Here is a 115343-nt window from a genome sequence, read left to right as displayed (position 1 = left end):
CCTGACCTGACCGTCCGGTGCCGCACGTGCGTACGTACGCCTACACGGCCCGCGGCAGCGCGGCGTGCCGCTCCAGGAAGCCGCCCACCCCGGAGGCCCTGCGGTGCGGAAGGAGTACCCGCGCGGTCGTGGCGAGCATCGCCTGGATGCGGGACGACTGCACCTCGTCGAGGAGCGAGAGCACCCGCAGGCCCGCCGTCGCCGCCTCGTCGGGGCGTCCCGCGCGGGCCAGGTCGTCGGCCAGCTCGGCGGTGTAGAGCGCGAGGTTCCGGGTGAACTGCGGGGTCTGCGAGGAGGCCGTGGCCGCCGCGTGCCGCGCGTGCCGGGCCGCCCGGTCCCAGTCGCCGAGCGCCGACCAGCACTGCGCCTCCAGCCCCTCCAGTTCGGCCGGGCCGTAGAAGCTCATCCACTCCGGGTCGGCGTCCGAGGGGCCGCGGTCGAAGAGGGCGTGCGCGCGGGTCAGCGACTGCTCGCAGCCCGCGCGGTCGCCGAGCCCCGCCCAGCCCCCGGCCTCGCGCAGCGCGAGGAGCGAGAGCAGCCGGTGCGAGCCGCCGTGCCGCGCGGCGCTGGTGGCCGCCTGCGCGGCGCGTACGGCCTCCCGGGGGCGCCCGGCGTCACGCGCGAGGAAGGCGGTGTTGCAGAAGGCGTGCGCCTCCAAGGCGGAGTCCCCGGAGACCCGGGCCGTGGCGAGGGCCTCGGCGTAGTGCGAGCGGGCGTCGTCCAGGCGGCCCGAGTCATGCGCCAACCAACCCACCGAGATGGCCAGTTCGCCGGCGCCCGCGTGCAGCCGGTCCGAGGTGGACCGCCGGGTGGTGCCCGCGTCGAGCAGGGTGTAGGCGGTGCGCAGCGGGGCGGCGGCGCGCCGGTAGAGGCCGTCGGCGCCGTGCCGGTCGTCGAGCAGCCTGATCTTGCGCACGGCCTCCTCGACCGCGCCGACCTCGGCCTCGCCGATCCTGCGGCCGCGCCGGGCGGCGGCCTCGGCGGGTCCGCTCAGGGCGAGCCCGATGGGCCCCAGGGAGGCGGTGGCCACGGTGACGGTGGAGCCGGTCATGAACGCGCGACGTTGCACGTCGCTCTCCTCGTGAGTCTGGATCGCGTACGGATCGCAGGCGCGGGGGTCGGACCCGGACGGATGGGACTCGTACAACTGGATCGTGGTGTGCGGGGTCTTCGTGGTGTGCGAGGTTTTCGTGGTGCTTACGGGGCTTGTTGCGCTCGTGGTCCTTGCGGTGCTTGCGGTGCTTGTGGTGCCGGCGGTGCTTGCCTCGGTGTCGGCCCGCGCCCCCCTGCCGCGGACCAGCGCGCGGGGCGCGAACCCCAGGTCGGCCAGTGTCCGGCCGGGGAACATGTGCAGGAACACCCGCTCGTAGGCGTAGTTGGGGCAACGGATCTCACCCGCCTCCACGCGTCCGACGTAGCGCGCGTCGCAGCTGACACGCTCGCCGATCTCGCGCGCGGCCCGCCGGACCGCCGCGGCGAACTCGCCGGGCGAGCGCTGTCCGCGCAGCTGCCGGAAGGCAAGGTTCGGTCGCGGGGACTGAGTTGACGATGCCATCGGTGACGACGCCATGGCCGGACCCTCTCGTGCGGAGCGTGCCGGACCGCACACACGCCGGCGCACTGGGCGCCGCACCCGCGCACGGGACTCGCGGGGCGGCCCCCTGTTCCGGCGGAGCACGAACGTACCGGCTGTGACGAGCACGACACGCGGTGTTTGGCTACAAACCGGATATCTCACCCACGATCTGCCATGAACTGCCATCCTTTGCGGCGGCGTGCCGCAGTGCCTGTTGACGCCCAGTCGCGTTGAACCATGTGGAGTGGGAGATCCGAACAGCTCCCGCACTCGCGAGGAGGGGTCCCCTTGTTGGAGATCGGCATGCAGAACAGCGACTCCCGTACGGACAGCGGCGCGCCCCCGGCCTCTCGGACCACGGCACGGCACCGGCCCACCCAGGACGGCAGCGCGCCACCCCGCGACGCGGGCCCCTGCGACGACGAATGCTGCGACCTGGTCACCGTCCCGACCCGGCAGGGGCTCGAAGCGGTCGACATCCTGCGCCGCGGCGCGGGCGAGACCATCGGCCCCGTCCTGCACGACGGGACCTGCGACACCCTCGGCTTCCTGGTGCCGCCCGGCACCGCCGACGGCTGGGACCTGCCGGGCAGCGCCTGTACGCAGACCTCCGGGCGCGGCATGCGCCTGCCCGCGGCCGCCGATCCGGGGTGCCCGTCCGCGGAACCGGATCCCGGGCCCGCCGTCCCCGATCCGCCGGTCGCGGGCACCGGCTGGCTCCTGCCGCCCGGCGGCGCGACCGACCCCGTCACGGATCCCGCCGTCCTGCGGGCCGCGCTCGGCCAGGCGGCCCGCACCATCGAGGCCGCCGACAACTGCCGCTGACCGGGGCCCCGCGCCCCGCCCGGCTCCGTCCCCCGCTCCGTCCCGCGCCCCGTCACGGCACCGCCGCCGGGCCGCTTCCTCCGCGTACGCCGATAATGGCCTGATGGCAAGGAACAGGCGGGCCCGGGAAGCGGCGACCGAGGCCGTCGTCGAGAAGGTGGACGGCGGGCTCGCCGAACTCATACCGGACCGGGACCGGCCGCGGGCCTGGACGCTGCTCCTGGACGGTGCCCCGCAGTCCCACGTGGACCTCGACGACCCCGCGTACCTCGACTTCGAGTACCAACGCAGGATCGGCCACATCGCCGACCTCGTCGCGCCCGTGGGCAAGCCGATACGCGCGGTGCACCTCGGCGGCGGTGCCTTCACCCTCGCCCGGTACATAGCGGCCACCCGGCCCCGCTCCACCCAGCAGATCGTCGAGCGCGACACCGCGCTCATCCAGCTCGTCCGGCGCGAGCTGCCGCTCGACCCGCAGGCCCGTGTGCGGGTGCGCGGCACCGACGCCCGCGAAGGCCTCACGAAGATCGCCGACGGCTGGGCGGACCTCGTCATAGCCGACGTCTTCAGCGGGGCCCGCACCCCCGCGCACCTCACCAGCACGGAATTCCTCACCGACGTACGCCGGGTCCTGGCCCCCGGCGGGTACTACGCCGCCAACCTCGCCGACGGGCCGCCGCTCGCACATCTGCGCGGCCAGCTCGCCACCGCCGCCGCGCTCTTCCCCGAACTCGCGCTCGTCGCCGACCCCGCCGTGCTGCGCGGCAAGCGATTCGGCAACGCCGTGCTCCTCGGCTGCGACCGGGCGCTGCCCGTCGCCGAGCTGACCAGGCGCAGCGCGAGCGACCCACACCCCGCCAGGGTCGAACACGGGCGCGGGCTGCGGGACTTCAGCGGCGGGGCTCCCGTCGTGACGGACGCCGGCGCGGTCGCCTCGCCGGCGCCGCCGCCGTCCGTCTTCCGGTGACGCCGCGCGTCAGTACGTATTGATCTCGACCCGGGGCGCGGTGTCGTGCCAGGTGCAGAAGACCGTCAGTCGGTCCGTGTCCGAGGTGAACTCCACGCGGATCCACGTGTCCTGCTTCCACGTCTGCACCGACCAGCCCGCCGCCGGGGTCGCCGAGACCAGGCTCGCGGAGCGCTCGCCGAGGTCGAGGACGACCCGGCCGCCCTTGGTGCTGTAGCTCTTCACCGTTCCCGTTCTCGAACTGGTGGGCGGGGGTGCGTCACCCTGCGTCGCTTTGGTGCGGGTCTTGGACGGATCGGGGGATTTCGGGGTTCGTGAGGTGTCCGTGGGCTCACGGGGCGGCGGTGACTTCTTGGCCGGTGACGGGTCGGGTGACGGGTCGGGGCGGTGCGTCGAGGACGACAGCGCCTCCGCGCGGTCCGAGCCGCCGCCGTCGGCCGTGAGCGGCAGGGCGCGCGGCGGGTCGTAGGCAGTGCCCGTCAGCACCGTGTGGACGCCCCACCACGACAGCGTGACCGCCGCGCCCGTGGCCAGCGACCATGCGATTGCGTGTACGAGTCCTCTGCGCATCGCGGGCCATACTGCACCACGCGGCGCGGCGTTGTCCCGCGAGGACCGCGTTCCTCCGTATGGCGTACGGTGCCGCCCATGGCAAGTGTGCTCGTCGTCGAGGACGACCAGTTCGTGCGCTCCGCCCTCATCCGGCACCTGACCGACGCCTCGCACACCGTGCGCAGCGTCGGCACGGCCCTGGAGGCGCTGCGGGAGGTCGCCCATCTCCGGTTCGACGTGGTGATCCTGGATCTCGGCCTGCCCGACCTCGACGGGGCGGAGGCGCTGAAGATGCTGCGCGGCATCACGGACGTCCCCGTGATCATCGCCACCGCGCGGGACGACGAGGCGGAGATCGTCCGGCTCCTCAACGACGGCGCCGACGACTACCTCACCAAACCGTTCTCGGTCGAACACCTGTCGGCGAGGATGGCCGCCGTGCTGCGCCGCGCGCGCGGCACGGCCGGTGAGGCACCGCCGAGCGACGTCCTCCAGGTCGGCGGGCTCCGCATCGACCCGCTGCGCCGCCAGGCCGAGCTGGACGGGGCGCGGCTCGACCTGACCCGCCGTGAGTTCGACCTGCTCGCCTTCCTGGCCGGGCGGCCCGGCGTCGTCGTCCCGCGCAGGGACCTCCTCGCCGAGGTGTGGCAGCAGAGCTACGGCGACGACCAGACCATCGACGTCCACCTGTCCTGGCTGCGGCGGAAGCTGGGCGAGACCGCGGCGAGGCCCCGCTACCTGCACACCCTGCGCGGCGTCGGCGTGAAGCTGGAGCCGCCGGCGGCGGATGCGCCGCTGTGAGGTGGGCCCTCGTCAAGGTCTGCCTGGCCGTCACGACGATGGTCGTGGTGGCCTTCGCGGTGCCCCTCGGCCTCGTCGTCAAGGAGATGGCCAGGGACCGCGCCCTCTCGAACGCGGAGCGCCACGCCGCGGGTATGGGCCCCACGCTCTCCATCACCACCGACCGTGAGGAGCTGACCCGGGCCGTCGCCACGTCCGAGGCGGGCGGCGACGGGCGGATGGCCGTCCACGTACCGGCCATCGGCGACGCCCCCGCCTTCGAGGTCGGCGACCCGAGGGCCGACGCGCGGGCCGTGGCGGCCACCCGCGAGGAGGGCCGGGCCAGGACCACCGGGGTGCCCGGCGGCTTCGTGGTCCTCCAGCCGACCGCGCTCAGCTCCGGGACGGCGGTCGTGGAGATCTACGTTCCCGAGGCCGAGGTCAGCAACGGCGTGACCACGGCGTGGCTGGTCCTCACGGGCGTCGGCGTCGCGCTCGTCATCGGCTCGGTGGCGGTCGCGGACCGGCTCGGCGTACGCATGGTGCAGTCGGCGAAACGGCTGGCGGCCGCCGCGCACGACCTCGGGGAGGGGAAGCTCGGGGCGCGCGTGCCGGAGGAGGGGCCGACCGAACTGCGGCTGGCGGCGGTCGCGTTCAACTCCATGGCCGACCAGGTCGTCCAACTCCTCGCAGGCGAACGGGAGCTGGCGGCCGACCTCTCCCACCGCCTGCGCACGCCGCTGACCGTGCTGCGGCTGAACGCGGCCTCGCTCGGCGACGGCCCGGCGGCCGAGCAGACCCGTACGGCCGTCGAGACGCTGGAGCGCGAGGTCGACACGATCATCCGCACGGCGCGGGAGGCCAAGCCGCGGACCGGGGCGGCGGCCGGCTCCGGCGCGGGCTGCGACGCCGCCGAGGTGATCCGGGAGCGGATGGCCTTCTGGTCGGCGCTCGCGGAGGACGAGGGGCGCAAGGCGCGGGTGGCCGGGGTGGAGCGGCCCGTGCGCATCCCGGTGGCCCGGGGCGAACTGGTCGCCGCGGTCGACGCGCTGCTCGGCAATGTCTTCCGGCACACGCGTGAGGGCACGGCGTTCTCGGTGGACGTGCACAGTGGCGAGGACGCGGTGATCGTCCTCGTCTCCGACGCCGGGCCGGGGATCGCCGACCCCGAGGCGGCGCTCGCGCGGGGCGCGGGTTCGGGGGAGGACGGCTCCACGGGGCTCGGCCTGGACATCGTCCGCCGCCTGGCGGAATCGACGGGCGGCGATGTGCGGGTCGGCAGCTCGGTGCTGGGCGGGGCGGAGGTCCGGGTGTGGCTTCAGCGGGGTGGCGATGAGCGTGGCCGTGGGGGCGTGGTGGGGCGGCGGCGGGGGCGGGGGCGTGGGCGCGGCTGAGGGGGCGTGGTCCTTTCGCTGCGGGTGCGTCGTGGCTGGTCGCGCAGTTCCCCGCGCCCCTTAGGGGGTGGGGCCGGGCGCGGCGGGGTCGGGTGCGGGTGCGTTGTGGTTGCTTGCGCAGTTCCCCGCGCCCCTGACGGGGCGCTCAGCTCCCGCCCCTGAAAGGGGCGCGGGGAACTGCGCGACCAGCCGCCACCGGCCCGCAGCGGAAACCACCCAGCCACCCGCCCCTCACCTCAGTCCAGCACCAGCTCCCGCGGCAGCACACCCCCGTCGGCGACCGTCGCGTACCAATGGGCGCTGGACTTCGGGACGCGGGCCTGCGTCTCGTAGTCGACGTAAACCGCACCGAAACGCTTGCTGTAGCCGTACGCCCATTCGAAGTTGTCCAGCAGTGACCAGAGGTAGTAGCCGCGGACGTCGGCGCCGTCGGTGATCGCGCGGCGGACGGCGGCCAGGTGGCCGTGGAGGTAGGCGATGCGCTCCGGATCGTGCACGCGGCCGTCCGGATCGGGCTTGTCGTCGCACGCCGCGCCGTTCTCCGTGATGTACAGCGGCAGCCCCGGCGCCTCCCGCGTGTACCGCATGATCAGCTCGTGCAGCCCCGTCGGGTCGACGGTCCAGCCCATCGCGGTGCGCTCACCCGGCGTCTGGTGGAAGGCGACGTCCTCGGAGCCGGGCCAGGGCGAGTGCTCGCTGGCGCCGTGCCCGTCGGCGCGGGAGCTCCCCGAGCCGTCCGGGGCGGCCGACACCAGCGCGGGCGTGTAGTAGTTGAGCCCCAGCGCGTCCAGCGGCTGGTGGATGGCGGCCAGGTCACCGTCCCGGACGCAGGACCAGTCGGTGACCCGCGCGGTGTCCGCCGGCAGGTCCGCCGGGTAGGCGCCGTACAGCATCGGGCCGTGGAAGACGCCGTTGGCGAGGTTGTCGATGCGCCGCCGGGCGTCCCCGTCCCGCGCGGAGTCGGAGACCGCCCTGACCACCGCGGAGTTGAGGCTCACCGCGACACGGGCGCGGGCCGGCAGGGCGGCACGCAGCGCCTGGGTGCCGAGCCCGTGCGCGAGGTTCAGGTGATGCGCGGCGTGGAGGGCGGCCGCGGGGTCGGTGCGGCCGGGGGCGTGCACTCCGGAGCCGTAACCGAGGAAGGCGCTGCACCACGGTTCGTTGAGCGTGATCCAGGACTCGACGCGGTCGCCCAGCGCCTCGGCGACGAAGCCCGCGTACTCGGCGAAGCGGTACGCCGTCTCGCGCGCCGGCCAGCCGCCCGCGTCCTCCAGCTCCTGAGGCAGGTCCCAGTGGTAGAGCGTCACGGCGGGCGCGATGCCCTTGGCCAGCAGCTCGTCGACCAGGCGCCGGTAGAAGTCCAGGCCGCGCTGGACGGCGGGGCCGCGCCCGGTGGGCTGCACCCGCGACCAGGAGACGGAGAACCGGTAGGCGTTCAGGCCCAGCTCGGCCATGAGCGCCACGTCGTCGCGGTAGCGGTGGTAGTGCTCGACGGCGACGTCACCCGTGTCACCGCCGACCGTGCGCCCCGGCGTATGGCTGAAGGTGTCCCAGATGGAGGGGGTGCGGCCGTCCTCACGCACGGCGCCCTCGATCTGGTACGCGGAGGTGGCGGCGCCCCAGAGGAAACCGGCGGGAAAGGTGAGGGATTCAGACATGGAAGCGCTCCCACGGGAGAGAGGAAAGGGGTACGGGGGAAGGCGGAGTGGAGGTGAGGGCGGGGGAAGCCCGGGAGCCCGGAGGCTCCCGGGGAGTTCAGCCCTTGACCGCGCCCTGCATGATGCCGCTCACGATCTGCTTGCCGAACAGGATGAACGCGAGCAGCAGCGGCAGCGTGCCGAGCAGCGCGCCCGCCATGATTACCGCCCGGTCCGGGATGTAGCCGGTGCCGAGGGAGTTGAGCGCCACCTGCACCGTGGGGTTCGACTGGTTCAGCGCGATGATCGGCCACAGGAAGTCGTTCCAGGCCATGACGAACGTCAGCAGGCCGAGCACGGCCATCGCGGGCCGCGCCGCCGGGAACACCACGTGCCAGATGACGCGCAGGCTGCTCGCCCCGTCCATCCGCGCCGCCTCGATGAGTTCGCTCGGCAGCGCCTGAAGCAAGTACTGCCGCATGAAGAAGACACCGAAGGCGCTGACGAACGTCGGCAGGATCACGGCTTGGAGCTGGTTGGTCCACTGGAGGTCGGCGACCCACAGATACAGGGGTACGACGCTCAGCTGCGGCGGCACCATCATCGTGCCGATGGTGAGCAGGAGCAGCGCCCCGCTGAACCGGAACTTCAGCTTGGCGAAGGCGAACCCGGCGATCGTGGAGAACAGCACGGTGCCGATGGTGACGCTGCCCGCCACGATGGTGGTGTTGAGCATCGCGTCACCGAGGCTCGCCTCGGTCCAGGCCCGTTCGAGGTTCTTGAAGAGGTTCCCGCCGAACCACAGCGGCGGCGGCGTCTGGGCGAGCCGCCCGCTGGTGCGGGAGGCCGCGACCGCCGTCCAGATCAGCGGGGCCAGCGAGACGGCGGTGAACAGCGCGAGGACGAGGTAGGTCAGCGGCCCCGCGTGCATCGTGCGGCCGGCCCCCCGGCCCATGGGGCGGGACGTGCGGCCCAGGGTGCGGGACTTCATCGGTCCTTCCTCAGGCGTCGGGCGATCAGCAGGTTGACCGCGGCGATGATCAGCAGGAGTACGAGCATCAGCCAGGCGACCGCGGACGCCCGGCCCAGGTGGCCGTTGATCCAGCCCTGGTCGTACAGATACAGCCCCAGCGTCTGGAACTGGTGGTCCGCGCCGCCCTTGGACCCGGCCGTGCCGCCGAACAGCAGCGGCTCACCGAAGAGCTGGGTCGCGCCGATGGTCGAGACGACGACCGTGAACAGGATGGTCGGCCGCAGCATCGGGATCGTCACGTGCCGGAACTGCTGCCAGCGCGAGGCGCCGTCCAGCGCGGCCGACTCGTACAGGTCGTGCGGCACGGCCTGCATCGCCGCCAGGTAGATCAGCGCGTTGTACCCGGTCCACCGCCAGATGACGATGGATGACACCGCGAACTGCGAACCCCAGGACGACTCACGCCAGTTGACGGGCTCGACGCCCACCGACCCGATCAGCCAGTTGACCATGCCGCCGTCCCACGCGAAGAGCAGCGTGAAGACCAGCGAGGCGCTCGCCACCGAGGTGGCGTACGGGGCGAGCATCGCGACCCGCCACAGGGTGGAGCCGCGCAGCTTGTAGTTGAGCAGGTGCGCGATGCCGAGCGCCATGGCCAGCTGGGGGACGGTGGAGATGACGCCGATGGTGAAGGTGTTGCCGAGCGCGTTCCAGAAGTAGTCGCTCTGGAGGAGGTTGGTGTAGTTCTCCAGGCCGAGCCAGGTGCTGTCGTCGAGGTTGGTCAGCTCCAGGCGGTGCAGCGAGGCCCACCCGGTGTACAGGAGCGGGAAGAGGCCGAAGGCGCCGAAGAAGAGGAAGAAGGGCGCGACGAAGACGTACGGCGACGCCTTGATGTCCCAGCGGTACAGGCGGCTGCGCCACGAGGACGTGGGGGAGGCCTTGTGGCTCCCGGACGCGGCCGGGGCCGCGTCCCCCTTGCCGGGGGACGCGGTCTCGGCGTACTCAGCGGTCTCGGACATGGGCGTCACTGTCCCAGAACATCCTTGATCTCCTTCTGGGCGGCGCTCCAGCCCTCCTGAGGGGACTTGCCCTGCTGCTCCACCTGGAGCACACCGATGTCCGCGATGGACTGGCCGATCTGGGCGTCCTTGATGCCGTACACGGCCGCGGGGGTGTTCTTCGCGATGCCGGCGAAGATCTCCGTGATGGGGGCGTCACTGAAGTACGCCTTGGTCGCCGGCGACGGCTTCAGCGTGTCGTAGACCGACGGGGTGGAGGGGAAGCTCGCCTGCTTGGCGAAGACCTTCGCGAGCTGCTCGGGCTGCGTCAGCCAGACGGCGAGCTCGGTCGCCTCCTTCTTGTGCTTGCCCGCGCTCGGCACGCCGAGGAACGTGCCGCCCCAGTTGCCGTCCGTCGGCGCCTTGGCCATGTCCCACTTGCCCTTGCCGCCCGGTCCCGTCTTCTCCTGGATGTAACCGGCCATCCAGGCCGGGCAGGCCACGGTGGCGAACCTGCCGTTGGCGAAGCCCTGGTCCCACGTCGGGTCGAACTGCTTGAGCTTGGCGGACATGTCGCCCCGCGCGACCTTCATCGCCGCGTCCCAGGCGTCCTTGCGGCCCTGGCTCTCCTCGTAGATCTGCTCGCCGCTCTTGTCGTAGTAGCGCTCGGTGGCGCCCGCGAAGACGGCGTTGTAGACGCTGGAGGCGGAGTCGACGAACTTGGTGCCCTTCGGCGCCTTGTCCATGTACTTCTCGCCCATCGCGACGTACTTGTCCCAGTCGCCCGCCCACTCCTTCGCGAGCTTCTCGCGGTCGGTGGGCAGCCCGGCCTTCGCGAAGAGGTCCTTGCGGTAGCAGAGCGCGGTCGGGCCGATGTCGACGCCGAGGCCGATGGTCTTGCCGTCCTCGGTGGTGGCCTGCTTCCACTTCCAGTCGAGGTACGTCGACTTCCGCACGCCCTCGGCCTTGCCCAGATCCTCGAACTTGGCGCCCTGGGTCTTGACGACCTCGGTGATGTTGCTGACCTCTATGGCCGCGACGTCGTTGACCCCGGCGCCGGACTGGAGCTGGGTGAGGAGCTTCGGGTAATAGGCGTCGTTCCGCTCGATGACGTTCTCTTTGATACGGATGTCCGGGTGGGCGTTCTCGTACTCCTCGTACAGACCTGCCTGCTTGAGGCCCAGCACGCCGAACGTGCCCACATTGAGCGTGATCTTGCCGTCGCCGCCCGCTGAGCCGCTGTCGTCGTCGCTCGAACAAGCGGCCAGCAGGCTCGTGGCCAGCGCGGTCACGGCCGCGTAGGTCACGAGCCTGCGGGTCCGGCGGGAACTCCTGTGCATGACGTCCTCCTGTTGCCTGACGTGCCGACCCCCCGGCCAACTGCGCTTCTGGGCCCGCTGGTTCACTCTGCGGCTCGGGCGGGGAACGTGCGGGATGTGTACGTACAGGGTAGTGTGGGAGCGCTCCCACGGGTGATGGGTTGAAGACTTGTGGCTGAGGGCGGGGGTGTCAAGGGACCCGGCAGGGAGTCACGTCTTCGGTTATCGGGCTGTTACGGGACGCCCGGCGACCCCGGCCGGGCACCCGGAAAAGATCAGGCTGTTACATTCCTGGCCGGGGGACGGGTGACGGGAGGCGGACAATGGCAGGTCACGCAGCGCGCGGCCGCGGCGGCGGACGGCCGACTCTGGAGGAGGTCGCCGCACGGGCGGGAGTGGGCCGGGGGACGGTGTCCCGCGTGATCAACGGCTCGCCGAGGGTCAGCGCGGCCACCCGGACGGCCGTGGAGGCCGCCGTGGCCGAACTGGGCTACGTCCCCAACACCGCGGCCCGCGCCCTCGCCGCCAACCGCACGGACGCGATCGCCCTGGTCGTGCCCGAACCGGAGACCCGGTTCTTCGCCGAGCCGTACTTCTCCGACGTGCTGCGCGGGGTGGGCGCCCAGCTCAGCGAGACCGAGATGCAGCTGCTGCTGATCTTCGCGGGCAACGACCAGCGGCGCCAGCGCCTGGCCCAGTACCTCGCCGCCCACCGCGTCGACGGCGTACTGCTGGTCTCCGTGCACGCCGACGACCCGCTGCCGGACCTGCTGAGCCAGCTGGAGATCCCGTCGGTGATCAGCGGCCGCCGCTCGGCCGAGGAGGCGCTGCCCTCCGTGGACTCCGACAACTTCGCCGGGGCGTGCTCGGCGGTGGAGCACCTGCTGTCCCGGGGCCGCACCTCCATAGCCACCATCACCGGCCGCCTGGAGGTGTACGGAGCCCGGCGCCGCCTGGACGGCTACCGCGCCGCGCTGCGGGACGCGGGCCGCCCCGTCGACGAGCGGCTGATCGTGCCGGGCGACTTCACGGAGGAGGGCGGCCGCCGCGCGATGCGGGAGCTGCTTGAGACGTGCCCCGAGGTGGACGCGGTCTTCGCGGGCTCCGACGTGATGGCGGCGGGCGCCCGGCAGGTGCTGCGGGAGGCGGGCCGCCGCATACCCGACGACGTGGCGCTGGTCGGCTTCGACGACTCGGCCATCGCCCGCCACATGGACCCGCCGCTCACCAGCGTCCGCCAGCCGATCGAGGAGATGGGCCGAGCCATGATCGACCTGCTCCTCGCGGAGATCGCGGACAACCGCCCGGCGGCCGCGCGCCGCCTGGAGCGGAGGCAGCTGGTGCTGCCTACGGAGCTGGTGGAGCGGGACTCGTCCTGACGGCCCGTCGGCGCCCGGGAATGCGGGAAGGGCCCCGGTTCTCTCGAACCGGGGCCCTTCCTTCAGGGTGAGTGACGGGACTTGAACCCGCGGCCACCTGGACCACAACCAGGTGCTCTACCAACTGAGCTACACCCACCATGTCCGGTCGTTTGTCTTTCTTCCGACCGGCCGAGAAAAAGTGTACAGGGTCCGAAGGGGTGCTCGCGCACACCTTTCTCCGGACCCCGTACGAGGGGAGTCCGCGGAGGTTACTCCGCGGCCAGTACGTGCTTGGCCGCGATCGACTTCGCGGTGTCGGAGTCCGGTCCGGGCTGCGGGACGAAGATCGCCTCGCGGTAGTAGCGCAGCTCGGCGATGGACTCGCGGATGTCGGCGAGCGCGCGGTGGTTGCCGTTCTTGTCCGGGCTGTTGAAGTAGGCCCGGGGGTACCAGCGCCGGGCGAGCTCCTTGATGGAGGAGACATCGACGATCCGGTAGTGGAGGTACTCCTCCAGCGTCGCCATGTCCCGCAGCAGGAAGCCGCGGTCGGTGCCGACCGAGTTTCCGCACAAGGGAGCCTTCCGCGGCTCCTTGACGTGCTCGCGTACGTACGCCAGGACCTGCTCCTCGGCGTCGGCCAGCGTGGTGCCGCCGGCCAGCTCGTCCAGGAGCCCCGAGGCGGTGTGCATCGCGCGCACCACCTCGGGCATGGTCTCCAGCGCCGCGTCCGGCGGGCGGATCACGATGTCCACACCTTCGCCGAGCACGTTCAGTTCCGAGTCGGTGACCAGTGCGGCCACCTCGATAAGTGCGTCGTCCGTCAACGAGAGCCCGGTCATCTCGCAGTCGATCCACACCATGCGGTCGTTCATGCGTCCAACCCTACGGCGCGCTCCTCTGACCGGGCAGGGGAGTACGGCCCGGCGCGTACACGTCCGAGTTCGGCTTGCCGGGCTCGGCGGGCAGGGAGGCCGAGGGGCTGAGCGCGCCCGCGGCCGCCGTACGGCGCGTCTGCGTCGGCACCGGGCCCGCCTCCACCAGCGCGGGCATGGCCTGCGACGACGCCGGGGCGGACTCCAGCGCGCGCTCGCCCTGCGGCCTGCGGGCGCGGTAGGCGGCCCGGTAGGCGGCGGGGGAGGAGCCGAGCTGGCGCCGGAAGTGGCCCCGCAGTGCGACCGGCGAGCGGAAGCCGCAGCGGCCCGCGACCTCGTCGACGGAGTAGTCGGAGGTTTCGAGCAGCCGCTGCGCCTGGAGCACCCGCTGGGTGATCAGCCACTGGAGGGGAGCGCTTCCGGTGAGCGAGCGGAACCTGCGGTCGAAGGTCCGCCTGCTCATGTAGGCGCGCGCGGCCAGCGTCTCCACGTCGAACTGCTCGTGGAGGTGCTCAAGGGCCCAGGCGACGACCTCGGCGAGCGGGTCGGCGCCGATCTCCTCGGGTAAAGACCTGTCGAGGTAGCGCTCCTGACCGCCGGCGCGGCGCGGCGGCACCACGAGCCTGCGGGCGAGCGCGCCCGCCGCCTCATTGCCGTGGTCCGTGCGCACGATGTGCAGACAGAGATCGATTCCGGCCGCGGTGCCGGCGCTCGTCAGGACGTCCCCGTCGTCGACGAACAGCTCGCGCGGGTCCACGTGGACGGACGGGTAGCGCTTGGCGAGCGTCGGCGCGTACATCCAGTGGGTGGTCGCGGGCCGGCCGTCGAGCAGGCCCGCGGCGGCGAGCACGAACGCGCCGGTGCAGAGCCCGACGATGCGGGCGCCTTCCTCGTGCGCGCGGCGCAGTGCGTCCAGCGCCTCCGGCGGTGGCGGCGACGTGATCGACCGCCAGGCCGGTACGACAACCGTGCCCGCCCTGCCGATCGCCTCCAGGCCGTGCGGCGCGGTGAGTTCGAGCCCGCCGGTGGTCCGCAGCGGTCCGTCCTCGCCGGCGCACACCAGCAGCCGGTAGCGGGGGACACCGGCGTCCTGCCGGTCGATGCCGAAGACGGAGAGCGGTATGGAACTCTCGAAAATGGGACCACCGCTGAAGAGCAGCACCGATACGATCTCCCGGCGGCGGCGCCCGGAGAGCTTGCGAGCCGTGTTCTCCGGCGCGGCAGTGGAGTCGTGACTCATGGTGCTAAACCCCCCTCGGTCGTAGCGGCTCCCTGTTCCTGCCGTGCTTGCCGTGCTTGACGTTTTCTACGTGCTTGACGTGCTTGCTGGGCCTGTCGCTCCTGCACGTTTCCCCTCGGTCCTCCACCAGTCCCCCGCCGTAATACAGTCAAGATCGAATCTACTGTGTCCCGTGCTGCCGGAGTGACCAGTTCAGCACCCGGCAGATTGTCGACATGGCAACTTGGCGTGAAGCATTCGATCACGAAGCGTTGCACTCGTGTGCCCGACAGGGAAGTGCGCCTCTGCTCCATGGCCGGTCCCCGTAGGGTGCGCAGGGTCCCGGGGCACCTTTCAGTCCTGGTTGGACCGGGGTTGAGGGCCCGTTCGGCCAAGGAATGCCCGGCCCTCGGAAGTTGGCTGAAAAGCTACGGGCGCGTGCGCGCGAATCGGTCAGTCGACCGGCGCGTTCTCGGAGCCGTACCGCACGCCCCGGTGCGCCCCTGTGCCCGTCCTGCCGTGCCGTCCGCGGTGCCCGCCGTTCTGTTCCGCGAGCTGCCGCGCGGCGCCCCGCTCGGACTGCCGCAGCAGCACCCGGCAGACCCCGGTGACGGCCGCCAGGCCCAGCGCGGCGCCGCCCGCCCCCGCCAGGGAGGTCCCGTACCCCACAAGGACGACCGGAACCAGGACGCAGCTGAACGCCGCCCAGCGGACCACGTCGCCCACCGAGTCCTGCGGGGGCGTCCGCCGGGGGCCCCGGGCGGGCCCCCGGGCGCGGGCCGAGGAGGCCGCGCGGCGCTTGCGGGTGGGCGGCGACGATGGGGACAGGGCCGGGGGACCAGGCACGGAGGGCTCCCTGTGAGGGTGGCGTACCGGAGTTCAACGCGCGGCCGGGCGGCCAGTCACTGGCGGGCCGCCGGGTGGCGCCGGACGGGTGGGCAAACCGCCTGTACGTGGCAGCAACCATTGCCATCCGGGCGAGGCTCATGCATGCTCCGGTGAACGCCGGGAGGCCCTGTGACTGCCCGGCGCCGGCCCGCACGGGCCCCCCGCAGGATCTGGGCAGGAGAGGAGTGTCGCCGTACCCTTGGGGGTATGGGGTTGGGAAGATGATTCCCGGACGAGATTCCCGGGCGAGAATCCCGGACCAGGTTTCCCGACCAGGTTTCCCGGACCAGGTTTCCGGACTTCACGCTCCTGAACTGCCGCACCACCCGAACAGCAGACCCTCCCACAGAGGACTCCTCGCCGAGACACCCATGGCCGGTCACGAATTCTTCGAACCCGCGGACCGCAAGCGGCAGGTCGCCGATCCGACAGCGACCCCCCGAGCGGCGGAAGAACCACGTCATTCCTGCGATCCGGCGTTCCGGCACGGCGTCGTCGTCGGCTTCGACGGCTCGACCTCCAGCGAGCGGGCCCTCGCCTACGCGATCGGCATGGCCCACCGCTCGGGATCGGGCCTGATCATCGTCCATGTCGCCAACCGGCTGCCCACCACGGTGTGGGCGGGCTGCGAGCCGCCGGTCTTCGTCGACGTGCCGGATCACCGCACCGAGGTGCTGGGCCTGGAACTGGCCTGCGCGGACTATCTCACCGAGGTGCCCTGGATCCTCGTCGAGCGCGGCGGCGACATCTGCCATGAGCTGGAGGAGGTCGGCCGGGAGTACAGCGCGGACGCGATCGTCGTCGGCTCCACGCACGGCATCGTCGGGCGCATCTTCGGCTCCGTGGCGGGGCGGCTGGCGCGGCGGGCGCAGCGTCCCGTCATCGTGATTCCCTGACGGACCTCAAGTCCCTTCGGGTACTCAAGTCCCCTGCGTGCCAGGCGAGTTGCGCGGATGAATCTACTCGCGCGTAGAGGTGGTTCGCGTCCCGTGGGCGGGTACATAGACGTCGCCGGCATACCGCCCTGTCGGCCCGGCGGGTGACGGCCGCCGGACGCCGAGGGCGCGGGTCGGGGTAATGGGCGACCCCGGCCCTGGAAGAACGGCCCCCTGAGCGCCGGTGGCACGCGCAGGGGGCCGTTCACATGTGGCCCGCGGTAGAGGGCGGCTCTACTCGACGGTGACCGACTTCGCGAGGTTGCGCGGCTTGTCGATGTCCCGGCCCAGCGCCAGCGCCGTGTGGTAGGCGAGGAGTTGCAGCGGGATGCCCATCAGGATCGGGTCGAGCTCGTTCTCGTTCTTCGGGACGATGATCGTCTGGTCGGCCTTCTCCTGCTCCTGGTGTGCCACCGCGAGGATCTTGCCGCTGCGGGCCTTGATCTCTTCCAGGGCGGCGCGGTTCTTCTCCAGGAGGTCGTCGTCCGGCACGATCGCGACGGTCGGCAGGGCGGGCTCGATGAGCGCGAGCGGGCCGTGCTTCAGCTCGGAGGCGGGGTAGGCCTCGGCGTGGATGTACGAGACCTCCTTGAGCTTGAGCGAGGCCTCCCGGGCGACCGGGTAGCCGCGCACACGGCCGATGAAGAGCATCGAGCGGGCGTCGGCGTAGCTCCTGGCGATCTTCTTGATCTCGTCCTCCTGCTTGAGGATCTCCGAGATCTGGCCGGGCAGCCTCCGCAGGCCCTCGATGATCCGCTTGCCGTCGGAGACCGACAGGTCACGGATGCGGCCGAGGTGCAGGGCGAGCAGGCCGAAGGCGACGGTGGTGTTCGTGAAGCACTTGGTGGAGACCACGCAGACCTCCGGGCCCGCGTGGACGTACACGCCCGCGTCCGCCTCCCGGGCGATCGCCGAGCCGACGACGTTGACCACACCGAGGACACGGGCGCCCTTGCGCTTCAGCTCCTGGACGGCGGCCAGCACGTCGTACGTCTCACCGGACTGGGAGACCGCGATGTAGAGGGTGTCGGGGTCCACGACCGCGTTGCGGTAGCGGAACTCGGACGCCGGCTCCGCGTCGGCGGGGATGCGGGCCAGCTCCTCGATCATCTGGGCGCCGATCATGCCCGCGTGGTACGAGGTGCCGCAGCCGAGGATCTTGACGCGGCGCACCTTGCGGGCGTCGTGCGCGTCGAGGTTGAGGCCGCCGAGGTGCACGGTGGAGAAGCGGTCGTCGATGCGGCCGCGCAGGACGCGGTCCACCGCGTCGGGCTGCTCGAAGATCTCCTTGTGCATGTACGTGTCGTGGCCGCCCATGTCGTACGACTCCGCCTCCCACTCCACGGTGGTCGGCGAGGCGGTCGTGCGGGAGCCCTCGGTGGTGTACGTGCGGTAGTCGTCGGCCTTGATGGTGGCCATCTCGCCGTCGTCGAGGGTGACGACCTGGCGGGTGTGGGAGACGAGCGCGGCGACATCCGAGGCGACGAACATCTCCTTCTCGCCGATGCCGAGGACGACCGGGGAGCCGTTGCGGGCGACGATGATGCGGTCGTTGAAGTCGGCGTGCAGGACGGCGATGCCGTACGTGCCCTCGATGTGGCGCAGCGCCTCGCGCACCTTCTCTTCCAGGGTCTCCGCCTGGGAGCGGGCGATCAGGTGGGTGAGGACCTCGGTGTCGGTCTCGGAGAGGAACTCGACGCCGTCGGCGGTCAGCTTGGCGCGCAGCTCGGAGGCGTTGTCGATGATGCCGTTGTGGACGACGGCGACCTTGCCGTCCTGGGACAGGTGCGGGTGGGCGTTCTCGTCGGAGGGGGCGCCGTGGGTGGCCCAGCGGGTGTGGGCGATGCCGGTGGTGCCCTTGAAACGGGCGGGCACCTTGGCCTCCAGGTCACGGACGCGACCCTTGGCCTTGACGGTCTTCAGGCCCGTGGCCTTGGGACCGGTGACGGCGATGCCCGCCGAGTCGTAGCCGCGGTACTCCAGGCGCTGGAGGCCTTCGAGGAGCAGCGGGGCGACGTCACGCTTGCCGATATAACCGACGATTCCGCACATAGAGGGAGTCCTAGCCGTAGATGATGCGGCGCAGCTGCCTGAGGGTGAGCTCGGGCGGCGCGACCGCGCGGTATTCGAGATCCGCCGAGATCTGTTCGAAGATCGCCGCGTTCAGCAGGCCCTGACCCTGCAACTCGCGGTGGCGGCGACGGACGAAGTCTTCGGTCGTCTCGTCGAAGTAGGCCAGCACGTCCTGGACGACCCGCAGGGCTTCGCCCCGCTGGAGCGGGGTGCTGCGGGTGAGGTGGTCCACCAGGTCGTCGTGCATTCGATGATCCTGGAGGATCTTCTCCTCTTTCGCAAGAATCCTGCCCGGAATCGGGCAGGGGCGTGGCGGATGGTGGGTGCTGGTGGCCCTGCGTGGCCTACATGCGGCGCAGGACCGCCTGCTTGGCCGTGGTGAACTCCTCCTCCGTGAGGATGCCCGCCTGGTGGAGGTCGCCCAGCTCGCGCAGGCGGCGCAGCAGGGCGTCGTGGTCCTCGGCCGGGCCGCGCGGGGCCGGGTCCGTCGCATGCGGGACGGCGGGCGGCGCGTCCACCGGGGTGGCGGGCGCCGCGGGGTGGGGGAGGCGGGCCTGGACCGCGGCGGCGACCAAAGCCATCAGCGGGTCCTTCTTGAAGCCCCAGAGCTCCACCGCGTTCGGGTCGTACTTCGGCGGGGTCGTGGCCGTGGTCTTGGCGGGGGCGTTCCTCACGGTGAAGCGCAGGTGGCCGTTCTCCAGGCCGACCGCCGGCTGCCACTCCACCGCCGCGATGTCGGCGAGCGCCAGGGACCTCGTGCCGGACGCCGCCTTCGCCTCCTCCGTCTTCCAGTTCCACTCCAGGCGTATCTGCTCCCCGTCGAAGCTCGCGGTGCCGTCCCCGGCGGAGACGGACAGCGGCACGGACGGGCCGGGCAGGAGGTAGGCCGTGCAGGGTGCGGTCGGCACCTGTTCGATCAGCAGGGCGCCCCGCACCTCGTCGACCAGATACTCCGCCACGCCGTACCGGTCGGGCTCCACGCCCAGCTGATACGGGTCGCCGGAGTCCGTCAGCTGGCCGCCCGTCGCCTGGAGCAGCGGGTCGGCGCCGTCGCGCAGCCGCAGCCGCAACCGGCCCGACTTCTTCCCGCGCTCGAAGGAGATGCCCGCCAACGCGCCCAGTGGCACGGCCAGTTCGCCCAGCGTCTTGCGGAGCAAGGAGACGCTCTTGTCGTGGCCCGGCACCAGCCGCAGCGTGTTTCCGTCGAAGGTCCAGGTCCCGTCGCGCTGGATGATTTCCGCCATGCGGGGATTCTCGCACCGCCCCGGGGAGAGCTGGTCTACACCCCTTGACCCCTCGTGGGGGCCGGGTTACCAATGGGAACCGTTCGAACGGTATGCACCACAGCTGCGCCCCCGTCGAAGGGACCCGCTTGTGAGAACGCACCACAGAACATGGCGAACGCCCCGCAGGACATGGGGGACGCACCACGAAACGCCAGGAACGCCCCGCAGAACATGGGCAACGCCCCGCAGAACGACGCGTTTGCTCGGCCCGCTGCTGCTCGTGGCGGCCGCCGGCATCTCCTCCTTCGCCGCCGCCCCCGCCCCCGCGGGGAAGCCGAAGCCCCCGGTCACCCCGGTCACCCCGCTCGGCCGGATCGTGCCCGCGCCCTTGGCGGCCGAGCCGGGCGGCGCCGGGTACGAGATCACCGCCAGGACCCGGATCCGCGTCAGCCGACCCGAGGAGCGGCGCGTCGGCGAGTACCTCGCCCAGGTGCTGCGCCCCTCCACCGGCTACAAGCTGCCCGTCGTCACCGGTGAGGGCGGCGACGGCATCCGGCTGCGCCTCAGCGCCGAACCGGCGAACAAGGTCCTCGGCAACGAGGGCTACCGGATCATCTCCACGCACGGCTCCCTCACCGTCACGTCCTGGTCGGACGCCGGGCTCTTCCACGGCGTGCAGACCGTGCGGCAGCAACTGCCCGCCGCCGTCGAGAAGAAGACCAAGCAGCGCGGCCCGTGGCGGATCGCGGGCGGCACCATCAGGGACATGCCGCGCTACACCTACCGCTCCACAATGCTCGACGTCTCGCGGCACTTCTTCACCGTCGAGCAGGTCAAGCGCTACATCGACCAGGCCGCGCTGTACAAGATGAACAAGCTGCACCTGCACCTCAGCGACGACCAGGGCTGGCGCATCGCCATCGACTCCTGGCCGCGCCTGGCCACGTACGGCGGTTCCACGCAGGTCGGCGGTGGCAAGGGCGGCTACTACACGAAGGCGCAGTACAAGGAGATCGTCGCGTACGCCGCCTCGCGGCACCTGGAGGTCGTCCCCGAGATCGACATGCCGGGGCACACCAACGCGGCCCTCGCCTCGTACGCCGAGCTGAACTGCGACGGTGTCGCCCCGCCCCTCTACACCGGCACCGCCGTCGGCTTCAGCTCGCTGTGCGTGAAGAAGGACGTCACGTACGACTTCGTGGACGACGTGATCCGCGAGCTGGCCGCCATGACGCCCGGCAAGTACCTCCACATCGGCGGGGACGAGGCGCACTCCACCAGCCATGAGGACTTCGTCGCCTTCATGGACAAGGTGCAGCCGGTCGTCGCCAAGTACGGCAAGACCGTCATGGGCTGGCACCAGCTCACCGGCGCCAAGCCCGCCGAGGGCGCCGTCGCCCAGTACTGGGGTTACGACAGGACGGGCGCCGCCGAGCGCGAGCAGGTCGTGAGCGCCGCGAAGAACGGCACCAAGCTGGTCCTCTCCCCGGCTGACCGCTCCTACCTCGACATGAAGTACACCAAGGACACCCCGCTCGGCCTGTCCTGGGCGGGCCTCGTCGAGGTGCAGCGCTCCTACGACTGGGACCCGGCGACCTACCTGAAGGGCGCGCCCGCCGACGCGGTCATGGGCGTCGAGGCGCCGCTGTGGACGGAGACCCTCTCGACCTCCGCGCACCTCGACTACATGGCCTTCCCGCGACTGCCGGGGATCGCCGAGCTCGGCTGGTCGCCCGCGGCCGCGCACGACTGGGAGCGGTACAAGGGACGGCTCGCCGCGCAGGCCCCCCGCTGGGACGCGCTCGGCATCGGCTACTACAAGTCGCCGCAGGTGCCCTGGCCCGCAGGGTAGGCGTACGGGCGGGGCTCCCGGGGACCGTCCCGGGAACCCCGCCCGGCCTGCTTTTGCGGCTCCGGGGTCAGGCGCTCTTCTTGAGCTTCTTCGCCTTCTCGATCGCGTCCGCGAGGTCCTCAAGGATCGGCGCGCACTTGTCGTACGAGAAGATCGGCTCCGTGACGCGCGGGATGACCTGCCCGGCCTTGACGGCGGGAAGCTTGCGCCAGGTCGGCTTGGACTCGTCGAGGACGGCCGGCTGGAGGGCGGAGGTGCGGTTGTCCATCATGATGAGGTCCGCGTCGTACTGGTCGACGTTCTCCCAGCTGAGGTTCTCGAACCAGCCGCCGGACGCCTTCTTGGCCTTCTTCGGCGGCTCGATGATGTTCACGCCGAGCGCCTTGAAGTACTCCAGGTCGACGGAGAGGTCCGAGCCGGAGACGTAGAACAGCTCCTGGCTCGCCGAGCCCACGAGGACCTTGATGTCCTTGTGCGCCTTGGCGACCTCGCGCAGCCGCTCGGAGGCGGCCTCGAAGCGCTTCTTCGCCTTGACGACCTTGTCCGACTCCACGTCCGCGCCGAGCGACTCGGCGAGCGCGAGGATGCGCTGGAGCGGCTGGGTCAGCTGGCGGTCGTAGACGCTGATGCCGACGCTCGGGGCGAGCTTCAGGATCTTGTCGCTGCTCTCCTCGGGCACGTACCAGAGGGTGCCCTTGGCGTCGAACATGGTGGAGATCAGCAGGTCGGGCGCGAGACCCGCGTACTTCTCGATGCTGAACCGGCCCCATTCGTTGCCGATGACCGTCAGCTTGCTGACGTCCATGTCGCCGGCCTGCACGTCGGCCTTGCCGTCCTTGGTCTTCGTGGGGCCGAAGACGCCCTTGCACTCGATGCCGTAGTCGAACAGGGCGGCGGCGACGCCGGTGAAGGCGACGATGTTCTCCGGCGTCGCGTCGCGCTTCGCCGTCTCGCCGCGGTCGTCCTTGAACCTCCACGGACCGGACTTGGCCGCACCGCCCTTGGTCTTCTCCCCATCCTTTTTCTCGCTGCCGCAGGCCGCCAGGACGGCGGTCAGGCCGAGGGCACCGCCGGCGGTGAGCATGCCGCGGCGGGAGAGCTGGGAGGAGCGGGGCTGGGGCATGTGGGTCTCTGCTTTCATGACGGTACGGCGGCCGGGGCCACTGGCCGGAAGTAGAGCTTAGGCTAGCCTAAGCTCGCTGCGGCATCAGGGACCCCTTACGTGCCGTTCGCCGGGCCCGGTGGCGGGGCTCCGCCCGGCTCAGCCCGCGAAGCCCAGCTCCCGGGCGATGAGCATCCGCTGCACCTCGCTCGTGCCCTCGCCGATCTCCAGGATCTTGGAGTCCCGCCACATCCGGGCCACGGGGTATTCGTTCATGAAGCCGTACCCGCCGTGGATCTGCGTGGCCTCGCGGGCGTTGTCCACGGCGACTGTCGAGGAGTAGAGCTTGGCGATCGCCGCCTCCTTCTTGAACGGCTCACCGGCGACCAGCCGCGAGGCCGCGTCCCGCCAGCCGACCCGGGCCATGTGCGCCCGCGTCTCCATGTCCGCGATCTTGAACTGGATGGCCTGGTTCGCCCCGATCGGCTTGCCGAAGGCATGCCGCTCCTTGGCGTACTTCACCGACTCGTCCACGCAGCCCTGCGCCAGGCCGGTGGCGAGCGCGGAGATCGCGACGCGGCCCTCGTCCAGGATGCGCAGGAACTGGGCGTAGCCCCGGCCCTCCTCGCCCAGGAGGTTCGCCGCGGGGACGCGGACGTCGGAGAAGGACAGCTCGCGGGTGTCCGAGGCGTTCCACCCCACCTTCGAGTACGGCGCCGCGACCGTGAAGCCCGGCGTCCCGGACGGCACGATGATCGAGGAGATCAGCGGGCGGCCGTCCGGCTTGCGGCCGGTGACGGCGGTGACCGTGACCAGGCCGGTGATGTCCGTACCGGAGTTGGTGATGAAGCACTTCGAGCCGTTGATCACCCACTCGTCACCGTCGCGCACGGCCGTGGTGCGGGTTCCGCCCGCGTCCGAGCCGCCGTCCGGCTCGGTCAGGCCGAAGGCGCCGAGCATCTCGCCGGAGCACAGCTTCGGCAGCCACTGGCGCTTCTGCTCCTCGGTGCCGAACAGGTGCAGCGGCATCGCGCCGAGGGAAACGCCCGCCTCCAGGGTGATCGCCACGGACGAGTCGACGCGGGCGAGCTCTTCGAGGGCGATGCCGAGCGCGAAGTAGTCGCCGCCCATCCCGCCGTACTCCTCGGGGAAGGGCAGGCCGAACAGGCCCATGCGGCCCATCTCGCGGACGATCTCGTACGGGAACTCGTGGCGTTCGTAGAAGTCGCCGATCTTCGGGGCGACGACGTCGTGCGCGAACGCCTCGACCGTGCGCTGCAGTTCCTCGTGCTCGGGGCTCAGACGGTGGTCCATCTTCTCTTCACTGCTCCTGGTGGGTCAGGGCGCGGACGGTGCGGGACGGGCTGGGTCGGCCCAGGTGGCCGGCCATCCAGGCGCTGGTGGCGCAGAGACGGCCGAGGTCGACCCCGGTGTCGATGCCGAGGCCGTGCAGCATCCAGACGAGGTCTTCGGTGGCGAGATTGCCGGTGGCGCTCTTCGCGTACGGGCAGCCGCCGAGACCGCCCGCGGAGGCGTCCACCGTCGTCACGCCGTGCCGCAGGGCGGCCAGGGTGTTGGCGAGCGCCTGGCCGTACGTGTCGTGGAAGTGCACGCCGATCCGGTCGGTCGGGACCTCCGCTTCGTTCAACGCGGTGAGCAGCGCCCGCACATGGCCGGGCGTGGCCACGCCGATGGTGTCGCCGAGGCTCAGCTCGTCGCACCCCATGTCGAGCAGCGCGCGGCAGACGTGGACGACCTGCTCGACGGGGACCGGGCCCTCCCACGGGTCGCCGAAGCACATCGAGAGATAGCCGCGGACGTGCATCCGGTGCTCCCGCGCGCGGGTGACCACCGGGTCGAACATGGCGAGGGCCTCGTCCACCGTGCGGTTGAGGTTGGCCTTGGCGAAGGACTCGGTGGCGCTCGCGAAGACGGCGACGCGGTGGGCGCCGAGCGCGAGGGCCCGCTCCAGGCCGCGTTCGTTCGGCACGAGGACCGGCAGGCACACGCCCTGGAGGTCACCGAGGAGCGGGAAGAGCCGCTCGGCGTCGGCCAGTTGGGGCACCCACTTGGGGTGCACGAAGCTGGTCGCCTCGACGGTGGTCAGGCCCGCGTCGGCCAGGCGGTGGATGAACTCCGCCTTGATCTCCGTGGGGACGACCGACTGCTCGTTCTGCAGGCCGTCCCGGGCGCCGACCTCGTGGATGCGGACGCGGGCCGGCAGCTGAGGGTCCGGGACGGTCATGGGGAGACCGGTGGGGGCGGCGGCGGGGGTGCCCGCGGTGTCGTCTGCGGTGTCGTCCGCGGCGGTCATTTCCCCGCCTCCTCGTTCGCCTCGTCCGCCTCGTCCGCCTCGTTCGCCTCGTCGTCCGGGAGGACCACCGCGAGGACCTGGTCCATGGCGACCGTGGTGCCCGCGGTGACGTCGAGCTCGGTGACCGTGCCGGCGTGCGGGGCGGAGATGACGTGCTCCATCTTCATCGCCTCGACCACCAGCAGGCTCTGACCGGCGCTCACCCGGTCGCCGGGGGAGACCTTCACGACCGTGACGGTGCCCGGCATGGGGGCGGTGAGCGCGTCGGCCCCGGCGTGCGCGGCGCCGGTCAGGCTCGCCTCCACGGGGTCGTGGTCCCGCACCTGCCAGGCGTCGCCGTCCCGGCCCAGCCAGTCGCCCGCGCGGTGGAAGGTGTGCCGGGTGCCGTCGACGGTGACGTGGACGCGGTCGGGGGTGACGGTGTGGCCGCTTCCCCGCAGCCGGTGAGTGACGGGTTCATGTCCCGTCGCGTGCAGCCAGTGGGTCAGGGGCGCCGGGGTGCCCCCGAGCCGCCAGCCGCTCGGCACGGAGAAGGGGTCCGTCCAGCCGTCCCCGGAGGGGGCGAGCGCGGCCTCGCGCACGGCGGCCGCCGCCTCGTACACCTCCTCCGGTACGCCGTCCGGGACCAGGCCGTCCATCTCGCGCTCCACCAGGCCGGTGTCCAACTCGCCCGCCACCACCGCCGGGTGGGCCAGCAGCCTGCGCAGGAACCCCGCGTTCGTCGGCACGCCCAGCGTGACCGTCTCGGCCAGGGCGGCCCGCAGCTTGCGCAGGGCCGTGGCGCGGTCGGGGCCATAGGCGATGACCTTGGAGAGCATCGGGTCGTAGAGGCTGCCGACCTCCGTGCCCTCGCTCAGGCCGGAGTCGGTGCGCACGACCCCGACCGCCTGACGGCCTTGCGGCTCGCGCAGGGCGAGGACCGTGCCTCCCGAGGGCAGGAAGCCGCGGGAGCCCGCTTTGACGGACACGGTCTCGGCGCAGATCCGGGCCTCCACGGCGTGCCCGGTGAGGGTGATGTCCTCCTGGGTGAACGGCAGGCGCTCCCCGGCGGCCACCCGCAGCTGCCACTCCACCAGGTCGACGCCCGTGATTAGCTCCGTGACGGGGTGTTCCACCTGGAGGCGGGTGTTCATCTCCATGAAGTAGTACGAGGAGGGGTCCTTGCCCGGCACGATGAACTCCACCGTGCCCGCGCCCGCGTACCCGCAGGAGCGGGCTGCCTGAACCGCCGCCTCGCCCATCGCCGCGCGCGTGGCCTCGTCCAGGAGGACGCTCGGCGCCTCCTCGATGATCTTCTGGTGGCGGCGCTGGAGGGAGCACTCGCGCTCGCCGAGGTGGATCACGTTCCCCTGGCCGTCCGCGAGGACCTGGATCTCGATGTGCCGGGGGCGGTCGATCCACCGCTCCACGAGCAGCGTGTCATCGCCGAAGGAGGCACGGGCCTCACGGCGGGCCGCCGCGATCTCCTCGGCGAGCGCGGCCTCGTCACGCACCAGGCGCATGCCCTTGCCGCCACCGCCCGCGCTCGGCTTGAGCAGCACGGGGGTGCCGATCTCCCGGGCCGCGGCGGCCAGTTCGGTGTCGGTCAGGCCGCTGCCGGAGGAGCCGGGGACGACCGGGACGCCGGCCTCCTTCACCGTCTCCTTGGCGCGGATCTTGTCACCCATCAGGTCGATCGCCGAGGCGGGCGGCCCGATGAAGACCAGCCCGGCGTCGGCGCACGCCTGCGCGAACGCGGCGTTCTCCGCGAGGAAGCCATAACCGGGGTGGACCGCCTGGGCGCCGGAGGAGGCCGCCGCCTGAAGGATGCGCTCCGCGGACAGATAGCTCTCGGCGGCCGGCGCCGGGCCGATCCGTACCGCCGTGTCCGCCTCGCGCACGTGGCGGGCGTCCGCGTCCGCGTCGCTGAAGACGGCCACCGAGCGGACGCCGAGCGCCCGCAGCGTGCGGATGACGCGGACCGCGATCTCGCCGCGGTTGGCGACGAGCACCGTGTCGAACATGGTCCCTCTCCCCGAGGTGGTCCCTTGCCTGGCGCCTTGCCTGGTGCTGCCTTGCTGGAAGTCGCTCATCGTCCCGCCCCTCACATCCGGAAGACGCCGAAGCCGGGCTCGCCCAAGGGAGCACCCGCACACGCCGTCAGGGCCAGGCCGAGGACCTGCCGGGTCTCCAGCGGGTCGATCACGCCGTCGTCCCAGAGGCGGGCCGTGGCGTAATAGGCGTTGCCCTGGTCCTCGTACTGCGCGCGGATCGGGTCCTTGAAGGCCTCCTCGTCCTCGGCCGCCCACTGCTCGCCGCGCGCCTCCAGCTGGTCGCGCTTGACCGTGGCGAGGACGGAGGCGGCCTGCTCGCCGCCCATGACGGAGATCTTGGCGTTCGGCCACATCCACAGGAAGCGGGGGCTGTAGGCCCGGCCGCACATGGAGTAGTTGCCCGCGCCGTACGAACCGCCGACGACGACCGTCAGCTTCGGGACGCGGGCGCAGGCCACGGCCGTGACCATCTTCGCGCCGTGCTTGGCGATGCCACCCGCCTCGTAGTCCTTGCCGACCATGAAGCCGGAGATGTTCTGGAGGAAGACCAGAGGGATGCCGCGCTGGTCGCACAGCTCGATGAAGTGGGCGCCCTTCTGGGCGGACTCGGAGAAGAGGATGCCGTTGTTCGCGACGATGCCCACCGGGTGGCCGTGGATGTGCGCGAAGCCGGTGACCAGCGTCGTGCCGTACTCCGCCTTGAACTCCTGGAAGCGGGAGCCGTCCACCACGCGCGCGATGACCTCGCGGACGTCGTAGGGGGTGCGGGAGTCCGTCGGCACCGCGCCGTACAGCCCCAAGGGGTCGACCTCGGGCTCCTCCACGGGCTCGACCGCCCACGGCAGCTCCCCGCGCGCGGGGAGGGTGGCCACGATGTTCCGCACGATGCGCAGCGCGTGCGCGTCGTCCTCGGCGAGGTGGTCGGTCACTCCGGAGGTGCGCGAGTGGACCGCGCCGCCGCCCAGCTCCTCGGCCGTCACGACCTCGCCGGTCGCGGCCTTCACCAGGGGCGGGCCGCCGAGGAAGATCGTGCCCTGCTCGCGCACGATCACCGCCTCGTCGCTCATCGCCGGGACATACGCGCCGCCGGCCGTGCACGAGCCGAGCACGGCGGCGATCTGCGGGATGCCCGCGCCCGACATCCGCGCCTGGTTGTAGAAGATCCGCCCGAAGTGCTCGCGGTCGGGGAAGACCTCGTCCTGCATCGGCAGGAAGGCGCCGCCCGAATCGACGAGGTAGAGACACGGGAGACGGTTTTCCAGGGCCACCTCCTGGGCGCGCAGGTGCTTCTTGACCGTCATGGGGTAATACGTGCCCCCCTTGACCGTGGCGTCGTTGGCGACGATCACGCACTCGCGGCCCGAGACCCGGCCGATCCCGGCGATGACTCCGGCCGCCGGGGCGTCCCCGCCGTACATTCCCTCGGCCGCGAGGGGCGCCAGCTCCAGGAAGGGCGAACCCGGGTCGAGGAGCGTGTCCACGCGGTCCCGGGGCAGCAGCTTGCCGCGCGCCACATGGCGGGCGCGGGCCCGCTCACCGCCGCCGAGCGCGACCGCCGCGAGCTTGGCCCGCAGCTCTTCGACGAGGGCGGTGTGCGCCGTCTCGTTCGCCCGCCACGCCTCCGACGCGGGATCAGCCGCGCTCGTCAGCACTGGTGCCTGCCGCATCCGTTCGAGCCCCCTTGCTCGGTCCACCCGGACGATCCGGACACGCCCGGATCGGTTAATGAGCGTTAACGCGTTTCCATCAGGTTAACGAGCGCTAACCGGCCTGTCTAGAATTATTTCCATGGCCACCAGAACCGACGCCCCCACCCGACGCGAGCAGATCCTCAAGGAGGCCGCCCGGCTCTTCGCCGAGCGCGGCTTCCACGGGGTCGGGGTGGACGAGATAGGGGCCGCCGTGGGGATCAGCGGACCCGGTCTCTACCGGCACTTCGCGGGCAAGGACGCGATGCTCGCCGAGTTGCTGGTCGGCATCAGCGGGCAGCTCCTGACGGGCGGTAAGCGGTGCGTGGCCGACACGGGCGGGACGCCCGAGCGGGTCCTGGACTCGCTCATCGAGGGCCACATCGACTTCGCCCTCGACGACCGCTCCCTGATCACCCTGCACGACCGCGAGCTGGACCGCCTGCGGGACAGCGACCGCAAGCTGGTCCGCCAGCTCCAGCGGCAGTACGTGGAGATCTGGGTGGAGGCGGTGCGCGAGGTCTACCCCGACCTCGCCGAGAAGGCGGCCCGGGTCTCCGTGCACGCCGTCTTCGGGCTGCTGAACTCCACGCCGCACCTCAGCCGCCGCGACGTACTGCCCAGCCGGGCGGACATGGCGGAGCTGCTGCACCGCCTCGCGCGCGGGGCGTTCGCGGCGGCGGCCGCGGAGTGATGTGCGTCTCTGGACGCCTTTGGTGACCGCCGGGTAACCTTCCTCTGAGCAAGCGCTTAGTCCGCTGAGTCGACGTTGGCAGTAGGCAGAGGGAGTTCTCCGTGCGCCGTACCGTTTTCAATGAGGACCACGAGGCGTTCCGGGAGACCCTGCGCGCCTTCATCGAGGCCGAGGTCGTGCCGGTCCACGACGAGTGGTTCGCCGCCGGTCAGGTGCCCCGCGAGTTCTACTACAAGCTCGCCGAGCTGGGCCTCTTCGGGATCAATGTCCCGGAGGAGTTCGGCGGCGCCGGCCTGGACACCCACAAGTTCGAGGCCATCCAGTACGAGGAGACGGCCCGCGCGGGCGTCAGCTTCGGCGGCTCCGGCGTCCATGTGCTGCTCGCCCTGCCCTACATCAAGATGCTCGCCACCGACGAGCAGAAGAAGCGCTACCTGGAGAAGTTCGTCTCCGCCGAGGAGATGTGGGCCCTCGCGATGACCGAGCCGGGTACCGGCTCCGACGTCGCGGGCATGAAGACCACCGCCAAGCTCTCCGAGGACGGCACCCACTACGTCCTCAACGGCGCCAAGACCTTCATCACCGGCGGCGTCCACGCCGACCGCGTGATCGTCTGCGCCCGCACCTCCGCGCCCACCGCCGAGGACCGCCGCTTCGGCATCTCCCTCTTCGCCGTCGACACCAAGTCCGAGGGCTACTCCGTCGGCCGCAAGCTCGACAAGCTGGGCCTGAAGACCTCCGACACCGCCGAGCTGGCGTTCGTCGACGTCAAGGTGCCCGTAGAGGACCTCCTCGGCGAGGAGAACAAGGGTTTCTACTACCTCGGCAGCAACCTCCCCTCCGAGCGCTGGGGCATCGCCTTCGGCGCCTACGCGCAGGCCAAGGCCGCCGTCCGGTTCGCCAAGCAGTACGTCCAGGAGCGCACCGTCTTCGGCAAGCCGGTCGCCTCCTTCCAGAACACCAAGTTCGAGCTGGCCGCCTGCCAGGCCGAGGTGGACGCCGCCGAGGCCGTCGTCGACCGCGCCCTGGAGGCCCTGGACGCGGGCGAGCTGACCCCCGCCGAGGCCGCCTCCGCGAAGCTGTTCGCCACCGAGGTCGCGCACCGCGTCATCGACAAGTGCCTCCAGCTGCACGGCGGCTACGGCTTCATGAACGAGTACCCCATCGCCCGCCTGTACGCCGACAACCGTGTCAACCGCATCTACGGCGGCACCAGCGAGGTCATGAAGATGATCATCGCGAAGGACATGGGCCTGTAGGGGCTCGGGGCTCCCTCCGTAGAGGCCCGGTAGAACTACCTTCATGAACCAGGCACTTGACGCCCTCCTCGATCTGCTCGACCTGGAGCAGATCGAGGAGGACATCTTCCGGGGCGTGAGCCGTTCGGCGCTCGTGCCCCGCGTCTTCGGCGGCCAGGTCGCCGCACAGGCCCTCGTCGCCGCAGGCCGCACCGTCCCCGACAGCCGGCCCGGCCACTCCCTGCACGCGTACTTCCTGCGCCCCGGCGACCCCGGCGCGCCGATCGTCTACACCGTCGACCGCATCCGCGACGGCCGCTCCTTCACTACACGGCGCGTCGTCGCCGTCCAGCACGGGCAGCCGATCTTCCACCTCTCCGCGTCCTTCCAGACGTACGAGGAGGGCCTGGAGCACCAGGCCGCGATGCCGGACGCGCCCGACCCCGAGACGCTGCCGACCGCCGCCGAGACGCTGCCCCGCCATCTGCCGGGGCCGGTCGCCGAGCGGCTCATCGAGGCGCGCGCCGCCGTCGACCTGCGCTACGCCGACGTGCCGCCCTGGGGCACCGTCGGGCAGCCGCGGGAACCGCGCTCCCAGGTGTGGTTCAAGACCAGCGGCAAACTGGCGGACGACCCGCTGCTGCACGTCTGTCTCGCCACGTACGTCTCCGACATGACGCTCCTCGACTCGGTGCTGCTCGCCCACGGCCGGGGCGGCTGGGCGGTCGGTGACGTCGTCGGCGCCTCGCTCGACCACGCCATGTGGTTCCACCGGCCCTTCCGCGCGGACGAGTGGCTGCTCTACGACCAGGAGTCGCCGTCCGCCTCGGGCGGCCGGGGTCTCGGCCAGGCGCGGATCTGGACGCAGGACGGGCGCCTCGCGGTGACCGTCATCCAGGAGGGCGTGGTGCGCGTTCCGCGGTGACTCCGGGGAGGCGTGGTGCGCGTTCCGCGGTGACGGGCGTCGCGCGTTGCGGAAGGCGAGGTTCGCTTTCCGTTGTGATCGGACATACCGTCCGATACATGAGTGAGCAACCGTCAGAGAAGCCCGAGGGCGGCGGCGAGAGCACCTTCACGGTCATCGTCGCCGCCGTCGCCAACCTCGGCATCGCACTGGCCAAGGCTGTCGCCGGTGTCATCAGCGGATCGAGCGCGATGCTCTCCGAAGCGGCGCACTCCGTGGCCGACACCGTCACCGAGCTGATGCTGCTCGTCTCCCTCAAGGCCGGCGAACGGCCCGCCGACGAGGAGCACCCGCTCGGCTACGGAGGGGCCCGCTACATCTGGGCGCTGCTCGCCTCCGTCGCCACCTTCGTCGGCGGCGGCGTCTTCGCCGTCTACGACGGCATCCACACCCTCACCCACGGCCATGAGCCGGGCGACCCCCTCATCTCGTACATCGTCCTCGGAGTGGCCTTCGTTCTGGAGGGCTACTCCCTGCGGACCGGCCTCAAGCAGGCGCGGGGCGAGGCCGACCGCTACGGAGTGCGTCTCAAGCGCTATCTGCGCCACACCCCCGACACGGCGGTCAAGGCCGTCGTGATGGAGGACTCGGCGGCGCTCGCGGGCCTCGTGCTCGCCGCGGCCGGACTGCTCGGCGGGCAGCTCACCGGGTCCGGGGTGTGGGACGGCGTCGCCTCGCTCTGCATCGGCGTGCTGCTGGTGTACGTCGCCTGGGTCCTCGGCCACGCCAACTCCGAGCTGCTGATCGGCCGTCCGCTGCCGAGGGAGATGCGGGACGCGGTGCGGGCCGAACTGCTCGCCGACCCGCACGTGGTGGACGTACTGGAGCTGACCACGCTCCTCCAAGGGCCCAAGGAGGCGTTGGTGGCCGCGAAGGTGGACTTCCGGGACGTGTCGACGGCCGGGGAGGTCGAGCGGGCCTGCGACCGCATGGCGCGGCGCCTCCAAGAGCGCTTCCCCGCGATCAGGCGGGTGTACCTGGATCCGACGCCGGGCCCGGGGCAGGGGCCGCGTCCTGGGCGGGGCCCGGGTCAGGAGGTGCCGGTCAACCCCGCCGCGTTCAACAAGTAGGCCGTCATCGGGTCGTAGTGGCGGGGGCTCGTCACGTGGTCGTCCAGGGGGACCGTCACCTGCACGGTGCCCTCGGCCTCGCCGATGAACAGCGCCGGGTCGTTGCAGTCTGCGTAGCCCATCGAGTCCAGGCCGCGCTGGCCGGCGCGGCCCGCCCAGCCGTGGTCGGCGACCACCAGGTCCGGCTGCGGGCGGCCCTCGCGTTCCAGGCCGTCCAGGATCGCGTTCATCGGCTCGGGGGAGTGCGTGTGCCACAGCGTCGCGCCGCGCTCCAGGACCGCCACGTCGGCGAACTGGAAGACCATGCCCTCGTCGGCCATCAGGCCCTCCGGGATCACGACGATCTCGCAGCCCGCCGCGCGCAGGGCGGCGGCCGTGGCGCGGTGCACGTCCAGCAGGCCGCCGGGGTGGCCCGTGGCGAACAGGACGCTCTCCTTGCCGGCGGCCGCCTTGCGCAGGCGGGCCGCCATGCGCTCCAGGGCGTCGACCGTCAGCTCCGGGTCGATGGTGTCCTGGCCCTGCCGGTGCCCGGGGTCGTCGATGACGCCGCACCGCTCGGCCATCACCGCGAGGACGTCCTGCTCGTCGCTCCAGCGGTCACCGAGCTCCAGGCCGAGCCAGTAGTGGCGGTCGCCGTTCGCGAGCTTCCTGTAGTGGCTGAGGTTGTTCTCGCGGGGGGTGGCGACGTCGCCCGCGATGCGGGTGCGGACGAGGTGCTCTACGAGCGCGGGGCGGGTGGGTATCGGCATGGCTCCTATTGTGCGGGACGAGTGCTCTGCGCTGGGCGGGGTTGGGTGATCGTCCGGTGCGGGGTGGTGGGGGCCGGGGGGGGGCTGGGTGCGCAGTTCCTCGCGCCCCTGGGGGGTGGGGAGTGGGATGGGGTTGTTAGGTGCGGGCCGGGTGGGGCTGGTCGCGCAGTTCCCCGCGCCCCTGGGTGGGTGGGGTGCAGGGATGCATTTTGGGTGCGGGCCGTATGTGGTTGCTCGCGCAGTTCCTCGCGCCCCTGGAGGGGGTTGCGGTGGCGTTCTGGGCGCAGGTCGGGTGTGGTTGCTCGCGCCGCCCCTGAAGGGTGGGGGCCGCGTGTGGCTGGCCGCGCCCGCGCGGGGCGCCGGAGAGTGCCTCCCTTACAAGGAGGATGTCGGCGGCTTGCATGCGTCCGCGCGGGCGGAGCCCGTGTATGGCGCAGCCCCGTTCGGGGCGCGGGGTGGCGCCTGATCCCGGGGCCGGTTCAGGGCGAACCACAGTTCCATGCGTACGTCCGGGTCGTCCACGTCCGATGCCAGCAGTGTTGCGCAGCGTGTGATGCGTTGGCGGACCGTGTTGCGGTGGACGGAGAGGGCTACCGCCGTGCGGTCCCAGCTGCCGTGGAGGGAGAGCCAGGCGCGCAGGGTCTCCAGCAAGGCGGGGTTGCCGCCCAGGGGGGCGAGCAGTACGCGCGCGTGGGTGTCGGCCTCCTCGGGGGCGACCAGCGCCGCGAGGCCGTTCGCGTGGTGGCGGACGAGGGGGCGGCGTGTGGCCTCCGCGCGGCGCAGGGCGCGGGACGCCTGGGCGTCGGCCGCCGCGAGGTCGCCGGGGGCCCCGGGGGCGGAGACGCCCAGGAGCCAGCCGTCCGCCGGGGTGACCTCGCGGTCGGCGGGGACGAGTAGGCGTACGACGTCCTCGCTGGGGTCGACCAAGGCGGTGCCGAGCGCCGCGGCGAGCGCGGACGCGGCCAGCGGAGTGCGTTCCCCGCGCGCGTGGACGACGGTCCATGCGTCGCTGCCCAGGAGGGGGACGGTTTTCTCGGGGGAGGCTCCCAGGAGCAGCCGTACGAGCGCCGCCGAGCGGGCCGCTTCCGAGGCGCCCTGGTGTTCACCGGTGAGCAAGGAGAGCAGCACCACCGCCGCTCCCGCGATCGTGTGGTCGCCCGGCTCGCGGCGCTCCGTGGCGACGCCGAGCGCGAAGCCGCGGCCGCCACCGAGCGCGTAGGCGGCGAGGTGCGTGGTCCCGGCCGTGTCGGCGGCGGACGCAGGAGCGGCGGGCGTGGCGCGCCGCACGACCCCGGTCAGCTCCCGCAGGCCCTCCCGCGCCGCCTGCCGCGCCCGCCCCTCGGCTTGGAGCTCCGTGCCGTCCGGCCCGTACAGCGCCGCGAACCCGCCGAGCCGCGCCGCCAGCTGGCGCAGGACGGCAGGGACGGGGTCGGGCCGTGCCGCGGCCGTCGCGAGGCCCTGCTGCGCCTCGGCCACCCGGCGCAGCTCCACATGCCTGGCCTCGCTCATCAGCCGCCACACGGCGCGGGCGACGCCGCTGAACGTGGTCTGCGGCGGCACCTCCAGGAGGGGTAGGCCGTGCCGGTCGCAGGCCGCCACCAGGGCGTGGGGCACGGTGTCGTGGACCGGCGCGACACCGAAGCCGAGGGCCGCGCCGCCCGCCGCGACGATGCGGGTCACGTAGGCGTCGAGGTAGGCCTGTGAGCCCTCCGGATCGATGATGTGCACGCCCGCCGTGAGCAGCAGCTCGCCCCCGAGGAGGTACGGGTACGGGTCGGCCATCTCCGAGGTGTGCACCCACTGCACGGCCGTCCCCGCCGCGTCCGGGCCCGCGATCTGCCGCAGGCCCAGCTCCTCGCGGGCCAGCAGCGCGGCGAGCGGGACCGGTGGGGTGGGGGGTGCCGCGGGCCCCTGGGAGCCGGTCGGGTCGGCCATGGTGGACGTTCCATCCATCTCGGTCGTGGTAAGTGGAAGAAACGTACACTTCAGGGTTGCTTTCCGGCCACCTAAGGTCGTGCCGACCGCAGGCCGCGGGTACGGGCGGATGTCCCCGCGGCGGTCCTCACCCCCATCTGCACGACACGCCACCGAGGTGCGCGAAGGAGGCCCCCCTTATGGCCGTCGACTACACAGTGATCGTCGTCTATCTCGCCGGGATGCTGGCCATGGGCTGGTGGGGCATGCGCCGCGCCAAGTCGAAGTCCGAGTTCCTGGTCGCCGGGCGCCGCCTCGGGCCGTGGATGTACTCCGGCACCATGGCCGCCATCGTCCTCGGCGGTGCCTCCACCATCGGCGGCGTCGGCCTCGGCTACCAGTACGGGCTCTCGGGCGCCTGGATGGTGTTCACCATCGGCCTCGGGCTCCTCGCGCTCAGCGTGTTCTTCTCGGCCCGCATCGCGCGCCTGAAGGTCTACACCGTCTCCGAGATGCTCGACCTGCGCTACGGAGGGCGCGCGGGCGTCATCTCCGGAGTGGTCATGTGGGCGTACACGCTGATGCTCGCGGTCACCTCGACCATCGCGTACGCCACCATCTTCGACGTCCTGTTCGACATGAACCGCACGCTCGCGATCGTTCTGGGCGGCTCGATCGTCGTCGCCTACTCGACACTCGGCGGCATGTGGTCCATCACCCTCACCGACATGGTGCAGTTCGTGGTGAAGACCATCGGCGTGCTGTTGCTGCTCCTGCCCATCGCCGTCGTCAAGGCCGGCGGGTTCGGCGAGATGAAGGCGAAACTGCCCACCGAGTACTTCGACCCGCTGGGCATCGGCGGCGAGACGATCTTCACGTACGTGCTGATCTATACGTTCGGCATGCTCATCGGGCAGGACATCTGGCAGCGCGTCTTCACCGCGCGCAGCGACAAGGTGGCCCGCTACGGAGGCACCGTCGCCGGTACTTACTGCTTGGTCTACGCGATCGCGGGCGCCGTCATCGGCACCGCCGCCAAGGTCATGTACCCGAAGCTGCCGAGCGCCGACGCCGCCTTCGCGACCATCGTCAAGGACGAACTGCCGATCGGCGTACGAGGTCTCGTCCTCGCCGCCGCCCTCGCCGCCGTCATGTCGACGTCCTCCGGGGCGCTCATCGCCTGCGCGACCGTCGCCAACAACGACATCTGGTCGCGCCTGCGGGGAGCGGCCGCCCCGGAGAGCGAACCGCACGACGAGGTCAAGGGCAACCGCGCCTTCATCCTCATCATGGGCGTCGCCGTCATCGCCATCGCCATCGCGCTCAACGACGTCGTCCAGGCGCTGACCGTGGCCTACAACCTGCTCGTCGGCGGCCTGCTCGTGCCGATCCTCGGCGGCCTGCTGTGGCGCCGCGGCACCGCGCCCGGCGCGCTCGCCGCCGTCGCCGCCGGCGGCCTGTCCGTCATCGGGCTCATGTGGGGGTACGGCATCCTCGCCACCGAGCCCGTCTACTACGGGCTGCTGGCCTCGCTCGCCGTGTACGTCGCCGTCTCCCTCGCCACGAAGCCCACCGACGCGGCGGTCCTCGCCGCCTGGCGTGAACGCCTCGCCGGGCGGGACGACGCCACGGAACCGCAGGCCCCGGCGGTCGTCTAGATCTTCGCGCGGCCCGTTGTCAGTGGGGCGCGCGACACTTGAAACGCAGTACTCGCACCAGCAGGAGGAACACCGACCATGAGCAGCGCCGAGAACCCGACGACCCCCCGCGGCCCCGTCGACTCCTCCCGCATCCCCCGGTACGCGGGCCCGGCGACGTACGCGCGACTGCCGCGGCTCGACGAGGTCGGCGGCAAGACGGATGTGGCCGTGGTCGGTGTGCCCTTCGACTCCGGTGTCTCCTACCGCCCCGGCGCCCGCTTCGGCGGCAACGCGATCCGCGAGGCCTCCCGCCTCCTGCGCCCCTACAACCCCGCGCAGGACGCCTCTCCCTTCGCGCTCGCGCAGGTCGCGGACGCCGGTGACATCTCCGCCAACCCCTTCAACATCAACGAGGCGGTAGAGACCATCGAGGCCGCCGCCGACGACCTCCTCGGCTCCGGCGCCCGCATGATGACCCTCGGCGGCGACCACACCATCGCGCTGCCGCTGCTGCGTTCGGTGGCCAAGAAGCACGGTCCGGTCGCGCTGCTGCACTTCGACGCCCACCTGGACACCTGGGACACGTACTTCGGCGCCGAGTACACCCACGGCACGCCGTTCCGCCGCGCCGTGGAGGAGGGCATCCTCGACACCGAGGCGCTCTCCCACGTCGGCACGCGCGGCCCGCTGTACGGCAAGAAGGACCTCACCGACGACGAGAAGATGGGCTTCGGCATCGTCACCTCGGCGGACATCTACCGCCGCGGCGCCGACGAGGTCGCCGACCAGCTGCGCCAGCGCATCGGCGACCGCCCGCTGTACATCTCCATCGACATCGACTGCCTCGACCCGGCCCACGCGCCCGGCACCGGCACCCCCGAGGCGGGCGGCATGACCTCCCGCGAGCTCCTGGAGATCCTGCGCGGCCTGGCCTCCTGCAACCTCGTCTCGGCGGACGTCGTCGAGGTCGCCCCGGCCTACGACCACGCGGAGATCACCGCGGTCGCCGCCTCCCACACGGCGTACGAGCTGACGACGATCATGTCCCGCCAGATCGCCGACGCGCGCGAGGCCCGTGCGGCCGGCCAGGCGGCGAGCGAGCGGTGACCCACGATCACGATGTCGTGCTGCGGCCCACCGCCGCGCAGACCGAGGCCGCGCTGAACCCGCCCCCGGGGCGCAACGGCGGCGACCTCGTCGTCGAGACCCTGTCCGGCCTCGGCGCGACCACCGTCTTCGGCCTGCCGGGCCAGCACGCGCTCGGCATGTTCGACGCGCTGCGCCGCTCGTCGTTGTCGTATGTCGGCCTGCGCGTCGAGAACAACACGGGGTTCGCGGCGGACGCGTACGGCCGGATCACCGGCGAGGTCGCCCCGCTGCTGCTGTCCACCGGGCCCGGCGCGCTGACCTCGCTCGCCGCGCTCCAGGAGGCGGCGGCGGGTTCCTCGCCGGTCCTCGCCATCGCCAGCCAGGTGCCGGTGGTGGGACTCGGCGGCGGCCGTCACGGCTACCTGCACGAGCTGCGCGACCAGCAGGCGTCCTTCCGCGACATCGTGAAGTCGGTCCACACGGTCCGCACGGCCTCCCAGATCCCGTCGGCGATCGCCGCGGCCTGGGAGTCCGCGCTCACCGCGCCGCACGGCCCGGTCTGGGTGGAGATCCCGCAGGATGTGCTCCTCGCGGAGACGACGCTGCCGGTCGTCACGGCCATGGACGCCACGCCCGACGAGGTCGTGCCGCGCCCCGAGCTGACGGCCGTCGCCGCCGAGCTGCTCACGCGCGCGGAGCGGCCGTTGATCATCGCGGGCGGCGGTGTCGTACGTTCGGACGCCTCCGGGAAGCTCCTCGCGCTGGCGGAGCGGCTGAACGCGCCGGTCGTCACCACCTTCGGCGGCAAGGGCGCCTTCCCGTGGGAGCACCCGCTGTCGCTCCAGTCGTGGCTGGAAGACCGTCACATGACGGACTTCCTGGAGGACGCGGACGTCCTCCTCGTGGTCGGCTCGGGGCTCGGTGAACTGTCGTCGAACTACCACACGTTCAAGCCGCGCGGCCGGGTCGTCCAGATCGAGGCGGACGCGGGGAAGCTGGAGTCCAACCACCCCGGGCTCGGCGTCCACGCGGACGCGCGGCTGGCGTTGTCGGCCCTCCTGGAGACGATCGACGCGCCCCGCGAGGACCCGTCGGCGCCCGAGCGGGTGCGGGCGGTGCTGGATCGCGTCCGCGAGCGGATCGCCGCGCAGGACCTCACGCTGGAGCAGCAGGTCCTCGCCTCCGTGCGCGAGGCGCTGCCGGACGCGGCGCCGTCCTTCTGGGACATGACGATCCTCGCCTACTGGGCGTGGTCGGCGTTCGACGCGCGGCGCCCCAACACGATGCACTCGGCGCAGGGCGCGGGCGGGCTGGGCTACGGCTTCCCCGCCGCGCTCGGCGCGGCGGTCGCCGACCCCTCCCAGCCGGTCCTTGCCGTCTCGGGTGATGGCGGCGCGATGTACTCGATAGCGGAGCTGGCGACGGCGCGGCAGTACGGGCTCAACGTGACGTGGCTGATCGTCGACGACGGGGGCTACGGCATCCTGCGGGAGTACATGTCCGACGCCTTCGGTGAGGCCACCGGCACGGAGCTGGCGCGGCCGGACTTCGTGGCGCTCGCGGAGTCCTTCGGGGTGCCGGGAGTTCGTACGACCCCGGAGTCGCTGCGGAACGACTTGGCGAAGGCGCTGGCCCAGCCGGGGCCTTCGGTGGTGGTGCTTCCGGCGCTGCTGCGGATGTTCGCGCCTACGCATCTTGCCGGGAACTGATCACTCGTTCGGCTGCCCGTGACCCGTGGCGAGGGGTATCTTTCCCGAGGTCGCGGGCGTCCCCGGCCGGGCTGATGTCGGAGCCGCCGACTACGCTGAGCTCGGAGAACTCGGAGAGGAGGACGATGTGCTGCTGAGGTTCCGTGCCGCGAACGTACGCTCTCTGCGTGACGAACAGGAACTGTCCTTCATCGCACCCGAGGAGGAACAGGACGGGGCGGCGAACCCGCTGGAGCTCGCGGGAGGCGACTCCGTAGAGGTGTACCCCCTGCTCGGTATCTTCGGCGCGAACGCGTCAGGCAAGTCGAACGTGCTGGCTGCCATGGGCGACATGCGCGACGCGGTCCTTAACTCCTACGCGCACTGGGCGGCGTACGAAGGCATCAAACGCAAGGTCTTCGCCCTGAGCCCTAAGAGCGACGACGAGCCGTCCTTCTTTGAAGTCGACATCGTCATCGACTCGGTTCGATGGACGTACGGCTTCGAGCTGGGGCCGGCACGTGTCGAGTCGGAGTGGCTGCACAGTTACCCGCGTGGCCGCCGTCAGGAGTGGCTCGACCGTGATGCCTCGCGCGCGGATACCTTCAAGTGGCCGGGCGGGCGTATCCGTGACAGGGCCCAACTCACCCGCCGCACGCGCCCGAACGCGCTTCTGCTTTCCACGGCAGGAACGGACAATCACCCGCAGCTGTCCCCCTTGTTCCACTGGTTCCGGCGCAACCTGTGGATGATCAATCCGGAGGACGACCGTCCCCAGCGCGAGAAGTTCACGACCCGAGAGCTCTCGGGCGAGAGGGCACTGCGCATCCGGGAGCTGCTTCGCGTGGCCGACCTCGGCATCACCGGTGCGGAGGTTGTCCAGGAAAGGCCTGGGCAGCAGGGGGTGATGCTGACCCACCGTTCGGCGGCCGGAGACGTCCCCTTCGACTGGCAGGCCGAGTCCTTCGGCACGCGCTCCTGGTTCGCCCTTCTGGGCCCGATGCTCTTGGCTTTGGACGAGGGCGCGGTCCTTCTCGTCGACGAGCTCGACGCGAGCCTGCACTCACGCTTCGCCGCGGAAGTCATCCGGCTCTTCCACGACCCGCAGGCGAATCCGCACGGTGCCCAGCTGATCTTCACATCGCACGACGCGACGGTCCTCACCACGCCGATCGGTGAGCGACTCCTCGACCCCGGCCAGGTGTGGCTGACTGAGAAGGACCGGGACGGGGCGACCACTCTGTATCCGTTGACGGACGCCGACCCGAGTGAGGACGAGGATCTGACCCGGTCCTATCTGGCCGGTGTCTTCGGTGGAGTGCCCTCGCTGCTGGAGGGGCAGATCGCTCGGCGGGCTTACGCCGCGCGCGAGTTCGGTGCGTACGAGGAGATGGCCGACCAGGTGGGGCAGGACTGATGGCACGGGGGGACCGGGGCAAGGACTCGCTGAAGCGGTCCAAAGGGGCCGGGCGGCGCAGGCGCGAGGTTTACGTCTTCACCGAGGGCAAGGAGACCGAGCCCTCCTATTTCGACATCATCACGGCCGAGGAGAACTGCGTCCGCCAGGATCCGGGGCTCCAGGTCGTCCTGCACATCCAAGAGCGAAACCGCAAGAGCCACCGCAAGCCGCTCGATCTGGTGGAGAAGGCTGTCCGGCTCAAGCGAGAGGTGACCCGCGAGGCCAAGCGGGCGAAGCTGAAGTCGGCGATGATGCCGCAGGTGTGGTGTGTCTTCGACCACGACAAGTACCCGTATCTCGCAGAAGCCATGAAGCAGGCCAAGGAGGCCGGTGTTGAGGTCGCGTTCTCTCACCCGTGCTTCGAGGTGTGGCGCCTTGCCCACTATCGTCCGGTGAGTGGCATGTTCTCCGGGGTGTGCGGCGAGGCCGCCAAACGGCTGCCGTTCGCGCCGGGCTCCCGCGACGCGGAGAACCCGAAGGTGGTCCTCCCGCACCAGGTCCTGAAACGCTTCCAAAGGGCGAAGGACAACGCCGAGCAGATGAACGCTCAGCACGGCCCGCACGTGGCCAAGATCGACAGGGACCCGTACACGGACATGCACGTCTTCGTGGAAGAGGCTCTCGGGATCTCCTCGTACTGATGGATTTCAGTGCGGACCGGGGCGGGTCATAGTGTTGGCCGGTCATCTCAGGTCGTAGGGAGTCGGTAAGTGGCCAAGCTCACGCTCGCCCAGCTGGAGCGGCATCTCTTCGCCGCCGCGGACATTCTCCGAGGCACGATGGACGCCTCTGAGTACAAGGACTACATCTTCGGGCTGCTCTTCCTGAAGCGGGCCAATGACGAGTTCGAGGCGGCGCGGGAGGAGATCAAACAGTACGCGGCAAAGGAGCTCGACCTCGAGGGTGAGGATCTGGACAGCTACCTGGAGCGGCCGTCCGAGTACCGCCAGCGCGATGTGCTGTTCGCGCCGGCCGAAGCCCGCTGGCAGGTGATCTCCGCCGCTGCCTCCAACATCAACGAGAGCGCCCTGCGACCTGCCCTCCAGGCCCTCGAAGGGCAGAACGACAAGCTCAAGGGCCTCTTCGACCACCTCGACTTCAACCGCATCGGCGGATCCGGTGCCGCCTCAGGCGCGGCCAAGCTCGCCGACCAGCGGCTCAGGCTGCTCATCGCCCACTTCGGACGCATCCGGCTGCGTACGGACGACTTCGAGTTCCCCGACCTGATCGGTGCCGCGTACGAGTACCTGATCAAGGAGTTCGCGGACTCGGCGGGCCGCAAGGGCGGTGAATTCTACACCCCGCGTGCCGTGGTCCGCATGATGGTCGAGCTACTCGCTCCGAAGCAGGGCATGCGGATCTACGACCCGTGTGTCGGCTCGGGCGGCATGCTGATCCACGCCAAGGAGTACGTGGAGGAGCACGGCGGCGACACCTCGGACATGTTCTTCGCCGGCCAGGATGCGAACAGCGGCTCCTGGATCATGTCGACGATGAATATGGTCTTGCACGGCGTACGCCGCTTCGACCTGACCACCGGCGACACCCTCGCGCACCCCACTCATGTGCCGAAGTCGGACGCGGACCGTTTCGACGGAGTGCTCAGCAATCCGCCGTTCTCCATGGACTACGTCCTCGAAGGGCTGGCACACCGGACCGAGCGCACCAAGTATGGGGCGACGAGCGAGCGCGGCAAGGCCGATCTGATGTTCCTCCAGCACATGCTGTGGGAGACGAAGCGGGAGGGGCGCGGTGGCATGGTCATCACGGTCATGCCGCACGGGGTGCTGTTCCGAGGCGGCGGTGAGCAGGCCATTCGTACGCAGCTGTTGGAGGACGATGCGGTTGAGGCCGTCATCGGCCTGGCTCCGAACCTCTTCTACGGAACGGGCATCCCGGCCTGCATCCTGGTGCTGCGCCCGCCGGGGAAGCGGACGAACAAGGGTGTTCTGTTCATCAACGCGGACCGGGAATTCCATGCGGAGCGCGCGCAGAACGTACTGCTGCCCGAGCACGTCGAGAAGATTGTGTCCACATTCCGCTCGTGGGCGGAGGTGCCGGGCTTCTCGCGGGTCGTGAGCCGCGAGGAACTGGCCGCCAACGACGACAACCTCAACATCCGCCGTTACGTGGACAACACGCCGCCGCCCGAGCCGCAGGATGTGCGGGCCCACCTGGTGGGTGGGGTGCCGCGCGCGGAGATCGAGGCGAAGAAGTCGCTGCTCGACGCGTACGGGATCGGGGTCGGGGACCTGTTCATGGAGCGGAGCCGGCGGACCCGGCGCACGTGGACTTCCGGGGGGAGGGCGAGCGGCCTGACATGGGCGAGCTGGCCCGGCCCCGGGAGGAGGCGCTGCGGGAGGCGTTCACCGCGTGGTGGGCTGCGGAGGCTCAGGAGCTGGAGGCGGTGGCGGCGACCAAGGAGTCTCTGGCCACGTCGACGGCATCGGAGCGGAAGGCCGCGCTGATGCGGGTGCGGGCGTCTCTGATGGAGTCGTTCGTGGAGCGGCTGAGCGAGGTCGGACTTCTTGACCGGTACGCGCTGGCGGGAGCGGTCGCCGGGTGGTGGTACGAGGCCAAGTACGACCTGATGGCGTTGTCCGAGAACGGTTTCAAGGGCGTGATCGACGGTTGGGTCGAGAACGTGGAGACCATGCTCGCGGCGGAACAGGACCCCCGGACTAAGAAGCTGCGTAAGCGGACGGCGGCCGAGCGGCGCCAGGCGTACGACCACAAGGTGGTCGCGGCGATCGCGCCCGACTTCTTGGAGGAGCTGGCGAAGGCGGACGCGAAGAAGGCGAAGCTGGACGTTCGGCTGAAGGAACTGGAGGGGCGGGTACCGGGTTCCTCGTCCGGGGAGGAGGGTGACGAGGGCGGGGGCGAGGCCGCCCCGGACGTCGATGACGCGGTGGACGCCCAGGAAGTGACGCTCTCCGTCGAGGAGTTGGAGAAACTGCTGGCCGAGATCGCCGTCGTGAAGAAGGACCGGACGAAGGCCAACGCGACGATCAAGCGGCTGGAGGCGGAATTCTGGTACCAGCCGTACCCGAGCGACCCGCCGAAGCTGGGCGAGGAGCCGCCCCGCTTGTTCCAGGCGCGGGACGAACTCGGGGAGGAAGGGCGACGCCGGGTGGTGCTGGACCTGTTGCGGGATGACCTGGCGGCGAAGCTGGAGGGTCATGTGGTGCGGTGGCAGCGGGAGTTGGTGGCGTCTTATGAAGTGTGGGAGCGGAAGTATGGGGTCTCTTTGCGGGAGATCCGGGAGGGGCGGGAGCGGGCTGCCGGAGATTTGGATGGGTTCCTGAGGGGGTTGGGCTATGCGTGAGGTCGTTCAGGTGAAGCTGCGAGATGTTGCTTCACGAGTGGCCGTCCGCAATTCAGTCGGCAACACCAATGTCCTGACGATCTCTGCCGCCCATGGGCTTGTGAATCAGGAAATCTTCTTCAATCGTCGGGTAGCAGGAGCTGATCTGTCGCAGTACTACCTGTTGCGGGAAGGAGATTTCGCTTACAACAAGAGCTATTCGACGGGCTGGCCGGTTGGAGTGGTGCGCCGCCTGGAGCGCTATAGGGAAGGGGTTGTTTCGCCGCTCTATATCTGCTTCCGTCCGAACCCTAAGCGTGTTAACCCATCATACCTACAGTATTATTTCGACTCCGGTTTGCTAAATAAAGATATCCAGTGGATCGCAAAAGAGGGGGCGCGTAATCATGGGCTTCTGAATGTGGGAGTTGAGGATTTCCTCGATCTCCGCTTGGAGCTGCCAACACTCGCGGTGCAGCGGCGGATTGTTGAGGTGCTCGATAGTGTTGCGGCGCTGGAGCGTGGCATTGAGGAGTCGATCGCCAAGCTTCGCAGTGTGCGGCAGGGAGCGTTGCTGGCATCGTTGGAATCCGTTGGCCGCAAAGAGCCTTCATCGGGTTGGGCTCGTGTGCCGCTCAAGGACGTCGTTCCTGTGGCCGAGTACGGGATCTCCGAAGCGCTCGATAGGAACGCCGGCGGTGTTCCGGTGTTGCGCATGAACAACATCCAGGGCGGCCGCGTCGACGTGGGGGAGCTTCGGTATTGTCCGGTGGCGGTCCCTGAAAGGCTTTATCTCCGCCAGGGTGACGTCCTGTTCAACCGGACCAACAGTATCGATCACATCGGCAAGGCGGCGCTGTGGCGTGACGAGCTACCGCGAGCGACCTTTGCGTCGTATCTGGTGCGCCTGAATCCGGATGTGCGACGGGTGCTCCCCGAATACCTTGTCGAATGGTTGATGCATCCTGTGATCAGGCAGCGGGTTCGGGCTATCTCTACCGTTGCTGTGCAGCAGGTGAATGTAAATCCCTCCCGGCTGCGGAACATGGATATCGACCTGCCGAAATCGCTGGATGAGCAGAGGGAAATTATCGCTACGCTCGAAGCCTGTGATGCGCAGATTTCCCGTGAGTCGGAGGAGTTGGACAAGCTCCGCAAGCTGAAGCAGGGGCTCGTGGATGACTTGCTCTCCGGACGAGTCAAGGTGGGGATGGTCGCCTGAGGTCGGAGGCGCGTCCCAGGTAGGGCAGGTTTGGAGAGTGTGACGCGGAGGCTGTCCACACTCATCGAGTGGGGGCATCAGTCGGTGAGGTGTCCGGACTTGATTGCCGTGATGAATGAGGATCAGTCCGTCGTCGGAAAGACCAGTGCGGGGCCGTGCGGGGCCTTGGAGTCGCGGATTGGGACGCCCATCGGGTGGCCGTCCAGAACCTCGAGGCAGCTGCCGCCTTCATTGCCGCTTTTCGCCGTATCACCCGCCTCGTAGAACCACTGTTGCGGTTCCTGCTGCCTGCCTCCGGGCGCCACCGCCTCGCGGGGGCGGAGCCGGCCGGCATGCGGGACGTGTCCGCATGCAGCCGCTCGCCGCGCCGCCCCCTCCCCTACGACACCATCCTGGGCGGTGAATACAGCTCTCTCGTCCACCCTTACCTCCTCTCTCCCGAACAGCGCGTGGAAGCCAAGCGTCAACGCTCCCGCCGCCGCGCCTTGTGGCTCGCCGTGCACGGCGTCGATGTAGGCCCCCGCCACATCCACGGCTTGAGGTGGCCGCCGCATGATCGCATCCGAGGCCCCCTCCGCCGGCGCAACCGCTCCTCGCCTCCATCCCTGGTCCACACCAGAGGGCAACCCCTGCTACCTCATCGGCGACGGAACCCCCGGCCATGTCTCCCGTATCGCCGACAGCATCGAATCCATCCAGCTCGGCATGGCCGACGAACTACTCGGTCATGTCGACGACTTGGCTGGTGACCCGAAGGCCACCGCACCCCAGCTCCGCTACCTGGCCGCCCGCATGGCCGAGTCCCTGCGAGACGTGACCCGAATCGCCCGCAGCCGCAAAGCCCGCCTCCCCGTACCCGCGTATGACGACGATCCCGAAGAGGAGGTCGACGAAGAGGAAGAGGGAGACGAGGAGAGAGGAACGGACAGGGGCCGCACCAGCTGGGCCCCGGATTCCCCTCCCGGACTCCGCACCCAAAGCGCACAATGGACCACCAGGGCATTTGTGCGAAGAGAGGCGCGGGTTCACGGTGGCACAGGTGGAGCGGGACGAGGTGGAGCGGCCGTTCGTCGCGCAGTTGAAGGCCATGGGGTGGCGGCACCGGTCCGGCGCGGATATCGGCGCGCTCGACGCCGGCATGCCGCTGCTCAAGGGAAAGCTGTCCGAGGCGCTGCGGCGCATCAACCTCCGCGCCTCTGACGGCGCGCCGTGGATGGACCGCGACGACATTGAGCGCTCCATCCGAGAGCTCGCCTCCGTCCCGCTCGGTCAAGGCGTCTTCACCGCCAATCTCGCCGCGACCGACCTTCTGCTCAACGGGCATGTGCTCAGCGCACCCTCCGCCGAGCACGGTGGGCCCTCCGCCACCGTGCAGTACATCGAGTGGGACCCGGATCGCGGCGGCCTCAACGACTTCACGGTCGTCGACCAGCTCCGGTTCGTGAACAGCTCCGGCGAGCTCTCCGTTCTCGATATCGTCCTCTTCGTCAACGGCATCCCGCTCGTAGCCGTGGAGTGCAAGAGACCCGATCTTGCTGAGCCGATCCGTGAGGCCGTTCTGGATCTGCGGCACTACGCGGGCGATCCGCTCGACGAAGACGACGACGACGTCCGGGCAAGCACCGAGGCGACGGCGCCCGCCGGAGTGCCCGAACTTTTCCGGACCGTGCAGCTCCTCGTCGCTGCCAGCGGCGACACCGCGCACATGGGAACGATCAGTTCCACCCCCGCACACTTCCACCCCTGGCGCAGCATCCAGCCCGAGGAAGAGAGCAGGCTGCGGGGGGAGTTGCGTGACGCGGGTTTGCTCGCACCCGACAACGACCGGAACCCCGCCCGCCCTCGGCCCCTCACCGAACAGCAGAAGCTCGTCGGTGTCGTGCTGCGTCGGGCGGCGTTGCTCAACGTCGTACGTCACTACATCATCCCGCTGCCCGTCGAGTCCGATGACGGGGCTGTGCGGCTTGTCAAGGCTGTGGCCCGGCACCAGCAGTACCGTGCAGCCGAGAAGGCCGTACGCAGGCTGCTGACCGGCAAGACCCGGCCTGAGACCGGTGACGAGGACGAGCGCGGCGGCGTCATCTGGCACACCCAGGGCTCCGGCAAGAGTCTGACCATGACGTTCCTTGTGCGTCGGGTTCATTTGCATCCCAAGCTCAGCCAGTTCATGGTCGTGGTCGTCACTGACCGGACCCAGTTGCAGCGTCAGTTGACGCGGACGCTGAAGCTCAGCGAGTCTGATGTCGAGACGGCCACCACCCGTACGCAGTTGGAGGGGCTGCTGAGGGACGGCGGGCCGCGCGTCGTCTTTGGGATGATCCAGAAGTACGGTGCCGGGCTGACCTTCTCCGGGGAGGCCGATTCGGAGGCCGACGACCGTAACCTCGTAGCGGAGTTCGAGCAGACCAAGAAGTCGAAGAAGGTCAGGGGGAAGGGCAAGGCCAAGAAACGGGAACCCGACTTCCCCGAGTGCAGCACCTCGTCCGACATCATCGTCCTCGTCGACGAGGCCCACCGCTCACACACCAGCTTCCTGCACGCCGCCCTGCGCAAGGCGATCCCCAACGCCGCGAAGATCGGCTTCACCGGAACGCCCATCGTCACCGGCCGGGAAGAGGACACTCGGCGGATCTTCGGACGCGGCGACTCCGAGCGCGGCTTCCTCGATGAGTACCGGATGGAGGACGCTGAGCACGACGGCGTCGTCGTACGTATCCGCTACGAAGGGCGCACCGGGGAGGGCGATGTCCGGGACGGGGCGAGCCTGGACCGGAACTTCGACGACCTGGTGCGGGATCGTAGCCCTGAGGAGCGGGCAGCCCTCCTCAGACGGTGGCCCACGGAGCGGGATGTCGCCGAGTCCGTGCCGATGATCGCGGCAAAGGCCGACGACATGTTGGAGCACTGGGTGACAACAGTGTTGTCCGGCGGTGGCTTCAAGGCCCAGGTCGCGGCCGTCAGTCGGAAGGCGGCCGTTCAGTACCACCACGCGTTGCGGGCGGCGCGCGATCGGCTGCTTGCCGATCTCGACGGCTACGACCCGGCGTCCGTGGCGGGTATTCCGCCGGAGAAGCTCGGGGGCGGCTTCGGTACCTCCACGAGGCGTACCGCTTCCGGTCGCTACTTCGCCGTATCGACTTCGTGCCGGTCATTTCGTCGAGTGCCGACGACAAGCGCGGCCGGTGGGCCGAGTGGACCGACGGCAAGCGGCAGGAGGCGTACATCGAGCGCTTCCAGAAGGGGTTCCCGCAGCCGACGCCAGAGCCCGAGTGGGTGGCAACGACGCCCTTGTACCCGCCACCCGCGTCGAGTGACGGGCACCATGGCGCAGGCTCGGGGACCGGCAATGCTCCCTGGTCCGAAGCCCCGGCAGTCGAACAGGAAACCCAGCGGCGGACCGTTCCCGACCCTGTGCACCCGGAAAGCCCCATCGCCTTCCTGATCGTGAAGTCCATGCTGCTGACGGGATTCGACGCCCCGCGCGAGCAGGTGCTTTACCTGGACCGGCCGATTAGGGACGCCGAACTGCTGCAGGCTGTCGCTCGCGTCAATAGGCCGTACCCGGGCAAGGAGATCGGGTACGTCGTGGACTACTACGGCATCTTCGGACACCTCACCGAGGCGCTGGCGGGATACCGAGACGCCGATGTCGACGACACCATGCGCAGCATGTCCGAAGAGGTCGACGCCCTGAAACCGGCCGCCGACAAAGTGCGTGCCTTCCTGCTCCGGAACGGCGTCACGGACGCGGACCTGCCCGACCCCGTCCGGCTGCGGGACGCCCTGGCGCGGTTCGACGCGGAAGACGACCGGTTCGGCTACGACGAGGTTCTGCACGCCTTCCTCGCCACCATGGAACGCGTACTGCCCCATGAAGAGGCTCTCAACTACGTCGCGGACGCCCGGCGGTGGGCCCTGCTTCAGAAGCGCATCCGTCGCCTGCATCGGGACGGCGATGGCGGGACCTTCACGATGCGTCGATACGGCCGCAAGGTCCGGGCCATGATCGCCGACCATCTGGAGGGACCCGAGATCGAGCAGGCGATCCCGCCGGTCTCGATCGCCGCGTACGGCTTCGACGACGCGGTACGCGCACTGCCGGCGAAGGACGCCGCGGCTGAGATGGGTCACGCGCTCCGCTTCCACCTGGAGGAGCGCGTCAAGAGGGAGGACCCCGAGAAGTACGCCCGGCTCTCCCAGCGGCTCGAAGAGATTCTGCGGGAGATCCCCGGCCGCTTCGAGGAACAGGTGGAGAAGTTCAGGGAGCTGATCGACGAGGCCAGGCAGGAGGACGAGGAGGACCCCGCGCTCGCCGGTCTCTCCCCGCTGGAACAGAAGGTCTACCGCCTGGTGGAGCAGCTCGTGGCGGAGAGTCCCGGGATCCGCCGTACCGTCGACGATGTCCGCCCGCTCGTGAGCGCGGTCTGCGACACGGCGGCCTACACCATGGCCAAGGCCTCTTACCAAGGGCAGCATCAGGACATCACGACTCTCGCCAGTGCTCTCCAGACCGACTTGATCAGGGGAGGGCTGAGACCGGCCGGAGGCGACTGGACAGCCTTGGAAGCGGCGGCTCAGCGACTCGCCGCGTACGCGCAGGACAACCGGGCGAGGTTCCTGGGCAGGGCCCGGGGAGAATAGAGGGTGTGACCGTCCTCGCCGAGAATCAGACCGCTCCTGTCGACGGTGAGCTGCTCACCGTCGACGGCTTGGCCCTGCGGATTCGGGTCAGCCCACGCAGAAAGAGGTTTGCACTCACCGTCACCCCCGATGCCAGTCTCGTCCTGCACGTGCCCGGAGAGCGGACGGCCCGGGAGGCGGAGGGCTTTGTACGTGAGCACCGGTCGTGGCTGGTCACCAAGCTCGCCGAGCGGGAGCGTGTCCGGCCGGTCAACACGGCGAAGCGGCTGATCGACGGGGAACTATTCCGCTATCTCGGCAGGACGTACCGGCTAGCCCTCTCGGACGGCGAGGAGGCGGACGTCCGGGTCAGGCTCGTGGCGGGGCGGCTGGTCATGGGACGGGCTATGGCCGAGGACCCGGAGGTGGGGCGGGCGGCGTTGGTCGACTGGTACTGCCGGACCGGCCGGGCCTGGACGCGGGGCCGGCTCCAGCCATGGGCAGCCCGGATGGGGGTGGCCGAGCCAAGGCTTGAGGTGCGAGATCTCGGACAGCGGTGGGGTTCCTACCGCGCGCCGGGTGGTTCAGGGCAACCGGGCCTGGTGAGCCTCGGATGGCCGCTTTTCCAGCTCCCCATGCACTTGATCGACTACGTCATCGCGCATGAGCTGGCGCACGTGGCCGTCCCAGGACACCGTGCGGATTTCTGGCGGCTCGTGCGGATTGCCCTGCCCGAGTACGAGCAGCGCAGAGCGGATCTGGATGAGCTGGGGCGGCGCATGTGGATGGGAGAGATCGCTTAGCGCCGTTGTCCGCTCTGGTCCATCTTCTGTGCCTGCCCGCCCCGACCATCTGCATCGACCAGCGGCTTTCCGTACAACCTTCTCCACCCCCGGCGAGTCATGTGGGGCGAGCGCGCCGGGGGCGCGCTTGTACGGGCCCACGGGGGATCGGGGGATCCCGTACGGATTCAAGGGGATGGGAAAGACTTCATGACGCACCACCCGGTATCCGGGATATCCCGGCGCGCCCGCCTGCTCTCCGGCGGGCTCGCCGCAGGCGTCCTCGTGCCGCTCGGCGCCGTCGCGGGCTCCGCGCCCGCCGTCGCCGCGCCCGCGCCGACGGTCAGCTGCACCTCCGCGCAGGCCGGCCTCGCCGCCAAGCTCACCAAGGACATCACGGCCGCGCTGAAGAACCGTAAGGGCACCATCGCGGTCGGGCTGCACGACCGCGCCACGAAGACGACCTGCACCCTGCGCTCGACCACCTCGTTCGACTCGGCCAGCGTCGTCAAGGCGACCGTCCTCGCCACGCTCCTGTGGGACGCGAAGAAGACCGACCGGAAGCTGACCGAGCGCGAGTCGGACCTCGCGCACGCCATGATCACCACGTCGGACAACGGGGCGACCAGCACGCTCTGGCGCCAGCTCGGCACCGGCAAGATCAACGCCTTCCTCAAGGCCGCCAAGATGACGAAGACCGTGCCGGGCTCCGGCGGCTACTGGGGCCTGACCCGGATCAACGCGGCCGACGAGCAGAAGCTCCTCGCGCTGTTCACCGCCAAGAACTCCGTTCTGAGCGACAACGCGCGCGCCTACATCCTGAAGCTGATGGGGAAGGTCGTCTCCTCGCAGCGCTGGGGGACGCCGGCGGGCGCGCCCGCCGGCGTCGACATACACGTCAAGAACGGCTGGCTCCAGCGGTCGACGCACGGCTGGCGCGTGCACAGCATCGGCGCCTTCAAGGGCGGCGGCCACGACTACACGATCTCCGTGCTGACGCACGGCAACAGCACCATGAACTACGGCGTCGCCACGATCCAGGGCGTCGCCAAGGCCATCCACAAGGACCTGACGCCCCAGGCCCCGGCAGCCGCGCGCTACGTCCCGACGGACACGCCGCGCGAGGCGTTCGTGGCGGTGCCCGGCAGCTGACGTAGCGCCGTCTTTGTTGCGGCGGGATGAAATCCGCCTCCCGCCGTGTTGGGCCTCTCGGCAGGTCAGGTCTACGGGAGGCAGCACGTGACAGAGCAACGGGGATGGGCGCGACGGCTCACCGGATACGCCTGGCGGTATCCGAAGGACGTCGTGCTCGCGCTCGGCTCCTCGCTCGCCGGCATGGCCGTCATGGCCGTCGTCCCCCTGATCACCAAGGTGATCATCGATGACGTCATCGGGGAGGACGGCCAGGGCGGCGGCCACTCCATGGGGCCCTGGGCGGGGGCGCTCATCGGCGCCGCCGTCCTCGTGTACGTCTTCACCTACATCCGCCGCTATTACGGCGGACGCCTCGCCCTCGACGTCCAGCACGACCTGCGCACCGAGATGTACGGGACGGTCACCCGGCTCGACGGGCGGCGCCAGGACGAGCTGTCCACCGGGCAGGTCGTCGGCCGCGCCACCAGCGACCTCCAGCTCATCCAGGGCCTGCTCTTCATGCTGCCGATGACCATCGGCAACATCCTGCTCTTCGTGATCTCGCTGGGGATCATGGCCTGGCTCTCGCTGCCGCTCACCCTCGTCGCACTCGCCGTCGCCCCCGCCCTGTGGTTCATCGCCCGCCGCTCCCGCACCCGCCTGCACCCCGCCACCTGGTACGCGCAGGCCCAGGCCGCCGCCGTCGCCGGAGTGGTCGACGGTGCCGTCAGCGGCGTACGCGTGGTGAAGGGCTTCGGGCAGGAGGACCAGGAGACCGGGAAGCTGCGGGAGGTCGGGCGCAAGCTCTTCGCGGGCCGGATGCGGACCATCCGCCTCAATTCCCGCTACACCCCCGCCCTCCAGGCCGTCCCCATGCTCGGCCAGGTCGCCATGCTGGCCCTCGGCGGCTGGCTGGCCGTGCGCGGAGAGATCACGCTCGGCACGTTCGTCGCGTTCTCCACCTACCTCGCGCAGCTCGTCGGCCCTGTGCGCATGCTCGCCATGGTGCTGACCGTGGGGCAGCAGGCCCGCGCGGGTGTCGAGCGCGTGCTTGAGCTGATCGACACCGAGCCGAGCATGAGCGACGGCACCAAGGAGCTGCCCGCCGACGCCCCGGCCACCGTCGAGTTCGACGACGTCGGCTTCGCGTACGAGGGCACCACGAAGACACAGCCCGTCCTCGACGGGCTGACCTTCCAGATAGCCCCCGGCGAGACCCTCGCCGTCGTCGGCTCCTCCGGCAGCGGCAAGTCCACCGTCTCGCTGCTGCTGCCCCGCTTCTACGACGTGACGCACGGTGCCGTCCTCATCGGCGGCCACGACGTGCGCGAACTGACGCTCGACTCCCTGCGCTCCGCCATCGGGCTCGTGCCCGAGGACTCCTTCCTCTTCTCCGACACGGTCCGCGCCAACATCGCGTACGGCCGCCCCGACGCCACCCAGGAGCAGATCGAGGCCGCCGCGCGCGCCGCCCAGGCCGACCGGTTCATCTCCGAGCTGCCCGACGGGTACGACACCACGGTCGGCGAGCAGGGGCTGACCCTCTCCGGCGGCCAGCGCCAGCGCATCGCGCTCGCCCGCGCCATCCTCACCGACCCCCGCCTGCTCGTCCTGGACGACGCGACCTCGGCGGTGGACGCGCGTGTGGAGCACGAGATCCACGAGGCGCTGCGCGGCGTCATGGCGGGCCGGACCACCCTCCTGATCGCGCACCGCCGCTCCACCCTGAACCTCGCCGACCGCATCGCCGTCCTCGACGGCGGACGCCTCGCCGACATCGGCACCCACGAGGAGCTGGAGGAGCGCTCCGCCCTCTACCGGCGCCTGCTCACCGACCCCGACGAGCTGGGCGGCGTCTCGCCCGGCCACGCGCTGCGGGCCGACGTGCCCGAGGACACCTCCGTACGGGAGGAGCTGGACGCCGAGTTCGACGCGGAGCGGGGCATCACCCCCGCCCTGTGGACCGGCGACCGCGAACCCCGGGACACCGCGCTGTCCGGGATGCCGTCCACGCCCGAGCTGCTCGCCCAGGTGGACGCGCTGCCCCCGGCCGACGACAAGCCCGGCATCGACGAGGCGCGGGCCGTGCGCCCCGAGGAGTCGTACGGCCTGCGCAGGCTGCTCGGCGGCTTCGGGCCGCCGCTGCTGCTGAGCCTGCTGCTCGTCGCCGTCGACGCGGGCATGGGCCTGCTGCTGCCCGTCCTGATCCGGCACGGCATCGACGAGGGCGTCAACCAGCTCGCGCTGGGCGCCGTCTGGGCCGCCTCGGGGCTCGCGCTCGCCGCCGTCGCCGTGCAGTGGACGGCGCAAACCGGCGAGATGCGGATGACGGGACGCACCGGCGAACGGGTCCTGTACGCGCTGCGGCTGAAGATCTTCGCGCAGCTCCAGCGGCTCGGGCTCGACTACTACGAGCGGGAGCTGACCGGGCGCATCATGACCCGGATGACCACGGACGTGGACGCGCTGTCCACGTTCCTCCAGACGGGCCTGGTCACCGCCTTCGTCTCCGTCGTCACGTTCTTCGGCATCATGGTCGCGCTGCTCGTCATCGACGTGGAGCTGGCCCTCGTCGTCTTCGCGACGCTGCCGGTGCTCATCGTCGGCACGTACTTCTTCCGCAAGTCGAGCGTGACGGCGTACGAACTGGCGCGCGAGCGTGTGTCGGCCGTCAACGCCGACCTCCAGGAGTCCGTCGCCGGGCTGCGCATCGTGCAGGCCTTCCGGCGCGAGCGCTCCGGTGCCGAGCGGTTCGCCCGCAACAGCGACAGCTACCGCCAGGCCCGCATCCGCGGCCAGTGGCTGATCTCGGTCTACTTCCCGTTCGTGCAGTTCCTGTCGTCCGTCGCCGTCGTCGCCGTACTGATCGTGGGCGCGGGCCGGGTCCAGGCGGGCACGCTGACCACCGGCGCGCTCGTCGCCTACCTCCTCTACATCGACCTGTTCTTCGCGCCCGTCCAGCAGCTCTCCCAGGTCTTCGACGGCTACCAGCAGGCCACCGTCTCGCTCGGCCGCATTCAGGAGCTTCTCCAGGAGCCGACGTCGACCAAGGCCGCCGAGAAGCCGTTGGGCGTGCCGTCGCTGCGCGGTGAGATCGCCTTCGAGGACGTGCGGTTCGCGTACAACGGCGAGGAGGAGGCCCTCGCCGACGTGCGGCTGCGGATACCCGCCGGGCAGACCGTCGCCTTCGTCGGCGAGACCGGCGCGGGCAAGTCGACGCTGGTCAAGCTCGTCGCCCGCTTCTACGACCCCACGGGCGGGCGCGTGACGGTGGACGGCACCGATCTGCGCGACCTGGACCTGACTGCGTACCGCCACCGGCTCGGTGTCGTGCCGCAGGAGGCCTACCTCTTCGCGGGCACCGTCCGCGACGCCATCGCCTACGGGCGGCCCGGCGCCACCGACGCCGAGGTCGAGGCCGCCGCCCGCGCGGTCGGCGCGCACGACATGATCGCCACCCTGGACGGTGGCTACCTCCACGAGGTCACCGAGCGCGGCCGCAACCTCTCCGCCGGTCAGCGCCAGCTCATCGCGCTGGCCCGCGCCGAGCTGGTCGACCCCGACATCCTGCTCCTCGACGAGGCCACCGCCGCGCTCGACCTCGCCACCGAGGCGCAGGTCAATCAGGCCACCGACCGCATAGCGGGCAGGCGCACCACGCTGGTCGTCGCCCACCGCCTCACCACCGCCGCCCGCGCCGACCGCGTCGTCGTCATGGACCAGGGGCGCGTCGCGGAGGACGGTACGCACGAGGAACTGCTCGCGCGCGGCGGGCGGTACGCCGAGCTGTGGCGGACGTTCGTGGGCGAGCCGGTGGAGATCGCCTGAGCCGAGCCGAGCCGGCAGCGGGGCAGAAGGGGCGGGGCAGAAGGGGCGGGGCAGAAAAACCGGGGGTTCCCGCAACCACAGGGGCGGTGGGCTGCGTCCGTACATCAGTACGTTGATGCCGCAGGGGCGGGAGGGGAAACCGTGAGCAGTGGTCGCGGCCGAGGTCGCATACGACGGCGGCTGACGCTCGGCGCCGCCGGGCTCGCCGCCTCCCTCCTGCTCGCCCTCGCGGGCCCCGGCGTCGGCGCCGCCCACGCCCTCGCGGGCCCGTGCGTCGGCCACAAGGTGCGCACGCTGCCCTTCAGCACCGGCAAGGTCGAGGTCTTCAAGACCCGTGGCTACGTCTGCGCCGTGACCACCGCCAAGCGTGCCGGTGCCCGCAAGGCCATGTCCGTCAGCGTTCAGGCGCGCGGCAGCCGCCCCGTGCGCGACAAGGGGCGCTACACCCGCCGCGCTGGCCCGGTGACGGTGCACGCGGGCCACCGGTGCGTGCGCGTGACGGGGTCGGTCTCCGGGCGCGGGGTCAGTACGGGCTGGATTCTCTGCTGACGTCCGCTGTCGCCGGATAACTCCCCCTGGTGTGGGCCCAGTTGCTCCGTTAGGTTCCGGGGCGTTGCTGTGTCGACAGGGGAGGGTGCATGCGCAAGATGCTCAGATGGCTGTTGTCGCTCGTGGTGCTGATAGGCACGGCGGGCGCGGCCGGAGCGACGACGACCGGAGCGGCCACGGCCGCGGAACCGGCCACGACCGCGGAACCGGCCTCGACCGCCGAGCCCGCCACGACCGGGACGACGGCCGGCACGGACATCAAGGACAGGCTGCTCGCGATACCCGGCATGAGCCTCATCGAGGAGAAGCCCTACCCCGGCTACCGCTTCTTCGTCCTGAACTACACCCAGCCGGTCGACCACCGCCGCCCCTCCAAGGGCACGTTCAAGCAGCGCCTGACGGTCCTGCACAAGGACACCAGCCGCCCCACGGTCTACTACACCAGCGGCTACAGCGTCTCCACGAACCCCAGCCGCCGCGAGCCCACGCAGCTCGTCGACGGCAACCAGGTCTCCATGGAGTACCGTTTCTTCACGCCCTCGCGCCCCGAGCCCGCCGACTGGTCCAAGCTCGACATCTGGCAGGCGGCCACCGACCAGCACCGCATCTACCAGGCGCTCAAGCCCATCTACGGCAAGAAGTGGCTGGCCACCGGCATCTCGAAGGGCGGCATGACCGCCACGTACTACGAGCGCTTCTACCCGCGCGACATGGCCGGCATCGTCTCCTACGTCGCGCCCAACGACGTCGTCGACAAGGAGGACTCGGCCTACGACGAGTTCCTCGCGAACGTCGGCACCAAGGAGTGCCGCGAGCGCATCCAGGCCGTGCAGCGCGAGGCGATGGTCCGCAGGGAGCCGCTGTCGCGCAAGCTCGCCGAATACGCCGAGGCGGAGGGCCACACCTTCAAGACCGTCGGCACGCTGGACAAGGCGTTCGAGGCCGTCGTCATGGACCTGGTCTGGGGCTTCTGGCAGTACCAGCCCGCGGCCACCGCCTGCGGCACCATCCCCGACGCGGCCACCATGACCGACCAGGACCTCTTCGACTACGTCGACTCGGTGGGCGGCTGGTCCTCCTACACCGACAAGGGCCTCACGCCCTACACGCCGTACTACTACCAGGCGGGCACCGAACTCGGCGCGCCCACCATCCGCCAGCCCTGGCTCGGCGACCTGAGCCGCTACGGCTATCAGCCGCCCCGCACCTTCGTGCCGCGCGACATCCCCATGCGGTTCACGCCGCGGGCGATGCGGGACATCGACACCTGGGTGCGGCACAACGCCCAACGGATGATGTACGTCTACGGCGAGTACGACCCGTACGGTGCCGAGAAGTTCCGTCCCGCGCGGGGCGCCGAGCACGACAGCCACGTCTTCACGGCGCCCGGCGCGAACCATGGGGCGACCGTCTCGCAGCTCGTCCCGGACGAGAAGGCGAAGGCCACGCAACGCATCCAGGCGTGGGCCGGGGTCGCGACGCCCTCGGGCAAGCCGCTGGCCCCGTACGACGCGAAGCTCGACCGGCGGGACGTGACGAAGGAGCAGACGTTGCGGCCATAGATCCAGCCCCTCCGGCGTTTGAGGAGCGGGGTCCGGGGCGGAGCCCCGTGCCGTCACACCCGCACGGCGCACCCGACGGGACGGGCCCCGCCCAGCGCCACGTACAGGGCGGTCGAAGCCCCGCAGGCCGCCCGGCTCCGCACCGCCGACGCCACGCGGTACTCCGGTTCCCGCTTCCCGGAGCCGTCGCAGGCCGTCTCCCGCACCTCGCCGCGCCCCGCGCCGTACACGCAGTCCCCGACGACGGTCCGCGGGCCGCCCCCGCCTCCGGGGTCGCCGGGGTGCGGGGGCTCCAGGTTCCGCATGCAGGCGTGGCCGCGCGGGACCGTGCCGTCGCCGTCCTCGTCGACGGCGGGCCTGCTCTCGCTGATGTGCAGCACGAAGTCCGTGCGCGCCGGGCAGGCGGGGCGCTGCCCGGCCCCGCCGTCGTGCCGGGCGACGACCCGCGCCGCCGCCCGCTCGCTGGTGCACGGCACCTCCGTGAACGTCTCGCGCCCCCGCGAACTGCACTCGCCGACGGCGAGGAACACCGCGCCGAAGCCGGTCGTCGGCCGCGAGGCCACCGGCGCCCGGTCGCCGCCGCGGCCCGCCCCCGGACCGCCTGAACCGCCGGAACCGCCTGAACCGCCGGACTTCTGACACCCGGTCACCCCGGTCAGCGCCACCGCGGCGGCGAGCAGCAGCGCGGCGAGCGTCGCCCCGGCCGTACGCGGCCGCCGTGCCGTGTTGGTGCAGGCAAGCATGGCCGTTCCCCCCGACATGTGTCCCCCGACATGCGCCCCCGCCATGTGCCCCCAGCGTGTGGCCCGGCGCGGCGGGCCACGCCAGCGGCACCGGGCGCTTTGGGGCATCGGGTGGTGGCGCGGCGGGGTCCCGGCGTACGCCTCAGTACGCCAGCCCGTGGCCGATCGGGTACAGCACCTGCGCCGGGTCGTCCGCCCGCCGCACCGGCACCGGCAGCCGGCCGCGCGGGGCGGCGCGGCCCGCGATCACCCGGGCGGCGGCGCGCAGCTCGACGTCCGTCCAGCAGTACGCGGCGAGCGCGGCGTCGACGGTGGGCAGCCGGGCCACGTCGTACGGGTTGCGGACGGCGAGGGTGATCACGGGGACGCCGGTGGCCTTGAGGGCGGCCACCAGGGCGATCTGGCCGTCCTCGGTTGCCGCCGGAGCCTTCTGGGCGGCGGGGCCTGTGTCCAGGGCGGTGTTGGCGGCCTGGGTGTTGTCGCGTGCCGTGGCGGTGTGCGTCGCGACGTTGTACGTGGTGACGAGCACCGCGTGCTTGCCCCGCGCCGCCGCCACGGCCTTCTCCACCGCCGTGGCGTCCGGGGCCGTGCCCGTGGACAGGGCCGTGGCCGTGAAGCCGAGGCAGGTGAGGGTGTCCGCGAGGACCGTGGTCGGAGGGCCCGTCGTACCGGACGGCGAACGCGGGTCTGCGCCCACCACCAGCACGTCGCGGTGCGTATCGGGCGAGAGCGGCAGCAGGCCCCCGGCGTTCTCCAGCAGCGTCGTCGTCGCCTCCGCGATGCGGTCGGCGGCGGCGAGATGGGCAGGAGACCCCACCACGGCGTCCACTGCGGAGCCCACCTCGGCGTCCACCGCGGAGCCCACCTCGGCGTTCTCCGGGGAGCCCACCTCGGCGTCCACTGCGGAGCCCACCGCGGCGTCCACCGCGGAGCCCACCTCGGCGTCCACCGCGTCCGCCGTGATCTCCTGGTGCGCGGCGCCGTCCTCGGGCAGCAGCCCGACCCGCGCCTTCATGCGCAGGACGCGCAGGACCGATTCCTCGACGCGCTCCTCCGTCAGCTCGCCGTCCCTGACGGCCCGGAGCACGGCGTCCCAGGCGACCCGCGGCTGCGGCGGGTTGAGCAGCTGGTCCACGCCCGCCTTGAGCGCGAGCACGGCCACGCGGTCGTCGCCGTACTTGGTGCGGACCCCGCGCATCGCCAGTGAGTCGGTGGTGATCACGCCGTCGTAGCCCAGCTCCTCGCGCAAGATGCCCGTCACGATCGGGTACGAGAGCGTCGCCGGATCGCCCGACGGGTCCAGGGCCGGCACCACGATGTGCGCGGTCATCACGGAGTCCACGCCCGCGGCGATCGCGGCCCGGAAGGGCGGCGCGTCGTAGCGGTCCCACTCCTCGCGGGTGTGGTGGATGTGCGGCAGGTCGGTGTGGCTGTCGTCGGTGGTGTCGCCGTGCCCCGGAAAGTGCTTGGCCGCGGTCGCGACGCCCGCGCTCCGGTAGCCCTCGATCTGGGCGGCCACGAAACCCGCGACGGCTTCGGGGTCGGCGCCGAAGGAGCGTACGCCGATGACGGGGTTGGCCGGGTCGATGTTCACGTCGGCGTCCGGGGCGTGGTCCTGGCGGATGCCGAGGGCGTGCAGCTCGGCGCCCGCGATACGGGCCGCCTCGCGCGCGTACTCGTGCGAACCGGAGGCGCCGAGGGCCATCGCGCCCGGCAGCAGCGTCGCCGGGGCGCCGACGCGGGCCACGGCGCCGTGTTCCTGGTCCACGGAGATCAGTACGGGGACGCCGGAGGGCAGGGCCTTCGCCGCGGCCTCCTGGATGCCGCGGGAGAGGGCGGCGATCTGGTGCGGGGAGCGGGTGTTGTGGGCCCAGCCGAAGTAGATGACGCCGCCGAGGTGGTAGCGGGCGATGAGTTCGGCGGCGTCGCGGACGCCGAGTTCCCTGAGGTTGGTGTCGACGTCGCCGTGGTCGGGATCGGTGGCCGTGTGCCCGTACACGTGCATCACGAAGAGCTGGCCGACTTTCTCCTCCAGGGACATCTTGGCGATGAGGCCGAGGAGCCGGTCGTCGTCGGGTCGGGACACGGGCGCTCCTGGTGGGGCCGGAGGAAACTTTCAGGGTTCACGGATATCCCGAAGATTTCTGCCGGTCAAGGACGGCGGGGTCTGTTCGGGACGGTCCGGCTGCCGGGTGACGGGCGGGTGGCTGGGGAGAGGTCCGTGCGGTGCGCGGGGCCGCGGGGTGCGGCCTCGGCGGGCGGGTGGCCGGTGGGCGGCGGCTCTTCGGGGCGGTTCGGCTGGCGGGTGGCGGGTGGCGGGTGGCGGGTGGCGGGTGGCGGGTGTCGGGTGGGAAAGGTCCTTGCGGTACCCGAAGCCACAGCGCACCGTCACGCCGCCCAGCGCGCCCGCAGCACCCGTACCGTCTCCGTGATGGCAGGCCGCCGCGCCGCCCCCGCGCGCCACAGCACGTACAGCCGCCGCACCGGCACCGGTTCGAGCCGGACGGTGACCGCGCCGTCCGGGATCGGGCCGCGCCCCAGCCGCGGTACGAGCGCGATGCCGAGCCCCGCCGCGACGAGCGCGACCAGCGTCGGGTTCTCCTCCGCCTGGTGGGCGATGTGGGGCTCGCAACCCGCCTCACGCAGAGTCCGCACCAGCCACTCGTGGCAGACGAGCCCCGGCGGCTGGGTGATCCAGCGTTCGCCCTTCAACTCCTCGCGCCGCACCGACGTACGCCCCGCGAGCCGGTGCCCGTCCGGGACGACGAGGTCGCAGAAGTCGTCGCCGATGACCGCCTGTTCGACGCCGGGCGGAGTCGGCAGGGGCGCGATGTCCCAGTCGTGGACGACCGCCACGTCGACCGCGCCCTTGGCGACCAGGTCGATGGAGAGGTGCGGGTCGATCTCCGACATACGGGCGTCGAGCGCCGGATGGCGCCGGGCGAGTTCCGCGAGCGCCCCCGGCAGTAGCCCGCGCGCCGCCGAGGCGAACGCCGCGATGGTCAGCCGCCCCGCCGGCACCCCGCGCCGCTCCTCCAGCTCGGTCTCGGCGCGCTCCATGATGGCCATCAACTGCCGGGCGGTGTCCGCGAGATGGAGCGCCTCCTCAGTGAGCGCGACACCTCTGCCGCGGCGCTCAAGGAGGGTGGTGCGCGTCTCCCGCTCCAGCTTCGCTATCTGCTGGGAAACGGCGGACGGGGTGTAGCCGAGCGCGGTGGCGGCGGCGCCCACGGTGCCGTGCACGGAGACGGCGTGCAGGGCACGGAGCCGGGCGAGATCGAGCACGGGGGGCCTCCCGGTTCAGCGACACAACCAATTAGCGTTGCTTCATCCAATCATGCAGAGATCCGTGCTGGTCCTACACGTTGGGGCCGGGTGATCCTCAACGCATGCGACCCGCACATGTCTGCCTGGCCGTCCTCGTCGCCGCCGTATGGGGCGTCAACTTCGTCGTCATCGAAGTGGGGCTCGACCACTTCCCGCCACTCCTCTTCTCCGCCCTGCGCTTCCTGGTGGCCGCGTTGCCCGCCGTCTTCTTCGTGGGGCGGCCGAAGGTGGCCTGGAAGTGGCTGGTCGGGGTCGGGCTGGTCCTCGGCGTGGTCAAGTTCGGGCTGCTCTTCATCGGCATGGACGCGGGGATGCCGGCGGGCCTGTCGTCCCTGGTGCTCCAGATCCAGGCCGTCTTCACCGCCCTCTTCGCCTTCGTGGCGCTCGGCGAACGGCCCGGCCGGGTCCGCGTGACGGGCATGGTGATCGCCCTCGCGGGCATCGCGGTCGCCGCCGTCGACCAGGGGGAGACGGGGCCCTCACCGCCTTCGCGCTGCTGATCGGCGCCGCGGCCTGCTGGGGCGTCTCCAACGTCCTGACCCGCAAGGCGTCCCCGCCCGACGCCCTGAACTTCATGGTGTGGGTGAGCACCGTTCCCGTACTGCCGCTGCTCGGGCTCTCGCTGCTCCTGGAAGGGCCGACCAGGGACCTTCAGGCGCTGCGCTCCCTCGACTGGTCGGGCGCGGGCATCATCGTCTACGTCGCCTGGATCACCACCGTCTTCGGCTTCGGCGCCTGGGGCTACCTGCTGCGCCGCCACCCGGCGTCCACCGTCGCCCCGTACTCCCTGCTCGTCCCGGTCTTCGGGATGTCCGGCGCGGCCCTGGTGCTCGGCGAGTCGATGAGCGCTCTGAGGTGGTGCGCGGCCGCCCTGCTGGTGGGCGGCGTCGCGCTGACCTCGTTCTCGAAGGGTCCGTCCGTGAAGGGTCCGTCCGCGAAGGGTCCGTCCGCGAAGGGTCCGTCCGCGAAGGGTCCGTCCGCGAAGGGCCCATCCGTGCAGCGCGGTGGCGTCAGCCGGAGCGGGACACGAGCCGTGACAGGAAGTCCCGGCCGGGACCGAGCAGTTGAGGCAGCGGTGCCGCCTGCTCGTACCACCGCTTCTCGTACTCCCAGCACAGCCAGCCGTCCCAGCCCTCCGCGCTGAGTACGCCCACGCACTCGGCGAGCGGCAGGGTTCCGGCGCCGAGCGCGAGTGGCGTCGTGTCGTCCGCCGAGGCGATGTCCTTCACCTGGACGTAGCCGAGGTAGGGGGAGAGCGCGGCGAAGGTGTCGGCGGGGGACTCGCCGCCGCGCCAGGTGTGCATCACGTCCCACACGGCGCCGACCTGGCGGTGCCCGACCGTGCCGAGGACGCGGGTGACGTCGGCGCCGGTGCGGTGCGAGTCGTGGGTCTCGACGAGGACGCGTACGCCGGCGTCGGCGGCGTACCGTGCGGCGGTGCCGAGCCGTCGCGCGGCCGTCGCGTCGGCCTCCGCCTCGTCCTGGTCGGTGCCGCCGCCGGGGAAGACGCGGACGAAGGGGGCGCCGAGGTCACGGGCGAGCCCGACGAGGGAGTTCAGCTCGTCGAGGACGGGTTCGTCGTCACCGGGCGCCGCCACGCGCGCGTACCCCGCGACGGTGAGGATCTCGACGCCGGCGGCCTTGAACTCGGCGGCCACGTCGGCCCGCTCGACGAGCCCGAGCCCGGGATGCACCGGCTCCTCGGGGTGCGCGCGCAGTTCGACGCCCTGATAGCCGTGATCGGTGGCGAGCCGCAGCACGTCGGGAATGGGCAGACCGGGCACGCCGAGGGTGGAGAAAGCGAATTTCATAAGCCCGACAGTAGGCGCGGCCATGTGGCCGCGGTCAACCCCGCCCCCCCTCAGCCGAGCTCACCGGCCTTCGGGAAACCCCCCGTCTTGACGGTGATCTCCCGCCCGGCGAGCGGCAGGACGAGGTCCGCGCCGAACGGGACCTCCGTCTCGTCCTCGTACGCCCCTGTCCGGGTGGGGCGGCGGTGGACGGTACAGACCCCGGCCTCGGGGTCGATCACCACGTACACCGGGATGCCGCATTCCGCGTACAGGCGGACCTTTTTGGCGAAGTCGTTGTCCCGGCTGCTCTTCGAGACGACTTCGAGCACCGCTTCGAGGCTGTGCCACTCGAAGCGGCCACGGCTGTTGCGCTCCGCTCCCGGCGCGATGATCGCCAGGTCGGGCGCGTAGCCATACTGACTGGACGGGAAGTCGATCATGACGTCGGAGAGGATGTCGCCACGGGCGGCGAGCTGCTGCCTGATCTGAGGGGCGGCCTCAAGGATGACTTTCCACTGGTATTCGCCTTGCGGCGTCATGATGATCTTCCCCTCGGTGATCTCGACGCGGTAACCGCGGGGAAGGTTGACGCCGTCCAGTACGTCCCAGGCGCTAGGTGCATCCATGACCATGACTGCCATATGAGCCTCCTTTTCCCGGTGATGTCAACGACATCCAGACCTCGGGGACACGGCGGTACGCAGCGGGCGCAGCCCCAGTCCCTCAGAGGAACGCCAGCCGCGCCCCCAGCGCCGCGAACGCCACCGCGAACGTGCGCCGCATCCAGCTCACCACCCGGGGGCGGGAGATCACGTGGTTGCGCATCGCCGCCGCGAAGCGGCCGTACGCCACGAAGACCGCGAACGTGATCAGCATGAAGTACGCGCTCAGCTCCGTCATGCGCAGGAACGCGTACGGCTCGTCGGTGCTCACGAACTGCGGCAGGAACGCGAAGAAGAACAACGTCAGCTTCGGGTTGAGGATGTTGATCAGTACGCCCGTCAGGATCGTGCGGCCCGCCGAGCGCGGCTCGCTCTCCCGTTCGGCGGTCAGCTCGCTCTTGTCCCGCAGCGTGCTCCACGCCATGTACAAGAGGTAGGCCACGCCCAGGTACTTGAGGGTCTGGAAGGCGACCGCGCTGGCGTTCAGCAGGGCCGCGAGGCCGGTGATCGCGGCCACCATGTGCGGGACGACGCCCAGCGTGCAGCCGACGGCCGCGATCACCGCGGCCCGCGTGCCGCGCGAGAGCCCCGCCGCGATCGTGAACAGGACACCCGTGCCGGGCGTCACACAGACGACGAGGGAGGTGAGGAGAAATTCCATGCCTCGACCCTGTCGTCACAATGGCTCCATGAACAGGTCCAATGGATCTTCTTCCGACCAGTCCATAACAACCGGCGGCGCGGACACCGGGCACGCCCGCACCGCCTCCTCCGACTTCCTCCAGCTCGACCCCCGCGAGGCCCCGAGGGGCGGCCTCGGCGACTGGCTGGCGCGGCGGATCAGGGAGGCCATCGCGGACGGCCGTCTCACCACCGGCAGCCGGCTCCGCCACCCGCACCCTCGCCGCCGAACTCGGCGTCTCGCGCGGCGTCGTCACCGAGGCCTACCGGCGGCTCACCGAGGACGGACACGTGGCCGGGCGCGGCCGGGGCGGCACCGTCGTCGTCGCCGTGCCGCCACCCCGGCCGGCCCGTCGGCCAAGCGGTGCCGCAGAGATCCCCCCGGGTCGCCGCCCCGGCCTCTCCACCGCCCCGCCCGACCTCGGCCTCTTCACCGCCCCGCCCGACCTCGGCCTCTTCACCGCCCCGCCCGACAACCTCTTCACCGCCCCGCCCGACCTCGGCGTCTTCGACGCCCTGCGCGCCGCGCCCGCCCGCGTCGACCTGACCCCGGGGCTGCCGGACCTCGCCGCCTTCCCGCGCGCGGCCTGGCTGCGCGCGGAGCGTGCCGTGCTGGCCGGGCTGACACCCTCCGACTTCGGGTACGGAGATCCGCGCGGCACCCCGGCCCTGCGTACCGCCGTCGCGCGCTGGCTCTCCCGGAACCGCGGGATCGTCGCCGACCCGGACGACGTGATGATCGTCAACGGCACGGCCCAGGCCCTGCGGCTGCTCGTCGACGTCCTGCGCGCCGAGGGGATCACGGACGTCGCGGTCGAGGAGCCGGGATCACTCGGCGTACGCCAGCATCTGCGGCCCCTGCGCACCCCGCCCGTCCCGGTCGACGCCCACGGCGTCCGCGTCGACGCGCTACGGGCCACCGGCGCCCCCGCCGTACTGCTCACCCCCGCCCACCAGTTCCCCACCGGTGTGGTGCTCGGCGGCGAGCGGCGCCGCGAGCTGATGGACTGGGCCCGCGACGGCGGCCTCGTCATCGAGGACGACTACGACGCCGAGCACCGCTACGACCACCCCGCCGTCCCCGCCCTGCGCGCCCAGCTCCCCGAGCACGTCTGCTACGCGGGCAGCGTCTCCAAGCTCCTCGCGCCCGCCCTGCGCCTGGGCTGGCTGCTCGCACCGCCCGCGTACCGGGCGGCGCTGGTGGACGCCAAGCGCCTGATCGACCTCGGCAACGCGGCCCTGCCGCAGCTCGTCCTCGCCCACCTCATGGAATCCGGCGACCTGGAGCGCCATCTGCGGCTCATCCGCAGGCACCACCGCAGGCGCAGGGACGCGATGATCGGCGCGATCCGCACGCATCTGCCGGGGGCGGTCGTGCACGGCGCGGCGGCCGGGCTGCACCTGATGATCACCCTCGACGGCCAGATGTACGGCCAGATGTACGGCCAGATGTACGGCCAGACGTACGGCCAGACGTACGGCCAGACGTACGAGCAGACGTACGAGCAGACGTACGAGCAGACGTACGAGCAGACGTACGCGGGCTCCGACGCCGACCTCGCCACCGCAGCCCTGGCCCACGGCGTCAAGGTCCACCCCCTGTCGTGGCACACCCAACTCCCGCACCCACCAGGCCTGGTCCTCGGCTACGCGGCCGGCAGCCCGACGCAGATCGCGGAGGGGGTGAGAGTGATCGGGGGATTGCTGTGAGCCGAGGGCCCGGCCGAAGCCCCGGCCGTAGACACCGGCCGAAGCCCCGGCCGAAACCCCGGCGGAGGGCCCGGCTGAAGACCCCGGCCGTAGACACCGGCCGAAGCCCCGGCCGAAAACCCCGGCTGAAGACCCCGGCCGAGGACCCGGCTGAAATCCCTGGCCGAGGACCCGGCCGTAGACCCCGGCTGAAGACCCCGGCCGAAGACCCGGCCGAAATTCCCGGCCGAGGACCCGCCTGAAGACCCCGGCCGAAGACCCGGCCGTAGCCCCCGGCCGACCCGGCCGTAGCCCCCGAGCCTCCCCCGAGCTGAGAACCCGCCTGAAGACCCCGGCCGTAGACACCGGCCGCAGACACCGGCCGAAGCCCCGGCCGAAAACCCCGGCTGAAGACCCCGGCTGAAGACCCCGGCCGAGGACCCGGCTGAAATCCCTGGCCGAGGGCCCGGCCGAAATTCCCGGCCGAGGACCCGGCCGAAATCCCCGGCCGTAGACCCCGGCCGAAGACCCGGCCGTAGCCCCCGAGCCCCCCCGAGCTGAGAACCCCTACCGCGGCCCCGCCGTGGACCCCCGCACCATCAACTCCCCGTGCACCGTCGCCACACCCCCCGGCGGCGGCTCCTCCTTGCCCATGGCGATGCGGCCCGCCCGCGCGCCCGCCTCGTGCAGCGGCAGCCGTACCGTCGTGAGCGCGGGCACGGCGTCGATGCTGAACGGCAGGTCGTCGAAGCCCGCCACCGAGACGTCGTCGGGGATCCGCAGCCCCTTGTCCCGCAGCGCGGCGCACGCGCCGAGCGCGACCGTGTCGTTGGCGGCGACGACGGCCGTCAAGTCCGGGGCGCGGCGCAGCAGTTCGTCCGTGGCGTCGTATCCCGAACGCCGGTCGTAGGGGCCGTGCACGGTGAGCGCGGGGTCGTCCTCGACGCCGTGCGCGGCCAGCGCCGCGCGGTGGCCCTCCAGGCGGTGCCGGGTGGTGGTCCGTTCGCGGGGGCCCGCGATGTAGCCGACACGCCGGTGGCCGAGGCCCAGCAGGTGCTCGGTGAGCCGCCGGCCGCCCCCGCGGTTGTCGAAGGTGAGCGCCACCGCGTCCGTGTCCGGCGAGGGCGGCCGCCCGCACAGCACCACCCGGGTGCCCGCCTCCGCGAGGCGCCGCAGCTTCCCCGAGATCACGGCGGCGTGCTCGGCGTCCTCGATGGCGCCACCGGTCAGGATCACCGCGGCGGCGCGTTGGCGCTGGAGGAGCGTGAGATAGGTCAGCTCGCGCTCCGGGGAGCCTCCGGTGTTGCAGACCACCGCCATCCGCTCCCCGCCCGCGCGGCCGCCCGGCCCGCCGATCTCGGACTGCACGGCACCCGCCATGATCCCGAAGAAGGGGTCGGCGATGTCGTTGACGAGGATGCCGACCAGGTCGGAGGTGGCCGCGGCGAGCGCGCTCGCGGGGCCGTTCAGGACGTAGTCGAGATCGTCCACGGCCCGCAGGACCCGCTCGCGGGTGGCGGCGGCCACGGGGTAGTTGCCGTTCAGTACGCGGGAGACGGTGGCGGGGGAGACCTGCGCGCGCGCCGCCACGTCCGCCAAGGTCACGGTCATCGAGTCGCCCTCCGGTCACTGCGCCGGCCCGGCACCCTTGTCCGGACCCTGTGCGGCAGGCTAGCTTCTCCGTAGATAGAAAGCGCTTGCTATGCGCGCTGAGCATGCTACGCACGCCGGAAAAGCGCTCACCATCCGCTTACGGAGGGACTTTCGTGACACGCAAGACGGTGCGCATCGCCATGAACGGCGTCACCGGACGCATGGGCCACCGCCAGCACCTCGTCCGCTCGATCCTCGCCCTCCGCGCACAGGGCGGCCTCGACCTCGGCGACGGCACAGTGCTGTGGCCCGAGCCGGTCCTGGTGGGCCGCAGGGAGCACGCGCTGCGCGCCCTCGCCGAACAGCACGGCCTGGAGCACTTCTCGACCGATCTCGACGCGGTCCTCGCCGACCCGGGCGTCGACATCTACTTCGACGCGCAGGTCACCTCCGCCCGCGAGGACGCCCTCAAGAAGGCCATCGCCGCGGGCAAGCACCTCTACACCGAGAAGCCGACCGCCACCGGCCTGGACGCCGCCCTCGGCCTCGCCCGCCTGGCCAGGGACGCCGGCGTCAAGCACGGCGTCGTCCAGGACAAGCTCTTCCTGCCGGGCCTGCTCAAGCTGAAGCGGCTCATCGACGGCGGCTTCTTCGGCCGCGTCCTGTCCGTGCGCGGCGAGTTCGGCTACTGGGTCTTCGAGGGCGACTGGCAGCCCGCCCAGCGCCCCTCCTGGAACTACCGCGCCGAGGACGGCGGCGGCATCGTCGTCGACATGTTCCCGCACTGGGAGTACGTCCTGCACGAGCTGTTCGGCCGCGTCCGCACCGTCCAGGCGCTGACCGCCACGCACATCCCGCAGCGCTGGGACGAGCGCGGCAAGCCCTACGACGCCACCGCCGACGACGCCGCGTACGGAGTCTTCGAGCTGGACGGCGGCGTGATCGCGCAGATCAACTCCTCCTGGGCGGTGCGCGTCCACCGCGACGAGCTGGTGGAGTTCCAGGTCGACGGCACCGAGGGCTCCGCCGTCGCGGGGCTGCGCGACTGCCGCGTACAGCACCGCAGCGCGACACCGAAGCCGGTCTGGAACCCCGACCTGCCCACCACCCACTCCTTCCGCGACCAGTGGCAGGAGGTCCCGGACAACACCGAGTTCGACACCGGGTTCGACAACGGCTTCAAGGCGCAGTGGGAGCTCTTCCTCAAGCACGTCTACGCCGACGCGCCCTACCGCTGGGACCTCCTCGCGGGCGCGCGCGGCGTGCAACTCGCCGAGCTGGGCCTGAGGTCCTCCGCCGAGGGCCGCCGCCTCGACGTGCCGGAGATCGAGCTGTGACCCGGCCCCTCCAGGTGCTGCTGCCCGCCGAGGGAGGCGGCACGCGCGCGTACACCCCACGGGGCGAGCCTCTCCGTATCGCCGCCGACGGCCCGCCGTTCACCTCCCGCACCGTCTACTCCGCCGCCCACGTCGTCGCCGACCCGTTCGCGGACGTCTCCCCCGACGGCCCCGCCGCCGTCGACTGGGACGCCACGCTCGCCTTCCGCCACCACCTGTGGTCGCACGGACTGGGCGTCGCCGAGGCCATGGACACCGCCCAGCGCGGCATGGGCCTGGACTGGCCGGGCGCCGCCGAGCTCATCCGCCGCTCGGCCGCCGAGGCGAAGGCGGTCGGCGGCCGCATCGCGTGCGGCGTCGGCACCGACCAACTGTCAACCGCCCAGCTGTCAACCGACCAACTGCCAACCGCCCAGCTGTCAACCGACCAACAGCCAACCGCCCAGCTGGCAACCGGCCAGTTGACAACCGGCCGGCCGACCCTGCCCGCGAAGCTGCCGCAGATCGTCCAGGCGTACGAGGAGCAGCTCGCCCTCGTCGAGGCGGCCGGCGCCCAGGCGATCCTGATGGCGTCGCGCGCCCTCGCCGCCACGGCCACCTCCCCGGACGACTACGCCGAGACGTACGGCCACCTCCTGCGCCAGGCGAGCGAGCCGGTGATCCTGCACTGGCTCGGCCCCATGTTCGACCCAGCCCTTGAGGGCTACTGGGGCTCGGCCGACCTGGACGCGGCGACCGACACCTTCTTGGACGTCATCGCCGCCCACCCCGACAAGGTCGACGGCATCAAGATCTCGCTCCTGGACGCGGACCGCGAGGTCGCCCTGCGCCGCCGCCTCCCGCAGGGCGTGCGCTGCTACACCGGCGACGACTTCCACTACCCCGAGCTGATCGCGGGCGACGGCCACGGCTTCAGCCACGCGCTGCTCGGCGTCTTCGACCCGCTCGGGCCACTCGCCGCCGAGGCGGTGCGCGTCCTGGACACCGGCGACGCGCAGGGCTTCCGCGCTCTCCTCGACCCCACCGTCGAGCTCTCCCGCCACCTCTTCCGGAACCCCACGCGCTACTACAAGACCGGCGTGGTGTTCCTGGCCTGGCTGGCCGGGCACCAGACACACTTCACGATGGTGGGCGGCCTCCAGTCGGCCCGCTCGCTCCCGCACCTCGCCCGCGCCTACGAACTGGCCGACGGCCTCGGCCTGTTCCCCGACCCCACCCTGGCGGCGTCCCGGATGCGCTCGCTGCTGACCGTCCATGGAGTACCGCAATGAGCACCGCGCCGCCTTCCGCGTTGCCGCTGTCGCGCCTCAGCCTCAACCAGGAGACCGTCAGGCAGCTCTCCCTCCCCGACCTCGCCGAGGGCTGCGCCAAGGAGGGCATCACGGCCGTCGGCCTGTGGCGCACGCCGGTCCAGGAGTACGGGGTCGAGCGCACCGCCCGCCTCATGCGCGACTCCGGCCTCACGGTCACCAGCCTGTGCCGGGGCGGCTTCTTCACGGACACCGAAGAGGCGGCACGCGCGCGTGCCCTGGACGACAACCGCGCGGCGATCGACGAGGCGGCGGCCCTCGGCACGGACACACTGGTCCTCGTCTCGGGCGGCCTGCCGCCCGGCAGCCGCGACCTGGCCGGGGCACGGGAGCGCGTCGCGGAGGCCCTCGCACTCCTCGGGCCCTACGCCGAGCAGCGGGGCGTACGCCTGGCCATCGAGCCGTTGCACCCGATGTTCGCCGCCGACCGCTGCGTGGTCTCCACGCTCGGGCAGGCCCTCGACCTGGCGGAGCGCTTCCCCGCGCACCAGGTGGGTGTGGTCGTGGACACGTACCACGTCTGGTGGGACGACCGGGCGCCCGCGCAGATCGCACGGGCGGGGCGCGGCGGGCGGCTGCACGCCTTCCAACTGGCGGACTGGATCACGCCGTTGCCTGCGGGCGTGCTGCTCGGCCGGGGGCAACTGGGCGACGGCAGCGTCGACTTCAAGGCCTTCCGGGCTTTGGTGGAGGCCGCCGGGTACGACGGCCCGATCGAGGTCGAGATCTTCAACGAGGCGCTGTGGGCGCGGGACGGGGGTGAGGTGCTGCGGGAGACGGCGGAGCGCTTCCGCGCATGCGCGTGAGGGATGCCCTCCGGCCGGTTATCCCTTGCCGCCCTTCCGGCGCGCCGCCTTCTTGGAGACCACCGCGATCACGACCGGGGCGAGCATCTCGATGCCGCGCGTGACGGTCTGCACGGGGATGCCGGTCTTCTTGGAGATCGCCTTGGCCACCGGCCTGCTCAACTTCGTGACGACACCGAACATCATCTCTCCAGGCTCTAGAGGCTCCAGGGGGCGTCCGACCGGACGTCAGCACTCCTGGATCAAACGCTACGTCCGCCCCCGCGCGTCGGCACCCGGAAGCCCTCCACGGAAATTTTCTCGGCAACGCCGTGCAACCCTTTGGGCACGACACGTGTCGTACTTGGTGTCAGGACTTTCCGAGGGGGAAATCCGGGGGGATTCCGGGGGGCTTCTGGCACATGGGGGAGGGATCGAAGGGGCCCGGTCGAAGGACCGGGCCCCTTCGTGCGTCGCCCGCTCACGCCCTCTCCCTTCGAAAGTTATCCACAGGCTGTCCGCGTTGTCGGTGCCGGGCGGTAGCGTCGGATCATGTCGAGTCCAGCTGTAGCGACGGCGGTGGTCGAGGGCGTCCTCGAACGCATTACGTACGCCAATGAGGAGACCGGGTACACGGTCGCGCGCGTCGACACCGGCCGCGGCGCCGGCGACCTGCTCACCGTCGTCGGTTCGCTGCTCGGCGCCCAGGCCGGCGAGTCCCTGCGGATGCAGGGCCGCTGGGGCTCCCACCCGCAGTACGGCAAGCAGTTCACCGTCGAGAACTACACGACGGTGCTGCCCGCCACCATCCAGGGCATCCGCCGCTATCTCGGCTCCGGCCTCATCAAGGGCATCGGCCCCGTGATGGCCGACCGGATCACCACCCACTTCGGCGTGGACACCCTCGACATCATCGAGACCGAGCCGAAGCGGCTCGTGGAAGTGCCCGGCCTCGGCCCCAAGCGGACGAAGATGATCGCCGCCGCCTGGGAGGAGCAGAAGGCCATCAAGGAGGTCATGGTCTTCCTCCAGGGAGTCGGCGTCTCCACCTCCATCGCCGTGCGCATCTACAAGAAGTACGGCGACGCGTCGATCTCCGTGGTGAAGAACGAGCCGTACCGCCTAGCCGCCGACGTCTGGGGCATCGGCTTCCTCACCGCCGACCGCATCGCCCAGTCCGTCGGTATCCCGCACGACAGCCCGGAGCGCGTCAAGGCCGGTCTCCAGTACGCCCTTTCGCAATCCACCGACCAGGGCAACTGCTACCTCCCCGAGGAGCGCCTCATCACCGACGCGGTGAAGCTGCTCCAGGTCGACACCGGCCTCGTCATCGACTGCCTCGCCGAGCTCGCCGGGGAGGAGGAAGGCGTCGTCCGCGAAGCCGTCCCCGGCCCGGACGACGGCGACATCACCGCCGTCTACCTGGTCCCCTTCCACCGGGCCGAACTGTCCCTCGCCGGGCAGCTGCTGCGTCTCCTGAAGACCCCCGAGGACCGCATGCCCGCCTTCCGGGACGTCGCGTGGGACAAGGCGCTCGGTTGGCTCGCGGACCGCACCGGGGCCGAGCTCGCGCCCGAGCAGGAAGCGGCGGTGCGGCTCGCGCTGACCCGGAAGGTCGCCGTCCTGACCGGCGGGCCCGGCTGCGGCAAGTCCTTCACGGTCCGCTCCATCGTCGAACTGGCCCGCGCCAAGAACGTCAAGGTCGTCCTCGCCGCCCCCACCGGCCGCGCCGCCAAGCGCCTCGCCGAGCTCACCGGCGCCGAGGCCTCGACGGTCCACCGCCTGCTCGAACTGAAACCCGGAGGCGACGCGGCGTACGACAAGGACCGGCCCCTCGACGCCGATCTGGTCGTGGTCGACGAGGCCTCGATGCTCGACCTGCTCCTGGCCAACAAACTGGTCAAGGCCGTCCCGCCCGGCGCCCATCTGCTCTTCGTCGGCGATGTGGACCAGCTGCCGAGCGTCGGCGCGGGGGAGGTCCTGCGGGACATGCTCAGCGAGGGCAGCCCGGTCCCCGCCGTCCGCCTCACCCGCATCTTCCGGCAGGCCCAGGAGTCGGGCGTGGTCACCAACGCCCACCGCATCAACTCCGGCGTCCCGCCCCTCACCCAGGGCATGAGGGACTTCTTCCTCTTCGTCGAGGAGGAGACCGAGGAGGCCGGCCGCCTCACGGTGGACGTCGCGGCCCACCGCATCCCCCGCAAGTTCGGCCTCGACCCGCGCCGTGACGTCCAGGTCCTGGCGCCCATGCACCGCGGCCCGGCGGGCGCCGGAAACCTCAACGGCCTCCTCCAGCAGGCCATCACCCCCGCCCGGCCCGGCCTGCCGGAGAAGCGGTTCGGCGGCCGGGTCTTCCGCGTCGGCGACAAGGTCACCCAGATCCGCAACAACTACGAGAAGGGGCGAAACGGCGTCTTCAACGGCACGGTCGGCGTCGTCACCGCCCTCGACCCCGACGAACAGCGGCTCACCGTCCTGACCGACGAGGACGAGGAAGTCCCCTACGACTTCGACGAACTGGACGAACTGGCCCACGCGTACGCCGTGACGATCCACCGCTCCCAGGGCAGCGAGTACCCGGCCGTGGTGATCCCGGTCACCACGGGCGCCTGGATGATGTTGCAGCGCAACCTGCTCTACACCGCAGTGACACGCGCCAAGAAGCTGGTGGTCCTCGTCGGTTCGCGCAAAGCTCTGGGTCAGGCTGTACGCACGGTCTCCGCGGGCAGGCGTTGTACGGCACTGGATTTCAGGCTCTCGGGGCGCCGCGGAGAGGCCCCGTGACGGTTGCGACCCGTTTGATCGATCAAACGAGTCGGAAACGTCACACAGCACTTCCGGAACCGGGGCGAAGGGGGCAGGATGAGCAGGTTGGCGGCACTGAGTGCCGCCAATAGGCCCAATGGTCGACCCCGAGTGCACTCTCCAGGGCCAAATGGGGGATGGTAGAGACAGTCAGGGCACCTCGAAGAAGAGGCACAACGTCGGTGAGGGATGACGTGAGCGAGAACGGTAACAACGCTGTAGTACTGCGGTACGGCGATGGCGAGTACACCTACCCGGTGATCGATTCGACCGTCGGTGACAAGGGCTTCGACATCGGGAAGCTCCGCGCCCAGACCGGTCTGGTGACCCTGGACAGCGGCTATGGCAACACCGCCGCCTATAAATCCGCCATCACCTATCTCGACGGTGAGCAGGGCATCCTCCGGTACCGCGGCTACCCGATCGAGCAGCTGGCCGAGCGCTCCACCTTCACCGAGGTGGCGTATCTGCTGATCAACGGCGAACTGCCGAAGGTCGACGAGCTGGCCTCGTTCAAGAACGAGATCACGCAGCACACCCTGCTGCACGAGGACGTCAAGCGGTTCTACGACGGCTTCCCGCGCGACGCCCACCCGATGGCCATGCTGTCGTCCGTGGTCAGCGCGCTGTCGACGTTCTACCAGGACAGCCACAATCCGTTCGACGAGAAGCAGCGTCACCTCTCGACGATCCGCCTCCTCGCCAAGCTTCCGACGATCGCCGCGTACGCCTACAAGAAGTCCGTGGGCCACCCGGTCGTCTACCCGCGCAACGACCTCGGCTACGTCGAGAACTTCCTGCGCATGACGTTCTCGGTGCCCGCCGCCGAGTACGAGCTGGACCCGGTCGTCGTCGCCGCGCTCGACAAGCTGCTGATCCTGCACGCGGACCACGAGCAGAACTGTTCGACCTCCACCGTGCGTCTGGTCGGCTCCTCGCAGGCGAACATGTTCGCCTCGATCTCGGCCGGCATCTCGGCCCTGTGGGGCCCGCTGCACGGCGGCGCCAACCAGTCGGTCCTGGAGATGCTGGAAGGCATCCAGGCCTCCGGCGGCGACGTCGACACCTTCATCCGCAAGGTGAAGAACAAGGAAGACGGCGTGAAGCTCATGGGCTTCGGGCACCGCGTCTACAAGAACTTCGACCCCCGGGCGAAGATCATCAAGGCGGCGGCGCACGACGTCCTCTCGGCGCTCGGCAAGTCCGACGAGCTGCTCGACATCGCGCTGAAGCTGGAAGAGCACGCGCTGGCCGACGACTACTTCGTCGAGCGCAAGCTCTACCCGAACGTGGACTTCTACACGGGTCTCATCTACCGGGCCATGGGCTTCCCGACCGAGATGTTCACCGTGCTGTTCGCGCTGGGCCGCCTGCCGGGCTGGATCGCGCAGTGGCACGAGATGATCAAGGAGCCGGGTTCGCGGATCGGGCGTCCGCGCCAGATTTACACGGGTGAGGTTCTGCGGGACTTCGTCCCGGTCGAGGGTCGCTGATCTTTTCGCGGGAGCTGCGGGCCGGATGTGGCTGGTCGCGCAGTTCCCCGCGCCCCTTCGGGGCGCTCTCTCTCCCGGCGTAAAGCGGAAAGCGCCCCGCCGTCGATCCCCCCACGGGTCGACGGTCGGGGCGCTTCCCTTTTTCCCGGTGCGGATTCCCCCCACGGGATCCGGCCGGGCGTCTGTGGTTGCCCTGCGGTCTGCCGGGACGCGTACTGACGGGAGGGCCGCTCAAAGCTCCCCGACGCACGTGCCCCGGCCAACGCATGCCAAGGACATCCCCCAAGATGTCCTCCGATGTCAGAAGACGTCCCCCAAGACATCTTCTGGCATCGTCCCATTAGACTCGCGACCCCCCAAGATGGTTACGTTCGGATCACTGTGATCTGCGTCTCTTGCATATGTCCCGAACATGCGCAAGGGCCCTGATATGGGGATCTACGCGCCCGCGTGAGGATGCTGAAACGGTCCTGTGAAGAGCTTATGAGAACGCCCGCAGACGCAGGCTGTTCGTGACCACGAAGACCGACGAGAACGCCATCGCGGCGCCCGCGATCATCGGGTTCAGGAGCCCGGCCGCGGCGAGCGGCAGCGCGGCCACGTTGTAGCCGAAGGCCCAGAAGAGGTTGCCCTTGATGGTCGCGAGCGTCGCGCGGGAGAGCCTGATGGCATCGGCCGCGACCCGCAAGTCCCCGCGCACCAGCGTCACGTCGCTCGCCTCGATCGCCACGTCGGTGCCGGTACCCATCGCCAGGCCCAGATCGGCGGTGGCGAGGGCCGCCGCGTCGTTCACCCCGTCCCCGACCATCGCCACGACCCGGCCCTCGGCCCGCAGCCTCGCCACGACATCGGCCTTGTCCTGCGGCAGGACCTCCGCGTACACGGCGTCCGGGGCGATCCCCACCGCCTGCGCCACGGCGTCGGCGACGGCCTTGTTGTCGCCGGTGAGCAGTACCGGCGTCAGGCCGAGCGCCCGCAGCTCGCGTACCGCCTGAGGGCTCGTCTCCTTCACCGCGTCGGCGACCGTGAGCACGCCGCGCGCCGCACCGTCCCAGGCGACGAGCACGGCCGTGCGTCCGGCGGCCTCCGCCTTCTCCCGCAGGGCGGTCAGCGCGTCCAGGCCCGTGACCCCCGCCTCCGCGAGGAGCCGCTCACGCCCCACCAGCACCTCGTGCCCGTCCACCGTGCCGCGCACGCCGAACCCGGCGACGTTCTCGAACCCCTGGGGCGTCGGCAACCGGCCGACGCTGGTGCCGAGCCGCTCGGCGGCGCCCGCCGCCACGGCCCGGGCGACGGGGTGCTCGGAGGCGTGCTCCAGGGCGCCCGCGAGGCGCAGCAACTGCTTCTCGTCCGTGCCCCCGGCGGTCCCGGTCCCGGCGGCGTACGCGTCCTCCATCTCCATGTGTCCCGTGGTCACCGTCCCCGTCTTGTCCAGGACGACGGTGTCGACGCGGCGCGTGGACTCCAGTACCTCGGGGCCCTTGATGAGGATGCCGAGCTGCGCGCCGCGTCCGGTGCCGACCATCAGGGCCGTCGGGGTCGCGAGGCCCAGCGCACAGGGGCAGGCGATGATCAGCACGGCGACGGCGGCCGTGAACGCGGCCGTCACCTCGCCCGTGACGCCCAGCCAGCCGCCGAGCGTGCCGAGCGCGATGAGCAGGACGACCGGCACGAACACCCCGGCGATGCGGTCGGCGAGGCGCTGCGCCTGGGCCTTGCCGGTCTGCGTGTCCTCCACGAGCCGCGCCATGCGCGCCAGTTGGGTATCGGAGCCGACGCGCGTGGCCCGCACCACCAGGCGCCCCGAGGTGTTCACGGTCGCCCCGGTGACGGCGTCGCCGACGTTGACGTCGACCGGCACGGACTCACCGGTCAACATCGAGGCGTCGACCGCCGACGCGCCCTCGACGACGGTGCCGTCGGTCGCGACGGTCTCCCCGGGGCGTACGACGAAACGGTCGCCGACGGCCAGCCGTCCGACCGGAATCCGCTCCTCCGCGCCGTCGTGACGCAGTACGGTGACGTCCTTGGCGCCCAGTTCGAGCAGGGCCCGCAGGGCGGAGCCGGCCCGCCGCTTGGCGCGGGCCTCCAGCCAGCGGCCGAGCAGGATGAACGTGATGACGCCGGAGGCCACTTCGAGGTAGATGGTCGAGGCGCCGTCCCCCGGCGAGGCCGTGAAGCCGAAGCCGTGCCGCATCCCCGGCATCCCGGCGTCCCCGAGGAACAGCGCCCACAGCGACCAGCCGAAGGCCGCGAGAGTGCCGACCGAGACGAGGGTGTCCATGGTCGCCGCGCCGTGCCGGAGGTTGGTGGCCGCGGCCCGGTGGAAGGGCAGGCCGCCCCAGACGACGACGGGCGCGGCGAGGGTCAGCGAGAGCCACTGCCAGTTGTCGAACTGGAGGGCGGGGACCATCGCGAGCACCACCACGGGCAGCGAGAGGACCGCGGAGACGGTCAGGCGCTGCCGCAGCGTGTCGGGCTCGGCGATGTCGGCGGGGGTCGGGGCGGGCGCGCCGTCGGCCGCCGCGGCCCCTGGGGGTCGCTCGGGTTCGGGCGGGGGCGGGACGATCTCCTCGGCCGTGTAGCCCAGCTTCTCGACCAGGGCGATCAGCTGGGCGACGTCTACTCCGTCGGCGTACGAGACCTTGGCCTTCTCCGTGGCGAGGTTGACCGAGGCGGTCACGCCCTCCACGCGGTTCAGCTTCTTCTCGATGCGGGACGAGCAGGAGGCGCAGGTCATCCCGCCGACGGCGAGTTCGACCTCGGAGACTTCGGTCATGTCTCCTTGGTACTACTTCCGGCCGAGCCGGGCGGCGGCGGGCCCTGGATGCCGGGGTCCGAGGACTCGGGACCACAGGGCCGCCGCCCCGCCCGTGGCCTCAGGCCTTGACGCCGACGAGCTCGTAGCCCGCCTCGTCGACCGCGGCGCGCACCGCGGCCTCGTCCAGCGGGGCCGCGGAGACCACGGTCACCAGGCCGGTGGCGGCCACGGCCTCGACGGAGGCGACGCCCGCGATCTCGGAGATCTCGCCGGAGACGGCGCCCTCGCAGTGGCCGCAGGTCATGCCCGTCACCTCGTACACCGTGGTGACGGCGCCCTGCGGCGCCTCGGCCGCGCCGCCGGAGTGGCAGGAACCGCTGGGGGAGCAGCAGGAGCCGGTCGTCTCGGACGCGGCCTGCGGGAGCTCGGTCTGGGCGCTCATGTCGTTCTCCTCGGGAGGCGTGTGTACGTATGCGACGTAACGTGCAGGAGGTGGCCCCGGAGTTCCCGGGACCCCCTGACGTACATCAGGCTATACCCCTAGGGGGTATTTCTCAACGAGGTCCCGGCCGCGGCGTCAGTCTCTGCGTCCCCGGTTGCGCGGGCGGGACGCCACCCACGCGCGGACGGTGTCGGCGTACCAGTAGGGCTTGCCGCCCTCCACGTGGTCGGGGTCCGGCAGCAGTCCGTGCTTGCGGTAGGAGCGCACGGTGTCGGGCTGCACCCGGATGTGCGCGGCGATCTCTTTGTACGACCAGAGTCTGCGGTCCGTCATGGGTGGCACCTCCCTGCGCACGCCCAGGGCGGCCGGAGGGGCCGACGGGGGAACTGGGCGCGAGCGCGGCGATCACTCAGCCTGTGCCCCGTGAACGACGCAGAGTGACCAGCGGGAAGCGGCTGTCGACTGCCTGTGACGCAAGACCCGCGTACATGAGACATGTGTGACAAGAAAAGTGTGTTTGTGACGGAAGCGGCGCATGAGCGCGGAGGTGACCCGGCCTGGGCGGGGGCGGCGGACGCACACCGAGGTGGGCCGGGCCCGCTGCGCCGGACCCGGCCCACCCGCTTCCCCGCGTCCCTCCGGCTTCCGGCTCGGAGGGCGGCGCGGGTTCCCCCGCGGCGGTTGGCCCAAGGGTCACAGCGTGCCGTCAGCGACGCCGTCCCGTCTTGGAGAAGAGCGCACTCGGCGAGAGAACCGCACGCGGCACCGCCGGCCCGGCCGGGAGCACCAGGCTCGTGGGCTGCCCGTCGAGCCGGTCCGCCGCCGGCGCGGACGCCGCGTCCCGCGCCCGCGTGAACTGACGCGGCGTACACCCCGTCAGCGCCTTGAACTCGCCGCTCAGATGGGCCTGGTCGTAGTAGCCGCAGGCCGCCGCCGTCTCGGCCTGGCCGTGGCCGGCCGCGAGCATCCCGCGGGCCCGCTGGAGCCGCAGGACCCGCCCCGCGGCCTTGGGCCCGATCCCGATCTGCTCCCGGAAGCGGTTCTCCAACTGGCGTACGCTCCAGCCGACCTCCTCGGCGAGGCGGCCGACCGGGGCGGTGCCCCCGGAGCGTACGAGTCCGGCCCAGGCCCGCACGGTGCGCGGGGAGGGCGGCGGGCCCGCCGCGGCCCAGCGGGCGAACACCTCGTCCAGCAGGTGGAAGCGCGCGGGCCAGGAGGGCAGCGCGCCCAGCGCGTCGGCGAGTTCGGCCACGCTCTCCCAGCGGCCCGGGTCCGGGCGGACGCCGAGCGCGTCGGGGTCGAGGGTGCGGTCGGCCAGTTCGTACAGCGCGGTGCCGAAGAGCGTGAACGCGGCCCACGGCATCAGCAGCACCTCGATGCCCGCGAGCCGCCCGTCCTGCTCCCCGAGCACCGGAGTCGTGCCGAGCCCGGAGAGGACCGAGACGAGCGAGACCGGCGGCCGGCCGGGTCCCGCGCGCCCCGGCCGTTCGAGGCCCGGCTGTTCGAGGCCCGAGATCCGCACCGGTCGGCCGAAGCCGAGCAGCAGGGTCACCGCGCCGATCGGCACCTCAAGGCGCCGCCGCGGCCCGGTCAGCGCGAGCCGGGTGCCGCGGTAGCCGATCACGCCCGGCCGCAGCCGGGGATGCGGGCGCGCGAGGGCGATCTCCCACCGCCCGTCGGGTGCCCGCAGGACGCCGGGGCTCCCCAGGGCGGGGGTCCTCGGGGCGTCGGGGGTCCTCAGGCCCCGCACGACCGCAGGAAGGCGCGGGTGCGGCGGGCGATCGGCAGCGGCTTGTCCGGCGGACACGGGTACATGTCCTGCTCGACGATCGCGAAGAGGTCGACGCCGAGCCGCTGCGCCGCGGCGAGGACGGGCCCGAGGTCCGGCACCCCGGCGGGCGGCTCGCACATCACGCCGCGGGCCACGGCGGGCCCGAACGGCACCTCGTCCGCGCGCACGGCGGCGAGGATCTCCGGGTCGACCTGCTTGAGGTGCAGATAGCCGATGCGTTCGCCGTACGTCTCGATGAGCTTGACGCTGTCGCCGCCGCAGTACGCGTAATGCCCGGTGTCCAGGCAGAGCGAGACGAGGCCGGAGTCGGTGGCGTCGAGGAAGCGGGTGACGTTCTCCTCGGTGTCGATGTGCGTGTCCGCGTGCGGATGGACGACGACCTTCAGGCCGTACCGCTCGCGGACCTCGTGGGCCAGGCGCTCGGTCTGGGTGGTCAGTTCACGCCATTGCGCGGGCGTCAGGACGCGGTCCTCCAGGACCACGCCCGTCTTGTCGTCACGCCAGAAGGAGGGGATGACAACGAGGTGGTGGGCGCCCATGGCCCGGGTGAGGGCGGCGATGTCGGCGACGTGCGCCCAGGTCTTCTCCCAGACGGCGGGGCCGTGGTGCAGGCCCGTGAAGACCGTGCCCGCGGAGACCTTCAGGCCGCGGCGGGCCGTCTCATCGGACAGTTCGGCGGGGTCGGTGGGCAGATAGCCGTAGGGGCCGAGCTCGATCCACTCGTAACCGGAGGCGGCGACCTCGTCGAGAAAGCGGCGCCAGGGGACCTGCTGGGGGTCCTCGGGGAACCACACGCCCCAGGAGTCGGGCGCCGAACCGATCCTGATGCGAGACAGCGTCGTCATGTCGGCAAGCCTCCAGTCCGCCTCTGAGGAGTGTCAAGGAGTGGTCCTAATGTAAGGACAAAATGTTGACAGGGCTCCGGGGGCGGGATTAGACCTGGGGCAGGCGCCGCCGAGAGGGAGTGCAGGGTGACGGACCCGACGGACCTGACAGACCCGACAGACGCGTATGACGTCATCACCATGGGGCGGATCGGGGTCGATCTGTATCCGCTGCAGAGCGGGGTGCCCCTCGCCGAGGTCACCGCGTTCGGGAAGTTCCTCGGCGGCTCGGCCACCAACGTCGCGGTCGCCGCGGCCCGCCTGGGCCGGCGCGTCGCCGTCGTCACGCGCACCGGCGAGGACCCCTTCGGGGCCTATCTGCACCAGGCGTTGCGGGAGTTCGGGGTCGACGACCGGTGGGTGAGCGCGGTGGCGGGGCTGCCGACGCCGGTCACGTTCTGCGAGATCTTCCCGCCGGACGACTTCCCGCTGTACTTCTACCGGCTGCCGAAGGCTCCCGACCTGGAGATGTACGAGAGTGAACTCGACCTCGGGGCGATCGCGGCGGCGCGGATCTTCTGGATGACGGGGACGGGGCTGTGCGCGGAGCCGAGCCGGTCGGCGACGCTGGCGGCGCTGGCCGCGCGGTCGGCGGGCGTGACGGTCTTCGATCTGGACTGGCGGCCCATGTTCTGGGGCGACCCGGCGGAGGCCCGGCCCCACTACACCGCCGCCCTCGCCCACGCCACGGTCGCCGTCGGCAACGTCGACGAGGTGGAGATCGCCACGGGGGAGCGGGAACCCCGGGCCGCGGCAGCGGCGTTGCTGGATGCCGGGGTCGAACTCGCCGTGGTCAAGCAGGGACCCAAGGGCGTCCTCGCGATGAACCGCGCCGGGGAGTCGGCCGAGGTCCCTCCGCTGCCGGTGACCGTCCTCAACGGGCTCGGCGCGGGAGACGCGTTCGGCGGGGCGCTGTGCCATGGGCTGCTCGCGGGGTGGGAGTTGCAGCGGATCATGCGGTACGCCAACGCGGCGGGGGCGATTGTGGCGTCCCGCCTGGAGTGCGGTTCCGCGATGCCGTTTCCTGACGAGGTCGCTTCCGCTGTGGAGGCGGGGGCTGTGCTGTGAACGCCGGTGATGGGCAGCGTCCGCGGGGCTCCGCCCCGGGCCCCGCTCCTCGAACGCCGGAGGGGCTGAATTTTGGTGGCCGGACGGTGGAGCTGGGGGTTGTGCTGTGAACGCCGGTGATGGGCAGCGTCCGCGGGGCTCCGCCCCGGGCCCCGCTCCTCGAACGCCGGAGGGGCTGGATTTTGGTGGCCGGACGGTGGAGCTGGGGGTTGTGCTGTGAACGCCGGTGATGGGCAGCGTCCGCGGGGCTCCGCCCCGGGCCCCGCTCCTCGAACGCCGGAGGGGCTGAATTTTGGAGGCCGGAGGCGAGGTGTTGATGTTGCCGGCCTTAGCCGTACCCGTGCCCACCAGCCCGAAGCCGTCGCCGAAGCTGCCGCGCGGCGGGTGCGGCGGCCCCTCCTCGGGGGTGGCGGGCGGTTGTTGATCATCGCCGCCGACCACCCCGCCCGCGGCTCACTCGGCGTCGGCGATGATCCGTTCGCCATGGCCAGCCGCGGCGACCTCCTCGAACGGCTCCGCCTCGCGCTGTCGCGCCCCGGGGTCGACGGCGTGCTCGCCACCGCCGACATCCTCGACGACCTGCTGCTCCTCGGCGCCCTCGACAGCAAGGTCGTCATCGGGTCGATGAACCGCGGCGGGCTCGCCGGGGCCGCCTTCGAGCTGGACGACCGGTTCACCGGACACCGCCCCGAGGACCTCACACGGCTCCGCTTCGACGCGGGCAAGCTGCTGCTCCGCGTCGACTACGACGACCCCGGTTCGCTGACCACCCTGCACTCCGCAGCGCGCGCCGTCGACGCCATGGCCGAGCGCCGACTGCCCGTCTTCGTCGAGCCCTTCCTGACCCGCCGCGGGGGACCGGACGGCACCGGGCCGCCCCGCAACGACCTGAGCGCCGAGGCCGTCACGACGTCCATCGCCATCGCCTCGGGGCTCGGCGGGAGTTCCGCGTACACCTGGCTGAAGGTGCCCGTCACCGAGAACCCCGACGACATGGCCCGCGTCATGGAGACGTCGACCCTGCCGGCGGTGCTGCTCGGCGGCGACATCGGGGACGATCAGGACGCCGCGTACGAGAAGTGGCGCGGCGCCCTGCGCCTGCCCACCGTGCGGGGCCTCGTCGTCGGCAGGGCGCTGCTGTATCCGCCCGACGGGGACGTGGCGGGGGCGGTCGACACCGCCGTGGGGCTGCTCTAGCGGAGCACAGGGGCTCAAGGAGGCTCACATGACGTACGTACCGAAAGGCAGTGCGGCCGATGGCCCGTACGCCGTCGACATCGATCCGAAGCGGGCGGGCTGGACGTACTCCGCGCTGCGCGTCGTCGAGATCGGGCCCGGTGGCATCCACTCCTTCCCCACCGGGGAGAGTGAATGGATCGTGCTCCCGCTGACCGGCGGCTGTACGGTGCACACGGAAGGCGGGATCATCGAACTCCTGGGCCGGGAGAGCGTGTTCAGCGGAGTCACCGATTTCGCTTACGTGCCCCGAGACGCCCACATCCAGATCGCCTCCGGCGCGGGAGGCCGCTTCGCCCTGGCAGGAGCGAAGTGCGAGCGTCGACTCCCCGCCCGCTACGGCTCCGCGCCGGAGGTTCCCGTCGAAAGCCGCGGCAGCGGCACCTGCGCCCGCGAGGTCCGGGGTTTCGCCGCAGCGGACGCCTTCGACTGCGACCGCCTCATCGCCGTCGAGGTGATCACGCCCGGCGGCAACTGGTCCTCGTACCCGCCGCACAAGCACGACGAGCACCGCCCGGGGATCGAGGCCGAGCTGGAGGAGATCTACTACTTCGAGATCGAGGCGCCGGACGGGCGGGAAGGCTTCGGCTATCAGCGGGTTTTCCCCTCCCGCGAGGGCGGTACGGACGTCCTGGCCGAGGTCCGCACCGGTGACGCCGTGCTGGTGCCCGACGGCTGGCACGGGCCGTCCGTCGCCCAGCCCGGCCACGCCATGTACTACCTGAACGTGATGGCGGGGCCCGGCGAGAAGAGGGAGTGGCGGATCTGCTTCCACCCCGACCACACGGAGGGATACCGATGACCGTCACCGGGACCGCCACCGGGACGGCCGTGGTGCGGCTCACCACCGCGCAGGCGCTCGTACGCTTCCTGTCCCGCCAGTACACCGAGCGCGACGGCGTGCGGCAGCGGCTGATCGGCGCGACCTGGGGCATCTTCGGCCACGGCAATGTCGCGGGCATCGGACAGGCGCTCGTCGAGTACGCCGATGAGATGCCGTTCCATCAGGGCCGCAACGAACAGGCCATGGTGCACGCCGCCGTCGGGTACGCCCGGCAGTCCGGCCGCCTGGCCACCCACGCCGTCACCACGTCCATCGGGCCCGGCGCCACCAACCTCGTCACCGGCGCCGCGCTCGCCACCGTCAACCGGCTGCCGGTCCTCCTCCTGCCCGGCGACATCTTCGCCACCCGGCCCGCCGACCCCGTGCTCCAGCAGCTCGAAGTGCCGTACGCGGGCGACGTGTCGGTCAACGACTGCCTGCGGCCCGTCTCGAAGTACTTCGACCGCGTGACGCGCCCCGAGGCGCTGATCCCCGCCGCGCTCGCCGCGATGCGGGTCCTCACCGACCCCGCCGACACCGGCGCCGTCACCCTCGCCCTGCCGCAGGACGTGCAGGCGGAAGCCTACGACTGGCCCGCGGAGTTCTTCGCGGAGCGGGTGTGGGGCGTGCGCAGGCCCGCCCCCGATGCGAGCGAACTGGCCGCCGCCGTGAGCGCGGTCCGCGCGGCGCGGCGGCCGCTGGTCATCGCGGGCGGCGGCGTCCACCACAGCGCCGCCGAGGACGCCCTCAAGGAGTTCGCCGACGCCACCGGCATCCCCGTCGCCTCCACCCAGGCGGGCAAGGGCGCCCTGCGCTTCGACCACCCGGCGGACGTCGGCGGCATCGGCCACACCGGCACGGCGACCGCGAACGAACTGGCCCGCGCCGCCGACCTGGTGATCGGCGTCGGCACCCGCTACAGCGACTTCACCACGGCCTCCGGAACGCTCTTCGAACAGCCCGGGGTGCGTTTCCTCAACCTCAACATCGCCCCCTTCGACGGCCACAAGATGGCGGGCACCACCCTCATCGCCGACGCCCGCGCCGGCCTGGAGGCGCTCGCGCGGGAGCTGCGCGGCCACCGCGTCGAGCCCGCCTACTGTCTGGCGTACCGGGGCGACAAGGCGCGCTGGGAGCAGCGCGTCGACGCCGCGTACCAGGCGCAGGAGCCGGACGTGCGGCCCACGCAGGCCCAGGTCCTCGGCGCCCTCGACGAGGTGGTGACGGAGGAGGACATCCTCATCAACGCCGCCGGGTCGCTCCCCGGCGACCTGCACAAGCTGTGGCGGACGCGGTCGGCTCGGCAGTACCACGTCGAGTACGGCTACTCCTGCATGGGCTACGAGATCCCGGCGTCGATCGGTGTCGCGCTCGCCGCGCCGGGGCGTCCGGTGTGGGCGCTGGTCGGCGACGGCACGTATCTGATGAATCCGACCGAGATCGTCACGGCCGTCCAGGAGAACATCCCGGTCAAGGTCGTCATCCTCCAGAACCACGGGTACGCGTCCATCGGCGGTCTCTCGGAGTCCGTGGGCGGCGAGCGGTTCGGTACGGACTACCGCTTCCGGGCGCCCGACGGGTCCTACAGCCAGGGCCCGCTGCCCGTCGACCTCGCCGCCAACGCGGCCTCGCTCGGGATGCGGGTGCTGCGTGCCAAGACCATGCGTGACCTGCGGGAGGCCCTGCGCGAGGCGCGGGGCGCAGACCGTCCCACATGTGTCTATGTGGAGACGGAAACGGCAGACACAGTGTCGGGCCCGCCCCCGGCGCAGGCGTGGTGGGATGTGCCCGTGGCCGAGACGGCGACCCGGGTGTCCGCGGTCGAGGCCAGGGAAGAGTACGACCGGCACGTCGCTGCCCGACGCCGCCACCTGTGAGAGTAGGGATGCTTGTCATGACGAAGACCGTCAACCACTGGATCGGTGGCAAGACTGTCGAGGGCGCGTCCGGAACGTACGGCCCGGTCACCGACCCGGCGACCGGCGCCGTCACCACGCAGGTCGCGTTCGCGGACGTCGACGAGGTGGACGCCGCCGTCGCCGCGGCCCGCGAGGCGTTCGCGACCTGGGGCACCTCCTCCCTCGCCAAGCGGACCGCGATCCTCTTCAAGTTCCGCGCGCTGCTCGACGCCAACCGCGACGCGATCGCCGAGCACATCGTCGCCGAGCACGGCAAGGTGCACTCCGACGCGCTCGGCGAGGTCGCCCGCGGCCTGGAGATCGTCGACCTGGCCTGCGGCATCACCGTGCAGCTGAAGGGCGAGCTGTCGACCGAGGTCGCCTCGCGCGTGGACGTGTCGTCCATCCGCCAGCCGCTCGGCGTCGTCGCGGGCATCACGCCGTTCAACTTCCCGGCCATGGTGCCGATGTGGATGTTCCCGCTGGCCATCGCCTGCGGCAACACCTTCGTGCTGAAGCCGTCGGAGAAGGACCCGTCGGCGTCGATGAAGATCGCGGAGCTGCTGAGCGAGGCCGGGCTGCCCGACGGCGTCTTCAATGTGGTGCACGGCGACAAGGTCGCCGTGGACCGGCTCCTTGAGCACCCGGACGTCGCGGCCGTGTCGTTCGTGGGTTCGACCCCGATCGCCCGCCACATCCACGCCACCGCCTCCGCCAATGGCAAGCGCGTCCAGGCGCTCGGCGGCGCCAAGAACCACATGCTGGTCCTGCCGGACGCCGACCTGGACGCGGCAGCCGACGCCGCCGTCTCCGCCGCCTACGGCTCCGCGGGCGAGCGCTGCATGGCCATCTCCGCCGTCGTCGCGGTCGGCTCCGTCGCCGACGAGCTGGTGGCGAAGATCAAGGAGCGCGCCGAGAAGATCAAGATCGGTCCGGGCAACGACCCGGCGTCCGAGATGGGCCCGCTCATCACCGCCGCCCACCGCGACAAGGTCGCCTCCTACGTCACGGGCGCCGCGGCCGAGGGCTGCGAGGTCGTCCTCGACGGCACCGGCCACACGGTCGAGGGCCACGAGAACGGCCACTGGATCGGCCTCTCGCTGCTCGACCGCGTGCCGACCACCGCCAAGGCCTACCAGGACGAGATCTTCGGCCCGGTGCTGTGCGTGCTGCGCGTCGACACGTACGAGGAGGGCGTGGCCCTCATGAACGCCTCGCCGTTCGGCAACGGCACCGCGATCTTCACCCGGGACGGCGGCGCGGCCCGCCGCTTCCAGCTGGAGATCGAGGCGGGCATGGTCGGCGTGAACGTGCCGATCCCGGTGCCGGTGGGCTACCACTCCTTCGGCGGCTGGAAGGACTCGCTCTTCGGCGACCACCACATCTACGGCAACGACGGCACGCACTTCTACACGCGCGGCAAGGTCGTCACCACGCGCTGGCCCGACCCGTCGGACGCGCCGGCCGGGGTCGACCTGGGCTTCCCGCGCAACCACTGAGTCACGGGATGTAACAGCACGTAGAGCAGGGCCGTCCGGATTCCGGACGGCCCTGATTCTTTTTTGACGCCTCTCTTGCGGTTCCCGTGCACAGGGTGCAATACGGGCAGCGAAAGCGGTCGCGTTCATACGCCTGCAATATGAAGGTCATCATCAGTGTCGGCATGTTCATTGGGACCCAAGAGGGCAAAGCCTTGCGAAAGCGAGGTGGCTTGGGGTGTGGGCGCGCTGCGGATTCCGTAGGTAAATGACCGTTGACGTTCCGGTTATCGCCGGGGTTCGATGACCCGCCGGGAGCCACAGAAACACCCAGTTCAGAAGCCTTCGGAGGCGATAGGGCTCCCGCCGCATCTCCTGCCGCACGAGTCGATCGGAATCGCGCTTCATGACCGACACGCTCCGCCCGCTCCCGTCGCCCACCGCCGCGCCCCCGGCGGCCCTGGCCGTCCCGGGAAGTCCCCAGAAGCTCAAGCGTTCCATCGGCGTCGTCGGCGGCACCCTGCTCACGCTGTCGTGCGTGACGCCCGCCTCCACGCTCTTCGTGGTCGTCCCCGACCTCTTCTCCTCGCTCGGCACCGCCACCGCGCTCACCATCGCGATCGGCTCGCTGCTCTGCGTGGGCGTCGCGTTCTGCTACTCCGAGCTGGGCACCCTCATCCCCAGCGCGGGCGGTGAGTACGCGATGGTCTCCACGATGGCGGGGCGCCTGGCCGGCTGGCTGGTCTTCGTCCTGTCGCTGCTGGTCGTGATGATCGTGCCGCCCGTCATCGCCATGGGCACGGCGGACTACCTGGCGCCGCTCGTCCACCTCGACCCGTCCTACGCGGGCGCCGGCGTCATGATCTGCGCGACCCTCGCGGGCCTGCTCGACCTGCGCGCCAACGCCTGGATCACCGGCATCTTCCTGGTCCTCGAAGTCGTCGCGGCGGGCGTCGTGGCCGTCCTCGGCTTCGCCCACGCCGAGCGCGGCGCGGGCAGCCTGGTGGACCTGTCGGTGGCCGGTTCCGGCCCTGGCGGCGTCGACGCCGTCACGGCCATGCTGATCGTCTCCGGCCTCGCCATCGCCCTCTTCGTCACGCAGGGCTTCTCCACGGCCGTCTACCTCTCCGAGGAGCTGGAGAACCCGCGCCGCAACGTCGCCCGCACCGTCCTCGCCACCCTCGGCATCTCCGCCGTCATCATCCTGGTGCCGGTCATCGCGATCACCATGGGCGCGGAGAGCCTGACCGCGCTGACCGAGGGCGACATCAGCGCCATGGTGGCGGCCTGGTCCAACTCGGCCGTGGGGACGTTCGTCAGCCTCTGCGTGGCCCTCGCGATCATCAACGCGGGCATCGTCATGGTCATCCAGAACTCCCGCGTCCTGTTCGCCTCGGCGCGCGACAAGGCGTGGCCCACCCCGGTCAACAAGGCCCTCTCCAAGCTCGGCGCGTCCGGCGCCCCCTGGATCGCGACGCTCCTGGTCGGCGTGCCCGGCGCCCTCCTGTGCTTCGTCAACCTCGACACCCTGTACGGCGTGACCGGCGTCTCCGTGACCGGCATGTACCTGCTGGTGGCGGTCGCCGCGCTGCTGGCCCGCCGGGGCTCGCACGGCCACGCGGCGGCCTGGCGGATGCCGCTGTGGCCCGCCGTGCCGGTGGTGCTGATCGCCGTCCTCGCGTACGTGCTGAGCCGGCAGGAGACGGAGTACCTGGTGTGGACCGGCGGCATCGTGCTCGTGGCCACGCTCTACTGGGCGCTGTACCTGCGGCCGCGGCGGGACACGCGGTGGCTGGTGAGCGTGCCGGAGGACGGGCAGGGCTGAGGGGCTCCGCCCCAGCCCCCGGCCGTCAATCGTCGGGCGGGCTCACATATGGAGCCCGCCCGGCGATCGAGGACGAGCCCGAAGGGCGATCGACCGAGCCCCGGGCGGCGGAGCCGCAAACTTCGGGAGGGGGCGGGCTCGGGGAAAGAACCGCCGGAGGCGGACCTCAGCCCCTCCCCACCCGCCGCTCCACCTCCGCCCAGTCCTCCGGATCCACCACCGCCGAGCCGCCCGCGTCCAGCAGGTCACGGTCCTTGAACCCGCTCGACGTGGACACGCACACCACGGGCCCGTCGGCCACCGCCTCCCCGAGCTGCCGGTACCCGGCGAGCCCCGCCGCGGCCGACAGCTCCGCCCACAGGCCCGCCCGCGCCAGCTCCGCCCTCGCCGCCGCCATCCGCGCGTCGGAGACGAGCAGCGCCCGGCCGCCGCTCTCCCGCAGGGCGACCACCCCGCGGTAGCCGCCGACCGCGCAGTCGATCGCGTACGCCGCCGTCCCGCCGACCGGGACCCGCGTCGCGGGCACACCCTCCCGCACGGCTGCCGCCAGCGGGCCCCCGGCGTCGGGCTCACAGCTGTAGAGGCGGGGCACCCGCTCCGCGAGACCGAGGGCGACCAGCTCCGCGAAGCCCTTCCAGACGCCGAACAGCAGCTCTCCGTAGCCGGTGGGCAGGAACACCGCGGCAGGGACGCCGAGGTCGGCGTAGATCTCGTAGGCGAGCGTCTTGTAGCCCTCGGGCCCGAACGCGTGCCCGGTATGCGTGGGCGTCACATTGCTCACCGGGTGGTAGCCGAACCGCTCCACGATCCGCCGCAGCAGCGGCCACCGGGCGTCCGCGGGCACCTGGAGCACCACCGCGCCGTACGCCCGCAGGAACGCGTCGACCGCGGGCGGCGTCCCCGCCGAGCAGATCACCACGCACCGCAGCCCCGCCCGCGCCGCGTACGCCGCCGCCGAGGCGCCGTGGTTGCCCGACGAGGCGACGACGACGCCCCCCGCGCCCGCGCCGACCGCCGCGCTGACCGTGACGCGGTTGATGCGGTCCTTGTGGCTCCAGGTGGGATTGCGGGACTCGTCCTTGATCCACAGCCCGTCCCCGAGCGGGACGAGCGGCGTGCCGCCCTCGCCGAGACCGGGCGCGTGCAGTGGCGGCAGGAGCGGGGCCCAGCGCTCGTGGCCGCGCGGCCGGCCGGGCGCGGGGGTGAAGAGGTCGGCGGGCACCTTGTCGTACGCGTAGTCGACCTCGACCGGGTACGACACGCTGTCCGTACTGGTCACTGGGCACCCGCCGGTGAGCGGCGGCCACAGGGGGAAGCGGACGGACGGGTCGCCGAGCGAGCGCTGGCCGATGGCGAGGGAAGCCGGGGATGTCATGGGCGCGGTCATGGCGGTCATAGGCGCAGAGTAGTTTCACCCCTGACGCGGTGCGTCCCGCTCAGCCGAAGTCCCTCCGTCCGAGGCGAAGTCCCACCCGACCGAGGCGAACCGCCCCTCGCCCTTGCCGCCCGCGGCGCGGTACGTCGCCAGCGCCGCCTCGTTGTCCGTGTCCACGCCGGCCCACATGCCGTGACAGCCCCGCTCCCGTGCGAGGGCGGCCAGCGCGTGGACCAGGGCGCGGCCCACGCCCCGGCGGCGGGCGTGTTCGGCGACCCCGAGTTCGTACAGGAACATCTCCGCGCCCTTGTCGGGGTGGACCGTCTCGACGCCGCTGACGAAGCCGACCGGGGCTCCGGCGCTCTCGTCCTCGGACGCGGGGTACGCGAGCAGGAGGTGGTGGCCGGGGCTGTCCAGGAAGCGGCGGGTCGCCTCGGGGCGGGCGGGGCCGTCGAAGAGGTGCCCGGCGGCTGTCACCTCGGCGACCGTCGTCGCGCGTCTGATCTCCACGGTGTACCACGATCGCGGTACGCGGGCGCGGAGTCTACTCCCCGGGGAGGCGGGGGACAGTTCAGACCGGTGGCTGCCCCGGTTGTCAGTGGCCGCCCGTACGGTGGACGGCATGGATCTACGACTGTCCAGGCTCAGGCTTGCCGGACCACGCGGGCCACGCCGGCTCCTCGCCGCCGTGGCCGCCGTCGTGGTGCTCGCGGGCGCCGGCACCTGGACGGCGGTGGCGTCGGACGACGGCCCGGCGGTGCACCGGTCGGACCGCGTGCTCCGCACCGGCGGCGCGAAGATCGACACCTCGTACGTCACGGCCGGGGACGCGGACACCAAGCGCCCCGCCGTCCTCATCGGCCACGGCTTCGGCGGCAGCAAGGCCGACGTCCGCGAGCAGGCGGAGGACCTGGCCAGGGAGGGTTACGCCGTAATGACGTGGTCCGCGCGCGGCTTCGGACGGTCCACCGGCAAGATCGGGCTGAACGACCCCAAGGGCGAGGTCGCCGACGTCTCGAAGCTGATCGACTGGCTGGCGAAGCGCCCGGAGGTGCGGCTCGACAAGGCGGGCGACCCGCGCGTGGGCGTCACCGGCGCCTCGTACGGGGGAGCGGTGTCGCTGCTCGCCGCCGGGTACGACCGGCGGGTGGACGCGATCGCCCCGCAGATCACCTACTGGAACCTCGCGGACGCACTCTTCCCCGACGGCGTCTTCAAGAAGATGTGGACCGGTTCGTTCATCAACACCGGGGGCGGCTGCGAGAAGTTCGAGAAGCAGCTGTGCGCCATGTACAACCGGGTCGCGGTCGCCGGGCAGCCCGACGCGAAGGCGCGCGAGCTGCTCGCCGCGCGCAGCCCCGCCGCCGTCGGCGACCGCATCAAGGTGCCGACGTATCTCGTACAGGGCCAGACCGACTCGCTCTTCCCGCTCGGCCAGGGCGACGCCATCGCGCGGGCGGTCCGTGCCAACGGCGCGCCCGTGACGGTCGACTGGATCGCCGGGGGCCACGACGGCGGCGAGCGTGAGGCCGAGCGCGGGCGCGTCGAGAAGCGCGTCGGCGCGTGGTTCGACCGCTATCTGAAGGGCGACAAGGGTGCCGACACCGGCCCGGCGTTCCGCGTCACCCGCACCGGAGGCGTCGACTCCACCGACGGGGCGGCCCAGCTGCGGGGCGCGAGCGGCGACACGTACCCCGGCCTTCAGAGCGGCCCGCGCGCGGTGCCGCTCAGCGGGCGCGAGCAGACCTTCGACAACCCGGCGGGCGCGAGCCCGCCCGCGGTCTCCACCCTCCCCGGCCTCGGCGGCACAGGCCTCTCCCGGCTCTCCACCCTCGGCGTCGGCGTGTCCCTGGACCTCCCCGGGCAGCACGCCAAGTTCGAGTCGAAACCGCTGGGCGAGGACCTGCGCATCACCGGCACGCCCACCGTGCGGGCCCACGTGAAGTCCACACGCGGGGACGCGGTGCTCTTCGCGAAGGTGTACGACGTCGGGCCCGGCGGCAAGCAGCAGGTCCTGCCCTCCCAACTCGTCGCCCCGGTACGCGTCGAGAACGCCCGGCAGGGCAAGGACGTCGAACTGCGGCTGCCCGCCATCGACCACGAGGTGCAGAAGGGCCACCGGCTGCGGCTCGTCCTCGCCTCCACCGACCTCGGGTACGCCTCACCGGCCGAGCCCGCCAAGTACACCGTCTCCCTGAAGGGCGACCTGACGGTGCCGACGGCTCCCGGCGTGAAGACCGCCGCCGCGCCACTGCCGTCCTGGGTGTGGTGGCTGCCGGCAGCCGGAGCGGTGATCGCCCTCGGCCTGCTCATCACCGGACGGCGGCGCACGACGGCGCCCGCGCCCGACCCCGCGCTCGTCGAAGTACCGCTCCGGATCACGGACTTGAGCAAGCGTTACACGAAGTCCGCCGACCGGTACGCCGTCCGTGACGTCTCCTTCCGCGTCGAAAAGGGCCAGGTCCTCGGCCTCCTGGGGCCGAACGGCGCGGGCAAGACCACGACCCTGCGCATGCTGATGGGCCTGATCCGGCCCGACGCGGGCGAGATCCGCGTCTTCGGGCAGGCGATCCGGCCCGGGGCGCCCGTCCTCTCCCGGGTCGGCGCGTTCGTCGAGGGCGCCGGGTTCCTGCCGCACCTCAGCGGCCGGGAGAACCTGGAGCTGTACTGGAAGGCCACCGGACGCCCCGCCGAGGACGCCCACCTCACCGAGGCGCTGGAGATCGCGGGGCTCGGTGACGCCCTGGCCCGCGCCGTGCGGACGTACTCCCAGGGCATGCGGCAGCGCCTCGCCATCGCCCAGGCCATGCTCGGCCTGCCGGACCTCTTGATCCTCGACGAGCCGACGAACGGCCTGGACCCGCCGCAGATCCGCGAGATGCGCGAGGTCATGATCCGCTACGCGCGCGGCGGCCGCACGGTCATCGTCTCCAGCCACCTCCTCGCCGAGGTCGAGCAGTCCTGCACGCACCTGGTCGTCATGGACCGCGGCCGCCTCGTCCAGGCGGGCCCGGTCGCCGAGATCATCGGCTCCGGGGACACGCTCCTCGTGGGGCTCGCGCGGGACATCTCCGATCCGCTGGTCGAGAAGATCGCCGCGCTGCCCGGCGTCGCCTCGGCGGTGCGCGCCGACGACGGCCTCCTGGTGCGGCTCGACGGCACCCCGGAGGCGGGCGCGGCGCGCCTGCTGCCCGAACTGGTCCGCCTCGACGTGCCCGTGGAGTCCATGGGCCCGCACCGCCGCCTCGAAGACGCCTTCCTGACCCTGATCGGAGGCACCGCATGAGCGCCCCCGCCCTGGAGCGCCCCACGGCGCCCGGCTACCACGCCGGACGCACCCTGCCCCTGCGGGTCGAGGCGGTCCGCCAACTGAAGCGGCGCCGCACGCTCGTGATGGGCGGCGTCATGGCGCTGCTGCCCGTCGTGCTCGTCATCGCGTTCGCCGTCGCCGGTTCGCCGGGGGAGCGCAACAGCGCGGTGACGCTGATGGACACGGCCACCGCGTCGGGCGTGAACTTCGCCGCGACCTGCCTGTTCGTCTCCGCCGGCTTCCTCCTCGTCATCCCCGTCGCCCTGTTCTGCGGGGACACCGTCGCCTCCGAGGCGAGCTGGTCCTCCCTGCGCTACCTCCTGGCGGCACCCGTGCCGCGCGCCCGCCTCCTGTGGTCCAAGCTCACCGTCGCGCTCGCCCTCAGCGCCGCCGCCATGGTGCTGCTCCCGCTGGTCGCACTGGCGGTCGGGACGATGGCGTACGGCTGGGGCCCGCTGGAGATCCCCACCGGCGGCGCACTGCCGGCGGCCACGGCGGCCCAGCGCCTGCTGATCGCCGTCGGTTACGTCTTCGTCTCCCAACTGGTCACCGCCGGCCTCGCGTTCTGGCTGTCGACGAAGACCGACGCCCCGCTCGGCGCGGTCGGCGGCGCGGTCGGCCTGACGATCGTCGGCAACGTCCTGGACGCGGTGACCGCGCTGGAGGACTGGCGCGACTTCCTCCCCGCCCACTGGCAGTTCGCCTGGGCCGACGCCCTCCAGGCCCGCCCCGAGTGGGGCGGCATGATCCAGGGTTCGGCGATCTCGGTGACGTACGCGCTGGTGCTGTTCGCGCTGGCGTTCCGGGGGTTCGCGCGCAAGGACGTGGTGTCCTGACCGGCGCGAGGGAGGTCCCGCAGCCGCGTGTACGGCGGTGGACTCAGCGCCAGTCGTCGATCACATAGGCGTCCGGGTGGCTGTAGCCGGGTTCGTTGGGCTTGTGCATGGTCACGCCCTGCAGCCAGGTACGGAAACCGCGGTCGACCATGCGCCGGTAGGCATCCTGGCGGGCCAGGTTCATTCCGGCGTCCAGTTGTCCCAGCCCCTTCTCGGTGGCCAGCTGCTCGCACGCGTCCAGCAGCCGTTCGAACCGTTCCGCGGCATCCGGGCCAGGGCGTACGGCGCCGAACTTGACGTAGCACACGTCCTCGCCGGCCTCCGACCCCGCGCCGCAGTGGCAGACGGCCAGACCGTCGAGACCGGAGTCGGCGCCCTGGAGGAGGACGGTGTCGCCGAGCCCCTGCGCCTGCGCGGCCACGATCTCGCGCTCCAGGCTCAGGCCCTCGTACACGGTCCCCGTCAGCGCGCGACTGAGGCTCAGTGCGTCGCGCCGCTCAACGGCGCTCAGCTCGCCGTACAGCACTCGGCCGGGGACCGCGGCACGGACGGCGACCTGTTTCTTCATGATGGCGGTAAGGAACCGGGGCCAGAAACCGTACCGGCGGTAGAGCTCAAGGTGCTTGGGACTGTGCGAGAAGGTGAACAGGCCGACGTGGCGGTTCTGCCACGCGTCGAAGCAGGCCATGACCGGTTCCATGAGGCGCCTGCCGATGCCCTGGTCCCACAGATCCGGTCGGATGGTCAGTGGGCCGAAGAACCCGACGCTGCCCCAGTCGGCGGCGAAGTTCGATCCGACGACCTCGCCGTCGACGGTCGCCGCGAAGGCCGCGTGCGGATCTGCCGCCCAGCGGGTGCGGACATAGTCGGCGGCCCCGAAGAACGTCTCCGGCTCAGGGGCCCCGAAGAAGGTCCCGAAGGCGACCCTGAAGATCTCGTCGGCCCGATCCAGGTCCGGCTCCACCAGCGGGCGGACGGACACCGCGGCCGCGACACTCGTTCGCTGCGCTGCGGACATGATCGCTCTCCTTTTTCCGCCCCCAGTTTTCCGCGCCAGCTTTTCCGCCCCCAGTTCCATCGCACCACGGACGTGCGCCACGGGCCAGCGGCATGTCCGGCGGTACCTCAAGGCGGCGGGTTCGCTGATCCTCCCAAGAGGTTCGTCCAGGGCCCCATGAGCTGTTTTTAAATCTTCGTACACGGCCTTGTGGGCATGACGTGCAGAGGCCAGACTCATACATCTCCGACAGGGTATTCCACGAAATCGAGGAGAGTTATGCGGCGTCTACTTCTGGCATTATTCGGTGCCGTAATTCTGGCCATAGGGGCGGGAACGGTTCCGGCCGCCGCGTCCTCCCCTCAGGCTGCGGGAAGCCTGTCCCCCGTACAGGCGACAGCCAATGAGCAGCAGTGCACCACGACCATCAACTCCAACTCCCGGCTATGCCTGGCCTTGGTCAGCTCGACGTTCGTCGGGCAAGCGACCCTGCACAGCCCGCCCAGCAACTGTGCCGGATACCGTGTCGCCCTGGTCGATTGGGTCACTGGCAAGCCAGTGGTATCCACCAGTCTCAGGCCCTGCGGTGAGACTCCCTCGAAACAGGTGACCGCTGACGCCTCACGCTTCACACGGCAGACGGCATACGCAACATTCACCATGTACAACAGTGCCGGAACGAATATCTATTTCAATTACACCGCCCCGATCACCTACCCCTGAACGCGTGAGGTCCCCATGGTGAGGGCGTGTCGCCGTGGTTCGCCGGCCGGTCGGTCAGTCGGCGGCCCGCAGTCGGTATCCGTAGGCGTACGTACGCCCGGCGCGCAGCAGGTACGGATCCTCCGGCGGCGCGCCCCACGAGTCGTTGCCGCCGCGGGTGCGGGCCGGTTCCCTGTTGACCTGGAAGACTCGGACGGAACGACCGGTGGCTCGGACGGTAGGCGCTCATGCGGCAACTCCGAGCGTAAGGCAACAAGAATCACCAGCATCCGACGCGTTCACTCACCGCACAAGGGCAATGCAAGCCACGGGGACCGCCCTGTGCCCCCCCCTGGTGGGGGCTACCCGCACAACTCCCGCTCCGCCCGCACCGGATCATTGGGAAACCGGAACGCCGTGAGCTCCGCCGCACCCGTCAGATTCCGCCAGAACCGCCCGGCCGTCATCGGCGCCCGCGTGGCCGCCCGCAGCTCGGCGAACGGCTCGCAGCGCAGGGCGCGCCGGGCCGCCGCGACGCGCTTCGGGTCGAGCCCTTCGGGCAGCGCGCCCCGGACTCCGCGGTCGGCGAGGATCCACTCGTCCGGCAGCCGCTTGTCGTGCCCCACCCGGCCGTTGATCGGCTGGGAGTGGGCCGCCAGCGGATAGGCGAGGCCGATCGGGTCGAGCGCGGCGCCGGACAGCGGGATCACGGAACCGCTGAACCCGAGCGTGTTGTAGACCCCGGTGATCCCCGGCCGGGCCGCCGCGACCGGGCTGCGGGCGAGCAGTAGCGTGGGCGCGCCGTCCCGTGCCCGTTCCCGCACGAGACCGGCGTACGCCATGTTGCCCGGCTGCCCCGCGAAGGTGTGGTGCACGGGGTGGAGGGCGTCGTTCTGCTGGACGTACACCCCGCGCTCGTCCGCGATCCCGCCGGGCCCGATCCGCCCCTCGTACGGCACCCGCAGCACGGCCGCGCACGTCACGGCCCACACCGCGACCCCGGCGGCGACGATCGTCCACGCGCGCGTGACGGGCACGAGGAAGACCGGCAGCAACATCAGCAGCAGCCCCGGCAGGAACATCCGCCCGTGCATGAAGTCGCCGCCCACCTTGATGACGTAGAGCCAGCAGAGCGCCCCGGCGACCACGGGCGCCGTCACGACGACGCGCTCGCGCATCCGCCCGGACGCCAGGAGACCCGCCACGATCATCAGCAGCGGCAGCCACAGCAGATACGTACCGGCGAAGTCGTCGAGATAGTCCGCGCCCCGCCACCACAGGCTCCGCGAGGCCTCCTTGGTGACGCCCGGCAGCGGCATCAGGTGGCCGTAGTAACCCATGCGGAAGATCTCGTACGCGATGGGCAGCGCCCCCGCGGCGCCCGCGCCCGCGAGCACCTTGCGCCAGGGTGGGCGTGCCACGGCCCACTGGGCGGCGAGGAAGACCAGCGACACCAGCGCCAGATCCGGCCGCACGAGGGGCCCGAGCCCCAGCACCGCGCAGGTCGCCAGCTCCCGGGGCCGGGTGACGAGCATCAGCCAGGCGCCCGCGATCCAGCAGGTCGCGAGCCCCGTCTCCAGGCCTGACGTCGCGAAGTCCCAGACGGGCGGGAGGGCGAGGAGTACGAGGGCGCCGCAGGGCAGCAGGAGGCCGTCCCCGCCGCGCAGGCGCAGCGCGGCGGCCGCGGCGAGAGCGAAGCCGACGGCGGTCAGGAACAGCCCGCCGTACATCGCCGCCGTGGGGATGTCGAAGCCGGGCGCCCCGGCGGCGACCAGCAGCCACTGCCACAGGGTTCCGGTGGACGACTCCGCCCGCTCCCCGGCGTTGAAGACGGGGCCGTTGCCCGCCAGCACCTGGCGCACCGTCCGCACATAGATGTGACCGTCGTCGGACATCCACCGCCGCTGGAACCCGGCGAAGGCGACGACGAGGGCGGGCAGAAAGGCGAGCCCGAGCCGCGCGGCCGCCCGCCATCGCTCGCCCCGGGCGTCGACGGGCAGCGGCTCCGCGGTACGGACACCAGAGGAGCCGAACGAGTACGTAGACGTCATGGGCCCTACATCGGCGCAGCTCACCCCAGCCTTGAGCCTCCGGCGGCCTACGCGGCCCCGGCCCCCCGAAGCCGTGCGCCTCGCCCCCCGGCAGCGGCTTCGTCCCGCCCAGCAGCCGGCCTCGCGCCGCCCGGCAGCGGCAGTGGTTACGCCCCGCCCGGCGTCACACCCCCGGCTTCGGGATGTCGAAGTACCGCGTGAGTCCCGCCGCCAGCGCGACATCGCCCACGACCCTGACCTTGCGCAGCACGAACAGCGTGACGGGACTGGCGTTGCCCGATACGAGTTTGAGGAACGCGGCGTCGCCCAGGACGAACGTGACGCGCGGTGCCGCCTTTGAACATCCCTCCCGCACGGTGCAGACCCCGTCCGCGATCCGCGTCTCGTACACGACCTCGGGACGGCCGCCGCTGCCCGTGATCCGCCAGCGGAGCAGCGCCGTCAGCGAGCCGGCCGCCTCCGGCCTGAACTGCCGCTCCACGCGCCGGAAGACCTCGCCCAGGACGCGTTCGCGCAGCGCTCCGTCGCGGGCGATGAGGGCTATCTCCTTGTCGGAGAGTCCCTTCACGATGCGGGCGAACTCCTGCGGGGTGACGCTCGCGAAGTCCAGTCCGGCGATCCTGCTGATGGCGTCCGCCACGGTCGTCTCCTTGCCCGGTCCGCCTTGCGGCACTTGCTCCGTGGCAGCGTACGGCGGGGGCGGGCGGCACGGGAAAACGCGTACGACTGTTTTCGCTGTCCCGCTGTCCGGCCCATTGAATTTTTCTTACGGACGAGTAAGTTGACGGCCGCGTAAGCAAGCGGGCACCACGCCGAGCGAGACCGCCGCACCTCCGCCGCACCCATCCGCCGCACCTCCGCCGCACCCATCCGCCGAACCCCTCCGTGAACCGGACCACCCCGGGAGCCGTCATGGGCGTACGCAAGGATCTGAGCAGGGCACAGCGCCGCACCGACCTCGCGGGCCGCGCCCGGGTCGAGCTCGTCAGGGACGCGCACGGCACCGTGCGCGAGGCCCGCACCGCCCCGCTGGCCCCGCTGGCCACCACGGGCAGCACCGGCGGCATCGCTGACATCCCCTTCACCAACGCCGAGGAAGCCCCGGACGCCGTGGTGCTGCGCCGCAAGCAGGGTGGCCGGTGGCACCCCGTGACGGCGGCCGCCTTCGCGCGCGAGGTGACGGAGACGGCCAAGGGGCTGGTGGCGGCCGGCCTCGAACCCGGCGGACGCGTCGCCCTGATGTCGCGCACGCGTTACGAATGGGCGGTCCTGGACTTCGCGATCTGGGCGGCGGGCGGCCAGAGCGTCCCCATCTACGCCACCGCGTCGGCGGAGCAGATCGAATGGATCGTCCGGGACTCGGGCGCCCGCCTGGTGATCGCGGAGACCGCCGAGAACGCGGCGACCACCGAGGCGGCCCTCAGTACTTCCGGTGGGGCACCGCCCCACATCCGGCACCTCGACGGCGGCGCGATGGCGGAACTGACGCTGCTGGGCAGGGACGTGCCCGACGAGGAGGTGACGAAGCGCCGCGCCGCGCTGACCCCCGACACCATCGCCACCCTCTGCTACACCTCTGGCACCACCGGGCGCCCCAAGGGCTGCGTCCTCACGCACGGCAACCTCCGCGCCGAGGCCGCCAACACCGTCGAGCTGCTGCACCCCGTCTTCAAGGAGATCACCGGACAGATCGCCTCCACGCTCCTCTTCCTGCCGCTCGCCCACATACTGGGCCGCAGCATCCAGATAGCCTGCATGCTCGCCCGCATAGAGGTCGGCCACTGCCCGAGCATCAAGCCGGACGAACTGCGGCCGGAACTCCGTGCCTTCAGGCCCACGTTCCTCGTCGGCGTCCCGTACCTCTTCGAGAAGATCCACGACACCGGCCGGGCGACCGCCGAGAAGATCGGCCGCGCCGCATCCTTCGACCGGGCCGAGCGCATCGGGGTCCGCTTCGCAGAGGCGTACCTGAACAGGTTCCTCGACCCGCGCGAACCCGGCCCCTCGCTGGGCCTGCGCCTAGGCTGGGCGCTGTACGAACTCCTCGTCTACCGCCGCATCCGCAAGGAGGTCGGCGGCCGCCTGCGGTACGCGATCAGCGGCGGCTCCCCCCTGGACCGCGACCTCAGCCTCTTCTTCTACGCCGCCGGGATCATCATCTACGAGGGCTACGGCCTGACGGAGACCACGGCCGCCGCCACCATCACACCGCCGCTGCGGCCACGCCCCGGCACGGTCGGCCTGCCCGTGCCCGGCACGTCCGTACGCATCGTCGACGACGGGGAGGTGCTGCTCAAGGGCGGCATCGTCTTCGGCGGGTACTGGAACGACCCGGCGGCGACGGACGCCGTGCTCACCGACGAGTGGTTCGCCACCGGTGACCTCGGAGCGCTCGACTGCGACGGCTACCTCACCATCACCGGCCGCAAGAAGGACATCATCGTCACCTCCGGCGGCAAGAACGTCTCGCCCGCCGTCCTGGAGGACCGCCTGCGCAGCCGCGCGCCCGTGGGGCAGTGCATCGTCGTAGGGGACAACCGTTCGTATGTGGCCGCGCTCATCACCCTCGACCCCGAGGCCGTCGAACACTGGCTCGCCGTACGCAAGCGCCCCAAAGGCACCCCGCTCGCGGAGCTGGCCCGCGACCCGCAGCTGATCGCGGAGGTCCAGAAGGCGGTGGACCACGGAAACGCGGCGGTCTCCAGGGCCGAGTCGATCCGCAGGTTCACCATCGTCGAGGGAGAGTTCACGGAGGACAACGGCCTGCTCACCCCGTCCCTGAAGATCAAACGGGGCGCGGTGGCGGCGGCGTACGCGGGAGAGATCGAGGCGCTGTACGAGGGGGGCGGGGCGTAGGCGGGCGCGCCGCGTGACGCCCGAGACCCGAGGCCGAGCCCGAGGCCGAGCCCGAGGCCGAGACCCAAGGCCGAGACCCAAGGCCGAGACCCAAGGCCGAGACCCAAGGCCGAGACCCAAGGCCGAGATCCTGAGCTCGCCACCGTCCCGCGTCAGGTACGGGACTGCCGCACGAGTGGCACGAGCCGCACGAGCCGTTCGACCTGCTTGTGGACCACCACGTCGAGCGGGAAGCGGGGCGGTGCCCCCGCCAAGCCCCGGTCACTGGCGTCGACGGTGAGCGAACCGACACGCACCATGACATGGCGGTCGGTCGGCACGCCGCCGTCGGGACCGTCCATGCTCAGCTCGAAGGCGACGGCCTCATCGCCGAGCTTCGGCCCGGGGACCTTCCCCACGGAGATCCGGGAGTCGACCCTGCCCTCCGGGGTCCGGCCCACCAAGGTCTCGCAGGTCTCACGGCCTTCCTCGAACGCCCGGAAGCGCTCCGCCGCCGCATCCCCTTCGTACGAGGCCAGCCAGGTCCGGCCGACCCAGCGCTCCTTCTTCCACCAGAAGTTTTGGAGCACGGAGACGGACGAGCCCTGCGCGACCAGCATGTCGAATGTCGAACACCTCCTGACACCCCGGGCCCTTCACCAGGACGGGCGGGTCGTACTTCGGCACGGGCCCCTGCTGGGTCTCGCTCACCGCTCCGGGCACGTCCCGCGCCCGGAGCCGCAGCGCTTTGAGATCACCACCACACGCCACCTCGACCGCATGCCCGCCGCCCCCTGCTCCACTCCGGTACTCCACCGCCTGCGACGGCCAGAGACTACGGCCGACCCGGCCGTGACGCCCGCGCGGACCGGATACACAGACGGATATTGGGGCACGAACCGGTCAGTCAGGCGTAGTTGACGCAGGCTCAAATGTTCCCAAGGCCTGTTGGCGCGGGGATAAAGTCCCGAAGAGACCGGATCGGTGACAGGTCGGAACGGGACAGGGGAGGGGCCGACGTGCTGGAAACCGTGGCGCTGAGCGCGCTGACCGCCTTTCTCACGGCCGCGTGGGGCGGCGCCGCGGGAGAGATGGGCAAGCAGGCGCTCCTGTCGACCGGGGCGCTGGCGAGAAGGACCATGAGGCGGGAGACGCCGCGGCCGACCGCCCCGCAGGAGTGGCAGGCGCTGGCGGGCCAGGTGCACGCACGCCTCGGGGACGACCCGCAGCGGGCGGGCGAGTGGGCACTCCTCATGCACAGCCTCTCCGCGCAGCAGACCATGGCGCTGCTCCCGGGACAGGGACTTCCGCCGGCGTCGAGGGACTTCACCAACCGTCAGAAGGTTTTGCGGCAGCTGAGGCGGGAGGCGACCCGCCCCGCCGACGGGCGTCCGCGCGTCGCCCTGCTCCACGGGCCACCGGGGATCGGGACCACCGCCGTGGCGCTGCACCTGGGCGCGGTGCTCTACGCCGACTTCCCCGACGGGCAGTTCTACGTCGACCTGCGCGACCCCTCGGGCGGGCACGGCCCGGGGCCCGCCACGGTCCTGCTCCGCCTGCTGCGGCAGATGGGCGTCCCGCCGGAGCGGATGCCACCCAGCGCCTCGGGCCGCGAACAGCTCTACCGTCGGCTCACCGCGGGCCGCAGGGCCCTGCTGGTCGTCGACCATGCTTCCTCCGTCGCCCAGGTCCGCGCTCTCGTCCCCGCCACGCCCGACGTCTTCCTGCTGGTCGTCGTGTCCGGCCGGCCCTTCGCGCTGGAGGCGGAACGCGTCCCTGTCCCTCCCCTGAGCGACCGGTACGCGGTGCAGATGGTGAGGAGGGTGGCAGGGCCGGACAAGGCCGCGCGGGCCAAGGCCCGGTTGCCCCGGCTGCTGGAGCGGTGTGAGGGCAACGCTTTCGCCCTCAAGGCCGAGGCGGTACGTCTGCAGACCGAGGAGGAGGACGCCGTGGAGCCGACCGCCGACGGGCCGGGCCACGACCCGGTGCGCGACACCGCCCGGAACGCGTGCGGCCGCCTGAGCCCGGAAGCGGCGCGGCTCGTCCGGCTGACGGCGCTGGGCGGCTGGCCCTTCGTGGACGCCCGCCTCGCCGCCGCGGCCGCGGGCACCACGCCCCGAGAGGCGGCCCGGATGCTTTCCGAGGCGTGCGACGTCCAGCTGCTGGACCCGGCGGCGGACGACCGCTACCGCTTCCGCCCCGAGGTGCGGCGCTACCTGGCCGACACCGCCGGCCCGGAGCACGGTGCGGCCGAGTGCTCCGCCGCGGTGGAGCGCGCGCTCGACGCCGTGCTGAACCGCGCTCTGCACGCGGCCCACGCCGCACTGCCGCAGAGCTGGCGCACCGAGCCCGCGCCGGAGGACGGGGACGGGGACGCGTACCGCGACGAAGCGCAGGGCGTGGCAGCGCTGGCGGCCGAGGTCGGCAACGTGGTCCGGGCGGTGTCCGTGGCCGTGGAGCACGCGCATTCCGTGACGGCGCTGCGGCTGGCCCGGGCGCTGTGGCCACTCCAACTGAAGGCCGGTTATTGGGACGAGGTGCTGCCGGCGCTGCGCGTGGCGGCCCGGTGCGCCGACGAGCGCCGGCCGCTGTCCCGTAGGGCGGCGGGGCTCCACTTCCAGCTCGCCCACTGCCTGGGAGAACTCGAACAGTGGGACGAGGCGGAGCGCGAGGCGCGTGCCGCCGTCGACAGCGAACGCGCTGCGGAGCACGTACGAGGCGAGGCGTCCTCCGTCGAACTGCTCGGCCTCCTGTCGCTCTACCGATGGCGGTACGAGGCCGCCTACGAGCGCTTCGTCGAGGCCGAGCGCATCTATCGGCGAATCGCTCCCGGGCAGGAGGGGGCGCAGGACGTGGGCCGGGCCCTCGCGCTGGCCGAACGCCACCAGGGGCGGGCCCTGCGCGGCATGGGGAGGCTGGCGGAGTCCCAGAGGCTGCTGGAGTCCGCGGCGAACTACTTCAAGGAGCAGGGAGAGAGCTACAACCGTGCCCGCGCGCTCACGGACCTCGCCGAGACCCTCCTTGACGCGGGCGAGCACGGCGAAGCACTGACGAAGATCACCGAGGCGGAGCCCCTACTCCCTCCGGAGGCCGCTCCACACCTGCGGTACCTCGCGGGGCTGCGGTTGCGCTGCGAGGGGCGTTAGGGGGGCTGACAGGGGACGGGGGAGGGCTGGCCTCCGGCCGCGTGCATTCCGGACGCTGCCTGCGTACCTGTGGTGTCCGTTGGTCTGCGGTTGCGCTGTGAGGGGGTGTTGGCGGGCCTGTCAGGGCGACCGGGGGCAGGCGTCCGGCGACGGCATACCCGAGGCTGGTGCGCATCCTGCGGTATCTCGTCGGGCCGCGGTTGCGCCGTGAGGGGGCGTCAGCCGGCTGTCACGGCCACCGGGTGCACGCCTCCGGCCACGTGCACCCGGAGCGTGACGAAGACCCCGGACGGCGCGTTCGCGTGCGGCACGCTGCCGCCGCTCACCAGCCACGCGTACAGCGCTGAGGCGTACGCCGCGGGGTCGGCGTCCGCCTCCGGGTGCGCGGACAGCCGGAGCAGCCCGTGCTTCCGGCTGCGCACCGTGCAGCTGCCGGGGCTGCTCACGTACGCGGCGAGCGCACTGTGCGCGTACCGCCCCAGGGTCTCGGCAGTCCACAGCTCCGGCCCGCCCAGACGCGGGTCGTCCTTCGGCGCGTCCCGCACGATCACGTCGGCAAGCTCCAGATCGCCCGGGTCCCGGGTCTCCTCGTCCACCGCCAGGTGAACGTCCCCATCCGCGCCGTACGGGTGCTCGGTGGCTCGCTCGACGACGACGTCGGTGCCGGTGACGCGGGTGAGGACGCGCAGCGGGGCGGTACGCCGTGGCGGGGTGTGCGGGGGCAGGGGCAAGGGTTCCAGTAGAGCGGGGGCCTCGGGCTCGGGGAGGTCCATCAGCGCGTAGAAATGCCGCCGCAGGAGCGCGGCCGAGGCGCCTGGGGCGGATGTGACGAACTCCGCGGGGTCGGCCGCCGGGCGGTGACCGGCCAGCAGCCGCTCCACCTGAGGCCGCAAGGGGCCGTACGGGTCGAGGCGCGGCGCGCCCCGGACGAACGCGGCGAGCGGCGTGTCCGGGTCCAGCCGGTCCCGCCCGTCGGCCGCCAGCAGTACGGGGGTTCCCAGGGCGGACGCGTAGTAGGTGACGGCACCGAAGTCGCCGACGACGGCGTCGGCCGCGAGCAGGGCCTGCCGCCAGGCGTGAGCGGGGTCGATCAAGGTCAGCCCGCTGCGGAGGGCGCGGTCCAGCCAGGCGCGGATCTGGCCGGGGCCGTGTCCGTGCCAGATATTGGGGTGCAGCACGACAGCCACTCGGTAGTCGTCGGCGGGCAACTCCGCGGTGAGCCGGGGAAGAAGCCCCGGAAAGACGTCCTGGCCGCCACCGCTACCGCCGCCGCTACCGAAAAAGCCTTCCGGGTTCCAGGTGGAGTTCAGTACGACGAGCCGCTGGCCCCGTCGTACGCCCAGGGCCCGCCGGAAGCGGTCGCGGTACGGGCGCGCGGCGAGCATCCGGTCGAAGCAGGGGTCGCCGGCGAGCACGGAGACATCCACGGCTTCCGGGCACACACGACGCAGCCGGTCCGTCTGCTCGGGGTGCGACAGGACGAGCCCGTCCATGAACGGCTTGCCGTCGGCAAGAAGCCACTCCGGAGAGAGCCCGAACGTCGGCTCCCGGCTCCCGGCTCCCGGCTCCCGGCTCCCGGCTCCCGGCTCCCGGCTCCCGGCTCCCGGCTAGCTTCTTAGTGTATCCAACGCCATGCGAGAGAATGGTCAACTTGCCCTGAATCGCATCGATTTGCCCACCGAAGCTGGCGGACACGGCCAGATCGACGGGCGTGGAAAGCGCCTGACCCCAGGGCAGCACGGGAAGGCCGAGATCGGCGGCGAGTTCATCGACTCCGCCCTGAAAGGCCGAGGATCCCGTGGACGTCAGAAGCAACTGCACGCGGAAGTCGTCATGGAACAGCGGCAGCACATCGAGGAGCCGACCGGCGGAGGTGGTGTTGTGTACCACCAGGAGGACTCGACGCTGCGCCGTACGGCTGGCCCAACGTCCCGCGTCATGCCCGACCGGCACGCGTATCGGCAGGGGTTCCGCCCGCACGTGTGCCCCTCCAGAGCGTGTGTGGTGCTGTCGCGAGTGCTACGGAGTGATCACTGTAACCGCGTCGCGATGCCGCCCCCCTGCCGCGGTCGGCAAGAGAGGCCCTCCAGGGGAGGGCCGAAGCCCGCATGGGCGATAAGTGCCCCCGGCAGGACTCGAACCTGCGGCCAAGCGCTTAGAAGGCGCCTGCTCTATCCACTGAGCTACGGGGGCCGGGTGTGGCCGGGTGGCATGGAATCCGGATGTGGGGGAGATCCGTGACCTTGCCGGGGACAAGGATAGGGCTCCCGGGTCCCCGTCCCTGGTGCTTCGCCTCCGCGCCGCGATGTGGAGGTTCGGTGAAGCGGTCCTGATAATCGCAGGCAGGTGCGAATCTCGCATCGCTTTTGGCGCCTCACGCCCCGGGTGTTGTGCACTCGTTATGCCTGCGCCCCGGCCATCCCTTCCCTCTGTGGTGTCCGATCGGCGCGCAGAGGCTCTCATATGCTTCAGAAAACCATCAAAATTGGGCATTCTTCGCATGTGGTGACCTTGGACGTACGGCCTCAATTGCTTGACGCACTCTCCGCCCTGCGCGAGCGTGTCGCCGCCGCACGCTTTCCGCTCCCCCTGCCGGGGGCGCCACGCGCGCGTGCCAACAGGGACGAGTTGCTCGCACAGCTCGACGACTACCTGGTGCCCCGGCTCAAGGCGCCCGAAGCGCCGCTGCTCGCCGTCATCGGCGGATCCACCGGGGCGGGCAAGTCCACCCTGGTGAACTCGCTCGTCGGCCGGCAGGTCAGCGAGGCGGGGGTGCTGCGGCCCACGACGCGTACGCCGGTGCTCGTCTGCCATCCGGACGATCACCACTGGTTCGCCGGGATGCGCGTCCTGCCCGACCTGACCCGCGTCTGGATGCCCCCGAAGAAGGCCGCGCAGGACGGCGAGGGGGGCAACGACGACGACCACGACAACGACGACGTTCCGGCGTACGGCGACGGCGGTGGGGGCGGCGTCGGGGGCGCCGAGGAACACGGACGCGCCCTGCGGATCGAGACCGCCCACACCCTGCCGCGCGGGCTCGCCCTTCTCGACGCGCCCGACGTCGACTCACTCGTCCCCGAAAGCCGCTGCCTCGCCGCCGAACTGATCTCCGCGGCCGACGTATGGGTGATGGTGACCACCGCCTCCCGGTACGCCGACGCGGTGCCCTGGCATCTGCTGCGTACCGCCAAGGAGCACGACGCCACCCTCGTCACCGTCCTCGACCGCGTGCCCCACCAGGTCGTGACGGAGGTGTCACGGCAGTACGGCGCCCTCCTCGCGAAGGCGGGGCTCGGCGACGTGCCGCGGTTCACCGTGCCGGAACTGCCCGAGTCCGCGGGCGGTGGCGGGTTGCTCCCCGCCACCGCCGTCGCGCCGCTGCGGACCTGGCTCACCCACCGGGTCCAGGAACCCGCCGCCCGCGCCACCGCCATCGCCCGCACGGCCCACGGCGTCCTGCACTCCCTCGACTCCCGGCTGCCCGAACTGGCGGGCGCCGTCGCCGCCCAGTACGCCGCCGCCCTACGGCTCACCGCCGCCGTCGACGAGGCGTACGACTACGAGTACGCGCGCGTGAAGGACCGATTGCAGGCCGGCGGCGTACTGGCGGGCGACGCCCTGAAGCGGTGGCGCAGCTATCCGCTCGACTGCGGGCCGGGCGAACTGCTCGACGCCATCGCCGAGAGCCTGGAGGCGCTGCTGCTGTGCGCCGTCACCGCCGCCGACGAGCGCGTCGACGAGGCCTGGCGGCGCGAACCCGCCGCGAACGCCCCGGGGCTCAACGACCGCGACCCGGAGGTGGAGAGCGCCGAGCACCGCATCGGGATGGCCGTCCGCAGATGGCGGCGTGTCCTTGAGGAGTACGCCGATGACGAGGTGCGCGGCTTGGAGGAGATCGACAGAAACGGTTTGCCCGACCCCGAGGTCGTGGCCGCGCTGCTCGCCACGGCCCTCCTCGGCGGGCACCGCGCCCGCGCGGCCGGGGAGATCCTCGCCGAGCGGATCGGCGCCCAGGGCGCAGTCCGGCTGCGCGACCGGGGCGGACGCCTGCTGACCGACTACCTGGAGAAGGTCCTCGCCGCCGAACGCGAACGGCGGCTCGCACCCCTGTACGCCCTCGACGTGCACCCCGAACCCCAGGCCGAGCTGATCGCCGCCCTGTCCGTACTGCAGAAGGAGAGGTGACCGAGGTGACGGCCCTCACTGATCACACCGAACGCGACGAGCGGGAGGAGCGGGAGGAGCGAAGGGAGCGAGGTGAACGGGAGGAGCGAGGCGAGCGCCAGGAGCGGGAGGGGGCGGCTGCCGGGCGCGTGGGACTTGCGGGGCGCGCAGGGCGCGCGGGAGGCCAGGCGGGCACGGCCTCCACGGCTGGTACGGCCTCCATGGTCGATGCCGCTGACCAAGCAGGCCCGGCAGGCCCGGCGGCGCCGGGGCGCCCCGTGGAGGCCGGCCGGCTCGGTCGGTCCTCCACAGGACACCCCGAGCAGAAGTCCAGCCGGTCCCCCGAAGAACCCAGTCCCGGCCCCGGCCCCGGCCCCCGCCTCGGCCCCGGGCAGCCCACCGCCGACTCCGAAGAGGCCTGGGGCGACGGCCTCATCGCACGCCGTGTCACGGACGCCTCAAAACCCGTCACCACCACCCGCGCCTACGCCCCCGCCGCGCCCCCCACGTCGTACGACGGGCCCCTGCGCGCGCGGCTCGACGCACTGCGCGAACTCGTAGGCCTGTCCCGCACCCGCCTCGACGGCGAAACGCTCGCCGAGGCCGGACGGGTCCTCGATGAGGCCGACGCCCGGCGCAGGCTCTCCGAACGGCACACCGTCGTCGCCATCGCGGGCGCCACCGGCAGCGGCAAGTCGACCCTCTTCAACGCTCTCGCCGGCGTGATGATCTCGGACACCGGCGTACGCAGGCCGACCACCGCCGCGCCCATCGGGTGCAGCTGGACGGACGGCGCCGCGGGGCTGCTCGACCGGCTCGGCATCCCGGGGCGGCTGCGCCGCCGCCCTCTCCAGGGTCCCGGTGCCGACGAGCTCCAGGGGCTCGTACTGATCGACCTGCCCGACCACGACTCGGCGGTCGGCGAGCACCGTGAGCACGTCGACCGGATCCTCGGGCTCGTCGACGCCGTCATCTGGGTCGTCGACCCGGAGAAGTACGCGGACGCGATGCTCCACGAGCGGTATCTGCGGCCCATGGCCGGGCACGCCGAGGTCACCTTCGTGGTGCTCAACCAGATCGACCGGCTGCCCGGGGACGCCGCCGACCAGGTCCTCGACGACCTGCGCCGGCTCCTCGACGAGGACGGCATCGCACTGGGCGAACACGGCGAGCCGGGCGCCACGGTGCTCGCCATTTCCGCGCTGACCGGCGAGGGGATCGGCGATTTGCGGGAGGCTCTCGGCCAGTTCACCCAGGAGCGGGGCGCTGCCGTCCGCCGCCTCTCCGCCGACCTGGACGCCGCCGCGCGACGCCTGCGTCCGGTGTACGTCGACGGGGCGCCCCGCAGCCGGAGCCGCGGGCGCGTGGGGCTCAGCGAGGAGGCCCGTGAGGAGTTCGCCGACCGCCTCGCGGACGCGGTGGGCGCAGCGGCGGCCGGGGACGCGGCGGAACGGGCCTGGCGCAGACACGCGGGCAAGGCGTGCGGCGACCCCTGGCTCAGGCTCTGGCGGTGGTACGAGTCGCAGCGTTCGCCGCACGGTGCCGCCGTGACGCCCGTGGCCCTGCCTCCGGTCGACGAGGAGGTGACGGCGCGCCAGCGCGTGGAGCACGCCGTGCGCACGGTGGCCGACGAGGCGGCCGCGGGACTGCCCGTGCCGTGGGGGCAGGCTGTCCGGGAGGCCGCGGTGCGCGGTGCCGAAGGGCTGCCCGAGGCGCTCGACAGGCTGGCGGTGACGGCGGGTGTGCCGGTCGGTCGTCCGCCGCGGCCCAACTGGTGGCCGGCGGCGGTCCTCGCGCAGGCGGCGATGTCGATGCTCCAGGTCGTGGGCGGGCTCTGGCTGCTGGGGCAGATCATCGGCATCGCCGACCCGAACCTCGGTGTGCCGGTGCTGCTGATGCTGTCGGGCATCGTGGGCGGCCCGTGCGTGGAGTGGGCGAGCCGGCTGGCCGCGCGGGGACCCGCGCGGCGGTACGGGCAGGAGGCGGAGCGGCGGCTTCGGGAGGCGGCGGCCGGGTGCGGGCGCGCCCGGGTCCTCGATCCGGTGGCCGCCGAGCTGCTGCGGTATCTGGAGGTCAGGGAGCAGTACGTGCGGGTGACGGGGTTGCGTGGGGCCTTTGGGTGAGGGAGGTGGAGCTCGGGAGAAAGGAGAAGGCGTGTGAAGGCGCGCGATGGCGGGTGAGGGCGCGTGAGGGCAGGTGAGGGCGGGTGAAGGACACCTTCGGGTGACCGAGTTGTCCACAACCGGTGGGTAGCGCACAGGGCTCAGCGGGTTCGGCCGGACGGGTGCAGTCTGAGAGCGCAGCCGCGGAAAGGCGCGGCGGCACGGACGGACGACGGACGGCCGGACGGCCGGCCGGACGCACGGGAGGGGCAGGGCATGAACGAGACGATGGTGACCGTGGTGGGGAACGTCGCGACGACGCCGGTGTACCGGGAGTTGCCGTCGGGACCGGTGGCGCGGTTCCGGCTCGCGGTGACGGCGCGGTACTTCGACGCGGTGAAGAACACCTGGAACGACGGGCACACCAACTTCTTCACGGTCTGGGCCAGGCGCACACTCGGCAGCAACGTGCAGGGATCGCTCGCGGTCGGCGAACCGGTCATCGTGCAGGGGCGGTTGAAGGTGCGCGACGAGGAGCGCGGCGGGCAGCACTGGACGTCGGCGGACATCGACGCGCAGGCCATCGGCCACGACCTGTCGCGCGGAACCGCGGCGTTCCGGCGGGTGGGCAAGGCGGACGCGTCGCTGACGGACCCCCTGCCCCTGCGGGAGCCGGCACCGGAGCCGGAACCGGTGGGCTGATGGTGACGGTCAGTCAACTGCGTTGCCCAGCCGCTCTGAATGCCCGTTGATTTGTCGATAAGCCCAGCTCGGGAGGGGCGTTGGCGATAACGATTCCGAGTCGGATCGGTTATACGACGGTATGACTGAGGGTCGTGGTGCGCCGCTTCCCTAGGATGCCGGACGTAGCTCACGGGGCAGTTGGCAGGTGATGCCACGCAGGTGGCAGGGGATCCTGCCCCTTTCGATCTGCTGGCGGGACCACCCCCCACGGTATGAACGGGTCCCGCCCGGAGGGGAATTCAGTGTTTTCGGCGTTTTCTGCGTTTTCTGCGTGTACTGCGTTTACTGCGTCTTGTGCGGCGCCTGCTTCGTCCGCGGTGCCGAGACGCAGCCGAGGCGCCGCCCGCCTTGCCGCCGTGACCGCGGCGTCGGGGCTCCTCGCCGCGGGGGCGTTGGTGGGCGCGGGCCCAGCGGTGGCCGAAGAGGTGCCGCAGCACGGGGGCGGTGCGACCGCGACGCTGGGCGGGCTCCAGACATACGAGCAAGCGGTCGTCCGTGAGGGCGGCAGCTCGCAGCAGGTGCCCGCCGGGCTCTTCGAGATGTCCGTGGAAGGCGGCGGCACCCTCCAGACGTACTGCGTCGACATCCACAACCCCACCCAGAAGGACGCCAAGTACCAGGAGACCCCCTGGAGCGGCACGTCGCTGAACGACAACCGCGACGCGGGCAGGATCCGCTGGATCCTCCAGCACTCCTACCCGCAGGTGAACGACCTCGCGGCGCTCGCCAAGAAGGCGGGCGCGACGTCCCTCACCGAGCAGACCGCCGCGGCCGGCACCCAGGTGGCGATCTGGCGGTACTCGGACGGGGCGCACGTCGACGCCCTCGACCCGCAGGCCGAGAAACTGGCCGACTATCTGCACAAGAGCGCACGCGCGGGCGTGGAGCCCAAGGCGTCGCTGACGCTGGATCCGCCCGCCGTCTCCGGACGCGCGGGGGAGCGGCTCGGCCCGGTCACCGTGCGGACCGACGCGGAGGCGGTGACGGTCACCCCGCCCGCCGACTCGGCGGCGAGCGGAGTGAAGGTGGTCGGCAAGGACGGCAAGCGTGTGAAGTCCGCGCGGGACGGCAGCCGGCTCTACTTCGACGTGCCGAAGGACGCGCCGGACGGCTCGGCCGCGCTCTCCGTGCAGGCGTCGACCACCGTGCCGGTCGGCAGGGCCTTCACCTCCGAGACCAGGAGCCAGACACAGATCCTCGCAGGCTCCAGCGAATCCACGGTGTCGGCGAGGGTGACGGCCGACTGGGCGGAAAAGGGTGCCATACCAGCGCTCTCGGCGGAGAAGAACTGCGCCAAGGGTGGCGTGGACATCACCGCGAGCAACAAGGGAGACGCCCCCTTCACCTTCCACCTGATGGGCTTCAAGCACACGATCAAGGCGGGAGCGTCGCAGACGGTGACGATCCCGTTGCAGGAGGACCAGCCCTACGACTTCACGATCACCGGACCGAACGGCGTGCAGAAGCGGTTCAAGGGCGTGCTCGACTGCCGGACGGAAGGCACCGCGCTCGGTACCAAGGCACAGCCCGTCTCCGAACCGAGCCCCGCGTCGGCCGGCGGCACCTCGGGCGGCGCCGACCTCGCCGAGACCGGCAGCTCCGGCAATACGCCGCTGATAACAGGCATCGCCGTGGGGTTCGTCCTGCTCGGCGGCGCGGCGGTCTTCTTCCTCCGCCAGAAGAAGGCCCCGACGAGCACGCCGGAGACACCCACCGAGAAGTGAACACGGGGTCACTCGACTGACCAAGCGTGACGACCGCCGCCCGGCAGGCAACCAGCCGGTTTCCGCCTGGGGGCGGCCGTCAGGCAAGATGGGGTGTATCTGCCCACTCACTGATTGCCGGACGGTTTCTCTTGGCTGAGTACATCTACACCATGCGCAAGACGCGCAAGGCGCACGGCGACAAGGTGATCCTCGACGACGTCACCTTGAGCTTCCTTCCTGGCGCGAAGATCGGTGTCGTGGGCCCCAACGGCGCCGGTAAGTCCACGGTGCTCAAGATCATGGCGGGCATCGAGCAGCCCTCCAACGGCGACGCCTTCCTCTCGCCCGGTTACAGCGTCGGCATGCTCCTCCAGGAGCCGCCCCTCGACGAGTCCAAGACCGTCCTGGAGAACGTGCAGGACGGGGCGAAGGAGGTCATGGGCAAGCTCAAGCGCTTCAACGAGGTCGCCGAGCTGATGGCCACCGACTACTCCGACGCGCTGATGGAGGAGATGGGCAAGCTTCAGGAGGACCTGGACCACGCCAACGCGTGGGACCTGGACGCTCAGCTGGAGCAGGCCATGGACGCCCTGGGCTGCCCGCCCGGCGACTGGTCCGTCACCAATCTCTCCGGTGGCGAGAAGCGCCGCGTCGCGCTCTGCAAGCTGCTCCTCGAAGCCCCCGACCTGCTGCTCCTCGACGAGCCCACCAACCACTTGGACGCCGAGTCCGTGCAGTGGCTGGAGCAGCACCTCGCGAAGTACCCCGGCACCGTCGTCGCCGTCACCCACGACCGGTACTTCCTCGACAACGTCGCGGGCTGGATCCTGGAGCTCGACCGCGGCCGCGCCATCGGC

Annotated in this window: 88 protein-coding genes, 2 tRNA genes and 2 pseudogenes (2 of these 92 only partly in view); 50 read left to right on the top strand and 42 right to left on the bottom strand. The window is 71.4% G+C overall.

Annotated features, from left to right (window positions below):
• Nucleotides 1–10: the 3' end of a histidine phosphatase family protein gene (locus ACOBQB_RS23145; protein ID WP_423594056.1), read on the top strand. 584 nt of this gene lie to the left of the window's left edge; 10 of the gene's 594 nt are visible here — the last part of the coding sequence; its start codon lies beyond the left edge, outside the window; the stop codon is at nucleotides 8–10.
• Nucleotides 11–40: 30 nt separating this feature from the next.
• On the opposite strand, the gene ACOBQB_RS23140 is transcribed toward ACOBQB_RS23145, so the two are convergent.
• Nucleotides 41–1570, bottom strand: a complete 1530-nt coding sequence (locus ACOBQB_RS23140; RefSeq protein WP_423594055.1) for a twin-arginine translocation signal domain-containing protein — start codon at nucleotides 1568–1570, stop codon at nucleotides 41–43.
• Nucleotides 1571–1879: 309 nt separating this feature from the next.
• On the opposite strand from ACOBQB_RS23140, the gene ACOBQB_RS23135 reads away from it, so the two are divergent.
• Together ACOBQB_RS23135 and ACOBQB_RS23130 are read left to right on the top strand one after the other, a co-directional pair.
• Complete coding sequence (locus tag ACOBQB_RS23135) at nucleotides 1880–2401, top strand: hypothetical protein (RefSeq protein ID WP_423598682.1); 522 nt, start codon at nucleotides 1880–1882, stop codon at nucleotides 2399–2401.
• A 103-nt stretch (nucleotides 2402–2504) separates the two neighbouring features.
• On the top strand, nucleotides 2505–3368 hold the full coding sequence (locus tag ACOBQB_RS23130; RefSeq protein WP_423594054.1) for a spermidine synthase: 864 nt from the start codon (nucleotides 2505–2507) through the stop codon (nucleotides 3366–3368).
• Between the two features lie 9 nt (nucleotides 3369–3377).
• On the opposite strand, the gene ACOBQB_RS23125 is transcribed toward ACOBQB_RS23130, so the two are convergent.
• On the bottom strand, nucleotides 3378–3938 hold the full coding sequence (locus ACOBQB_RS23125; protein WP_423594053.1) for a hypothetical protein: 561 nt from the start codon (nucleotides 3936–3938) through the stop codon (nucleotides 3378–3380).
• Nucleotides 3939–4016: 78 nt separating this feature from the next.
• On the opposite strand from ACOBQB_RS23125, the gene ACOBQB_RS23120 reads away from it, so the two are divergent.
• Together ACOBQB_RS23120 and ACOBQB_RS23115 are read left to right on the top strand one after the other, a co-directional pair.
• Nucleotides 4017–4721 (top strand): response regulator transcription factor, encoded by a 705-nt coding sequence (locus ACOBQB_RS23120; RefSeq protein WP_423594052.1) that lies wholly within the window; start codon nucleotides 4017–4019, stop codon nucleotides 4719–4721.
• Entirely contained in the window at nucleotides 4718–6094 is a 1377-nt protein-coding gene (locus ACOBQB_RS23115; RefSeq protein ID WP_423594051.1) for a sensor histidine kinase, read from the top strand. Before ACOBQB_RS23120 ends, ACOBQB_RS23115 begins: the two co-directional genes overlap by 4 nt.
• Before the next feature lie 236 nt (nucleotides 6095–6330).
• Here ACOBQB_RS23115 and ACOBQB_RS23110 read toward each other — a convergent pair whose 3' ends face one another.
• The 4 genes from ACOBQB_RS23110 to ACOBQB_RS23095 form a co-directional block, all read right to left on the bottom strand.
• On the bottom strand, nucleotides 6331–7752 hold the full coding sequence (locus tag ACOBQB_RS23110; RefSeq protein WP_423594050.1) for a GH1 family beta-glucosidase: 1422 nt from the start codon (nucleotides 7750–7752) through the stop codon (nucleotides 6331–6333).
• A 97-nt stretch (nucleotides 7753–7849) separates the two neighbouring features.
• Nucleotides 7850–8722: a carbohydrate ABC transporter permease gene (locus ACOBQB_RS23105; RefSeq protein ID WP_423594049.1), complete on the bottom strand. Its 873-nt coding sequence runs from the start codon at nucleotides 8720–8722 to the stop codon at nucleotides 7850–7852.
• Nucleotides 8719–9723 (bottom strand): carbohydrate ABC transporter permease, encoded by a 1005-nt coding sequence (locus tag ACOBQB_RS23100; RefSeq protein WP_423594048.1) that lies wholly within the window; start codon nucleotides 9721–9723, stop codon nucleotides 8719–8721. The genes ACOBQB_RS23105 and ACOBQB_RS23100 overlap by 4 nt, the downstream gene beginning before the upstream one ends.
• A gap of 5 nt (nucleotides 9724–9728) precedes the next feature.
• Nucleotides 9729–11042 carry an ABC transporter substrate-binding protein gene (locus tag ACOBQB_RS23095; RefSeq protein ID WP_423594047.1) on the bottom strand — a complete coding sequence of 438 codons (1314 nt, stop codon included), beginning with the start codon at nucleotides 11040–11042 and terminating at the stop codon, nucleotides 9729–9731.
• A 302-nt stretch (nucleotides 11043–11344) separates the two neighbouring features.
• Between ACOBQB_RS23095 and ACOBQB_RS23090 the strand changes: the two genes are divergently transcribed.
• Nucleotides 11345–12400, top strand: a complete 1056-nt coding sequence (locus ACOBQB_RS23090; RefSeq protein ID WP_423594046.1) for a LacI family DNA-binding transcriptional regulator — start codon at nucleotides 11345–11347, stop codon at nucleotides 12398–12400.
• A 66-nt stretch (nucleotides 12401–12466) separates the two neighbouring features.
• Here ACOBQB_RS23090 and ACOBQB_RS23085 read toward each other — a convergent pair.
• From ACOBQB_RS23085 to ACOBQB_RS23070, 4 genes are all read right to left on the bottom strand, one after another.
• Nucleotides 12467–12539: transfer RNA gene (locus tag ACOBQB_RS23085), tRNA-His, on the bottom strand.
• Between the two features lie 112 nt (nucleotides 12540–12651).
• A complete protein-coding gene (gene orn, locus ACOBQB_RS23080) occupies nucleotides 12652–13254 on the bottom strand; it encodes an oligoribonuclease (protein WP_205034441.1) in 603 nt (200 codons plus the stop codon).
• A 10-nt stretch (nucleotides 13255–13264) separates the two neighbouring features.
• Nucleotides 13265–14494, bottom strand: a complete 1230-nt coding sequence (locus tag ACOBQB_RS23075; RefSeq protein WP_423594045.1) for a GlxA family transcriptional regulator — start codon at nucleotides 14492–14494, stop codon at nucleotides 13265–13267.
• A 432-nt stretch (nucleotides 14495–14926) separates the two neighbouring features.
• Nucleotides 14927–15319 carry a hypothetical protein gene (locus tag ACOBQB_RS23070; protein WP_423594044.1) on the bottom strand — a complete coding sequence of 131 codons (393 nt, stop codon included), beginning with the start codon at nucleotides 15317–15319 and terminating at the stop codon, nucleotides 14927–14929.
• A gap of 413 nt (nucleotides 15320–15732) precedes the next feature.
• Here ACOBQB_RS23070 and ACOBQB_RS23065 point away from each other — a divergent pair, with 413 nt between their 5' ends.
• Nucleotides 15733–16257, top strand: a complete 525-nt coding sequence (locus ACOBQB_RS23065) for a universal stress protein (RefSeq protein WP_223774762.1) — start codon at nucleotides 15733–15735, stop codon at nucleotides 16255–16257.
• Nucleotides 16258–16530: 273 nt separating this feature from the next.
• On the opposite strand, the gene glmS is transcribed toward ACOBQB_RS23065, so the two are convergent.
• The 3 genes from glmS to ACOBQB_RS23050 form a co-directional block, all read right to left on the bottom strand.
• Nucleotides 16531–18348 carry a glutamine--fructose-6-phosphate transaminase (isomerizing) gene (gene glmS / locus ACOBQB_RS23060; RefSeq protein WP_423594043.1) on the bottom strand — a complete coding sequence of 606 codons (1818 nt, stop codon included), beginning with the start codon at nucleotides 18346–18348 and terminating at the stop codon, nucleotides 16531–16533.
• A gap of 10 nt (nucleotides 18349–18358) precedes the next feature.
• Complete coding sequence (locus ACOBQB_RS23055; RefSeq protein WP_423594042.1) at nucleotides 18359–18616, bottom strand: hypothetical protein; 258 nt, start codon at nucleotides 18614–18616, stop codon at nucleotides 18359–18361.
• Nucleotides 18617–18713: 97 nt separating this feature from the next.
• Nucleotides 18714–19613 carry a DUF4429 domain-containing protein gene (locus ACOBQB_RS23050; RefSeq protein ID WP_423594041.1) on the bottom strand — a complete coding sequence of 300 codons (900 nt, stop codon included), beginning with the start codon at nucleotides 19611–19613 and terminating at the stop codon, nucleotides 18714–18716.
• A gap of 241 nt (nucleotides 19614–19854) precedes the next feature.
• Between ACOBQB_RS23050 and ACOBQB_RS23045 the strand changes: the two genes are divergently transcribed.
• The gene (locus tag ACOBQB_RS23045) at nucleotides 19855–21447 is read left to right on the top strand and encodes a beta-N-acetylhexosaminidase (RefSeq protein ID WP_423594040.1); all 1593 of its coding nucleotides are present in this window, start codon (nucleotides 19855–19857) and stop codon (nucleotides 21445–21447) included.
• A gap of 67 nt (nucleotides 21448–21514) precedes the next feature.
• Here ACOBQB_RS23045 and ACOBQB_RS23040 read toward each other — a convergent pair whose 3' ends face one another.
• The 5 genes from ACOBQB_RS23040 to ACOBQB_RS23020 all read right to left on the bottom strand — a co-directional run bounded on the left by ACOBQB_RS23040 (nucleotide 21515) and on the right by ACOBQB_RS23020 (nucleotide 28563).
• Nucleotides 21515–22588: an ABC transporter substrate-binding protein gene (locus ACOBQB_RS23040; RefSeq protein WP_423594039.1), complete on the bottom strand. Its 1074-nt coding sequence runs from the start codon at nucleotides 22586–22588 to the stop codon at nucleotides 21515–21517.
• 120 nt (nucleotides 22589–22708) lie between these two features.
• The gene (locus ACOBQB_RS23035; protein WP_423594038.1) at nucleotides 22709–23863 is read right to left on the bottom strand and encodes an acyl-CoA dehydrogenase family protein; all 1155 of its coding nucleotides are present in this window, start codon (nucleotides 23861–23863) and stop codon (nucleotides 22709–22711) included.
• Nucleotides 23864–23870: 7 nt separating this feature from the next.
• Nucleotides 23871–24863, bottom strand: coding sequence for a hydroxymethylglutaryl-CoA lyase (locus ACOBQB_RS23030; protein ID WP_423594037.1), 993 nt, complete (start codon nucleotides 24861–24863; stop codon nucleotides 23871–23873).
• Entirely contained in the window at nucleotides 24860–26866 is a 2007-nt protein-coding gene (locus ACOBQB_RS23025; protein WP_423594036.1) for an acetyl/propionyl/methylcrotonyl-CoA carboxylase subunit alpha, read from the bottom strand. The genes ACOBQB_RS23030 and ACOBQB_RS23025 overlap by 4 nt, the downstream gene beginning before the upstream one ends.
• A gap of 80 nt (nucleotides 26867–26946) precedes the next feature.
• Nucleotides 26947–28563: a carboxyl transferase domain-containing protein gene (locus tag ACOBQB_RS23020; RefSeq protein WP_423594035.1), complete on the bottom strand. Its 1617-nt coding sequence runs from the start codon at nucleotides 28561–28563 to the stop codon at nucleotides 26947–26949.
• Nucleotides 28564–28684: 121 nt separating this feature from the next.
• Between ACOBQB_RS23020 and ACOBQB_RS23015 the strand changes: the two genes are divergently transcribed.
• From ACOBQB_RS23015 to ACOBQB_RS23000, 4 genes are all read left to right on the top strand, one after another.
• A complete protein-coding gene (locus ACOBQB_RS23015; RefSeq protein WP_423594034.1) occupies nucleotides 28685–29278 on the top strand; it encodes a TetR/AcrR family transcriptional regulator in 594 nt (197 codons plus the stop codon).
• A gap of 101 nt (nucleotides 29279–29379) precedes the next feature.
• On the top strand, nucleotides 29380–30537 hold the full coding sequence (locus tag ACOBQB_RS23010) for an acyl-CoA dehydrogenase family protein (protein ID WP_423594033.1): 1158 nt from the start codon (nucleotides 29380–29382) through the stop codon (nucleotides 30535–30537).
• Nucleotides 30538–30580: 43 nt separating this feature from the next.
• The gene (locus ACOBQB_RS23005; protein WP_423594032.1) at nucleotides 30581–31441 is read left to right on the top strand and encodes an acyl-CoA thioesterase; all 861 of its coding nucleotides are present in this window, start codon (nucleotides 30581–30583) and stop codon (nucleotides 31439–31441) included.
• 98 nt (nucleotides 31442–31539) lie between these two features.
• Complete coding sequence (locus ACOBQB_RS23000; RefSeq protein ID WP_423594031.1) at nucleotides 31540–32550, top strand: cation diffusion facilitator family transporter; 1011 nt, start codon at nucleotides 31540–31542, stop codon at nucleotides 32548–32550.
• Here the strand turns inward: ACOBQB_RS23000 and ACOBQB_RS22995 are convergent.
• Nucleotides 32511–33299, bottom strand: coding sequence for a phosphatase (locus ACOBQB_RS22995; RefSeq protein ID WP_423594030.1), 789 nt, complete (start codon nucleotides 33297–33299; stop codon nucleotides 32511–32513). The two genes, ACOBQB_RS23000 and ACOBQB_RS22995, sit on opposite strands and share 40 nt — an antisense overlap.
• Before the next feature lie 375 nt (nucleotides 33300–33674).
• Nucleotides 33675–35234, bottom strand: a complete 1560-nt coding sequence (locus ACOBQB_RS22990; protein ID WP_423594029.1) for a PucR family transcriptional regulator ligand-binding domain-containing protein — start codon at nucleotides 35232–35234, stop codon at nucleotides 33675–33677.
• 179 nt (nucleotides 35235–35413) lie between these two features.
• Between ACOBQB_RS22990 and ACOBQB_RS22985 the strand changes: the two genes are divergently transcribed.
• The 8 genes from ACOBQB_RS22985 to ACOBQB_RS22950 all read left to right on the top strand — a co-directional run bounded on the left by ACOBQB_RS22985 (nucleotide 35414) and on the right by ACOBQB_RS22950 (nucleotide 45615).
• Nucleotides 35414–36871 carry a sodium:solute symporter gene (locus ACOBQB_RS22985; protein ID WP_423594028.1) on the top strand — a complete coding sequence of 486 codons (1458 nt, stop codon included), beginning with the start codon at nucleotides 35414–35416 and terminating at the stop codon, nucleotides 36869–36871.
• Nucleotides 36872–36949: 78 nt separating this feature from the next.
• Entirely contained in the window at nucleotides 36950–37960 is a 1011-nt protein-coding gene (speB, locus tag ACOBQB_RS22980; RefSeq protein ID WP_423594027.1) for an agmatinase, read from the top strand.
• Nucleotides 37957–39651 carry a thiamine pyrophosphate-binding protein gene (locus tag ACOBQB_RS22975; protein WP_423594026.1) on the top strand — a complete coding sequence of 565 codons (1695 nt, stop codon included), beginning with the start codon at nucleotides 37957–37959 and terminating at the stop codon, nucleotides 39649–39651. The genes speB and ACOBQB_RS22975 overlap by 4 nt, the downstream gene beginning before the upstream one ends.
• A gap of 127 nt (nucleotides 39652–39778) precedes the next feature.
• Complete coding sequence (locus ACOBQB_RS22970; RefSeq protein ID WP_423594025.1) at nucleotides 39779–41047, top strand: AAA family ATPase; 1269 nt, start codon at nucleotides 39779–39781, stop codon at nucleotides 41045–41047.
• Nucleotides 41047–41730, top strand: coding sequence for an RloB family protein (locus ACOBQB_RS22965; RefSeq protein WP_423594024.1), 684 nt, complete (start codon nucleotides 41047–41049; stop codon nucleotides 41728–41730). The genes ACOBQB_RS22970 and ACOBQB_RS22965 overlap by 1 nt, the downstream gene beginning before the upstream one ends.
• A 69-nt stretch (nucleotides 41731–41799) precedes the next feature.
• The gene (locus ACOBQB_RS22960; protein ID WP_423594023.1) at nucleotides 41800–43557 is read left to right on the top strand and encodes an N-6 DNA methylase; all 1758 of its coding nucleotides are present in this window, start codon (nucleotides 41800–41802) and stop codon (nucleotides 43555–43557) included.
• Nucleotides 43497–44414, top strand: a complete 918-nt coding sequence (locus tag ACOBQB_RS22955; RefSeq protein ID WP_423594022.1) for a hypothetical protein — start codon at nucleotides 43497–43499, stop codon at nucleotides 44412–44414. Before ACOBQB_RS22960 ends, ACOBQB_RS22955 begins: the two co-directional genes overlap by 61 nt.
• Nucleotides 44407–45615 (top strand): restriction endonuclease subunit S, encoded by a 1209-nt coding sequence (locus ACOBQB_RS22950; RefSeq protein WP_423594021.1) that lies wholly within the window; start codon nucleotides 44407–44409, stop codon nucleotides 45613–45615. The genes ACOBQB_RS22955 and ACOBQB_RS22950 overlap by 8 nt, the downstream gene beginning before the upstream one ends.
• A gap of 122 nt (nucleotides 45616–45737) precedes the next feature.
• Here ACOBQB_RS22950 and ACOBQB_RS22945 read toward each other — a convergent pair whose 3' ends face one another.
• Nucleotides 45738–45920 (bottom strand): DUF397 domain-containing protein, encoded by a 183-nt coding sequence (locus ACOBQB_RS22945; RefSeq protein WP_423598681.1) that lies wholly within the window; start codon nucleotides 45918–45920, stop codon nucleotides 45738–45740.
• A 247-nt stretch (nucleotides 45921–46167) separates the two neighbouring features.
• Between ACOBQB_RS22945 and ACOBQB_RS22940 the strand changes: the two are divergent.
• From ACOBQB_RS22940 to ACOBQB_RS22905, 8 genes and pseudogenes are all read left to right on the top strand, one after another.
• A pseudogene (locus tag ACOBQB_RS22940) lies at nucleotides 46168–46473 on the top strand (hypothetical protein); the annotation flags it as partial.
• A gap of 181 nt (nucleotides 46474–46654) precedes the next feature.
• The gene (locus ACOBQB_RS22935) at nucleotides 46655–49057 is read left to right on the top strand and encodes a type I restriction endonuclease subunit R (RefSeq protein ID WP_423594020.1); all 2403 of its coding nucleotides are present in this window, start codon (nucleotides 46655–46657) and stop codon (nucleotides 49055–49057) included.
• Between the two features lie 11 nt (nucleotides 49058–49068).
• On the top strand, nucleotides 49069–50256 hold the full coding sequence (locus ACOBQB_RS22930; protein WP_423594019.1) for a type I restriction enzyme subunit R domain-containing protein: 1188 nt from the start codon (nucleotides 49069–49071) through the stop codon (nucleotides 50254–50256).
• A gap of 5 nt (nucleotides 50257–50261) precedes the next feature.
• Complete coding sequence (locus ACOBQB_RS22925) at nucleotides 50262–51038, top strand: M48 family metallopeptidase (RefSeq protein WP_423594018.1); 777 nt, start codon at nucleotides 50262–50264, stop codon at nucleotides 51036–51038.
• A 189-nt stretch (nucleotides 51039–51227) separates the two neighbouring features.
• The gene (locus tag ACOBQB_RS22920) at nucleotides 51228–52169 is read left to right on the top strand and encodes a serine hydrolase (protein ID WP_423594017.1); all 942 of its coding nucleotides are present in this window, start codon (nucleotides 51228–51230) and stop codon (nucleotides 52167–52169) included.
• 87 nt (nucleotides 52170–52256) lie between these two features.
• The gene (locus tag ACOBQB_RS22915) at nucleotides 52257–55979 is read left to right on the top strand and encodes an ABC transporter ATP-binding protein (protein WP_423594016.1); all 3723 of its coding nucleotides are present in this window, start codon (nucleotides 52257–52259) and stop codon (nucleotides 55977–55979) included.
• A gap of 141 nt (nucleotides 55980–56120) precedes the next feature.
• The gene (locus ACOBQB_RS22910; RefSeq protein ID WP_423594015.1) at nucleotides 56121–56528 is read left to right on the top strand and encodes a hypothetical protein; all 408 of its coding nucleotides are present in this window, start codon (nucleotides 56121–56123) and stop codon (nucleotides 56526–56528) included.
• A gap of 89 nt (nucleotides 56529–56617) precedes the next feature.
• Nucleotides 56618–58090: an aminopeptidase gene (locus ACOBQB_RS22905; RefSeq protein WP_423594014.1), complete on the top strand. Its 1473-nt coding sequence runs from the start codon at nucleotides 56618–56620 to the stop codon at nucleotides 58088–58090.
• Between the two features lie 53 nt (nucleotides 58091–58143).
• On the opposite strand, the gene ACOBQB_RS22900 is transcribed toward ACOBQB_RS22905, so the two are convergent.
• The 3 genes from ACOBQB_RS22900 to ACOBQB_RS22890 form a co-directional block, all read right to left on the bottom strand.
• Complete coding sequence (locus ACOBQB_RS22900) at nucleotides 58144–58833, bottom strand: hypothetical protein (RefSeq protein WP_423594013.1); 690 nt, start codon at nucleotides 58831–58833, stop codon at nucleotides 58144–58146.
• A 142-nt stretch (nucleotides 58834–58975) separates the two neighbouring features.
• A complete protein-coding gene (locus tag ACOBQB_RS22895) occupies nucleotides 58976–60874 on the bottom strand; it encodes a glycoside hydrolase family 3 protein (protein ID WP_423598679.1) in 1899 nt (632 codons plus the stop codon).
• A gap of 347 nt (nucleotides 60875–61221) precedes the next feature.
• Complete coding sequence (locus ACOBQB_RS22890; RefSeq protein ID WP_423594012.1) at nucleotides 61222–62118, bottom strand: LysR family transcriptional regulator; 897 nt, start codon at nucleotides 62116–62118, stop codon at nucleotides 61222–61224.
• Nucleotides 62119–62222: 104 nt separating this feature from the next.
• Between ACOBQB_RS22890 and ACOBQB_RS22885 the strand changes: the two are divergent.
• Nucleotides 62223–63088, top strand: a pseudogene (locus ACOBQB_RS22885) (EamA family transporter); the annotation flags it as partial.
• An 82-nt stretch (nucleotides 63089–63170) separates the two neighbouring features.
• On the opposite strand, the gene ACOBQB_RS22880 reads toward ACOBQB_RS22885, so the two are convergent.
• From ACOBQB_RS22880 to ACOBQB_RS22870, 3 genes are all read right to left on the bottom strand, one after another.
• The gene (locus ACOBQB_RS22880; protein WP_423594011.1) at nucleotides 63171–63971 is read right to left on the bottom strand and encodes a sugar phosphate isomerase/epimerase family protein; all 801 of its coding nucleotides are present in this window, start codon (nucleotides 63969–63971) and stop codon (nucleotides 63171–63173) included.
• Between the two features lie 50 nt (nucleotides 63972–64021).
• Entirely contained in the window at nucleotides 64022–64579 is a 558-nt protein-coding gene (locus ACOBQB_RS22875) for a Uma2 family endonuclease (protein ID WP_423594010.1), read from the bottom strand.
• A 97-nt stretch (nucleotides 64580–64676) separates the two neighbouring features.
• A complete protein-coding gene (locus tag ACOBQB_RS22870; protein ID WP_423594009.1) occupies nucleotides 64677–65276 on the bottom strand; it encodes a LysE family translocator in 600 nt (199 codons plus the stop codon).
• Nucleotides 65277–65587: 311 nt separating this feature from the next.
• Here ACOBQB_RS22870 and ACOBQB_RS22865 point away from each other — a divergent pair, with 311 nt between their 5' ends.
• Entirely contained in the window at nucleotides 65588–67006 is a 1419-nt protein-coding gene (locus tag ACOBQB_RS22865) for a PLP-dependent aminotransferase family protein (RefSeq protein WP_423594008.1), read from the top strand.
• 546 nt (nucleotides 67007–67552) lie between these two features.
• Here ACOBQB_RS22865 and ACOBQB_RS22860 read toward each other — a convergent pair.
• Nucleotides 67553–68596, bottom strand: coding sequence for a LacI family DNA-binding transcriptional regulator (locus tag ACOBQB_RS22860; RefSeq protein ID WP_423594007.1), 1044 nt, complete (start codon nucleotides 68594–68596; stop codon nucleotides 67553–67555).
• Between the two features lie 155 nt (nucleotides 68597–68751).
• On the opposite strand from ACOBQB_RS22860, the gene ACOBQB_RS22855 reads away from it, so the two are divergent.
• From ACOBQB_RS22855 to ACOBQB_RS22845, 3 genes are read left to right on the top strand one after another with little or no spacing between them, the layout of a single operon-like run.
• On the top strand, nucleotides 68752–69915 hold the full coding sequence (locus ACOBQB_RS22855; RefSeq protein WP_423594006.1) for a Gfo/Idh/MocA family protein: 1164 nt from the start codon (nucleotides 68752–68754) through the stop codon (nucleotides 69913–69915).
• On the top strand, nucleotides 69912–71186 hold the full coding sequence (locus ACOBQB_RS22850) for a dihydrodipicolinate synthase family protein (protein WP_423594005.1): 1275 nt from the start codon (nucleotides 69912–69914) through the stop codon (nucleotides 71184–71186). Before ACOBQB_RS22855 ends, ACOBQB_RS22850 begins: the two co-directional genes overlap by 4 nt.
• Nucleotides 71183–72031: a sugar phosphate isomerase/epimerase family protein gene (locus ACOBQB_RS22845; protein ID WP_423594004.1), complete on the top strand. Its 849-nt coding sequence runs from the start codon at nucleotides 71183–71185 to the stop codon at nucleotides 72029–72031. Before ACOBQB_RS22850 ends, ACOBQB_RS22845 begins: the two co-directional genes overlap by 4 nt.
• Before the next feature lie 18 nt (nucleotides 72032–72049).
• Here the strand turns inward: ACOBQB_RS22845 and ACOBQB_RS22840 are convergent, their stop codons facing one another.
• The gene (locus ACOBQB_RS22840) at nucleotides 72050–72217 is read right to left on the bottom strand and encodes a hypothetical protein (RefSeq protein WP_423594003.1); all 168 of its coding nucleotides are present in this window, start codon (nucleotides 72215–72217) and stop codon (nucleotides 72050–72052) included.
• Nucleotides 72218–72562: 345 nt separating this feature from the next.
• Between ACOBQB_RS22840 and ACOBQB_RS22835 the strand changes: the two genes are divergently transcribed.
• A complete protein-coding gene (locus tag ACOBQB_RS22835; protein WP_423594002.1) occupies nucleotides 72563–74794 on the top strand; it encodes an ATP-dependent RecD-like DNA helicase in 2232 nt (743 codons plus the stop codon).
• A 215-nt stretch (nucleotides 74795–75009) separates the two neighbouring features.
• Nucleotides 75010–76308: a citrate synthase gene (locus ACOBQB_RS22830; RefSeq protein ID WP_423594001.1), complete on the top strand. Its 1299-nt coding sequence runs from the start codon at nucleotides 75010–75012 to the stop codon at nucleotides 76306–76308.
• 481 nt (nucleotides 76309–76789) lie between these two features.
• Here ACOBQB_RS22830 and ACOBQB_RS22825 read toward each other — a convergent pair whose 3' ends face one another.
• The 5 genes from ACOBQB_RS22825 to ACOBQB_RS22805 form a co-directional block, all read right to left on the bottom strand.
• Nucleotides 76790–79087, bottom strand: a complete 2298-nt coding sequence (locus ACOBQB_RS22825; protein ID WP_423594000.1) for a heavy metal translocating P-type ATPase — start codon at nucleotides 79085–79087, stop codon at nucleotides 76790–76792.
• 100 nt (nucleotides 79088–79187) lie between these two features.
• Nucleotides 79188–79511 carry a heavy-metal-associated domain-containing protein gene (locus tag ACOBQB_RS22820; protein WP_423593999.1) on the bottom strand — a complete coding sequence of 108 codons (324 nt, stop codon included), beginning with the start codon at nucleotides 79509–79511 and terminating at the stop codon, nucleotides 79188–79190.
• A 135-nt stretch (nucleotides 79512–79646) separates the two neighbouring features.
• The gene (locus ACOBQB_RS22815) at nucleotides 79647–79844 is read right to left on the bottom strand and encodes a MerR family transcriptional regulator (protein WP_423593998.1); all 198 of its coding nucleotides are present in this window, start codon (nucleotides 79842–79844) and stop codon (nucleotides 79647–79649) included.
• Nucleotides 79845–80217: 373 nt separating this feature from the next.
• Nucleotides 80218–81147 carry a helix-turn-helix transcriptional regulator gene (locus ACOBQB_RS22810; RefSeq protein WP_423598677.1) on the bottom strand — a complete coding sequence of 310 codons (930 nt, stop codon included), beginning with the start codon at nucleotides 81145–81147 and terminating at the stop codon, nucleotides 80218–80220.
• A gap of 101 nt (nucleotides 81148–81248) precedes the next feature.
• The gene (locus ACOBQB_RS22805) at nucleotides 81249–82148 is read right to left on the bottom strand and encodes a sugar phosphate isomerase/epimerase family protein (RefSeq protein ID WP_423593997.1); all 900 of its coding nucleotides are present in this window, start codon (nucleotides 82146–82148) and stop codon (nucleotides 81249–81251) included.
• Between the two features lie 126 nt (nucleotides 82149–82274).
• Between ACOBQB_RS22805 and iolC the strand changes: the two genes are divergently transcribed.
• From iolC to ACOBQB_RS22775, 6 genes are all read left to right on the top strand, one after another.
• Nucleotides 82275–83255: a 5-dehydro-2-deoxygluconokinase gene (gene iolC, locus ACOBQB_RS22800; protein WP_423593996.1), complete on the top strand. Its 981-nt coding sequence runs from the start codon at nucleotides 82275–82277 to the stop codon at nucleotides 83253–83255.
• Between the two features lie 285 nt (nucleotides 83256–83540).
• Nucleotides 83541–84452 (top strand): Cgl0159 family (beta/alpha)8-fold protein, encoded by a 912-nt coding sequence (locus ACOBQB_RS22795; protein WP_423598675.1) that lies wholly within the window; start codon nucleotides 83541–83543, stop codon nucleotides 84450–84452.
• Nucleotides 84453–84480: 28 nt separating this feature from the next.
• Nucleotides 84481–85293: a 5-deoxy-glucuronate isomerase gene (gene iolB, locus ACOBQB_RS22790; RefSeq protein WP_423593995.1), complete on the top strand. Its 813-nt coding sequence runs from the start codon at nucleotides 84481–84483 to the stop codon at nucleotides 85291–85293.
• On the top strand, nucleotides 85290–87191 hold the full coding sequence (iolD, locus tag ACOBQB_RS22785) for a 3D-(3,5/4)-trihydroxycyclohexane-1,2-dione acylhydrolase (decyclizing) (RefSeq protein WP_423593994.1): 1902 nt from the start codon (nucleotides 85290–85292) through the stop codon (nucleotides 87189–87191). The genes iolB and iolD overlap by 4 nt, the downstream gene beginning before the upstream one ends.
• Nucleotides 87192–87208: 17 nt before the next feature.
• A complete protein-coding gene (mmsA, locus tag ACOBQB_RS22780) occupies nucleotides 87209–88711 on the top strand; it encodes a CoA-acylating methylmalonate-semialdehyde dehydrogenase (protein ID WP_423593993.1) in 1503 nt (500 codons plus the stop codon).
• Nucleotides 88712–89096: 385 nt separating this feature from the next.
• Nucleotides 89097–90515, top strand: coding sequence for an APC family permease (locus ACOBQB_RS22775; RefSeq protein ID WP_423593992.1), 1419 nt, complete (start codon nucleotides 89097–89099; stop codon nucleotides 90513–90515).
• Nucleotides 90516–90681: 166 nt separating this feature from the next.
• On the opposite strand, the gene ACOBQB_RS22770 is transcribed toward ACOBQB_RS22775, so the two are convergent.
• Complete coding sequence (locus tag ACOBQB_RS22770; protein WP_423598673.1) at nucleotides 90682–91890, bottom strand: threonine synthase; 1209 nt, start codon at nucleotides 91888–91890, stop codon at nucleotides 90682–90684.
• Between the two features lie 36 nt (nucleotides 91891–91926).
• A complete protein-coding gene (locus tag ACOBQB_RS22765) occupies nucleotides 91927–92400 on the bottom strand; it encodes a GNAT family N-acetyltransferase (protein ID WP_423593991.1) in 474 nt (157 codons plus the stop codon).
• 112 nt (nucleotides 92401–92512) lie between these two features.
• Between ACOBQB_RS22765 and ACOBQB_RS22760 the strand changes: the two genes are divergently transcribed.
• Both ACOBQB_RS22760 and ACOBQB_RS22755 read left to right on the top strand, forming a co-directional pair.
• Entirely contained in the window at nucleotides 92513–95176 is a 2664-nt protein-coding gene (locus ACOBQB_RS22760; protein WP_423593990.1) for an alpha/beta fold hydrolase, read from the top strand.
• On the top strand, nucleotides 95173–96036 hold the full coding sequence (locus ACOBQB_RS22755; protein ID WP_423593989.1) for an ABC transporter permease: 864 nt from the start codon (nucleotides 95173–95175) through the stop codon (nucleotides 96034–96036). Before ACOBQB_RS22760 ends, ACOBQB_RS22755 begins: the two co-directional genes overlap by 4 nt.
• 43 nt (nucleotides 96037–96079) lie before the next feature.
• On the opposite strand, the gene ACOBQB_RS22750 is transcribed toward ACOBQB_RS22755, so the two are convergent.
• The 3 genes from ACOBQB_RS22750 to ACOBQB_RS22740 form a co-directional block, all read right to left on the bottom strand.
• Nucleotides 96080–97054 carry a GNAT family N-acetyltransferase gene (locus ACOBQB_RS22750; protein WP_423593988.1) on the bottom strand — a complete coding sequence of 325 codons (975 nt, stop codon included), beginning with the start codon at nucleotides 97052–97054 and terminating at the stop codon, nucleotides 96080–96082.
• Nucleotides 97055–98097: 1043 nt separating this feature from the next.
• Complete coding sequence (locus tag ACOBQB_RS22745) at nucleotides 98098–99786, bottom strand: hypothetical protein (protein ID WP_423593987.1); 1689 nt, start codon at nucleotides 99784–99786, stop codon at nucleotides 98098–98100.
• A gap of 163 nt (nucleotides 99787–99949) precedes the next feature.
• Entirely contained in the window at nucleotides 99950–100426 is a 477-nt protein-coding gene (locus ACOBQB_RS22740) for an SCP2 sterol-binding domain-containing protein (RefSeq protein WP_423593986.1), read from the bottom strand.
• Nucleotides 100427–100698: 272 nt separating this feature from the next.
• Between ACOBQB_RS22740 and ACOBQB_RS22735 the strand changes: the two genes are divergently transcribed.
• Complete coding sequence (locus ACOBQB_RS22735; RefSeq protein ID WP_423593985.1) at nucleotides 100699–102642, top strand: AMP-dependent synthetase/ligase; 1944 nt, start codon at nucleotides 100699–100701, stop codon at nucleotides 102640–102642.
• A 152-nt stretch (nucleotides 102643–102794) separates the two neighbouring features.
• Here the strand turns inward: ACOBQB_RS22735 and ACOBQB_RS22730 are convergent, their stop codons facing one another.
• Complete coding sequence (locus ACOBQB_RS22730; protein WP_423593984.1) at nucleotides 102795–103241, bottom strand: hypothetical protein; 447 nt, start codon at nucleotides 103239–103241, stop codon at nucleotides 102795–102797.
• A gap of 399 nt (nucleotides 103242–103640) precedes the next feature.
• On the opposite strand from ACOBQB_RS22730, the gene ACOBQB_RS22725 reads away from it, so the two are divergent.
• Nucleotides 103641–105767, top strand: a complete 2127-nt coding sequence (locus ACOBQB_RS22725; RefSeq protein ID WP_423593983.1) for an ATP-binding protein — start codon at nucleotides 103641–103643, stop codon at nucleotides 105765–105767.
• Nucleotides 105768–105985: 218 nt separating this feature from the next.
• Here ACOBQB_RS22725 and ACOBQB_RS22720 read toward each other — a convergent pair whose 3' ends face one another.
• Both ACOBQB_RS22720 and ACOBQB_RS22715 read right to left on the bottom strand, forming a co-directional pair.
• Nucleotides 105986–107260: a hypothetical protein gene (locus tag ACOBQB_RS22720; RefSeq protein WP_423593982.1), complete on the bottom strand. Its 1275-nt coding sequence runs from the start codon at nucleotides 107258–107260 to the stop codon at nucleotides 105986–105988.
• Nucleotides 107261–107887: 627 nt separating this feature from the next.
• Nucleotides 107888–107960 (bottom strand) — tRNA-Arg (locus ACOBQB_RS22715).
• Between the two features lie 270 nt (nucleotides 107961–108230).
• Between ACOBQB_RS22715 and ACOBQB_RS22710 the strand changes: the two genes are divergently transcribed.
• The 5 genes from ACOBQB_RS22710 to ettA form a co-directional block, all read left to right on the top strand.
• A complete protein-coding gene (locus tag ACOBQB_RS22710; protein WP_423593981.1) occupies nucleotides 108231–109955 on the top strand; it encodes a dynamin family protein in 1725 nt (574 codons plus the stop codon).
• Entirely contained in the window at nucleotides 109952–112057 is a 2106-nt protein-coding gene (locus ACOBQB_RS22705; RefSeq protein WP_423593980.1) for a GTPase, read from the top strand. The genes ACOBQB_RS22710 and ACOBQB_RS22705 overlap by 4 nt, the downstream gene beginning before the upstream one ends.
• Before the next feature lie 255 nt (nucleotides 112058–112312).
• Nucleotides 112313–112738, top strand: a complete 426-nt coding sequence (locus ACOBQB_RS22700) for a single-stranded DNA-binding protein (protein WP_423593979.1) — start codon at nucleotides 112313–112315, stop codon at nucleotides 112736–112738.
• Between the two features lie 398 nt (nucleotides 112739–113136).
• A complete protein-coding gene (locus ACOBQB_RS22695; RefSeq protein WP_423593978.1) occupies nucleotides 113137–114504 on the top strand; it encodes a Cys-Gln thioester bond-forming surface protein in 1368 nt (455 codons plus the stop codon).
• Between the two features lie 131 nt (nucleotides 114505–114635).
• A protein-coding gene (gene ettA, locus ACOBQB_RS22690; protein WP_423593977.1) for an energy-dependent translational throttle protein EttA crosses the window boundary here: on the top strand, nucleotides 114636–115343 show its start. It continues 957 nt past the right edge of the window; 708 of the gene's 1665 nt are visible here — the first part of the coding sequence; its start codon is at nucleotides 114636–114638; its stop codon lies beyond the right edge, outside the window.

It is taken from the genome of Streptomyces sp. G5(2025), assembly GCF_049542075.1.
GTDB lineage: Bacteria > Actinomycetota > Actinomycetes > Streptomycetales > Streptomycetaceae > Streptomyces.
The sequence above is the reverse complement of the archived record's forward strand: the minus strand, read 5'-3'. Positions and strand labels throughout refer to the sequence as shown.

Bases quoted from the DNA above. Each gene is read 5' to 3' on its own strand.
- ACOBQB_RS23140 (WP_423594055.1), bottom strand. From the start codon at position 1,570: ATGGCGTCGTCACCGATGGCATCGTCAACTCAGTCCCCGCGACCGAAC.
- ACOBQB_RS23135 (WP_423598682.1), top strand. From the start codon at position 1,880: ATGCAGAACAGCGACTCCCGTACGGACAGCGGCGCGCCCCCGGCCTCT.
- ACOBQB_RS23130 (WP_423594054.1), top strand. From the start codon at position 2,505: ATGGCAAGGAACAGGCGGGCCCGGGAAGCGGCGACCGAGGCCGTCGTC.
- ACOBQB_RS23125 (WP_423594053.1), bottom strand. From the start codon at position 3,938: ATGCGCAGAGGACTCGTACACGCAATCGCATGGTCGCTGGCCACGGGC.
- ACOBQB_RS23120 (WP_423594052.1), top strand. From the start codon at position 4,017: ATGGCAAGTGTGCTCGTCGTCGAGGACGACCAGTTCGTGCGCTCCGCC.
- ACOBQB_RS23110 (WP_423594050.1), bottom strand. From the start codon at position 7,752: ATGTCTGAATCCCTCACCTTTCCCGCCGGTTTCCTCTGGGGCGCCGCC.
- ACOBQB_RS23105 (WP_423594049.1), bottom strand. From the start codon at position 8,722: ATGAAGTCCCGCACCCTGGGCCGCACGTCCCGCCCCATGGGCCGGGGG.
- ACOBQB_RS23100 (WP_423594048.1), bottom strand. From the start codon at position 9,723: ATGTCCGAGACCGCTGAGTACGCCGAGACCGCGTCCCCCGGCAAGGGG.
- ACOBQB_RS23095 (WP_423594047.1), bottom strand. From the start codon at position 11,042: ATGCACAGGAGTTCCCGCCGGACCCGCAGGCTCGTGACCTACGCGGCC.
- ACOBQB_RS23090 (WP_423594046.1), top strand. From the start codon at position 11,345: ATGGCAGGTCACGCAGCGCGCGGCCGCGGCGGCGGACGGCCGACTCTG.
- orn (WP_205034441.1), bottom strand. From the start codon at position 13,254: ATGAACGACCGCATGGTGTGGATCGACTGCGAGATGACCGGGCTCTCG.
- ACOBQB_RS23075 (WP_423594045.1), bottom strand. From the start codon at position 14,494: ATGAGTCACGACTCCACTGCCGCGCCGGAGAACACGGCTCGCAAGCTC.
- ACOBQB_RS23065 (WP_223774762.1), top strand. From the start codon at position 15,733: ATGGCCGGTCACGAATTCTTCGAACCCGCGGACCGCAAGCGGCAGGTC.
- glmS (WP_423594043.1), bottom strand. From the start codon at position 18,348: ATGTGCGGAATCGTCGGTTATATCGGCAAGCGTGACGTCGCCCCGCTG.
- ACOBQB_RS23055 (WP_423594042.1), bottom strand. From the start codon at position 18,616: ATGCACGACGACCTGGTGGACCACCTCACCCGCAGCACCCCGCTCCAG.
- ACOBQB_RS23050 (WP_423594041.1), bottom strand. From the start codon at position 19,613: ATGGCGGAAATCATCCAGCGCGACGGGACCTGGACCTTCGACGGAAAC.
- ACOBQB_RS23040 (WP_423594039.1), bottom strand. From the start codon at position 22,588: ATGAAAGCAGAGACCCACATGCCCCAGCCCCGCTCCTCCCAGCTCTCC.
- ACOBQB_RS23035 (WP_423594038.1), bottom strand. From the start codon at position 23,863: ATGGACCACCGTCTGAGCCCCGAGCACGAGGAACTGCAGCGCACGGTC.
- ACOBQB_RS23030 (WP_423594037.1), bottom strand. From the start codon at position 24,863: ATGACCGCCGCGGACGACACCGCAGACGACACCGCGGGCACCCCCGCC.
- ACOBQB_RS23025 (WP_423594036.1), bottom strand. From the start codon at position 26,866: ATGTTCGACACGGTGCTCGTCGCCAACCGCGGCGAGATCGCGGTCCGC.
- ACOBQB_RS23020 (WP_423594035.1), bottom strand. From the start codon at position 28,563: ATGCGGCAGGCACCAGTGCTGACGAGCGCGGCTGATCCCGCGTCGGAG.
- ACOBQB_RS23015 (WP_423594034.1), top strand. From the start codon at position 28,685: ATGGCCACCAGAACCGACGCCCCCACCCGACGCGAGCAGATCCTCAAG.
- ACOBQB_RS23005 (WP_423594032.1), top strand. From the start codon at position 30,581: ATGAACCAGGCACTTGACGCCCTCCTCGATCTGCTCGACCTGGAGCAG.
- ACOBQB_RS23000 (WP_423594031.1), top strand. From the start codon at position 31,540: ATGAGTGAGCAACCGTCAGAGAAGCCCGAGGGCGGCGGCGAGAGCACC.
- ACOBQB_RS22995 (WP_423594030.1), bottom strand. From the start codon at position 33,299: ATGCCGATACCCACCCGCCCCGCGCTCGTAGAGCACCTCGTCCGCACC.
- ACOBQB_RS22990 (WP_423594029.1), bottom strand. From the start codon at position 35,234: ATGGCCGACCCGACCGGCTCCCAGGGGCCCGCGGCACCCCCCACCCCA.
- ACOBQB_RS22985 (WP_423594028.1), top strand. From the start codon at position 35,414: ATGGCCGTCGACTACACAGTGATCGTCGTCTATCTCGCCGGGATGCTG.
- speB (WP_423594027.1), top strand. From the start codon at position 36,950: ATGAGCAGCGCCGAGAACCCGACGACCCCCCGCGGCCCCGTCGACTCC.
- ACOBQB_RS22965 (WP_423594024.1), top strand. From the start codon at position 41,047: ATGGCACGGGGGGACCGGGGCAAGGACTCGCTGAAGCGGTCCAAAGGG.
- ACOBQB_RS22950 (WP_423594021.1), top strand. From the start codon at position 44,407: ATGCGTGAGGTCGTTCAGGTGAAGCTGCGAGATGTTGCTTCACGAGTG.
- ACOBQB_RS22930 (WP_423594019.1), top strand. From the start codon at position 49,069: ATGCTGCTGACGGGATTCGACGCCCCGCGCGAGCAGGTGCTTTACCTG.
- ACOBQB_RS22920 (WP_423594017.1), top strand. From the start codon at position 51,228: ATGACGCACCACCCGGTATCCGGGATATCCCGGCGCGCCCGCCTGCTC.
- ACOBQB_RS22905 (WP_423594014.1), top strand. From the start codon at position 56,618: ATGCGCAAGATGCTCAGATGGCTGTTGTCGCTCGTGGTGCTGATAGGC.
- ACOBQB_RS22900 (WP_423594013.1), bottom strand. From the start codon at position 58,833: ATGCTTGCCTGCACCAACACGGCACGGCGGCCGCGTACGGCCGGGGCG.
- ACOBQB_RS22895 (WP_423598679.1), bottom strand. From the start codon at position 60,874: ATGTCCCTGGAGGAGAAAGTCGGCCAGCTCTTCGTGATGCACGTGTAC.
- ACOBQB_RS22880 (WP_423594011.1), bottom strand. From the start codon at position 63,971: ATGAAATTCGCTTTCTCCACCCTCGGCGTGCCCGGTCTGCCCATTCCC.
- ACOBQB_RS22875 (WP_423594010.1), bottom strand. From the start codon at position 64,579: ATGGATGCACCTAGCGCCTGGGACGTACTGGACGGCGTCAACCTTCCC.
- ACOBQB_RS22870 (WP_423594009.1), bottom strand. From the start codon at position 65,276: ATGGAATTTCTCCTCACCTCCCTCGTCGTCTGTGTGACGCCCGGCACG.
- ACOBQB_RS22860 (WP_423594007.1), bottom strand. From the start codon at position 68,596: ATGACCGTGACCTTGGCGGACGTGGCGGCGCGCGCGCAGGTCTCCCCC.
- ACOBQB_RS22845 (WP_423594004.1), top strand. From the start codon at position 71,183: ATGAGCACCGCGCCGCCTTCCGCGTTGCCGCTGTCGCGCCTCAGCCTC.
- ACOBQB_RS22840 (WP_423594003.1), bottom strand. From the start codon at position 72,217: ATGATGTTCGGTGTCGTCACGAAGTTGAGCAGGCCGGTGGCCAAGGCG.
- ACOBQB_RS22835 (WP_423594002.1), top strand. From the start codon at position 72,563: ATGTCGAGTCCAGCTGTAGCGACGGCGGTGGTCGAGGGCGTCCTCGAA.
- ACOBQB_RS22825 (WP_423594000.1), bottom strand. From the start codon at position 79,087: ATGACCGAAGTCTCCGAGGTCGAACTCGCCGTCGGCGGGATGACCTGC.
- ACOBQB_RS22820 (WP_423593999.1), bottom strand. From the start codon at position 79,511: ATGAGCGCCCAGACCGAGCTCCCGCAGGCCGCGTCCGAGACGACCGGC.
- ACOBQB_RS22815 (WP_423593998.1), bottom strand. From the start codon at position 79,844: ATGACGGACCGCAGACTCTGGTCGTACAAAGAGATCGCCGCGCACATC.
- ACOBQB_RS22805 (WP_423593997.1), bottom strand. From the start codon at position 82,148: ATGACGACGCTGTCTCGCATCAGGATCGGTTCGGCGCCCGACTCCTGG.
- iolB (WP_423593995.1), top strand. From the start codon at position 84,481: ATGACGTACGTACCGAAAGGCAGTGCGGCCGATGGCCCGTACGCCGTC.
- iolD (WP_423593994.1), top strand. From the start codon at position 85,290: ATGACCGTCACCGGGACCGCCACCGGGACGGCCGTGGTGCGGCTCACC.
- mmsA (WP_423593993.1), top strand. From the start codon at position 87,209: ATGACGAAGACCGTCAACCACTGGATCGGTGGCAAGACTGTCGAGGGC.
- ACOBQB_RS22775 (WP_423593992.1), top strand. From the start codon at position 89,097: ATGACCGACACGCTCCGCCCGCTCCCGTCGCCCACCGCCGCGCCCCCG.
- ACOBQB_RS22770 (WP_423598673.1), bottom strand. From the start codon at position 91,890: ATGACATCCCCGGCTTCCCTCGCCATCGGCCAGCGCTCGCTCGGCGAC.
- ACOBQB_RS22760 (WP_423593990.1), top strand. From the start codon at position 92,513: ATGGATCTACGACTGTCCAGGCTCAGGCTTGCCGGACCACGCGGGCCA.
- ACOBQB_RS22755 (WP_423593989.1), top strand. From the start codon at position 95,173: ATGAGCGCCCCCGCCCTGGAGCGCCCCACGGCGCCCGGCTACCACGCC.
- ACOBQB_RS22750 (WP_423593988.1), bottom strand. From the start codon at position 97,054: ATGTCCGCAGCGCAGCGAACGAGTGTCGCGGCCGCGGTGTCCGTCCGC.
- ACOBQB_RS22745 (WP_423593987.1), bottom strand. From the start codon at position 99,786: ATGACGTCTACGTACTCGTTCGGCTCCTCTGGTGTCCGTACCGCGGAG.
- ACOBQB_RS22735 (WP_423593985.1), top strand. From the start codon at position 100,699: ATGGGCGTACGCAAGGATCTGAGCAGGGCACAGCGCCGCACCGACCTC.
- ACOBQB_RS22730 (WP_423593984.1), bottom strand. From the start codon at position 103,241: ATGCTGGTCGCGCAGGGCTCGTCCGTCTCCGTGCTCCAAAACTTCTGG.
- ACOBQB_RS22720 (WP_423593982.1), bottom strand. From the start codon at position 107,260: ATGGACGGGCTCGTCCTGTCGCACCCCGAGCAGACGGACCGGCTGCGT.
- ACOBQB_RS22710 (WP_423593981.1), top strand. From the start codon at position 108,231: ATGCTTCAGAAAACCATCAAAATTGGGCATTCTTCGCATGTGGTGACC.
- ACOBQB_RS22700 (WP_423593979.1), top strand. From the start codon at position 112,313: ATGAACGAGACGATGGTGACCGTGGTGGGGAACGTCGCGACGACGCCG.